Source organism: Rhodococcus sp. 2H158, from assembly GCF_053764755.1.
Window position 1 is genome coordinate 1 of record NZ_JBSNCE010000021.1, and the last position, 113,571, is coordinate 113,571.

The window sequence follows — 113,571 nt, forward strand, 5'->3', positions numbered from 1 at the left end:
CCGGCCTTGGCGAGGGCACCGGCGATGGCGACCCCGCCGAGGTCCGAGCCGGAGAAGTCCTTCAGGGCGCCCTGCAGACGCCCCATCGGGGTCCGGGCTCCGGCAACGATGACAGAACTGGTCACGATGGGGTCTCCGATCTTGTTGTCGGGCAGTGGTGTTCGACTACGTATCTCAGACGAGTTCGTCGATGCGGAGCTCGAGCGGGGCCGCGGTGGCCGCGAGGACCTCGTCGACGGTGACGCCCGGAGCAAGCTCGCGTAGCGCGAGGGTCCCGTCGCCCACGACGTCGATCACCGCGAGGTCGGTGATGATCCGGTCGACGACGCCCTGGCCGGTGAGGGGCAGGGAGCACGTGTCGACGATCTTCGAATTGCCGTCGCGGTCGGTGTGTTCCATGACCACGATGACGCGGCTGGCGCCGTGCACCAGGTCCATGGCGCCGCCCATGCCCTTGACCATCTTGCCGGGAACCATCCAGTTGGCCAGGTCGCCGGTCCGGGAGACCTGCATGCCGCCGAGCACGGCGGTGTCGATGTGCCCGCCGCGGATCATGCCGAACGACAACGCCGAATCGAAGAATGCGGCACCGGGATTGACGGTGACCGTCTCCTTGCCCGCGTTGATCAGGTCCGGGTCGACGTTCTCCTCGGTCGGGTACGGGCCGGTGCCGAGGATGCCGTTCTCCGAGTGCAGCGTCACCTGCACGTCCGGCGGAAGGTGGCCGGGGATGAGCGTCGGCAGCCCGATGCCCAGGTTCACGTACTCGCCGTCGATCATCTCCGCGGCCGCGCGGGCCGCCATCTGGTCTCGGGTCCATCCCTTGGTGCCGGTCATCGTGCCGCCCCTTCCGTTGCCTGGACTGTCCGCTTCTCGATCCGCTTGTCCTGCGGACCGGTTTCGACGATGCGCTGCACGAAGATTCCCGGCAGGTGCACCTGCGCGGGATCGAGCTCACCGGGCTCGACGAGTTCCTCGACCTGCGCGATCGTGACCTTCCCGGCCATCGCGGCCAGCGGGTTGAAGTTCATCGCCGTCTTGTCGAAGATCAGGTTGCCGGCGGTGTCGCCCTTGACCGCGTGCACCAGCGCGAAGTCGGCGGTGATGCCCTCCTCCATCACGTACCGCTTGTCGCCGAAGGCCCGGGTCTCCTTCGGCGGGGAGGCCACGGCCACCGAGCCGTCGACGTGGTACCGCCACGGCAGTCCGCCGTCCGCGACGGGGGTGCCGACACCCGCCGGGGTGAAGAACGCGGGGATGCCGGCGCCGCCGGCGCGCAGCCGCTCGGCGAGGGTGCCCTGCGGGGTGAGCTCGACCTCGAGCTCACCGGCGAGATACTGGCGGGCGAACTCCTTGTTCTCCCCGACGTAGGAGGCGGTGACCCGGCGGATCTGCCGCGCGTTCAGCAGCAGGCCCAGGCCGTGGTCGTCGACGCCGCAGTTGTTGGAGAACACCTCGAGATCGCCGACGGCGGACTCGACCAGCGCGCGGATCAAGGCGTCGGGGATGCCGCACAATCCGAACCCGCCGACGGCGATCGTCGCGCCGTCGGACACGTCCGCGACGGCGGCCGCGGGCGTGTCGAACACTTTCGTTCCCATCACAGACCCCTTCTCGAGACTTCGGTCCCTCCGGACCCCGGTGCAGGATGCGTTCATTCAATGGACGATGACGCATCGGTCGAGTACCACTACATGCTCTGTGTTTGCCGATTTCAAGGCCTTGCGAGCGGCGTATTCGAGATTGCTCGCCCATCGGAACGCCGATTTCTACGGCGTTCACTGAGTGGACGTATTCTCGTGTCATGGAGGAGGCGCAGAGACCGCACGTGATCGGCCGCGTCAGCGCGCTGCTGCGCGCGATCGCCGGGCACGAGCCCACCGGCTCGTCGACCTCGGATCTGGCCCGGGCGACGAACCTCGCGCGCCCGACGGCGCACCGCCTGCTGACCTCGCTCACCGACGAGGGACTCGTCGACCGCGACCCGAAGACCGGTCGATGGTCGCTGGGTCCCGAGCTGTACCTGCTCGGTTCGCTGGCGGCCGGCCGCTACGACATCACCGACCTCGCCCGCGACATCCTGCGCGACCTCGCACGGGAGACCGGCGAGAGCGCCTTCCTGTCCGCCCGGCGCGGGGACGAGACCGTGTGCCTCGCCAGCGAGGAGGGCAGCTTCCCGCTGCGCTCCCACGTCCTCCACGTCGGGATCCGGCTGCCCCTGGGTGTCGCCTCCGCGGGGCTCGTCATCCTGTCCCACCTGTCCGACCGCGACATCGACGAGTACCTGTCCCGCACCGATCTGACCGCCGGGTGGGGGCTCGACCACAGCCGGCAGGCCGTCGAGGAACGGATCGCCGCGACGCGCCTGGCCGGCTACTCCACCAATCCCGCCCTGCTCGTAGAGGGAAGCTGGGGGATGGGGGCCGCCGTCTTCGACCACCGGGACGCACCGGCCTGGGCGCTGAGCATCACCGGGGTGGAGAGCCGTTTCCGCGACGACCGCCGTCCCGAACTCGGGGAACTGCTGCTCCGGCAGGCGCATCGCCTCACCCAGTTGCTGCGCCACCGCCCCCGGCGATCCGGGTGAGGCCGATCGTCCGGACACGGACCCGGATCGGGCTTCCGCACCGCCCGCACGCGCGTCGCGTCAGCCCGGCCCTCGCCTCGTGAGCACCTCGCGGGCCATCTCGGCCAGCTGCGCCGGACGGTGTGCGAGGGCGTCGATGTCGACCTCCTGATCGCCCATCGCGCCGGCGCGGAACCTCGCCGCCACACCCTCCGCGATGGCTGCGAGCTTCCACAGCGCGAAGGCCTGGTGATAGCGCAAGTCGTCGAGGTCACGCCCGGTCGTGTCGGCGTAGCGGGAGACGACCGTGTCGACGTCGAGGAAGCCGTCGGCGGGATCGGGCGCCCAGCCGATCACGTCGGCCGACGCCCAGGTGGCGGTGAGCCACCCGAGGTCGGCCATGACGTCGCCGATGGTCCACAGCTCCCAGTCCAGAACCGCCCGCACCTGCCCGTCGGTCCCGATCAGCAGATTGCCCGGCCGGAAATCGCCGTGCACCAATCCGGTCCACCGTTCGGCGGGCAGCTTCCGGGTCAGGAGCTCGTGGACGTCCCACACGGGCCCGGGACCGACACCGCCGGCGGTGAGCTGACGGCTCCAGCGCCGCAACTGGCGCTCGAGGTAGCTGCCCGGTCTGCGCAGTTGCGCCAGCGGTCCGGTCGTGGTGTCCACCGCGTGGATCACCGCGAGGGTGTCCACGATGCTGCGGGAGGCGGCCGGTCGGTTCGGCCGGGGGATCGCGGCGACCGTCTCGGCATCGTCGAGGACGATGCCGTCGACGTGTTTCATGACGTAGAAGTCCGCCCCCGTCACCGAGTGGTCGGTGCAGCAGGCCAGCACCGGCGGCACCGGCACCGGACTGCCGGCGAGCAGGTCGAGGATGCGCCACTCCCGCACGACGTCGTGGGCGGAGGAGAGCAACTCCCCGGTCGGCGGCCGGCGCAGGACCCATCGCGTCCCCGCCTCGTCACGGACCCGGTAGGTGAGGTTGGACCGGCCTCCGGTGATCAGTTCGAAGTGCAACGGTGGTGCGACGTCCGGGAGGTGCTCGACGAACCACGCGGTGACGCGCGCTGCGTCGAGGCCGATCGGCTCGCTCGCGGCATTCACCTGAGCCATCGCGCCCTCTCTGCTCGTGCGAATTCGGTGCGGATCCTTCATGCTTACTCGTCTCGCGCACCGATCGGTACGCGCCGTGCCGGACCGCCGGGACATTCGGGGCACCGTCCACGCGCCCCAGGCACCGTCGAGCCCTGACCGGGTCTTCCACCCGCCGGCGACCCGGGACTCGGGGATCGGGCAAGCCCCGTCGAACCCGCGCCGGCCGTGGCCCGGGCCGCCTGTCCCCGGTCACATCGGATGGTCCGAGCGATTGACATCACACCGCCTCGGGCGCAAACTATGCAAGCGCTCAGCAACTTGAATCTGACGTCAAGTTACGTGACTCCCTGCTGTGAAGGAGCACCCGGATGACCGACGCACCCGCCGCGGCGACCCGCGGCGTGGCCACCACCGACGACCTGGTCCTGACCGAGCGGCGCGGACCCGTCGCCCTGCTCACCCTCAACCGGCCGGCCAAGCTCAACGCCTGGAGCAACGCCCTCGAGGACCGCTACTTCGACCTGCTCGCCGAGGCCGACGACGACCCGCAGGTGCGGGCCGTCGTCGTCACCGGTGCCGGCCGCGGATTCTGCTCCGGCGCCGACCTCGACGACCTGCGCCACGTCGCCGACGCGTCGGACGATGACCTGATGCGGCCGCGCCCGCGCGACTTCCCGCTGCGGGTCCACACACCGCTCGTCGCCGCGATCCGCGGACCCGTCGCGGGACTCGGCCTGGTCGAGGCCCTCTACTGCGACGTCCGCTTCGGCGACGCCACCGCCCGGTTCACCACCGCGTTCGCGCGCCGCGGGCTCATCGCCGAGTACGGCATCAGCTGGCTGCTGCCCCGCGTCGTGGGCCACAGCCGCGCCACGGACCTGCTCCTGTCGAGCCGTACGGTCGACGCGGACGAGGCCCACCGGATCGGCCTGCTCGACCATCTCGTCACCAGCGGCGACGTCGTCGACGCCGCCGTCGCCTACGCGACCGACCTCGCCGCGCACTGCTCGCCGCGGTCGATGGCGACGATCAAGAAGCAGCTGCGCGACGACGCCGACCGGTCCTACCCGGACGCGCTCGCCGCCGCGGACCGCTTGATGCGCGAGGCCTTCCGCGGTCCCGACGTCGCCGAGGGCGTCGCCAGTCACCTCGAGCGGCGCGCCCCCGCGTTCGCCGCCCTGCCCGGGAGTGCCCATGCCCCTGCGTGAAACCGTCGGCATCGACCCGGACGCGATCCTGCGCTGGTTCGGCGACCTCGGCATCGAGCACACCGCGCCGCTGACCTTCGACCGCATCGGGCTCGGACAGTCGAACCTGACCTACCTGGTGCAGGACGGCGACGGCCGCCGGTGGGTGCTGCGGCGACCGCCGCTCGGGCACCTACTGGCGTCCGCGCACGACGTCGCGCGCGAGGCCCGCATCCTCTCCGCGCTCGAGGGCACCGACGTGCCGACGCCGAAGGTGTTCGGGCTCACCGACGATCCGGCATTCAGTGACGTGCCGCTGGTGCTCATGGAGTTCGTCGACGGACAGGTGGTGGACCGGATGTCCGTCGCCGAATCCCTGACGCCGGAGCGCCGCCGCCGGATCGGGCTGTCGCTCGCGCGGACCCTCGGCCGGATCCATGCCGTGGACCTCGAACGCACGGGGCTCGACGCCCTCACCCGCCCCAAGCCGTATGCGGAGCGGCAGCTGCACCGCTGGGCCGGCCAGTGGGAGAAGTCGAAGACCCGCGAGCTGCCCGAACTCGACGACCTGACCCGCCGGCTCCTGGCCGCCGTGCCGCCACAGCACGAAATCGCCTTGGTGCATGGTGATTTCCACCTGCGCAACGTCATCACCTCGTACGAGGGCGGTGACGTCGTTGCCGCGCTGGACTGGGAACTGTCCACCGTCGGCGACCCCCTCGCCGACGTCGGGTCGCTGTTCGCGTACTGGCCCGAGCCGGGGGAGGACACCGGCGGCGACTTCCCCGCCTCCACCCTCGAGGGCTTCCCGAGCCGCGCCGAGCTCGCCGCCGTCTACCTGGACGAGACGGGCCGCGACCCGGCGGCGCTGAAGTTCTGGCACGCGCTGGGGCTGTGGAAGGTTGCGGTGATCGCGGAGGGCGTGATGCGCCGCGCCCTCGACGAACCGCAGAACAAGGCCGCGGCCGGCACTCCCACGGTCGCGCGCATCGATGCTCTCGTCCACAAGGCCCGCGAGATCGCCGACGAAGCCGGCATCTGACGCCCCCACCACCCTCGAAACGCAGGAGACGACGATGTCCCCCGACGAGCAGACGACCTCGCGCGACCTCTCCGGGCGCGTGAAACACCTTCTGGACCAGCATGATCCGAGCACTACCGGGCCGGAAGACTTCCTCGGCGCACGGTTCGACGCGGGTCTCGCCTGGGTGCACTTCCCGCCGGGTCACGGCGGACTCGGCCTGCCGCAAAGCCACCAGGCGCAGGTCGAGGCCGAACTGGCCGCCGCCGGAGCGCCCCGGCCCGCCGCCGGCCGCAACGGCATCGGCCTGGGCATGGCCGCGCCCACCATCGCGGCGTTCGGCACCGAGGAGCAGAAACGCCGGTTCCTGCGTCCCCTCTACACCGGACGGCACATCTACTGCCAGTTGTTCAGCGAGCCCGGCGCCGGCTCCGACCTGGCCGCCGTCGCGACCCGCGCGGTCCACGACGGCGACGACTGGATCGTCAACGGCCAGAAGGTGTGGACATCGGGCGCGCAGAACGCGCAGATGGCGATCCTGGTGGCCCGCACCGACCCGAGCGTGCCCAAGCACGCCGGCCTGACGTACTTCCTGCTGGACATGAGCGATCCGGGCATCGACGTGCGGCCTCTGCGGCAGATCACCGGCGAGGCCGAGTTCAACGAGGTGTTCCTCACCGACGTGCGGGTACCCGACGCCAACCGGCTCGGCGACGAGGGGCAGGGCTGGCGCGTCGCCACGACCACCCTCAACAACGAACGCGTCGCGATCGGCTCCGGTGCGCCCCGCGAGGGCGGCATGATCGGCAAGGTCGCCGCGACGTGGCGCGAGCGTCCCGAGCTGCGCGACCCGGCGCGGCACGACCAGCTGATGCGGCTGTGGGTGGAGGCGGAGGTGACCCGGCTGACCGGCGAACGCCTGCGCCAGCAGCTCGCCGCGGGCCAGCCCGGTCCGGAGGGCTCCGGCATGAAGCTCGCGTTCGCCCGCCTCGCCCAGACCGTGTCGGGATTCGAGGTGGAGTTGCACGGCGAGGACGGCCTCCGGTACGACGACTGGACCATGCGCCGGCCGGAGGCGGTGGACTTCACCGGCCGCGAACCCGGATACCGGTACCTGCGCGCCAAGGGCAACTCGATCGAGGGCGGCACGTCGGAGATCCTGCGCAACGTCGTCGCCGAGCGGGTGCTCGGACTGCCGCCGGAACACCGTGTGGACAAGGACATTCCGTGGAAGGACCTGGCCCGATGACCGACCTGCTGTACTCCGACACCGAGGACGCCCTGCGGGACAGCGTCCGTCGTGTGCTCACCGATCGCTGCCCACCGTCCGTCGTGGTGACCGCGTACGACGCCGCGCCCGCCGACTTCTCGGGCGTGTGGAAGACGGTCGCCGCCGAACTCGGGCTGGCGGGGCTGCTGGTGCCCGAGTCGCTCGGCGGCGCCGGCGCGAGCACCCGCGAGGCCGCGGTCGTCATGGAGGAGATCGGCCGGGCCGCCGCGCCGGTGCCGTACCTGTCGAGCGCGGTGCTCGCCACCGTCGCGCTGCTGCGCGCCGGCGACACCGGGACCGTGCCGGCCCTCGCGGAGGGCGCCGCGACCGGCGCCCTCGTAGTCCCGCTGTCGACGGCGCCGGACGCCGCGATCACCGGGGTGCGTCGCACGGCCGACGGCCTGACCGGACGGGTCACCAGCGTCGCCGGGGCACACGAGGCCGACGTGCTCGTCGTCCCCGTCGCGGGGCCGGACGGCCTCGAACTGCACACCGTCCGGTCGGACGCCGCCGGCGTCACGGTGACCCCGGTGCTGTCGCTGGACATGACCCGGCCGATCGCCGACGTCGAGTTCGCCGGGGCCGCCTCCACCCGCGTCGACGGCGGCGACGCGGCCGCCGCGGTGACCGAGGCGCTGCAGTGCGGGGCGGTGCTGCTCGCCTCCGAGCAGCTCGGGGTGGCCCAGTGGTGCCTCGAGACCACCGTCGCCTACGTCAAGGAGCGCCGCCAGTTCGGCCGCGCCGTCGGTTCGTACCAGGCGATCAAGCACCGGCTCGCCGATCTGTGGCTCGAGGTGGGCGCGGCGCTGTCGGCCGCCCGGTACGCGGCCGACGCGTACGCACGCGGCGACGACGACACCGCGATCGCGGCGGCGGTCGCCCAGTCCTACTGCAGCGACGTCGCCGTCCACGCCGCCGAGGAGTGCATCCAGTTGCACGGCGGCCTCGGCATGACCTGGGAGTACCCGGCGCATCTCTACCTCAAGCGGGCCAAGGCCGATCAGCTCGCGCTCGGCGTCCCGTCCCGGCACCGCGCCCGGCTGGCGGACCTCGTCGGCCTGCCGGTCTCGTGACCGAAACGATTGCGCTGCAACAACACACGAAAGGACAGGTGCCGCCACGATGAGCTGGTACGACGACAGGCCCTGGATGGCCCAGTACGATCCCCGGGTGGCCGAGGTCGGACCCGTCCGGCGACGGACCACGCTCGAGGTGTTCGCCGACGCCGTCGCCGCCGCGCCGGACGGGCCGGCGATCACGTATCTCGGTGCGACGCTGACCTATCGGGAAGTCGACGAGCTGACCGACGGCGTGGCGGCCTACCTGCTCGAACACGGCTTCCGCAGGGGCGACCGGCTGGCCGTGTACCTGCAGAACGTGCCGCAGTTCGTCCTCGCGCTGTTCGGCGCGTGGAAGGCCGGCGGCGCGGTGGTGCCGCTGAACCCGATGTACAAGGACGAACTCGACCACATCCTGACCGACGCCGGCGTCGTCGCCGTCGTGTGCGGCGAACAGGCGTGGGCGGACCGGGTGGCGGAGCGGGCCGCCGGGGCGGGCGTGACGATCGCGCTGACCGCGAGCGAACTGGACCTGCAGACCTGGAACGACGAGCGGCTCTTCGCGGGCGTCGAGCGCCGCCGTACGCCGGGCGTCCCCGACCTGCTCGAGGTCGCCCGCGAGTGGGCGGGCCGCCCCGTCCCCGATCCGGGCCTGGTCCCCGACGACATCGCGCTCGTCTCCTACACGTCCGGGACGAGCGGACTACCCAAGGGTGCCACCAACACCCACGCGAACCTCACCGTGAACTGCGTACTGCTGCGCCTGTACGACGAGATTCCGGCGGGTTCGCCGATCTTCGCTCTCGCGCCGCTGTTCCACATCACCGGGATGGTCGTCCAGTTGCTCACCGCGGTGGATCTGGCCGGGCCGCTGGTGCTGGCCTACCGCTTCGACGCCGGGGTGGTGCTCGACGTCCTGAAGCGGGAGCGGCCCGCGTTCATGGTCGGCCCGTCGACCGCGTACATGGCGCTGCTGGCGCATCCGTCGTTCTCGTCGGACGCATTCGAGTCGCTCCTGACCCTCAACTCCGGTGGCGCGCCGCTGCCACCGGCCATCGTCGAGCGCTTCCGCGAGCGGACCGGCCTCTACATCCGCAACGGTTACGGCCTGACGGAGACCAGCGCGCCCTGTGTCGTCGTGCCCTCCGGTCGCGAGGCACCGGTGGACCCGGACTCGGGCACCCTGTCGATCGGCCTGCCGCTGCCCACCGCGATGGTGCGCATCGTCGACGAGGACGGCAAGGACCTCGGACCGGGCGAGGTCGGGGAGATCGCCGTCGAGGGTCCCATGGTCGTCCCCGCCTACTGGAACCTGCCCGAGGCCACCGCCGAATCCATCCCGGGCGGGCGGCTGCTGACCGGTGACGTCGGCTTCATGGACGCACAGGGTTGGGTGTACGTGGTCGACCGCAAGAAGGACATGATCAATGCCTCCGGGTTCAAGGTCTGGCCCCGCGAGGTGGAGGACGTGCTCTACCGGCATCCGGCGGTCCGCGAGGCCGCGGTCGTCGGCGTGCCCGACTCCTACCGCGGCGAGTCGGTCGCTGCATTCGTGAGCCTGCGCCCGGACCAGGACGTCGACCCGGACGAGCTGGTGGCGTGGTGCCGCGACCGGCTGGCCACCTACAAGGCCCCGCGGTCGGTCGAGATCCTGGACGAGCTGCCCAAGACCACCAGCGGGAAGATCCTGCGCCGCGAGATGCGCAGGGTCGCGTCGTCCTGACCCGAGGAGGGAAACACGTGCCGAGCATCGACGAGGTTCTGGGCCTGCGCGAAATCGCCCCGGCGACGTTCCGCGCCGACCCGGTGCCGACCGAGATGGAGCGGACCTTCGGCGGCCAGGTCGCCGGGCAGGCGCTCGCCGCGGCGGCACGCACCGTGCCGCCCGCGTTCGGCGTGCACTCGGTGCACGGGCACTTCCTGCGCCCCGGCCGGCCGCTCGACCCCACCGACTATCGGGTGGACGCCGTGCGGGACGGCGGCAGCTTCCGCACCCGGTACGTCACCGCGGTCCAGGACGGCGAGACGGTGTTCACCCTGACCGCCTCGTTCCACCGCGGCGACGACGGGTACACCCATCAGGCGGCCATGCCGGCGACGGCCGGACCGGAAGAGATCGCGGAGAGCGGGCGGCCGTGGGCCGCGTGGTACGACTTCCCGGAATGGGACGACTGGGAGCGCCGCTGGCTCCCTGCAGACGAGGCCACCCCCGACGTGCCGTCGCGCCGGCGGCTGTGGATACGGCACCGCACCCCCCTGCCCGACGACCCGGTCCTGCACGCCTGCGCCCTGACGTACTGCAGCGACATGGCGCTGCTCGACATCGCCGTCCTACCGCATCCCGACAGGCCGATCCAGGGGGCGTCCCTCGATCACGCCGTGTGGTTCCTGCGGCCGTTCCGGGTGGACGAATGGCTGCTGTTCGATCAGGTGTCGCCGTCGTCCGAATCGGGGCGCGCCCTGATCCAGGGACAGATCTTCGACACGGCCGGACGACTGGTCGCCGCCGTCGCGCAGGAGGGCATGGTGCGGTTCCACACCGAGCGCGCCGCGGCGGTCGGCGCCGGACGCGCGGAAGGGCGGGCGGAATGAACCGCGCTGCACCCACCTCCGACCGCACCGCCGTCCTGGTCGACTTCGGCGGAGTGATCACCACGAGCGTGTTCGCCGCGTTCGAGGAGTTCGGCGCGGCGCTCGGCGATCCGGGACTGCCGCTGCGGCTGCTCGGCGGCGACCCGATCTCGCGCGGGCTGCTCGCCGAGCACGAGTCGGGGCGCATCGACGCGGAGGAGTTCGAGCAGGGCTTCGCCGAGCGGTTGCGCGCCCACGGGGCGGCCGTGACCGCGGAGGGACTCGCCGCCCGGATGCAGGCCGGGATGCGGCGCGACGACCGGACGGTGGCCCTCGTCGACGACCTCCGGGCGGCCGGGGTGCCGGTCGCGTTGGTGTCCAACGCCTTCGGCCGGGACTGCTATGCCGGCTTCGACCTGGCCGCGCTCGCGGACGAGGTGGTGATCTCCGCCGAGATCGGCATCCGCAAGCCGTCGCGCCGCATCTACGCCCTCGCGTGCGAGCGGCTGGGGGTGGCTCCCGAGCAGGCCGTGATGGTCGACGACCTGCAGCAGAACCTCGACGGGGCGGCGCGGATCGGCATCGCCGGCGTGCTGCACACCGACGCCGACACCACCCGCCTCGAGCTCGCCGAGCGGTTCGGCTTCGTGACGGGACGAGTGCCCGGTCAGGTGTGAGCCGTCGGCGCGCGGGTACCCGCCACCCATGACCAACGCACAGCCCCACAGCCCCGACGCCGCGACGGTCGACGTCGCGGGTTCGCCGGACGAGTCGGTCAAGGAGACCCAGCTGCTGCAGGTGCTGACCAAGGCGGCGAACACCCTCAACGAAGCCGGGGTGCGGTTCGCGGTCGGCGGTGGCTGCGCGGTGTACGCGCGCGGCGGGCCCGCGTCCGACCACGACGTGGACCTGTTCGTCCGCCCCCGGGACGTGGACGCCGCGCGGGAGGCGCTCGTCGCCGCCGGCATGCGTCCCGTCGATCCGCCCGAGAACTGGCTGAGCAAGGTCTACGAGGGGGAGCATCTCGTGGACCTGATCTTCCGCCCCAACGACCGGGACGTCGACGATTCGATGCTCGCCCGCGCCCAGTGGATGCGCATCGGCCCGACCGCGGCGCCGGTGATCAGCGGCACCGACCTGATGAGCGACAAGCTCAACGTGCTCGACGCGCACCGCTGCGACTTCGCGCCGCTGCTGCGCATCGCCCGCGCCCTGCGCGAGCAGGTGGACTGGGGCCAGGTGGCCACCGCCACGGCGGCGTCGCCGTACGCCCGCGCCTTCCTCGGCCTGCTCGCGGACCTGGGCATCATCGAACCCGGCTCGGAGGTCCCGCGATGAGTCACGAACACCCGGAGCAGGATCACCCGCAGTATGTGGTGGCGCACCTGCACCGCGCCCTGGCCGAGGATCCCCGCACCGCCGAACAGGGCGTGCGCGTCACGATCCGCGGCGCAGACGTGTACCTGACCGGCGAGGTCGCCAGCGCCGCGCGCCGCGACGCGCTGACCGTGGTGGTGCAGGAACAGCTACCGGACGTCACCGTCCACAACGACGTGCACGTGGTCGACTCGCGCGACCCCGGAACCTCGGTGGAGGAACTGCGATGAGGATTGCCGCCGTCGGCGACGTACACCTGGCCGAGGACGCCCGCGGCCATCTGCGGCCCGCCCTCGAACACCTGCACGAGCATGCCGACGTGCTGCTGCTCGCCGGTGATCTCACCCGGCACGGCACCGTCGACGAGGCGCGCGTCGTCGCCGACGAGTTCGGCGACCTGCCGGTGCCCGTCGTCGGCGTGCTCGGCAATCACGACTACCACAGCGACGCCGCGGACGAGATCACCGAACTGCTCCGCGACCGGGGCATCGTCATGCTCGAGGGTGAGTCGGTCGTCCTCGAGGTGGACGGGGCGCGGCTCGGCGTGGCGGGGACCAAGGGATTCGGCGGGGGTTTCGCGGGCAAGTGCGCGAGCGCGTTCGGTGAGCCGGAGATGAAGCAGTTCGCCGGGCACACCGTGGAACTGGCCGACAGGTTCCGCAGCGCCGTCGCGGAGCTCGACGGTGCCGACGTCCGCGTCGGGCTGCTGCACTACTCGCCGATCAGCGACACCCTGCGCGGCGAACCCGCCGAGATCTACCCGTTCCTCGGGTCGTATCTGCTCGGCGAACCGGTCGACGAGTTCCACCTCGACCTGGCCGTGCACGGGCACGCGCACGCCGGGTGCGAGCGCGGCACCACCCCGGGCGGCGTGCGGGTCCGCAACGTCGCGCAGCCGGTCATCCGCACCGCCTACGCGGTCTACCGGTTCGAGAACTGATCGAGCTCGGCCGGTTGCGGGGTGGCCCGGCCGGCGCGCGGCCGCCCGCGCGAGCCCTTCGGAACTTCGTGTAGTTCGTAGATGACTCACCGGACCGCCCGGGGAGCTGCGGGACCGTCGTTCGTCACCGGCATCGCCATCCCCGCAAGGGGAGGGCCCCAGCTCGCACCGAGGGGTGCAACCGGCTCGTCAACCCCGTCGAATGCAGCGTCTGCGGCTTCCGAAATCGAGAGAACTCGGCCCGTCGGATACGCCTCCACCGACCCGTACCCAGCGGGCCGCCGCACGTCGGACTTCATGCTTATTGCCCGGACAGAGCGGAAGAACCACTGTTCCCGCCTGGAACGGGTTGGTGAACCCGGCGGTGCTTCGGCCCGCCGCCGACGCGGTGAGCGGTGAAGACTGCTGCCACCACAATGACCAGAACCTCCTCAACGAACACATCGTCCTCTACGAACGCAAGCGTGACTGTGAGCGACGGCACGGTCGACACTTCAAGTCATCGCGACCACAACGTGATCCCAAGAAGTCCGGACGAGGAGTGGCAATGCTGGTAGTACTCGGCTTTCTGATGGTCGGGGTGTTCATGTTCCTGATCATGACCAAACGGGCCACCCCCGTCGTCGGACTGATCTCCGTCCCGGTCGCCTTCGGCGTCGCGGCGGGTGCCGGCCTGGGGATCGGCGACATGATCACCGACGGACTCCAGGCGCTCGCACCGACGGCCGCCCTGTTGTTCTTCGCGATCATCTTCTTCGGGATCATGATCGACGTCGGGTTGTTCGATCCGCTGGTGAGGCTGATCCTGCGGCTCGTCCGGGACGACCCGATGCGTCTGGTCCTGGGCACCGCGGTCCTCGCAATGGTGGTGTCCCTCGACGGGGACGGGTCGACGACGTTCATCATCGTCACCTCCGCGCTGCTGCCGCTCTATCTGAAACTGAAGGTCAGCCCGGTGGTCCTCACCGTGGTCGCCGGTCTCGCGAACGGCGCGCTGAACATCATCCCCTGGGGCGGGCCCACGGTGCGGGCCGCGTCTGCGCTCAACATCTCACCGTCCGACGTGTTCGTGCCGATGGTGCCGTCGATGATCGTCGGTCTCGTCGTGGTGCTGCTGTTCGCCGCGCACCTCGGGCTGACCGAACGCCGTCGGATCGGCAAGCTGGTCCTCACCTCCGAGCCCCTGCTCGCGGGCGCCGGCGTCGGGGTCGGGGTCGGCGGTCGGGGCCGCGTCACCGGCGGCGGTAGCGGGGACGGGCCCGGCGTATCCGGTGGTGCCGGTGACCGCGGCGAGGGCCTTGTCGACGGTCTCGATCCGCAACGTCCCACTTTGCGCCCGAAGCTGTTGTGGTTCAACGGTGCCCTCACCGCCGGCCTGCTGGTGGTGCTGGTGATGGATGTGCTGCCGATCCCGGTGTTGTTCATGGTCGCGGCCGCGATTGCCCTGGCCGTGAACTTCCCCCGCGTCAAGGACCAGCAGGAGGCCATCACCCGGCACTCGTCGAGCATCGTGTCGGTGGTGGCGATGGTGTTCGCGGCGGCCGTCCTCACGGGCGTGTTCCAGGGCACCGGCATGGTCGAGGCGATGGCCCAGTGGCTGCTCGAGATCATCCCGCCCTCGCTGGGACCGCACCTGGCCGTGATCGTCGGCATCCTGAGCCTGCCGTTCACCTTCTTCATGAGCAACGACGCCTTCTACTTCGGCATCCTGCCGGTGCTGTCCGAGACCGCGTCCACCTACGGAATCGCGCCGGTGGAGATGGCCCGTGCCTCCATCACCGGGCAGACGTTCCACATGCAGAGCCCGCTGGTGCCGGCCATCCTGCTGCTGGTCACCCTCGCCGGCGTCTCCCTCGCCGACCACCACAAGAAGGTGCTGTGGCGAGCCGCGGCGGTGTCGCTGTCGATGCTGGTAGTCGGCGTCGCGCTCGGACACATCCCCTTCTGAGCGCACCGCACCCTCCCGCCCCGAACCCCGCCGAGGAGTACCGATGACTCAGCACGTAGACGAGGATGCGACAACCTCCCACCCCACCACGGGTTCCACCGACACCGCCGACACGGCGCAGCACGTCCGGGGCCCGTTGCACGGGATCCGCGTCGTCGACATCAGCACCGTGTACGCCGCCCCGATCACCGCCATGCTCCTCGGCGACTTCGGCGCCGAGGTGATCAAGGTCGAACACCCTATGGGCGACCCCGCCCGGACGCACGGGGTGAACAAGGACGGGCACGGATTGTGGTGGAAGGTCATCGCGCGGAACAAGAAGTGCATCACTCTCAATTTGAGTACCCCTGAGGGCCAACAGATTCTGCGTGATCTCCTGGTCGACGCCGACGTGCTGGTGGAGAACTTCCGTCCCGGTGTGCTCGAGAAGTGGGGGCTCGGCCCGGACCGGTTGCAGTGCCTGAACCGGGGACTGATCACGTTGCGGGTCACCGGATTCGGGCAGTCCGGACCCTATGCGGAGCGGCGGGCATTCGGCACCTTGGCGGAGGCGATGAGCGGCTTCGCGCACCAGACCGGTGCGGAAGACGGCCCCCCGACGCTGCCCCCGTTCGGTCTCGCGGACGGCGTCGCGGGTATCACCGGCGCGTTCGGGGTGGTGACCGCGCTGTATCACCGCGACAGCCCCGAGGGACACGGCCGAGGCCAGGTCATCGACCTCTCCCTGCTCGAGCCGCTCGTCGGGATCCTCGGACCCGGCCCGAGCGCCTTCGACCAACTCGGCACGGTCGCCGGCCGTCAGGGTAATCGTTCCCCGAACAACGCTCCCCGCAACACCTACCGCACCAGTGACGGCCGGTGGGTCGCCGTCTCCGCCAGCGCCACCTCCGTCGCCGAGCGAGTCATGCGCCTGGTCGGTCGACCGGACATCGTGGACGAACCGTGGTTCCGCTCGGCGGGGGACCGGAGCAGGAACGGCGACCTCCTCGACGACGCCGTGGCGAAATGGGTCGCCGCCCGCCCTCTCCACGAGGTCACGGCCGAGTTCGAACGGGCCGGTGCCGCCCTCGCACCCATCTACGACGTCGAGCAACTGATGAACGACCCGCATGTCGTCGCCCGCGAGTCCATCACCACCGTCGACGACGAGGACCTCGGCCCACTGAAGATGCAGAACCTCGTGCTCCGCATGCTGCGCACACCCGGCGCCATCCGGTTCCCCGGCCGCCGCCTCGGCCAGGACAACGACCGCGTCTACCGGGAATGGCTCGCCCTGGACCCCGACCGCATCGCCGAACTGCGAGGAAAGGGGGTGCTGTAGTGGATGGAAGCGATCGGTTCGCCTCCGGACACAACGACAGGCTTCTCGGCAAGGTCTCGGGTGCGGACGCGGTGATCCTCGACCGGGAAGACGCGGTGCCTCCGGAGCACAAGGCAGCCGCCCGCACCCGGACGCTGCAGCCGACCTCGACGCCGTTGCAGAACTTGTTGACACCGGCACCATCCGAGCCGGCACTCGACCGTGCGGTCACCACCTGCTGCCGACCGACCGTGCCCGAGAATCCGACACCCTCGCGAATCGATGAATCCGCCCCGAACCCCGTCCCATTCTGCTGAGGAGTCCCACGCCGTGCACACCCCGATCATCCGTTCCGAACCGATCGACGCCGCGTATGCCCGATCATGGCTTCTTGTGCCGGCCAACCGGCCGGAGTCGTTCACCCCGGCCGCGTTGTCCGCCGCCGATGCGGTGATAGTCGACCTCGAAGATGCCGTCGTGCCAGCCCAGAAATCGCGGGCACGAGAGGCACTGGCGACCTGGTTGAGCGACGGCGCTCATGCCTGGGTCCGGATCAACGACACCACCACCCCCTTCTGGGCCGACGATGTCGCGTTCCTGTCCGGCCTGGAGGGCGTCGACGGGGTGATGCTGGCCAAGACCGAAACCCCGCATCAGATCGAGGCCACGGCCGAACATCTGCCGCCGGGCACCCGGATCATCGCGCTGGTGGAAACCGCCCTGGGCATGGCCGCGGTGCAGGACATCGCTCGTGCCCCCGCGACCTTCCGGCTCGCGTTCGGCAGTGGAGATTTCCGCCGCGACACCGGGGCCCATGCCACCTTCCTGGCGATGGTTTATGCGCGAAGCCAACTGGTGATCGCCAGCCGCGCCGCCGCCCTGCCCAGCCCGATCGACGGACCGACGATCGGGCTCGAGGGAACCACGCTCGTCGAGGACACCGAGCACGCGGCGGAGATGGGACTGACCGGACGTCTGTGCATGCACAGCGAACACGCCACGGTCGTCAATCGGGTTCTCTCACCGACCGACGCGGACATCCTGTGGGCGCGAGAGGTCATCGACACACTCGGCGAGCACGGAGAACACGTCAGCGCCGGCAGTGATCTGCCGCGGCTGGCCCGCGCCCGACGCATCACCGACCTCGCCGCAATCTACTCGGTGAGATAACCACGCATTCCCGGCCACCAGCACGGCAGGCCCGCGCCGGCGCCGGTCGCCCGCTCGGCCACGAGTCGTCGACGCCACCACCACCCCACGACCCTGGGACCACGAGGACACTCGGCCGCCCTCCTCGACGCACTGAAAGCAAAGGATAGGTTGTAATGGAGCGAAGTTATCTGTTCGCACCCGGACACAACGAAAAGCTGCTCGCCAAAGTCTTCGGCGCCGGCGCAGACGCGGTCATCCTCGACCTCGAGGACGCGGTGCCACTGGACTGCAAATCGGCCGCACGCACGAACGTCGCCACCGTTCTCGCCGCCCACCCCGCCTGGGTGCGAATCAATGCCGCCGGAACTGGACTGGCGAAGGCTGACCTGGCGGCCGTCGCAGCCGTGGCCCGCGGCATCCGCATCCCCAAGGTGGAGTCGGTCGAGGACGTTCGCTGGGTGGCCGACAAGGCGCCCGGCACGCCACTGATCTGTGCGATCGAAAGCGCCAAAGGTGTGGCGAACGCGATCGCGATCGCCGCCGAGCCGACTGTCGAGCATCTCGCCCTCGGCGGAATCGACCTGCAGAAGGACCTCGGAACCGACAATGGCGACACCGCCCTGCACTACGTGCGATCCCACCTGGTCATTGCCTCCCGCGCGGCGGGAATCGAACCTCCCATCGACAGCGTGTATCCGCACCTCGACGACACCGACGGACTGCGCCGCCAGGCTCGGGCGAGCCGTTCGCTCGGATTCTTCGGCAAATCCGCGATCCACCCTCGCCAACTGCCGGCCATCCACGCCGAATTCAGTCCCCGCGAAGAAGAGTTGCGGTGGGCACGAGAGGTCGTCGCGGCATTCGACCACGCGAACGGCGCCGCTCTGCGCCTACCAGGAGGCGAATTCGTCGACCTTCCCGTGGCCGAGCGGGCGCGCAACATCCTGCGGTTGGCCGAAGTGCTCTCCTGACGTGTTGCCCAGCCGCGCTCCTCGTCGCGCGAGTGCCCGCCGTCGACGATGACGGTCTGGACCGGGATGCAGCCGGTCATCCGCACCTCCTACACGGTCTACCGGTTCGAGAAACTGATCGCTGGCGGCCGGTCGCGGGGTGGCGGGTCCGACGCCCGGCCACCCCGCGCGAGCCCTCAGGCGTCGGCGGTCATCTTCAGCACGAGCTTGCCGGTGTTCGCGCCGTCGAACAGCATGTTGAGCGTGCGCCCGAAGGCCTCGGCGCCGCCGCTCTCGACCTGCTCGCGGGTGACCAGTTCGCCGCGGCGGATCCACTGCGACACCGCGGCCATGCCCTCGGGGAAGCGGTCGAGGTAGTCGAAGACGATGAACCCGGCCATGGAGGCCCGGTTCACCAGCAGGGACAGGTAGCGTGACGGCCCCGGCTGCGGGTCGGTCGCGTTGTAGCCGGAGATGGCACCGCACAACACGACTCGCGCATTCTTGCGCAGCACGGCGAGCGCCGAGTCGAGCGTCTCACCGCCGACGTTGTCGAAGTAGATGTCGATCCCGTCCGGCGCGGCGGCGTGCAGCGCTCGGCCCACGGAACCGGCCTTGTAGTCGATGGCGGCGTCGAAGCCCAGTTCGTCGGTGAGCCACGCGCACTTGTCGGGCCCGCCGGCGATGCCGATGACGCGACATCCGCTCAGTTTGGCGATCTGCCCGGCGATGCTGCCGACGGCCCCGGCGGCGCCCGAGACGAGCACGGTGTCGCCCGGCTTCATCCGCCCGACGTCGACGAGCCCGAAATATGCTGTCATGCCGGGGAATCCGAGGGCACCCAGCCACACCGGCGGGGCTGCGAGGGATTCGTCGACCGGGACGACGCCGCTACCGTCGGAGACCGCGTAGTCGCACACCCCGAAGTGTCCCGAGACGAGTTGCCCCTCCTTGTAGTCGTCGTGCCGGGATTCGTGTACCCGGCCGACGGCATGGGCGCGCATGATCTCGCCGATCGCGACCGGCGGGATGTACGAACGGACGTCGTTCAGCCACCCCCGCATGGCGGGGTCGAGGGAGACATACTCGACGCGGACGGTGAACTCGCCGTCGGCGGGCCGCGGAACGGGTGCGGTGGTGGTGTCCCAGGTGGACTCGTCGGGGCGGCCGACCGGTCGTCGCGCCAATCGGACCTGCTTGTTCACGGACGCCATGCGTATTCCTTTCGGCAGCGGAACGTCTACTGCGGTGCGGTGATTCGGACTCTTCGAGAGAATCCCGGGCAGTTGAATCCGACACCGGATTCAACTATACATGGCGGGTGACCGGGATCACCCCGGCCGTCGCCGGATGCCCCGAGAAACGGAAGGTCGACATGACACGCCAGCTCGACACGGTCCCCACCGATTCCGATGCGCTCGAGGCCGCGCTCGCCGAGATCCGGCGGGTGCAGGAGGCCCATTGGCCGCCGGAGGTGCCGCGCACGGTGGAGTACCCGATCGAGGGTCGCGGGCTCGTGGACTACCTGCGGCACTGGGCGAGCGTGCGTCCCCACGCACCCGCGATCGAGTTCTACGGTCGCACCGTCGGCTATGCCGAGTACGACGACCTCTCCGACCGCTTCGCCGGCTGGCTGCTCGCCCGCGGCGCCCGGGCCGGCGACCGCGTCGGTGTCCACCTCGGCAACTGCCCGCAGTTCCACGTCGCGATGCTCGGGATCCTCAAGATCGGCGCCGTCCATGTGCCCGTGAACCCGATGCTGCGCGAGCACGAACTCGCCCACGAGCTCGCCGACGCCGGCGTCACGATCCTGCTCACGCAGCCCGAACTGCTCCCGCTCGTGGAAGCGGTCCGGCCGCGCACCCCTGTGCGGCACGTCGCCGTCACCGCCCTCGGCGACATGCTCGCCGGTGTGGCGCCGGGGGAGGTGCCACCGCCCTTCCCGGTCGCCGATCCCGCCGTCGGCGACTGGGCGGGCATCGTCGACAGCCCCCGCGCACCCGCCGTCGCGACCGATCCGGACGCGCTCGCCGCGCTGAACTACACCGGTGGCACCACCGGCATGCCGAAGGGCTGTGAGCACACCCAGTGGCACATGGTCTACACCGCCGCCGCGGCCACCGTCGGCGGCGGCCGCCGGGTGGGGGAGACGACGGTGGTGCTCAACTACCTGCCCATGTTCTGGATCGCCGGCGAGGTCTTCGGCATCCTCAATCCCCTCGTCAACGGCGGCACCGTCGTGCTGATGACCCGGTGGGACGCGGACGCCGCGCCGGCCCTCGTCGAGCGGCACGGCGTCACCAGCACGGTCGGCACCGTCGACAACTACGTGGAGCTGATGGACGCGCCCGGCTTCGCCGGCAGCCGCGCCGCCAGCCTCGACAACGCCATGGCGGTGTCGTTCGTGCTGAAGCTGGATCCGGCGATCCGCCGGCGGTGGCGCGACGCGACCGGCCACACCCTGCGGGAGGCGAGCTACGGCATGACCGAGACGAACACCGCCGACACCTTCACCCTCGGCTTCCAGGACGGCGACTTCGACCTCGAGAGCGAGCCCGTGTTCTGCGGCCTGCCGGTGCCGGGCACCGACATCCTGATCGTCGACGAGACGGGCGCTCCGGTGCCGGTCGGCGCGACCGGGCAGATCATCGTGCGGAGCCCCTCGGTGACGACCGGGTACTACCGCAACGCCGAGGCCACCGCGGACTCGTTCCAGGGCGCCTGGCTGCGCACCGGTGACGTCGGCCGGTTCGACGAGCGGGGCGCGCTGCACTACCTCGCCCGCAACAAGGAGATGATCAAGACCAACGGCATGAGCGTCTTCCCCGCCGAGGTCGAGGCGCTGCTGCGCATGCATCCGGACGTCGCGACGGTCGCGGTGGTCCCCAAGTCCGACCCGGACAGGGGACAGGTCGCGTTCGCGTTCGTCCAGCCGGTCTCCGGCGCGGCCGTCACGGCCGAGGGGCTCGAGGCGTGGGCGCGGGAGAACATGGCCGGTTACAAGGTGCCGAGCGTCGAACTCGTGGCTGCGCTGCCCATGACCGCCACCGGCAAGATCCGCAAGGGCGACCTGTTCGCGCGGGCGGAGGAGCGCAGCTAGAGCGGGCCGGAGCCGGGCGGGGAGGGCGCAGCGCAGCTTCCCCAGCCGACTGCAATGATTGGTAGGCTAACCAAACCAAGGATAGCCTGAGCTATCTTCTTGTGCGATCGATCCATCCGCGGCTGCGGCCCCAGAGCACGGAAGAGCGACCAATGACCGACCGATCCTGCAATGACAGCGGTGACTCGCCGTCGCCGGACGGCGAACCACCGGAACTCCTCGACCTCGTCGGGATCGGATTCGGGCCCGCCAATCTCGCTTTGGCGATCGCCGTCGAAGAACACAATGCCGACGCCCCGCACGATCCCGTGCGGGCACGGTTCTTCGATCGGCAACCCGCCTTCGCGTGGCATCCCGGCATGCTCCTCGAGGGCACCACCATGCAGATCGCCTTCCCGAAGGATCTGGTCACCTTCCGCAACCCCACGAGTCCCTACACCTTCTTCGCCTACCTGTACGACCGGGGCCGGCTCGTCGACTTCGTCAACCACCAGACGTTCTTCCCGACGCGGCACGAATTCCAGGACTACCTGCAGTGGGCGGCCGGCCGCGTCGACGCCGACGTGCGCTACGGCACCGAGGTCACCGCGGTCGAGGCCGTGCACGACGAGGCAGGCATCGCCGACCGCCTCGCCGTCCACACCGCCGACGGCACCGTCGTGCACGCCCGGAACGTCGTCGTCGGCGTGGGGTTGCGGCCCCGCATCCCCGCGTGGGCCACCGAGACCGCGCGCTGCTTCCACAACCACCGATTCCTGTTCCATCTAGCCGAGCTGCCCGCGCCCGTGCACCAGCGGTTCGTCGTCGTCGGAGCTGGCCAGAGCGCCGCCGAGGTGGTGCAGTACCTGCACAGCCACTATCCGCGGGCCGAAGTGCACAACGTCTTCGCCCGCTTCGGCTACAGCCCCGCCGACGACAGTCCGTACGCCAACCGCATCTTCGACCCGGCCACTGTCGACGAACTGCACGCCGCACCCGAGGCCGAGCGTGAACGACTGCTCGCCCTGCACCGCGGCACCAACTACTCCGTCGTCGACCCCGACCTGATCACCGCGCTGTACGCGGCCGAGTACCGCGAACGCGTCAGCGGACGGCGGCGGCTGTTCATGCGGCGCGCCTCCGAGATCGCCGCGGTCACCGAGACGACCACCGGAATCGAGGTGGACGTGCGCAGCACGATCGACGGACTCACCGACACCCTGATGTGCGACGCCGTCGTCCTCGCCACCGGGTTCGAGCCCGCGCCGCTGCCGCCGCTGCTCGGCGCCCTCGCTTCCGCGTCGTCGCCGCTGCGCACGGTCGCCCGGGACTACCGCCTGCCCACCGCCGGCGACGTCCGTGCCGGGATCTATCTGCAGGGCGGCACCGAGAAGACCCACGGGCTGACGGCGTCGCTGCTGTCCAACGTGGCGATCCGGTCCGGGGAGATTCTCGGATCCGTCCTCGAGCGGCGCGACGGAAAACTACCAGCGGGTCATGACCGGACCCCGGCGCTTGCTAGGGTACGAAAGCAGCACACCTATGCGACAAGTGAGGCGAGATGAGCACGAATCCTTTTGACGACGAAGACGGCCGCTTCTACGTCCTCATGAACGACGAGGAGCAGTACTCGCTGTGGCCGACTTTCTCCGAGGTGCCGCAGGGGTGGCGCGTGGTGTTCGGGGAGGAGTCGCGTGCAGCATGCGTCGAGTACGTGGAGAAGAACTGGACCGACATGCGGCCGAAGAGCCTGCGTGACGCCATGGAGGCAGACGAGAAGGCCCGCAACGCGGGCGCCTGACCTGCCGCGGTAACCGCGTCGACCGAGAGTCACACCGTGGGTGCACCACCCGCGGAGTGACTCTCGTGGCGTTTCGAGCCCCGGTACGGACGCACCCGCCGGACACGGCGCAACTGCGGCCGGCGAAGCGACCCCGCCCGCAGCACGCTCCGCGGATGCCGGACCGTGCGGGCCAGCCACTCGCCGAGCGTCACCCCTGCAGCCAGCGCGCACCCGATGCCGAACGCCGAGAACAGCGCGGTCAGCCCGAGCAGCAGTTCGCTGCCGATCACCGCATACAGGCCCCGGTACAACGACAGACCCGGCAGCAACGGGGTGATGCCGGCGACCGCCACCACCAGGGGCGGGGTCAGCGCACGTCGCGCCATCAAGCCACCGGCGAAGCCGACCACCGTCGCGGCGGTCGCCGACGAGATGATCGGACCCACCGCGAACTCCATCGACATCAAGAACACGAGGCTGCCCACCGCACCGCCGAGCGCGGCGGCCGTCAGCGCCCGTCGCTCGGCGTAGCACGCCAGCGCGTAGAACAACGCCGACGCCGCACCGGCGAGCACCTTCACCGGCAGCGCGGTCGCCGTCGGCAGCGCATCGTTGCTGATCACCGGCAGCTCCGCGCCGAGCGCCTCCATCACCTTCAGCGCCGTCGCCACGCCGGCGATGATCCCGCCGGTCATCATCACCAGCTCGAAGAACCGCGCCGACGCGGTGATCGGTGCCCCGGTGATCGCGTCCTGCACCGAACCGACCAGCGACAGTCCCGACAGCAGCACCGTCACGCCGGCCGCGATGATCAGGCCCGGTGGCACGTCGACACCCAACGGTTCGCGCAGGTTGAACAACAGGATCGCGGGCGTCGCGGCGATGATGCCGCCGACGACGTGCTGGAAGAAGAACGGCAGGCCCATGCCGTTGAGGACGCGGTTCGTCCGGTCGATGACGGCCGTCGACGCGAACGCCATCACCGCCACGAGCGCGCCACCACCGAGCAGGACCGAGATCGACGCGGCCATCGCCGCCCACGCGAATGTCGCCACCCAGCGGTGATACGGGTGCGGCGCCGTCGTGATCGCCAGCAGATCCTCGCGGGCCTGTGCCGGCGAGATCGCCTCCCGTCGGATGCGCCGGGTCAGCCGGTCTACGGCGGCGAGCCGCGTGAAGTCCATCGACCGGTACTGCACGACGCGCATCGTGCTCGCCGGCGGCATGGTCGGCCCCCGGTACGCCGAGAGCACGATCGAGTTGTAGGTGACGTCCACGTCGCACTGGGCCAGGCCGTACGTCGCGGCGACGAAACGCACCTGCTCGGATGTGTCGATCGCGCCCGTGCCCGCGGCCAGCAGCACCTCGCCGACGCGGACGGCGACGTCGAGCGCCTCGGCGACCGTCGCGTCGTCGGTCAGGTCGATCGGCTGCAGCGGCGCCGGCGCCTCGGTGATGGTGTCGAGGGTGGCGCGACGGTCGAGGACGAGCTTCCCGAAGGCGGTTGCCAGCGTCCCCACCGTTACGTGCTCCCGTCCGTCCGGTGTCCGGCGATGCGCGCGGTAACAGCAGCCATGGATCCACCGTAACGAACCCGGGCGGTCGCATGTGGAGCGGGCGCTACCGATATGATGGGGCCGCTCGACTGCCTCCTTAGCTCAGTGGTAGAGCACTCGCCTTGTAAGCGAGCGGTCGTCAGTTCAATCCTGACAGGGGGCTCCACCAGCGGAAACGCTGCACGGCAGGTCAGGGGCCGGTTCCGGGAACGGGAGCCGGCCCTGTTCTCGTTCTTGCCCACATTCCCTCGCTCGACGCCGGCGCGACGCGGCTCCCGTGGCGCCGCAGAGTGCGCGGTGTCAGGAGGATCGCCGGGAAATGTCGCGGTGGGATGTCGAGATCCCGAGCACGGCTCCGTCCCTGAGGTGAACACGGCCACAATGGGCTGTACCGCATCAAGGAGAACACGATGGCCAAGTACCTGCTGCTCAAGCACTACCGTGGCGCGCCGGCACCGGTCAACGACGTGCCGATGGACCAGTGGACGCCGGAGGAGATCTCCGCCCACATGCAGTACATGAACGACTTCGCCGCTCGGCTCGAGGGCACCGGCGAGTTCGTCGACGCGCAGGCGCTGTCCCCGGAGGGCACGTTCGTCCGGTACGACGGCGAGGGGCGGCCTCCGGTCACCGACGGCCCGTTCGCGGAGACCAAGGATCTGATCGCCGGCTGGATGGTGATCGACGTCGACAGCTACGAGCGGGCGCTGGAGCTGGCCGGCGAGCTGTCTGCGGCTCCGGGGGCGGGTGGGAAGCCGATTCACGAGTGGCTCGAGGTGCGCCCGTTCCTGTCCGCGCCTCCGACCGTCACGGAGTGAGGCACGGTGGATGAGACCCTGCTGCGGACTCTCACCCCCACTGTGATCGGGATCCTCGTCCGCCGCGGAGCCGACTTCGCGGCGGCCGAGGACGCCGTGCAGGACGCCCTGGTCGAAGCGGTGCGCGTGTGGCCGGACGATCCACCGCGGGACCCGAAGGGCTGGTTGGTCGCCGTGGCCTGGCGCAGGTTCCTCGACGCCACCCGAGCCGAGTCCTCCCGGCGGCGGCGCGAGGTGCTCGTCGAGGTCGAGCCCGGGCCCGGCCCGGCCGAGGCAGTGGACGACACGCTTGCGCTGTACTTTCTGTGCGCGCACCCGTCCCTGACGCCGGCCTCGGCGGTCGCGCTGACACTGCGCGCGGTCGGCGGTCTGACCACGCGACAGATCGCGCAGGCCTACCTTGTGCCCGAGGCAACCATGGCCCAGCGCATCAGCCGGGCCAAGCGGACCGTCTCGGGCGTCCGGTTCGACCGGCCCGGTGACGTCGCCACGGTGCTGCGCGTGCTCTACCTCGTCTTCAACGAGGGCTACTCCGGCGACGTCGACCTCGCCCTCGAGGCGATCCGGCTCACCCGCCAACTGGCGGCCATGATCGAGCATGAGGAGGTGGCGGGCCTGCTCGCGCTCATGCTGCTCCACCACGCACGGCGCCCGGCGCGGACCCGTACCGACGGCAGCCTCGTGCCGCTGGCCGAGCAGGATCGCAGCCTGTGGGACACCCGCCTGATCGCCGAGGGCGTCGACGTGCTCCAGGCAGCTCTCGCCCGCGACCGACTGGGGGAGTTCCAGGCCCAGGCCGCCATCGCCGCGCTCCACGCCGATGCTCGCACGGCCGAGGAGACCGACTGGGTGCAGATCGTCGAGTGGTACGACGAGTTGGTGCGGCTCACCGACAACCCGGTGGCCCGCCTCAACCGCGCCGTCGCGGTCGGCGAGGCCGACGGCCCGCGGGCCGGTCTGGCCGCCCTGGCGGGGCTCGACCCCGCCCTGCCCCGCCACGCCGCCGCCGCGGCGTACCTCCACGAGCGTGCCGGTGACCTGGTGACCGCAGCACGGCTCTACACCGAAGCGGCCCGATCAGCGCCCAACCTCCCCGAACGCGACCACCTCACGCGTCAGGCCGCACGGCTGGGCGCAGAGCTCCGCCGTTGAGCGGCCGTTCGACTCCCGGAAACGGGACCGCTAACGGGTCCCCACTACTGACACCACGTATGCCTCTGACGGGTGCATATGGGCGCTGGGGGCATCGGCCCGCCGCGGCCTGGAGGGAGGTGGTCGTGACGAGCATCACTGTCATATGTGCTTTCGGGCCCTAAAATTCCCGGCGTGCTTCCCGAACCGAACGCTCGTATTCTCACGTCCGTCCGAAAAGGCGCCGTGCGGCTCGGCATCGTGTGTGGGTCGCTCGCCCTCGCAACCGGACTGGCACCTCTCGCTGACGCGGATCCGGGTACCGCGGACCCACATGCCCGCCCTGCCGGGCCCGAATTCGCTCCGATTCCGAGGATCGCGGCCTCGCCGGTCGTAGACACCGCCGACGAGAGGGGCGAGGACAACTACCGCGCACCGGCTCCGGCGACTCCCTTGGTGCTGCGTGCGGCCGACGACTTCGATCGCCCGGACGGCCCGCTCGGCCCGAACTGGATCACCTGGGGTGGAGGAACACTGAAGATCGTGAACGGTCATCTCGACGGCCGGGGGACTCCTTCGACTCCGCTGAGTCTTGCGTTCTGGAGTGAGCCGATGCCGAGCGAGACGCAGGTGATGCGGTGTGTGGTCCGCTGGAACGGACGCGAGCCGGAGCACTCGTCGATCGGTCCGGTGGTGCGCGCCAATCCCGGTGTCGACACCGGTGTGCAGTTCGCGTTCACCGACAGCATCATGGCGTTGTACCACGAAGATCCTGCCAACCCGAACGGGTTCACCCCCGTGGCGGGGACTCCGCAGTACGCGTCCACGTCGAGGTTTCCCGAAGGCGCAGTGATCGAGCTGCGGGCCGAGGGAGACCTGTACACAGCCCGGGTCAACGGCAAGATCGTGCTGCAGGGGACCGTGGAGGCCGACAAGATCCCGTTCACGAATCGGTACGTCGGCACGGTGATCCAGGACGACAGCCGGGAACGGGGCGGTGGCCAGCCCCCCGCTCAGCTCGACGATTGTCGGGCGTTGACTCCGTGACATCGCGACCGGGCAGAGCAGGACCCTGCCGGTTTGTGGCTTGGGGCTGACGGCACCGACAGGACCTTGCAGGGCACGTCACCGTTGTGGCGCCGAGGCCCCGCGCGCTTCCCGGTCAGCCGCGACGGCAATTCGCTGCGGCCGGCCGCCGACCGCGCGGATCAGCTCAGGTCTCGCTGTCCGGGTGGATCGGTGACGCGCGCAGCTCGGTCTCGTCGCCCTCGGAGACCTCGAACACCTGCAGGGGCGTGTTCGGGGGCGGGGTGCCCTCGTTCCACCCGGGCGTTGCCGCCGCGGAGGGGGCCGGCGACGACTCGATCCGCCGGCGGAGCTCCGCGAGAAGGGAGTCGGTCGGCACCCGGGTCAGATCGGGCCCGGCACCGTCTTCCGGGATCTCCGTCACCGTGACCACCCCCGGCACGCTCGTGGAAACGCATCGACCGATGCGATTGTCGCAGAGCGCGCGACGGCGAGTCACCGGTTTGCGGGGTCGGTGCGACGCATCGCGCGCCGGGCCTGCTCCTCGGTGAAGTTCGGCGTCAGGCGCAATTCCTCGAGGGGGACTTCACGTTCGGCGCTGCGGACCTCGACGCGCACGGGGTCGCCGGTGGCGTCGTCGGACAGGCCGAGGGGGCCGCCGCGCTCGCCCTGAAGATACTTGTCGCCCCACTGCATCAGCGCGAGCACCGCAGGCAGCAGGTCGCGGCCCTTCTCAGTGAGGATGTACTCGTACCGTGTCCGCTGCCCGGGTTTCTTGTAGGGCCGGCGCTCGAACAGGCCCTCGGCGGTCAGTTCGCGCAGGCGTGCGGCCGCGACGGCCTCGGTGATGCCGACGCGGCGCGCGAAGTCGTCGAACCGGGTGGTGCCGTAGTAGGCCTCGCGCAGGATCAACATCGCCGAGCGGGTCCCCACCACGTCCATCGCCTTGGCGATCGAGCACTGGGAGGCCTGCCAGGCGTCGCGATCGGCGAGGAAGCCGTCCAACCGTGCCGCATGCATGCACTCATCCTATCTGACTTGCCAAGGCCATAGTCAGCTTCTAACCTCTCTGACTATGGAAAGCCAAAGTCAGGTGTCGGTCCGGATCGGCCCGCTCCTCGCAGTCCTCTCGGGGGCGCCCTTCGTCGCGAGCCTCGATCTGTTCGTCCTCAACGTCGCGCTGGGCGACATCGGGACCAGCTACCCCGGCAGCTCGCTGGGAGAGCTCAGCTGGGTGCTCAGCGGCTACGCGATCGTGTACGCGGCGCTGCTGGTCCCGCTCGGTCGCTGGGCCGACCGCATCGGCCGCCGGCGCGGCTTCCTCGTCGGCCTCGGGCTGTTCACCGCCGCGAGCGCGGCATGTGCGCTGAGTCCGTCGCTGTGGGTGCTCGTCGTCTGCCGGCTGTTCCAGGCCGTCGGAGCCGCGGCGCTGACGCCGGCCAGCCTGGGGCTGCTCGTGAGCGCAGTGCCGGAGGCGCGACGTGCCGGTGCCGTGCGGATCTGGGCGGCCACGGGTGCTGCGGCGGCGGCGTTCGGCCCGGTGGTCGGCGGGCTCCTGGTCGAGGTCTCGTGGCGCTGGGCGTTCCTGATCAACGTCCCGATCGGGATCCTGCTCCTCGCCGTCGCGCGGCGCGTCGTGCCGGACATCCGCCCGGTCGATTCCGGCGCCCGTCTCGACCTGGCCGGCGCCGCTCTGCTGACGCTGGGCATCGGTGCACTCGCGCTCGGACTCGTCCAGGGGCCGGAGTGGGGCTGGGCCGACGTCCGCGTCCTCGCCGCGTTCGTCGTCGCCGCCGGGGCCCTGCTGCTGTTCGCGCACGTCAACGCCCGGCACCCCGCGCCGCTGATCGAGCCGAGTCTGCTTGCGGTGCGCTCCTTCTCCTGGTCGAACGTGACCGCCCTGATCTTCAGCGCGACGTTCGCGGCCGGGCTCCTCGCCAATGTGCTCTGGGTGCAACAGGTCTGGGGATACTCCGCGCTGCGGACGGGTCTGGCCGTGGCTCCCGGACCGCTGATGGTGCCGCTCTTCGCCGCAGTCGGGCAGGTGCTCGCGCGACGTTTCACCCCAGGCGCGATCGCCGCAGCGGGATGCGTGCTGTGGGGCGCAGGCGCCGGCCTGGTCCTCGCGACGGTGGGGCCGGAGCCGGAGTATGCGACCGCGCTGCTTCCCGGCTGGCTGATCGGCGGCGTCGGCGTGGGGCTGGCCTTGCCGACCATCCTCTCGGCCGCCACGGCGCAGCTGCCCCCGACACGCACCGCCACCGGCAGCGCGATCGTCACCATGAGCCGGCAGCTCGGCACCGTGCTCGGGATCAGTGTGCTCGTCGCGATCCTCGGGGCCGGTGACGATGCAGTGTCCGCCTTCCGATTCTCCTGGTGGACGATCGCGGCGGTTGCCGTCGTCGCCGCCCTCGCCGCCGGAGGCATGAACCCCCGCCCGTCCACACCGGAAGTGAAGGTCCTGGCATGACCAATCTCGCCCCCGCCCCCTTTCCGATCGAATTCGATTCCAGCTGGCTGGGATTCGGTGGCGTGCACGGCGGACTCGTCGTCGCGGCCCTGATCCGCGCGGCCGCTGTGGAAACCGGCGCAACGCCGCTCGCCGTCTCGGCGCACTTCACCGGCCCTGTGCAGCCCGGCCCCGTCGACGTCGCGGTCGACGACGTCCGCGGCGGCCGGACCGTGAGCGCCCGCGCATCGATGCCGGACTCGGTCACCGCCCTCGTCCGGCTCGCCCGGACGGTGGGTGCAACGACCTGGCCGCGCACGGGAAGCGATTTCGGCGGCACGGATCCCGTGACGCTGCCGCCCCTGGAGATCCCGGTCGACTTCGTGCCGTTCTCGCAGTACCTCGACATCCGGCCGATCAACGCGGCCCGGCCCTTCGGCCGGGGCGACGACCCGGAATTCGAGGTGTGGATACGGCTGATGTCCGCGGTCGAGTTCGCTCCGGTCGAGCGCGCTGCGATCCTCCTCGATGCGCTGCCGCCGGGGTTGTTCGCGACGATGTCCGCACCCGTCCCGATTCCGACGGTGGAGTTCGCGGCGCATTTCGCCCCGTCGCGTGCAGCCGCCGACGGTTGGTATCACCTGCGGCACCGAACGGTGTGGGCCACCGAGATGCTGTGCGTCGACGAGGCGGAGCTGACCGACGGGGACGGCCACCTCGTCGGTCAGGCCCGGCAGCTGCGTCGCATCCTCGGAGGCTGACGGGGGCGTCGGTGATGCACATCACGGAGTGGGACGACGAACCTCGGGTAACACCTAGAACGTACCGCTCGATGATCTTGATGACGTCCCCCGTGGTGCACCCTGCTGCTGCTGCGGGAGCGTCATTCGTCCCCGCTCATGCGAGGACGGAAGGATCGTCACTCGACACAACGGAGGTAAACATGGTTCTCGGTTCCCTCGCTGCAACGCTGTTCACGCTGCTCGCCGGTCTCGGCATCCTGCTCTGACCCACGCTCGACCCACGCCGCAAGCGCTCCCGCCTCGAAGCGGGAGCGCTTGCGGCGCGCGGTCCCGGCTCGCACCGTGCCGGGCCTGTCTCGACGCCCCACGGTCAGCGGCCGTTGCCGCCTCCGTTGTTGCCGCCCCCGTTGTTTCCGCTGTTGCTGTTGTTTCCGCCGCCGCCGTTGCCGTTGCCGTTGCTGGGCTTTTCGGGCTTGGGAGGCTTCTCCTCCGCCGGCGGTTGCGCCGGTGCGGGCGCCGGGGCCGGTACGGGAACGGTGGTGAAGACGGGCCCGGTGTCCACGGCCGAGGGGGTGGGCGAACCCACGCTGCCGACCGGCGTCGGGGCGGTGGCGGGAACGCTGCTCGTCCCCGGCGTGGCGACCGGCGGTGTGTCGCCGCCCTGACCCCAGGCCAGCAGGAGGAGGGCGACCACCGCCGCGGCGGTGAGGCCGATTGCGAGCAGGATCCGGCGGCGACCGGAGTCGGGCGCCGGGACCGCGTCAAACGTCGACAGCGTCGGGACGGGCGCCGACACGGGCGGCCCGGCAACGGTGAACCCCCGGGTCGGCGCGTGGATCACCTCGGTCACCGGATCGGCGCGGTGCGGTTCCCGCAGTGCAGCGACGTGCGGTTCCCGCAGTGTGGCCAGGTGCGGTTCCCGCAGTGCGGCGAGCATGTCCCGGGCGCTGCCGAAGCGGTGCCCCGGTTCGCGTGCCATCGCACGCTCGATCACGGCCACGAGTGCGGGGTCGACGTCCGGTCGCGCGGCGGCCAGCGGCGGCGGCGGCCCCTGCGTGATCGCCCGCGCCAGGGCCAGCAGGTTGTCGTACTCGTAAGGCTTTCGCCCGCTGAGCGCCTCGTATCCCACAGCCCCGACGGCGTACAGATCGTCGGTCACGCTCGCCGGTGTGCCGGCGAGCCGATCGGGGCTCAGGTAGGCGACGGTGCCGACGAGCTCGCCGGTGCGGGTGTAGTCCTCGCCGGCGCTCTTGGCGATACCGAAGTCGGTCACCTTCACCGTTCCGGTCTCGGTGAAGAGGATGTTGCCGGGTTTGATGTCGCGGTGGAGGATCCCGGCGTCGTGCGCCGCGGCGACCGCAGCCACCACGGCGATCAGTATCGCGCGCACCCGGTCCTCCGGCATCGGGCCGAGGGCGATCTCGTCGGCAAGGGTGCGGCCGGGCAGGCGTTCCATCACGATGTAGGGAACTCCGGCGTCCTCGCCGCTGTCGTGCACCGCGACGATGTGCGGATCGGTGAGGTTCGCCGCGGCTCGCGCCTCGGCTTCGAAGCGCCGGCGCACATCGGGCTGGCGGCCGAACTCGCCGCGCAGCACCTTCACCGCGACGGGCCGCCCCAGCCGCGTGTCCCAGCCGTCGTGGATCTCGCCCATGCCGCCGCAGCCGAGCAGGCCGCGCAACTCGTAGCGGCCGGCGAGCAGTTCGGGAACGGGCATGGTTCCAACGCTAGTGCGGTGCCGGGGGTGGTACCAGGCAAGCCTCGCCGGACGGCCGTCGTCATGCCGTCCGAGTCGTGTGGCGCGGCGGGACGCCGTCCCGTGACCCGGTCAGGTGGGGGTACCGGCCGCGGCCGCGCCGCATCCGGCTGCTGCGGCGTCCCGCAGGTCGTCGACGGATACTCCCGCGACCGCCGCTGCGGCGGCCACCCCACCGAACAGGGTGCCGACCAGCCCGTGCGACGGTCGCACCCCCGCACCGGCGTGGAACAGGCCCTCGACCGGTCCCGTCGCGCCGAGGCGGGTGAACGTCTGGCTCGGGGTGAACGCCGGGCCGTACGACACGCCGCCGGTGCAGCGCATGAAGCGCTCGTCGGTGACGGGTGTCCCCGTCTCCTCGTGGACGATGGCGTCGGCCAGGCCGGGAACCGTGCGTTCGGCCGACCTCACGAGCCGGTCGCGAAGCTCGCGTCGTCTCGCGTCGTAGCGCGCTGTCGAACCGCTTCCCGGTGTTATTCCCCACCAGGTGTGCTGTGCCGGGGCCGGGCCGATCAGCTGAACATTGGTCTGCCCGGGCGCGCACAGCCGGGGGTTCTCCGGGTCGGCGAGGCTCGCGATCCACAGGCCGGCGGACGTGGACGGGGGAAGCTCACCCGCGCGGAGCGCGGCGTACTCCGCATCGAAGTCGTCCGTGTCGGTGACGAGACGGGTCGCGTTCGGATAGCCCTCGGCGGCGAGGTCCCGGTCGAGAATCAGATAGACGACGGCGAGCGGCAGGGCCAGTTCGTAACTGCGTACCCGCCGGAGGAGCCGGGGAGGCACACAATCCGGCGGCAGCAGCGACAGGTAGGTCTGCTGAATGTCGACCGCCGACACGACCGCGGGGGCGAAAATCTCGCGTCCGGGCCCCGGAACGGTGTCGAGCGATGCGTCCTGTGTTCGTACGCCGCGAACTTTGCCGTCGTCGACGAGAACCCGGCTCACCTCCGTGCCGAGCAGTACGTCGCCACCGTGGCCGCGCACCACCTCTGCCAGGCCCTCCGAGACGACCCGCGATCCGCCTTGCGGGTACGACAGGCCCTCGAGATAGGTGTGGATCATCCGGGCCGCCACCGGCAGCGACAGCCGCGACGGCGCCACGGCCAGACTGCCGGTCGTCCAGCCGAGAAGTGCGGTGGTGAGTTGCGGGGAGGCGTGCAGATGGCGCAGGTAGCCACCGGCGGTCGCGCGTCCGTAGCGCAGCAGGCCGCGTAGCCGCCATGGCAGCTGTGGCAGCTCACGCAGGTGTGGCCGCTCCGCGATCCGTCCCAGCTCCTCGGTGAGCAGCTCGACGGTGGTGAGGAATTCGTCGATCGTGTGACGCTCTGCCGGAAATGCCTCGTACAGGGTGGCTTTGAAGGCGTCCATGCCCTTCGGGACCGCCAGTTCGCGGTCGCCGTTCAGCAGCCGGAACATTCCTGCGGGATCGAACTCCCGGAACGTCACGTCCACACCCAACGGTCCGAGTGCGTGTCGCACCGGCGCCTCGGAGGTGTAATGCAGCCCGATGTCGAACTCGTAGCCGTCGTGGGTGAAGGCAGACATGTGCCCACCCGGCTGGTTGCGGGCGTCGGCCACCCGGACCCGGCGCCCGGCCGCCGCCAGATACGCCGCGGCCGTGAGCCCACCGGGTCCGGCCCCGATGACGATCACGTCGTAGTCGTAACGCTCTTCCATGCTGACCTCCGGATTGCGGGGAAATTGCCGGCTCGGGGCGCCGTTCAGTGGTGCCGGATCTCGCGGGTGGACGGGTGGCCCGCCACGCTGCGGACGAAGGTGACGAACGCGGCGACGATTCCGATGACGCTGCCCACGATTCCCAGGCCCAGCGCGATGCGCACCACGAGCGGCCAGTCGAACGAGGCGTCGCCGAAGTCGAACGGGAACACCTGCCAGATCTGCAGCAGCGCCAGCAGCGCGACCGCGGTGGTGACCACGTCTCCCAGCGCCTTGAACCAGACGGGATCCCGCAGGAAGTACAGGAGATTGGCGACCAGGCTCGCCAGGATCGAGGCATTGACGAAGCCGATGACCGACCGGGTGCCGTCGGTGAGGAACGGCACGGCCTGCCAGCCCGGCCACACGTTGGCGGCGTACAGCACCGCCGCGTTGAGGAGCACCGCGACGAGATACCCGAATCGCCGGGCGGCGATCGGGGCGCGCGGGCGGGTCGTGGTGGGTGTCATGGCGACCTCCCTCGGGCAGGACCGTCTTCCACGCTAGCCCCGGCGTCCGGATCCGCGTCAGGGAAGAAGGTCACCGCCCGGCCGATGAGTTTGCCGTCGCTCGGCGGTCGGAACAGGTGCAGCATCGTTCGCAGCGGAGGAGTGAGCACCATGTTCGACCGTTCCCCAGCATTTTCCGGCTTCGCCGTCGACGACGTTGCCGCGGCCGCGAAGTTCTACGGCGACGTCCTCGGCGTCTCCGTGTCCGAGGAGCACGGAATGCTCCACCTGCACCTCGACGGCGGCCGCGACACGTTGATCTATCCGAAGGAGGACCACGCCCCGGCCACCTACACGATCCTCAACTTTCCGGTCCGCGACATCGAGAAGGCGGTGGACGAACTCGCCGCGCGCGGAATCCGGTTCGAGCGCTACGAGGGTGTCGACGGCAAGGGCATCTTCCGTCGGGTGGGCCCGCCGATCGCCTGGTTCCGGGACCCGGCGGGCAACATCCTCGCCGTCCTCGAGGTGGACGAGGCCCCGGCCGACGAACAGATCCGCGCGCTGATCGAGGAACACACCGCGGCCCGCAACGCCAAGGACGTCGATCGGCTCGCCGCGTGCTACGTCCCCGGTGCGACGGTGTTCGATCTGGCGCCGCCGCTGCGCAAGACCGCTCCCGACCCGCAGGCCTGGGCGTCGTGGTTCGCGGGGTTCGACGGCCCTCTCGACTGCGAAGTGCGGGATCTGCACGTCGAGGCGGCCGGCGACGTCGCGTTCTGCCACGCGCTGTCGCGGCTGGGAGCGACCCAGCACGGTGGGCCGCGGTTCGACATGTGGTTCCGCGTCACGTTCGGTCTACGCCGCGTCGAGGGGTCGTGGCGGATCGCGCACGAGCACGAGTCCACCCCGTTCCACATGGACGGCTCCTTCCGGGCCGTCACGGACCTGCAGGAGTGACCGGATCAGTCCGGTGGCTGCAGTTCGTGCCTGCCGCTGTTGCCCGCGCCACCCGAGTTGCTGCGCAGCCACCGACCGGGCAGCTTGCCCGCGAGGTCGCCCAGCGGGCCCACCGCCCCGCGGAGCAGTTCGACGGTCTCCTGCAGCACGTCGATGCTGGTGCTCATCCGCTGGATGCTGGGGGTGAGCTGCGCCAGCGTCTCGGACAGCGACACGATCTGATCGAGCGGACCGCCCTTGGCGAGGAGGCGCTCGAGGGCGCCCTGTTCGGCGAGGAGGGTGTCCAGCACTCCACCTTGCTCGAGGGCCCGCTCGAGCAGGCCGCCGGGCTGGAGGGCGATGTCGACGATGCCGCCGGGGGCGGTGAGGCGTTCGACGGGCCCGCTCTCGGCGAGCAGGCGCTCGAGCGGGCCGCTGGGTGCCGTGAGACGGTCGAGGAGGCCGCCGTTCGACAGCAGGCGGTCCAGGGCCCCGTCCTCGGCGAGGATCTTCTCGAGCGGACCGCCGGGGGCGGTGACGCGGTCGAGGGCGCCGCCCGGCTCGAGGAGGCGGTCGAGGGGGCCGCCGGGGGCGGTCAGCCGGTCCACCGGCCCGCCGGGGGCGAGCAGGCGGTCCAGCGGTCCGTCGGGCCGCAGCGCCTGGCCGAGAGGACGGTCGTCGGCGGCGAGCACGGAGACCTGTTGCAGCAGCCCGAGCGGGCCCCGCGGATTCGCCACGCCGACCGCGCTCAACCCCGCGTACGTCTGGGGGGAGACCGCCAGGCGGACGGTGGCGATCGCGCCCTCCGCCACGCCCAGGGCCGAGTCCGCTGCGGCGAATCCGAGGCGGACGGGGAACGCGAGCGCGGACGCCAGACTCATGCCTGTCACTGTAACCGGCACAACAGTCCGGCTCGGCGGGACGAGCCGTTACCGAAGGCCGTCAGGAGACGCGGAGCGTGCCGACCCGCGCGTACGTCTCGGTGCATCCGCAGCCGCGGGCGAGGTCGGAGCAGTCGACCACCAGCATGTGCCGCACACGGGAGGTGTCGAAGCAGTCGGGTTCGGTGCATTCCACGGGCGCCGTCGCGTGCACGACGAGGGTGCCGTGACAGTGGTCGAGATCGGATCGGCACGCCCGGCACATCATGGACGGGACCTCCTTCGCGGTGGCTGTCTTCGTCCCGTAATAGCATCACGCGCCGACAAGGTGGTGGACGTGCGGGGCGTGTTACGCCGGATCAGCGCCTCCTGCGCCGGGCGACGAGGGCGACGGCCAGCGCGCCGGCGATCACCCCGATCCCGGCTGCGATCCACCAGCCGGGTGTGCTCTCGGATCCGGGAACCGTCACGGCGACGGGTTCGGATGTCGCGCCCGCCGCGCCGGGCGCGCCCGAGTAGACCGCCGTGATCGTGTGGCTCCCGGCGCCGGAGACGCGGTGCTCGGTGGTGGCGCGGCCGTCGACGACCGCCACCGGCGGACCCAGGTCGGTGCCGCCGTCCCGGAACAGGATCGTGCCGCCGTCGACGTCCGGTGACACCGTCGCCGTGAGCGTGACGACCGTCCCGTCGTCGACCACGTCCGGGGCGTCGACGGTGACCGTGGCGGGCACCTCGGCGGTGTCGGAGATCGTGATGGTCGCCAGCGGGCCGGCGCCGGCGTTGAGCGGACCGGTCATGGTGTCCCGCGGCGAGCAGCGTGTCGGTCCCCACTGGTTGGTGCCGAGGAACGTGGCCTGGGTGAGCGAGGTGTTGTAGTTGGCGTCGTTGTCGACCAGGCCCGCGGCACCGGCGGTGCGGAGCATCGGCGTGATCACGCCCGCGTCGCCCGCGATCATGGTCACCTCCACCGCCGGCAGCCGGAACCAGCTGTCGCCGACGGGGCTGGGGGAGCCGTCGAGCTGCAGCTGCGTCTTCGGCGCCCGGATCCCGGCCTCGCCGTCGGCACCGGACGTGGGGCTGTTGCCGATGACCTCGTTGTTTCCGGACAGGCGCAGGATCGTGCCCGCTGGGTCGGGGACACCGTCCTCGTTCACCCGCAGCACGCCGGGCGGCACGTTGTCCAGGTTGAAGGCGGTGCCGGGCACGACGGCGGCGTCGACGAACGTCGCGTTGGCGGGAATCGCGAAGTCGTTCTTCAGACGGGAGACGCTGCGGGTGGTGGCGCCGCGGCTCGAGTCGGGGTACGCGACGGGCGCCGTCTGGATGCGGTAGGTGAACCGCTCGCCGGGACGGACCCGGGCGGGCGCGTCCACCGTGGCCGACGACCCGAGCAGCTCGTCGACGTCGATCACCGACCGCACCCGGCACGCGATGCCGAACGAGACCTCGACCTCCTCCGCGGCCGCGGCCGGGCAGGCCGCGATCAGGGACACGGCGACGGCTGCGGCCGACGCCGCCCCGCGGCGCACCCACTTCGGCGACACGACGGCTCCTCCCGGTGCGGACACGTCCATGATCCCCGATCGCCGCACCCCGATGGCCCGAATTCGGCAGGGCCGGCATACAGGAAGTTCCCAGGATTCTCGCAGCCGCATGCCAGAGCGCTCCGGGAGAATCGACGCCGTGACCGACAAGACCCCCGAAGCGCGGATCCTGATCGTCGACGACGAGCCGAGCATCGTCGAACTGCTCTCGGTGAGCCTGAAGTTCCAGGGCTTCGAGGTCGAGACGGCGGGAAACGGCGCCAAGGGACTCGACCGGGCCCGGGCCTTCCGGCCGGACGCGGTGATCCTCGACGTCATGATGCCCGGGATGGACGGGTTCGGGATGCTGCGCCGGCTCCGGGCCGACGGTTCGGACGCGCCGGTGTTGTTCCTGACGGCGAAGGACGCCGTGGAGGACAAGGTGTCCGGCCTGACCCTGGGGGCGGACGACTACGTCACCAAGCCGTTCAGCCTCGAGGAGGTCATCGCCCGGCTGCGGGTGATCCTGCGGCGGGCCGGCAAGGTGTCCGAGGACGAACGCTCGTCCCGCATCGCCTTCGCCGACATCGAACTCGACGACGACACCCACGAGGTGTGGAAGGCCGGCAGGCCGGTGTCGCTCTCACCCACCGAATTCACCCTGCTGCGGTACTTCATGGTCAACGCGGGCACGGTGCTCAGCAAGCCGCGGATCCTCGACCACGTGTGGAGCTACGACTTCGGCGGGGAGGTCGGCGTCGTGGAGTCGTACGTCTCCTACCTCCGCCGCAAGGTCGACACCGGTGACAAGCCGCTGATCCACACCCTGCGCGGGGTCGGGTACGTCATGCGGGAACCCCGCGAGTGAGCCGCATGCGGGCGCTGCCGCTGCGGTGGGCGCTGGTCGCGGCGCTGGTGTCGTTGTCGGGGCTGGGACTGCTGGCGTCCGGGGTGGCGGTGACGTCCGCGTTGCAGGGTTCGCTCCTCGCCCGCACCGATCAGGATCTGCACACCGCGGCGCAGACGTGGGCCAAGCCGCCCGGCGCCGGCCGCGAGCTGCCGCCGCCGGACGCCCCGAGTTCGAATCGCCCGCCGAGCCCGTTCTATGTGCGGGTCGTCGGCCCCGACGGGGTGGAGCGGTTCGTCGTCAACGACGAGTCCACGTCGCCGGCGTTGCCCGGCGAGCCGGCGCGGGAGCCGGTGACCGTGGGTTCCGTCGACGGTTCCGATGTGCGCTGGCGGGTGGTGTCGACCCGCAGTGCCGCGGGCATCGTGACCACCGTCGGGGTCACCCTGACCTCGATCGAGGAGACCGTGGATCGGCTCGTCGTGCTGCAGGTCGGCATCGGCGCCGCGGTGCTGCTCGTTCTCGGGGTGGCCGGCTACTTCGTGGTGCGGCGCAGCCTGCGGCCCCTGGTGGAAGTCGAACGCACCGCCGTGGCGATCGCGGGCGGGGATCTGCACCGGCGGGTCCCCGAACGGGATCCGCGCACCGAGATCGGCCGGCTGTCGGTGGCGCTCAACGCCATGCTCAGCCAGATCCAGGCGGCGTTCGCGGCGACGGCGGCGTCGGAGGAATCCGCGCGCAGATCCGAGGAGAAGATGCGACGGTTCGTCGCCGACGCCAGCCACGAGCTGCGCACCCCGCTCACCACGATCCGTGGATTTGCCGAGCTCTACCGCCACGGCGCGAGCAGCGACACCGCGATGCTGATGGACCGCATCGAGAGCGAGTCCCGGCGCATGGGGGTCCTCGTCGAAGATCTGCTCATGCTGGCCCGCCTCGACGCGCAGCGGCCGCTCGAGCGGAAGCCGGTGGACCTGCTGGCCCTGGCCGCCGACGCCGTGCACGATGCGCGGGCCGTCGCGCCGGCGCGGGCCGTCGGGCTCGAGGTGTTCGACGGTCCCGGTACCCCGGAGGTGCTCGGCGACGACGCGCGGCTGCGGCAGGTCCTCGGCAATCTCGTCACCAACGCCCTCACCCATACCCCGGCCGACGCCCGCATCACCGTACGGGTGGGCACGATCGGACCCGATGCGGTGCTCGAGGTCCTCGACACCGGCCCCGGCCTGAGCGAGGCCGACAGCGCCCGGGTCTTCGAGCGGTTCTATCGCGCCGACGCGTCGCGCACCCGATCGTCGGGCGGCAGCGGTCTCGGGCTGTCGATCGTCGCGGCGCTGGTGGCGGCCCACGGCGGCCGCGTGGAGGTGGAGTCGGCCGTGGGCGCCGGTTCCACGTTCCGGGTGCTCATCCCGCGGATGCCGGTGGAGTGACGATCCGGCCCTCGGCTACGGTGACGTAACTGACTTTTGAGTAAGGAGACGTCGTGGGACTGTCGGGGACGGCGCAGCGCGCCCTGCGCAACGCCTGGGCGCTGTTCGTCGGCGACGGAATCGAACCGCGGCACGCCACCGCGTCCGCCGTCGTCGCCGACGGACCACACCGTACCCTGCGCCGATACGGCGAGCCCGACGCGGGCGCCCCCGTCCTGCTCGTGCCCCCGCTCGCCGCGCCCGCACGCTGCTACGACCTGCGGCCCGGGCAGAGCCTCGTGCAGCACCTCGTCGACGCCGGCCGCAGCGTCCACGTCCTCGACTTCGGCACCATGGACCGTTCCGACCGGCATCTCGGCTTCGAGCACTGGGTCGACGACATCGTGCCCGAGGCGATCGCGCGGGTCTCCGAACTGTGCGGCGGCCGCGACGTCGACCTGGGTGCCTGGAGCCTCGGCGGGACCCTGTGCCTGCTCACCGCGGCCGCCCACCCCGGGCTGCCGATCCGCTCGATCACCGCGTTCGGCACGCCGATCGACTACGGGCGCATCCCCTTCCTGGGGCCGGCCCGCCACCTCGGACGCGTCGTGGGCGAGCCCGCCCTCACCGCCGTGACCCACCTGCTCGGCGGCGTGCCCGCCCCGCTGGTGCAGATCGGCTACCGGGCCACCGCCCTCGAACGCGAACTGACCCGGCCGTGGTTCGTCGCCTGCAACCTCGCCGACGCCGACACCCTCGCCCGGATGGAGGCAATCGACCGGTTCCAGGCCGACATGCCCGGCTACCCCGGCAGGCTGTTCCATCAGATGGCGATGCGTATCACGGTCGCGAACGATCTCGCCACGGGCCGGGTCCGCTTCGACGACCGGACGATCGACCTCGCCGACGTCTCCGTGCCCGTGCTCGCACTCGGCGGCAGCGACGACGTGCTTGCGCCCGTCCCGGCGGTCGAGGCGATCCGCCGGGTGCTGCCCGGCTCGCCCCACGTGCGGTTCGAGGTCGTGCCCGGCAGTCACCTGGGGCTGCTCGCCGGCCTCACCGCCCGCGGCACGTCGTGGGCGCACTTCACCGAGTTCCTCGACGACCCGTCGGCGCCGGTGCCGACGGGTCCCGGCGCGTCAGTCGGGGACGTTGTCCGCGTACCCGAGTTCCCGTAGCGCGGCCTTCAGCTTCGCCTGCGCCTCGTCGAGCGACTCCGGCGACGGGTCCTTCTCGGCCTTGCTGATGTCGAAGTCGCCGAGGTCGTACGCCGGGAAGACGTGCAGGTGCAGGTGCGGCACCTCGAGGCCCGCGACGAGCAGGCCCGCGCGCGGCGCGTCGAACGCCGAGCACACCGCCCGGCCCATGATGCGGGCGACGTCGCCGACCTTGCCCCACACGTCGGCGTCGACGCTCTGCCAATGGTCCACCTCCTCACGCGGCACCACGAGCACGTGGCCCTGGTTCACGGGGTTGATGGTCAGGAAGACGACGACGTCGTCGTCCTGCCACACGAACCGGCCCGGCAGGTCGCCGGCGATGATCATGCTGAACACGGAAGCCATACCGGGGAGAATAGGCGGACCGCCGCGCGCGCCGCCTCTCGTATCCTCGTCGCATGTCGTCGCCGCAGCCGCCCCGGACGGGCCCGCTGCGCGCGCTCGTCGCCGACCTGATCGACCGGCACCTGCGCATCGTCGCGGGGGAGCGGCGCGTGGTCGGGCTCTGCGGCCCGCCCGGCGCCGGCAAGAGCACCGCCGCCGACCTCCTCGTCGACCTCCTCCGCGAGGCCGGCGTACCCGCCGCGGCCGCGCCGATGGACGGCTTCCACCTGTCGAACCACCGGCTCGACGCCCACGGCACCCGATCCCGTAAGGGTGCGCCGGAGACGTTCGACGTCGCCGGGTTCGCGGCGCTGCTGCGCCGCATCCGCGACGACCGCACGGAGACCGTCCACGCACCCGAGTACTCGCGCCGCCTCCACGAACCGATCGCCGCGTTCCACGAGATCACCCCCGAGACCCGCGTCGTCGTCACCGAGGGCAACTACCTGCTCCTCGGCGACGGCGGGTGGGAGCGGATCCGCCCGCTGCTCGATCTCGTCGTCTACCTCGACGCACCGGGCGACGAGCTCGCCGCCCGGCTCATCCGGCGCCATCGGGCCACCGGATCCACCGCCGAGCAGGCTGCCGAGTGGGTCCGCACGGTGGATCTGCCCAACGCGCGCACCGTCGCCCGGACCCGTGACCGCGCCGACCTCGTGTGGTGCCCGGTCGAGGGGAACGACCGAGGCGCGGGAGCGGCCCGCTAGAGCCGCGCGGATACGTCGGTCCGCGGCCCCGGACCGGTCCCGTAACCTGTGCTGCGTGCGCGTACTCGTTATCGGCTCCGGTGCCCGTGAACATGCCCTCGTCCTGGCCCTGACCCGCGATCCCGGCGTGACGGCCGTGCTGGCAGCCCCCGGCAACGTCGGCATCGGCCGGATCGCCGAGCAGTTCCCGGTCGACGCCGCCTCCGCCGAGGAGGTCGTCGCGCTCGCGAAGGAACAGAACGTCGACCTCGTGGTCATCGGCCCGGAGGTTCCGCTCGTCCTCGGTGTCGCCGACGCCGTCCGCGCCGCGGGCATCGCCTGCTTCGGCCCGTCCGCCGCGGCCGCCCGCATCGAGGGCTCGAAGGCCTTCGCCAAGGACGTCATGAAGACCGCCGGGGTCCGCACCGCGAACAGCGAGGTCGTCGACACTCCGGCCGAGCTCGACGAGAAGCTCGACCGCTTCGGACCCACCTGGGTGGTCAAGGACGACGGGCTCGCCGCCGGCAAGGGCGTCGTCGTCACCGCCGACCGGGCCGCCGCCCGCGACCACGCCGCGGAGATCCTCGAGAACGGGCACCCGGTGCTGCTCGAATCGTTCCTCGACGGTCCCGAGGTCTCGCTGTTCTGCCTCGTCGACGGCGAGGCCGTGGTGCCGCTGCTGCCCGCGCAGGACCACAAGCGCGTCGGCGACGGCGACACCGGCCCCAACACCGGCGGCATGGGCGCCTACACGCCGCTGCCGTGGCTGCCCGAAGGCATGGTCGACACGATCGTCGAGGACGTCGTCCGGCCCGTCGCCGCCGAGATGGTCCGCCGCGGATGCGGCTTCTCGGGCCTGCTCTACGCGGGCCTCGCGATCGGCAAGGATGGCCCGGCCGTCGTCGAATTCAACTGCCGCTTCGGCGATCCCGAAACCCAGGCCGTGCTCGCCCTGCTCGAGTCGCCGCTCGGGGAGGCGCTGAACGCGGTCGCGACCGGCACTCTGGCCGAGCTGCCGCCGCTGCGCTGGCGCGACGGCGCCGCCGTCACCGTGGTGCTGGCCGCCGAGTACTACCCGGCCAGTCCGCGCACGGGCGACGTCATCACCGGGGCCGACGCCGACGGGGTCCTCCACGCCGGCACCAGGCTCGCCGACGGATCGCTGGTCTCCGCCGGCGGCCGCGTGCTCAGCATCGTCGGCACCGGCGCCGACCTGACCGCCGCCCGCGACGAGGCCTACGCCACGCTCGCCGGCATCAAGCTGCCGGGCGGGCACTTCCGCAAGGACATCGGCCTCGCCGCCGTCGAGGGGCGCATCGCGATCCCGTCCTAGGGGGCACGCACCCGCGCGGTGCCCGGACACGGGCGCGCTCCGGTCAGCGCGCGGGTGTCCGTCGAACGAGCTGACGTCGCGACGGTCCGTCGGTGCACGCCCACCGGGGGACATCCGGCAGATCGCGAGCGGCTAACGTCGAGGTCGTGCGCTTCGAATCCCGACGATCCCGGATCCAGACCTTCCACGTCATGGACGTGTGGAAGGCCGCCACCGAGCGGCAGCGCACCCACGGCGACGTGCTGAGCCTGGCGGCAGGTCAGCCGTCCACGCCGGCACCCGCCCCGGTGCTGCGCGCCACCCACCGCGCGCTCGACGACGAGCTGCTCGGCTACACCGAGACGTTCGGGATCCTGCCGCTGCGCGCGGCGATCGCGGGCTACCACCGCGACCGCTACGGCATCGACGTCGACGCCGACGACGTGGTCGTCACCACCGGATCCTCCGGGGCGTTCACCCTGCTGTTCCTGGCCGCCTTCGACGTCGGCGACACGGTCGTCGTCGCCCGGCCCGGCTACCCCGCCTACCGCAACACCCTCGCCGCGCTCGGCTGCACGGTCGTCGAGCTGGACTGCGGGCCGCACACCCGCTACCAGCCGACCGTCGAGATGCTCGAGGCCCTCGACGGTCCGATCGCCGGACTCGTCGTCGCCAGCCCCGCCAACCCGACCGGCACGATGATCGAACCGGCCGAGCTGGCCGCGCTGGCCCGCTGGTGCGACGACCACGGCGCGCTGCTCATCTCCGACGAGATCTACCACGGCATCGAGTTCGGAACGCACGGTGCGCCCGCGACGAGCTGCGCGTGGGAGACCTCCCGCGACGCCGTGGTGATCGGCTCCGTGTCCAAGTACTTCTCGATGACGGGATGGCGGCTCGGCTGGATGCTCGTGCCGGAGGGACTGCGCCCGCCGTTGCAGCGGCTGGCCTCCAACATGACGGTGTGCCCGCCGACGATCTCCCAGTACGCGGCTGTCGACGCGTTCGGCGCGGAGGCCCGGGCCGAACTCGACGGCCACGTCGCGCGGTACGCGGCCAACCGCGAGCTGCTGCTCCGGGGCCTGCCGGAGCTGGGGATCACCGAGCTCGCGCCCGCCGACGGCGCCTTCTACGTCTACGCCGACATCGGCCACCTGCTCCCGGCCGGCGAGAACTCCACCCGCTGGTGTGCCCGGCTGCTGCAGGAGACCGGAGTGGCGCTCGCGCCCGGCGTCGACTTCGACACCGTGCACGGCGACCGGACCGTCCGGCTGTCCTTCGCCGGTGCCACCGCGGACGTGCGGGCGGCGCTGGAACGGCTGCGCGCCTGGTTGCCCACACCGTGACGAAACCCGACAGATAGGTCCTACCTGCGAGTATTCGGGCCGTTTCCCTCAGGCGTGACCACCGGGACTGGCACCATGACAAAGGTGTCGATCGCAGCCACCCCCAAGGGCGAACGGCGCCGCCAGGCGCTCGTCGAGGCGGCGGCCGACCTGATCCTCGAGGGCGGGATCGATGCCGTCGCGCACCGCGCCGTCGCGCACCGCGCCGGACTTCCGCTCGCCTCCACCACCTACTACTTCCATTCCCTCGACGACCTCGTCGCGAGCGCGGTGCAGCACAACGGGCGGCGCGAGCTCGACGCGATGCGCTCGCGGGTGCAGTGCGTCCCACCGAGTGACCGCAGCCCCGAGTCCACCGCGGACCTGATCGTCGACCTGCTCGTCGGCCCCGGCGGGGTCGGCGAGATCGAACGCGAGCGCCTCATCGCCCGCTACGAACGGTGCGTCGCCACCGCCCGGCACCCCGAACTGCGCGACGTCCAGCACGAGTTGCGCGTGCAGATCGATCAGCTGCTCACGGACCTGCTGCAGCGGTGCGGGCGGTCGGTGCACGAGCCGCAGCTGCGGCGGCTCGTCGCGGTCGTCGACGGGGCCGTGCTCGGCGCGCTCGGCGATCTCGAGCCCGATCCGCGGGCCCTCGCGCGGGGCATCCTGCCCGACGTCGTGGAGCGGGTGGCACCGCCTGCCGAACAGGAGGCGTGACGGGGCGCCGTAAACTGATGTCCTGTGAGTCGCATCCCGAACGTTCTTGCTACCCGTTATGCCAGCCCGGACCTGACAGCGCTGTGGTCGCCGGAGCACAAGATCGTGCTCGAGCGCCAGCTGTGGCTGGCGGTCCTCCGGGCGCAGGCGGAACTCGGGATCGACGTCCCGCAGGAGGCCCTCGCCGACTACGAGCGGGTGCTTGAGCAGGTCGACCTCGAGTCGATCGCGGCCCGCGAGCGCGTCACCCGCCACGACGTGAAGGCCCGCATCGAGGAGTTCAACGCCCTCGCCGGCCACGAGCACGTGCACAAGGGCATGACCAGCCGCGACCTCACCGAGAACGTCGAACAGCTGCAGATCCTGCGCTCGCTCGAGCACGTGCACGCCCACGGCGTCGCGATCGCCGCGCGGCTGGCCGACCGCGCCGCCGAGTACTCGGCGCTGGTGATGGCGGGCCGGTCGCACAACGTCGCCGCGCAGGCCACCACCCTCGGCAAGCGGTTCGCGTCCGCCGCCGACGAGCTGCTCATCGCGCTCACCCGGTTGCGCGAGCTGATCGCCCGGTACCCGCTGCGCGGCATCAAGGGCCCCATGGGCACCGCGCAGGACATGCTCGACCTGCTCGGCGGCGACGCCGACAAGCTCGCGCGTCTCGAGGCGACGGTCGCCGAGCACCTCGGGTTCGCGAACGTGCTCACCAGCGTCGGTCAGGTCTATCCGCGCTCGCTGGACCACGACGTGCTCTCCGCGCTCGTGCAGGTCGCGGCCGGGCCGTCGTCGTTCGCGCACACCGTCCGCCTGATGGCCGGGCACGAGCTCGTCACCGAGGGCTTCCAGCCGGGCCAGGTCGGCTCGTCCGCGATGCCGCACAAGATGAACACCCGTTCCTGCGAGCGTGTCAACGGCCTGCAGGTGGTGCTGCGCGGGTATGCGTCGATGGCCGCCGAGCTCGCCGGTGCGCAGTGGAACGAGGGCGACGTGTTCTGCTCGGTCGTGCGGCGCGTCGCACTGCCCGACGCCTTCTTCGCCCTCGACGGCCTGATGGAGACGTTCCTGACGGTCCTCGCCGAGTTCGGCGCCTACCCGGCGGTGATCGAGAAGGAGCTCAACCGCTACCTGCCGTTCCTGGCCACCACCAAGGTGCTCATGGCGGCGGTGCGCGCGGGCGTGGGCCGCGAGACGGCCCACGAGGTCATCAAGGAGCATGCGGTCGCCGTGGCGCTGGCGATGCGCGAGCAGGGCCGCGAGCCGGACCTGCTGGACCGGCTGGCCGCCGACGAGCGGCTGCCATTGGATCGAGCGGCCCTCGACGCCGCGCTGGCCGACCGGTCGGCGTTCGTCGGGGCCGCGGAGGCGCAGGTCGCCACCGTCGTTGCGGCGGTGCAGGACCTCGTCGAGCAGTACCCGGACGCCGCGAAGTACACGCCGGCGCCGATCCTGTAGGGATCGTCCGGAACGGGCTGCCGGGGGGATTTGTCAGATGGGGGTAGCCGAAGTGCAGGGGAGAAGATGTTGGCTGGGAAGCCGGGTAATGCCGTACGAATTCGGGATGCGGTGCGGACACGAGCCGCGCTGCTCGACGCCGCGACGGAGGTCTTCCTCCGCGACGGATACGCCGCGGCGGCGACCGAGGAGATCGTCGCCGTCGCGGGCGTGACCCGCGGGGCGCTCTACCACCACTTCGCGAACAAGCGGGACCTGTTCCGCGGCGTCGTGGAACGGATGCAGGTGGAGACCGAGGAGACGCTCGCGGCGATCGAGGGGAACGATCCGTGGGACTCGTTCACTGCGGCAGTGCTCGCCTCGCTCGACGTCGTGTACGACCCGGCGATCCGCCGATTGCTGCTCATCGAGGCTCCCGCCGTGCTGGGCTGGGCGGAGGTGCGGGAGGGGCACCGGAAGAACACCATCATGATCACCGAGCGCGCGCTGCGGGCCATCGCGCGGCGCAGCGGCGAGCCGGCCCCGCAGTCGTCGGCGCTGGCGCACATGATCGTCGCGGCCGTCGAGGAGGCCATGCTTTACCTCGCCCACAGCGACGACCCGGTCCGCGAACGGTCGGAGGTGCAGGCGCAGCTGCTGCAGCTCCTCGAGGGCGTCCGGCGGCCGACACCCGTCCAGGAGAGTGCGTGAGCGACTGCGTGTTCTGCGCGATCGTCGCCGGCACCGCGCCGGCGAGCGTCGTGCTGGACGAACCGGACGTGTTGGCGTTCATGGACATTCGTCCGTTCACGCCGGGACACCTGCTGGTGATCCCGAAGCGCCACGCGTCCGGTCTCGCGCACCTCGATCCGCAGGACGGCGCGCGGGTGTTCGACGCGGGCCGGCGCATCGCCACCGCACTGCGCGCGAGTTCCCTGCCGATCGACGGGGTCAACCTGTTCCTGGCCGACGGGGTCGCCGCCGGCCAGGAGGTGTTCCACGTGCACCTGCACGTCGTTCCGCGTCGTCCCGGCGACGGGTTCGGGCTGCGGGCCGTGCCGCGCACCCCGAACCGCACCGTGCTCGACGGCACCGCCGAGACCCTGCGGGCCGCGCTGGCCGAGGCCGGTGGCAGCTCCGGCTGAGGCCGGGTGAATCCTCCGGTCTCACCCGGCCAGATCGTCCGGGCCCACTTCGTCGTCACGCCACGCCGACGCGCTGACGCCCTGGCTCGACCGTAGCCACAGGATGCCGACGGCCAGGGCCAGGACGAGCGAGCCCACGAGGACGACAGCGCGGCCGGACGAACGTCCGCGCGTGCGGAGCCGGCTTTCCGGAGAACGGGAGGAATCGGTCACCGCACCATCCTCCCTCATCCCTGATGCGGCGGACATGTGCCCGATGGGCGCCTGCCGTGGCCGGCGACTGCATTGCCCTCGTCTCCCGGGCGCGGGAGACTTTCTGTGGACGGTGACCCGGCGAGTCGCAGGCGTTCGAGGAGGCGGTCGTGGAGTTGCAGATCGTGGCGGTCGACAAGCCGGACGACATGAACGTCGTCGTCGGACCGGCCGTCAAGACCGTCGAGGATCTGCACGAAGCGCTCGTTGGGGTGAGTCCCACCTCCGGTTCGGGGTGGCATTTTGTGAAGCCTCGGGGCCTCGCCTCGTGCGCAGTTCGGGCAACGACGGCCAACCCGGTCGAGATCATCGTCGCCGATAAGGAACTCGGCCGGGGTATCGCCGGGGTGATCGACGGGCGGGCACCTGCCGGCGTGGAGTCGAGTTCCGACGTCGCCGACCGTAAAGCCATGCTACGCACGATCGGCTGCAAGCTGTGAGCGGTCCTGTGCCGGACCGCCGGTAGCCGGGTGCCGCGCCCGCGCGAGAGGAGACGGCCGTGTCCGCTCGAAAGTCCGTTCATCCGGGGATTCACGGATACGCGCGCAGCGACTTCGCGGCCGTACGGCAGGCGTTCGCCGAGAACTTCGCCCACCGTAGGGAGTTGGGCGCCGCCTGCTGCGTCTACTACCGCGGCGAGAAGGTGGTCGATCTGTGGGGCGGGGTACGGGACAAGACGACCGGCGAACCCTGGGAACGGGACACCATGGCGCTGGTGTTCTCCGCCACGAAGGGGATGGCCGCCATGACCGTCGCGCTGGCCCATTCCCGTGGATGGCTCGATTTCGACGAGCGCGTCTGCACCTACTGGCCCGAGTTCGCGCAGAACGGCAAGGAACGGATCACCGTCCGCCAACTGCTGGCGCACCAGGCGGGGCTGTTCGGTTTCGACGAGCCGGTGGATGTCGGGGTCATCGCCGACCCGGACCGGCTGGCCGCGATCATGGCCCGTCAGCGACCGGAGTGGGAGCCGGGGACGCGGCAGGCCTACCACGGGATCAGCCTCGGCTTCTATCAGGGGGAACTCGTGCGCCGGATCGACCCGCAGCACCGCACGCTGGGGCAGGTCTTCCAGGACGAGATCGCGACCCCGCTGGGGCTGGAGTTCTACATCCGTCTCCCGGCCTCCGTTCCCGACGCCCGGCTTGCCCCGCTGGTGCTGCGGAACCCCTTCCTGAACCTCGCCGAGCTGTCGCCGCGGCTGTTTCCGGCGTTCCTGAACAAGCGGTCGGTATTCTACCGCTCGCTGGTCGCCAACCCGGGAACGCTCGTGGCAATGGACGCGGACACGATCTACGCGCGCGATCTGGAGGCACCGTCCGGCGGAGGCGTGGGCACGGCACGCGCCCTGGCGCACGCCTACGGTGTCCTGGCCACCGGCGGTGCGGAACTCGGTATGCGCCCGGACACGCTGCACGAACTGACGGCCCCGCCGGTGCCGCCCCGCGACGGATTCCACGACGCGTGCATGCTCGGGGACATCCGGTTCTCCCTCGGTTTCATGCGCCCGAGTCCTGACTGGTCTTTCGGCGGGCCCCGGTCGTTCGGCGCGCCCGGTGCCGGTGGCTCCTTCGGCTACGCCGATCCGGATGCCGGGATCGGCTACGGCTACGTCTGCAACCGCATGGGCAAGTCTCGAAACGATCCGCGCGACGTCGCTTTACGTGCCGCGATGACCGGCGCCGTCACGTCGACCTGATCCGGGCGGTCGGGTACCGGACGGCGGGCGCATCGATCGAAAGGCCCCTCCGGAGAAGGGGTTCGGAGTCAGGCCTTCGACAGCGCCGTCGGCCGGGGTTCGGTGTCGACGCCGGGGATGCCGCGCCCGCGCAGGGAGGCTCCGGCCGTCTCGGCCACGAAGTACAGTGCGACGAGGCCGACGACGCACGCCCCCATCATGTAGAAGGCGGGCACCAGATCGTTGCCGGTCCGTTCCACCAGCCACTCGTTGACCGCCGGTGCGGTCCCACCGAACAGCGACGTCGACACGTTGTAGGCGATCGCGAAGCCGGCGAAGCGCACGTGGGTGGGGAACATGGCCGGGAATGTCGCCGAGATGGTCGACAGCTGCAGGACGTACAGCAGGCCGAGGACGGTGAACGCGACGATCGCCCACCCGAAGCTGATGCTCATGAGCTTGTACATGGGAACCGCGAAGAGCAGCAGGCCGACCATCGAGATCGTCCACATCGGCTTGCGGCCGATCCGGTCGGACAGTGCGCCCGCGAACGGGATGACGGCCATCATCGCGAGCTGACCGATCACGACGAGGAACAGCGACGCGGTGCTCGACAGGCCGATGCGGTTCTCGAGGTAGGTCGGCATGTAGCTCAGCAGGGTGTAGTTGCAGACGTTGAGCGCGACGACCAGGCCCATCAGGGTCAGGATCGGCCGCCGGTACTGCACCACCAGGTCCTTGAACTCGGTTCGGGTGTCGCGCTCGACGGCACCCTCGGCCTCGAGCTCGCGGAACACCGGAGTGTCGTCGAGCTTGGACCGCAGGTACAGACCCACCAGGGCGAGCGGTCCGGCGACGAAGAACGGCAGGCGCCAGCCCCACGTGCTCATGAACGCGTCGGTGGAGACCAGGTCGACGAACAACACGATGAGCGCACCGAACGAGAAGCCGCCGAGGGTGCCGAACTCCAGGAAGCTGCCGAAGAACCCGCGCCTGCGGTCGGGGGAGTACTCGGCCATGAACGTCGCGGCGCCGCCGTACTCGCCGCCGGTCGAGAAGCCCTGGATCATGCGCAGCAGAACCAGCAGCAGCGGCGCCCAGAACCCGATGGACGCGTACGACGGGACGGCGCCCAACAGGACGGTCGCGGTGCCCATCAGGATGATCGTGAGCGCGAGCACCTGTCGCCGGCCGAGGCGGTCGCCGAGGGGTCCCCACACCAGCCCGCCGAGGGGGCGGACGAGGAAGGACACGGCGAAGACACCGAGGGTCAGCAGGGTTGCCGACTCGAGATCGTCGGGGAAGAACGCGTCGGCGATGTAGGTGGCGGTGTAGGCGTACACGCCGTAGTCGAACCACTCGGTGAAGTTCCCCATGGCAGAGGCGCTGATGGCGCGCCGTAGATGCCCCGGTGGGACCTCCTGGGGCTCATTCTTCCGGCCGGCGTTGGTGGTGCTCACGACACTTCCCTTCGTTCGGACAACCGTTCCTGCGTACCCACAGACCGCGCGCGGGATCCGATCGATGCGACGATGGAGAGAGTTCGTTACTGTTCCGTAATTGTTTTTCTGGGGTTTCCCGCATAGTGGACGCCGCTGCGCGCACGCGGTGGGGGTGCGGACGGTTCAGTCGTGGTCCAGCGCGCCGGCCTTCAGCGCCGCGGCGTTGATGCGGGTGAGCACGTCGTGCAGTTCCTCCAGCTCGGCCAGGCTCACGCCGAGCTTGCGGACGACCGTCTCCGGGACCGTCGCGGCCCGCGCGCGCAGGGCCCGGCCTTCGTCGGTCAGGTCGACGACGAGTTGCCGTTCGTCCTGCGGGCTGCGGGTGCGGGTGACCAACCCGGTCGACTCGAGCCGCTTGAGCAACGGCGACAGCGTGGGGGAGTCCAGCTGCAGGGCCCGGCCGATCTCCTTCACCGACAGCGGGGCGTCGCCCCACAGGGCCAGCATCACCAGGTACTGCGGGTGGGTCAGGCCGAGCGGCTCGAGCACCGGCCGGTACACCGAGAGCACCGCCCGGTTGGCGACGGCGAGCGCGAAGCAGACCTGACGGTCCAGGGCGAGCGGGTCGTCCGTCGCCCTCGCCGACCCGGCTTCGACCCCGGCCGACTGCGGGCGGGCCTCCGTGCTCATGGTCTCGATGCTACCCAACCGGTGACCTGCCCACTGCCGTCGCCTGGCACCCGCTGCCGCGCCCCCTCCCGGCGGGGGTGTTACGCGCCGATGACGGGATTCCGGCTGATGTGAGCTCCACGAAATGCGGCGTTGTTCCAGGGGTGACCAACGCGAAATCGATTGCACGTCTACTGATTGCAGGCAGCGGCCGGGCGAGATCCCCGGCGCGCCTGCCGAATCGACCCATTTCCGAGGAGAACTCAGTGACCGACATCGAGCAGACCATCGCCGACAACATCGCCAGGTCCCTGGCCGAGATCCCCCATCCGGCACTGCCCAAGGGCACCAACCTCTACGGCTCGACCAAGATCTTCCCCGACTATCGGGCCGAGGACGGCGAGTGCTACTTCACCCTCGTGCACGGCATCGCCCACGAGTCGTCGGTGAGCTTCGTCGCGGTCCTGCAGGCCACGCGCGCGCTGCGCAAGGGCTTCGAGTCGGCCATCTACTTCTACGGCACCGGAGCGATGAATGCCGTTGCCACACGCGGGTTCCCGACGACAGGTGACAACGGTTTCCCGGGTGAGCAGAACATCAACGACGCGCTGACCACCTTCATCACGGAGGGCGGCAAGGTCTTCGTGTGCCGGTTCGGGCTCGCGCTGCACGGGCACCGTGAGGAGGACCTGATCGAGGGCGCAATTCCCGCCCACCCCCTGGACGTGCAGGACGCGATCATCCACTACGCCCGCAAGGGCGCCATCATCAACTCCACCTACATGGTCTGAAGGGTGACACCATGAGCGGTCTCTCGACCCGGGTCGACCTGGCCGTCCGCGGCATCCGGTCCCTCCACGCGCCGGTGCACAGGCGTTCCGGCGCCGGCCCGAGCGACGACGGGCACGTCCTGATCGGTGGGGTGGGCGGCGCGATCCCGATCCGGTCCGACAGCCCGTACACGGTGGACGGCACCCGGCTGCTGCTGGACGGAACGGACATGGGCATCGACGTCGAGGCGGTGCGCCGACCCAGGTTCTACGACCTGCAGACCGCGGACGGCGTCTCCTACGAGAAGATCGCCCGCCTGCACGGTGCCGACGTCCTGGCCACCACCGTGGTGCAGACCTGTATCCGGTACGACCCCGACCAGCGCTGCCGCTTCTGCTCGATCGAGGCGTCGCTGGCGGCGGGTTCGACGGTCGCGGTCAAACGTCCCGGGCAGCTCGCCGAGGTCGCCGCGGCCGCGGTCCGCCTCGACGGGGTCACCCAGATGATCATGACCACGGGCACGTCCGCCGGGACGGACCGGGGCGCCCGCCACCTGGCCCGCTGCGTGCGCGCGGTCAAGGCGGCCGTGCCGCACCTCGCCGTCCAGGTGCAGTGCGAACCGCCCGGCGATCTCGCCACCCTCACCGACCTGCGCCGGGCGGGCGCCGACTCGATCGGCATCCACGTCGAATCCCTCGACGACGGCGTGCGCCGGCGCTGGATGCCGGGCAAGGCGACCGTTCCGCTCGCCGAGTACCGGGCGGCGTGGGCCGAGGCCGTGCGCGTCTTCGGGCGCAACCAGGTCTCCACCTACCTGCTCGTCGGACTCGGCGAGGACGCCGACGAACTCGTCTCCGGCGCAGCCGAACTCATCACGATGGGGGTCTACCCGTTCGTGGTGCCGTTCCGGCCCCTCGCCGGAACTCTCGCCGTCGACGTCGACGGGGCGGCGGCCCCCGACGCGACGCTGCTCGAGGACGTCACCCGGCGCGTCGCCGAGGAGCTGCGGGCGGCGGGCATGGCCGGCTCCGACCAGAAGGCCGGATGCGCCGCGTGCGGCGCGTGCAGCGTGCTGCAGAACGCGGGAGGCTGACATGACATCCGAATCCGGCTCCCGGACCACCGAGCTGTTCGACCCCGCGGTGCTCGCCGGTCCCGCACCGGCGCCGCCGCCCGGCTTCCTCGTGCGCGCGGCGGACCACGCCGGCGACGTGGCGGCCTACCGCCGGCTGCGCCGCGAGACGTTCGTGCTCGAGCAGGGACTGTTCGCGGGCAGCGACCGGGACGATCTCGACGACGATCCCCGCACCGTCGTCCTGGTCGCTGCCGCACCCGACGGCGCCGTGCTCGGCGGGGTGCGGCTCGCCCCGGCCACCGACGGCGTGGACCTCGGCTGGTGGACCGGCAGCCGCCTGGTCGTCGACAGCCGCAGCCGCCACGGCGGCGGCATCGGCCGGGCCCTCGTCCGCGCGGCCTGCGCCTACGCCGAGTCCCACGGCGTGCTGCGCTTCGACGCGACCGTGCAGGCACCCAACGAGCCGATGTTCACCCGACTCGGTTGGGTCCGCCGGGGCGACGTCGTCGTCGCCGGTGCCCCGCATGTGCTGATGCAGTGGCCGCTCGACCGCATCGAACGGCTCGTCCGGTCCACGAAATCGGTTCTGGCACAGGCCTTGGCGCCGTTGGATCAGGGGCCGAACGGGCTCGGGGGCAACGGGTTCCGCGGCGACGACGGTGCGCCCGTTCCCGGCAGCGACCTCGTCGCGGCGTGCGACGCGATCGTGCCGGCGATGGTCCAGCGCGATCCCGAGTGGGCGGGCTGGTGCGCGGCCCTGGTCAACCTCAACGACCTGTCCGCGATGGGTGCGACGCCGGTCGGGATGCTCGACGCCGTCGGCGCCCCCAACCGCTCGGTGCTCACCCGCGTGCTCCGCGGGCTGGCGCACGCCGGCCGGATGTGGAACGTGCCGATCCTCGGTGGCCACACCCAGCTCGGCGTCCCCGCCGCGCTGTCGGTCACCGCGCTCGGCGCGGCGGCCGAGCCGATCCCGGCAGGCGGTGGCTCCGCGGGCCACGCCCTCCGCCTCACCGTCGACCTGCGCGGCCGGTGGCGACCGGGATACACCGGACAGCAATGGGATTCCACCTCGACGTGCACGTCCGAGGAGCTCGCGCTGCTCGGGTCCTTCGTCCGCCGCGCGCGGCCGGCGGCGGCCAAGGACGTGAGCATGGCCGGACTCGCCGGCACCGTCGGGATGCTGGCCGAAGCGAGCGGCGTCGGCGCAGTCCTCGACGTCGCGAGGATCCCGCGGCCGGCGGGCGCGACGATGGGCGACTGGATGACGTGCTTCCCGGGCTTCGCGATGGTGACCGCGGACCGGCCCGGACGCCCCACGCCGCCGAGCGGACCGGCCGTGTCCGTGGTGTGCGGGGAACTGACCACACGACCGGGGGTCGGCCTGCGCTGGCCCGACGGCATGATCACGAATGCGGTGCACGGCACCGTCACAGGATTGGGAAGAGCATGAGCGAGATCGGAATCTCGGTCGCGGCGGCAGAATTCGGCCGCGACATGGAGCAGTCCTACGCGACGATCGCGGCACTGATCGACCAGGCCCGCGCCCGGGGCAGCGACCTGCTGGTCCTGCCCGAAGCGTGCCTCGGCGGGTACCTGCCGAGCCTCGGCGGTGGCGACGAGAGCGAGGCGGCGCGGGAATGCCGCCTGCGCGCGCTGCCGCCGGCGCTCGCACTCGACGGACCGGAACTGCGGCGGGTCATGGACCTCGCCGGCGACCTCGTGGTGACCCTGGGCTTCTGCGAGGCCGACGGGCCGACCCGCTACAACGCGGCCGTGACGCTGCACGGCGACGGCGTCCTCGGCTCCTACCGCAAGGTGCACCAGCCGCTGGGCGAGAACCTCTGCTACGACGCCGGCGACCGCTACGCGGCGTTCGACACGCCGATCGGCCGGATGGGCATGCAGATCTGCTACGACAAGGCGTTCCCCGAGGCGGCCCGCGCCCTGGCCCTCGACGGCGCGGAGATCGTCACGTCGCTGTCCGCCTGGCCGACGGCCCGGACCGCGCAGGCCGCGGCCCTCGCGGACGATCGGTGGACGCAGCGCTTCGACCTCTACGACCGGGCCCGGGCGACCGAGAACCAGGTGGTGTGGGTGGCGTCCAACCAGGCCGGCACCTTCGGGTCGCTGCGGTTCGTGTGCAGCGCCAAGATCGTCGGGCCGGGTGGGGAGATCCTGGCGACCACCGGCACCGACCCCGGCCTGGCGTCCGCCCGGCTCGACGTGCGCGCCGAACTCGACGCGATCCGCGGCGGCGGCATGTACAACCTGCGGGACCGGCGGCCCGAGGTCTACGGCGACGTGGTCGCCCCCAACCTGGTGACCGGGACGCAGCTGAGCCGCGAGCAGCGGCCGGCGTCCCTCCGCGGGGCAGGGGTGCCGGCCCATGCCTGAAATGACCTACACGGTGCGGTGGCCCGACGGCCGCGCCGGCGAGTACTACTCGCCGTCCCTGGTGATGCACGACCACCTGACCGCGGGCGCGGACTACGCCGTCCGGGACTTCGTCGACCGCACTCGCCTGGCCCTCACCGAGGCGAGCGAACGCGTGCGCGTCAAGTTCGGCATGTACTGCACCTCCGCGGCCGCGACGCTCGCGGAGATCGAGGCGACGGCCGGTCGTTACGAACCCGATGCCGTCGTGCGGGTGCTGGCCCTGGATCCGCCCACCGTCGACGCCGCGCCGAGTGCCGCCGGCGCAGTCCACCGACCGGAAGGAACAGTCCGATGATCGAGAACCGTGACGTCGTCGTCGTGGGCGGGGGTCAGGCCGGTCTGTCCGTCAGCTGGCACCTCGTGCAGCGGGGCATCGACCACGTGGTGCTCGAACGGGACGGCATCGCCCACGAGTGGCGCGACAGCCGGTGGGACAACTTCACCCTCGTCACCCCCAACTGGCAATGCAACCTGCCCGGCTACAGCTACCGCGGCGACGATCCGGACGGGTTCATGACCCGCGACGAGACGTACGCGTTCGTCCGCGGCTACGCCGGCACCTTCCATCCGCCGGTGCGCGAGGGCGTCGCGGTCACGTCGGTGACGCAGGCGGCCGGCGGCGGCTTCGATGTGCAGACCACCGCAGGCCCGATCCGGGCGCGGCAGGTCGTCGTCACCACCGGCGGCTACCACGAGCCCGTGGTGCCGCGGTACGCGGAGAAGCTGCCCGCGCACGTCACCCAGCTGCACTCCTCGCGGTACAGGTCGGCGTCCGCGCTGCCGGACGGTGCGGTGCTGGTGGTCGGCAACGGGCAGTCCGGCGCGCAGATCGCCGAGGACCTCATGCTCGCCGGCCGGCAGGTCCACCTGGTGACCGGGAGCGCACCGCGGGTGGCGCGGTTCTACCGCGGGCGGGACTGCGTGGCCTGGCTGCACGACATGGGCACCTATGACGTGCCCATCGCCGAACACCCCGGCGGAACCGCCAAGCGGGAGAACACCAATCACTACGTCACGGGCCGCGACGGCGGTCGCGACATCGACCTGCGGTCCTTCGCCCTCGAGGGGATGCGCCTCTACGGCAGGCTGCTCGGTGTGGACGACGGAGTGCTGCGTGTGGCGCCCACCCTCGGCGCGTCGCTCGACGCGGCCGACGCCGTGGCCGAGAGCATCAAGGACATGATCGACGACTACATCGCGCAGGAGGGCATCGACGCCCCGCCGGAGGAGCGGTACGTCCCGGTGTGGCGACCCGCCGAGGAACCCACCGGCCTGGACCTGGCCACCGCCGGAATCGGCTCGGTGATCTGGTCGATCGGATTCCGGACGAACTACCGCTGGCTGCACGCCGGGGTCTTCGACGGTGCCGGTCTGCCGTGCCACAATCGGGGCGTGACCTCGGTGCCCGGCCTGTACTTCCTGGGCCTGCCCTGGCTGCACACGTGGGGATCGGGACGATTCGCCGGAATCGCCCGCGACGCCGAATACCTCGCGGACCGGATCGAGCTCGAGGCCGGACTGCGGGCCTCGATCGGCGCCCCGGTCTGACGGGCGCCGCATGACGCGTATCGCCGCCCTGGCCGGTCACTTCGGACGCGACGTGCCGCGGGCCCTGCTCAAACTGGAGACCCTGATCGAGTCCGCGCGACGGGACCGCATCGAGCTGCTGGTGCTGCCCGACGCGTGCCTCGGCGGGTACATCTCGGACCTGCGCCGGCCCGACCCGGACGACCTGCCGCCCGCACTGTGGCGGGACGGACCCGAACTCGACGCGCTCGCCCGGATGGCGGGCGAGATGACCGTGTGCGTCGGCTACACCGAACGGGACGGGGATCTGCGGTACAACGCCGCCGCCTGCGTCACCGGCGACGGGATTCTCGGCACCCACCGCAAGGTGCACCAGCCGGCCGGGGAATTCCTCGCCTACGCGCCGGGCGACCGGTTCGAGGCGTTCGACACCCCGGTGGGCCGCATGGGCATGCTGATCGACTACGACAAGACGTTCCCCGAGTCCGCCCGCACGCTGGCGCTGGACGGCGCACGGATCGTCGCCGCGCTGTCGGCGTGGCCCGCGAGCGTCACCGACCGGGCGGCCCGGCTGCCGCAGGACCGGCAGTCCCGGCTGTTCGACCTGTACGACGCGGCCCGCGCCGCCGAGAACCAGGTCGTGCTCGTCTCGTCCAATCAGACCGGGATGCAGGGCGGCATGCGCTTCCTCGGGCAGGCGAAGATCGTCGGCCCGGGTGGCGAGGTGCTCGCCCGCACGGGCACCAAGGGCGGGCTCGCCGTCGTCGACATCGACGTCGAGGTCGAGGTGGAACGCGCCCGCCGGGTGCTGCACCACCTGGCCGAGCGGCGCGTGGACACCTATCGGGGACTGCTCGACGAGAAGGGGGACATCGGGTGAGGATCGCTCTGCTCACGTACTCCACCAAGCCGCGCGGCGGTGTCGTCCACACCCTCAATCTTGCCGAGGCCCTGGCCCGGACGGGCCACGACGTCGCCGTGTGGACGCTCGGGCGCGGCGGCGACGACGGGTTCTTCCGCGCCGTCGACCCGGCCGTGCGGGTGCGCGTCGTCCCGTTCGCCGGGGTGGACGGGGAGGGGGTGGGGGAGCGCATCATGCGTTCGATCGCCGCGCTCGGGGCGGCGTTCACCCCCGGCAGGTACGACGTGGTGCACGCGCAGGACTGCATCAGCGCCAACGCCGTCGGAAACCGGTGCATCCGCACGATCCACCACCTCGACCGGTTCACCACGCCGCAGCTCGCCGCCTGTCACGAGCGGGCCGTCGTCGAACCGTATGCGCGGATCTGCGTCTCGCGTGCGGTCGCCGAGGAGGTCCGCGCGGGCTGGGGTTTCACGCCGACGGTCATCGCCAACGGCGTCGACGCGCACCGCTTCTCGCGCGCCGAGCACGACAGGGCGGCGCGGGCCCGGTGGCGGGCGCAGCTGGGGGAGTACGTGCTGGCCGTCGGTGGCATCGAACCCCGCAAGGGCAGTATCGATCTGGTGGAGGCGTTCGCCCTGCTGCGCCGTGAGCGGCCGGGGACGCGCCTGGTGTTCGCCGGTGGCGAGACGTTGTTCGACTACCGGCCGTACCGAGCCGAATTCGACCGTCGCTGCAGGGAACTGGGTGTGGATCCGACGATCCTGGGGACGGTGGCCGAGGACGCGCTGCCGGCGTTGGTCGCGCAGGCGTCGGTGTTCGCGTTCCTGTCCACGAAGGAGGGCTTCGGGCTCGCCGCGATGGAGGCCCTGGCCGCCGGAGTGCCCGTGGTGGCGCGGGATCTGCCGGTGCTGCGCGAGGTGTTCGGCGACACCGTCCGGTTCGCGTCGACGCACCGGGGGATGGCCGGCGCCCTCACCGAGCCGCCCGACGCCGCGCGGACACACCGGGGGCGGGCGCTCGCCGCGGCCCACACCTGGGACGACGCGGCGGCCGCGCACCTCGCCTTCTACCGCTCCGTCGTGCACCTGCAACCCGCGGAGCACTCACGGGATGCGGCCCGGGGTCAGTGCCCGGCGGGCCGGTAGCGGCGGACCGGTCGGCCGGTGCCGCCGTATTCGAGGCGCAGTTCGAGCAGGCCTGCGTCCAGGTAGTGCTCGAGGTACCGGCGCACGCTCACCCGCGACAACCCGGCGAGCTCCGCGCACTCGGTGGCGGACAGTTCGCCGCGGGCGCGGACCGTGGCGAGGATCAGCCGGCCGGTTTCGGCGCTCAGTCCCTTCGGCAGCCGTACGGGTTCGGCGGCCTTGCCGCCGGCACCGAACAGGGAGTCGATGAACGTCTGGTCGGCGCTCGTCTGGGTCGCGAGCTCGTGCGCTCGGCGCCGGAAGTTCTCGAGCTTCTCCCGGAGCTGCGCGTACTCGAACGGCTTGACCAGGTAGTCGGTCGCTCCGCCGTGCAGGGCGCGACCGACGGTGTCGATCTCCCGGGCTGCGGTGATCATGATGACGGCGACGGCGTCGCCCTCGGCGCGCAGCCGCTGAAGGACGTCGAGTCCCGACATGTCGGGCAGGTAGACGTCGAGCAGGAGGAGGTCGGGTGCGGTGGTCCGCGCGGCGTCGAGCGCCTCCGCGCCGCTGTGTGCCACCGCGACCGTGGTGAAGCCCTTGGTCCGGTCCACGAATCGACGGTGGATCTCCGCGACCATGAAGTCGTCGTCCACGACGACGACCTTGTGTGTCGCTGCCTCGTCCGATCCTGGACGGTCGTGCATGGTCAGCCATCCTTACTGCGCGGGATGTGGACGGTGAACAAGGCGCCGCCGGTGACCGGGGCATCGGAGACGGTAGCCGATCCGCCGTGCTGGGCGCTGACCAGCCGCACGAGCGCCAGTCCGACCCCGCGTCCCCCGGGCGTGTCGGGTTTGGACGTGACGCCCCGGGCGAAGATCTCCTCCCGCAGGGAATCGGGCACGCCGGGACCCGAATCGGCGACCTCGACCGTGATGCCGTCGGAGTCGGTGATGCGGACGGAGATCCGCGCGTCACGCCCGCCCTCCGACACGTCGACGGCGTTGTCGACGAGATTGCCGAGGACGGTGATGACGTCGGTGGCGAGTTCGGGGTCGAGGGCCCGCAGGCGCGAATCGGGCTCCAGGACCAGGGTCACTCCGGTCTCCGCGGCGAGCGATGTCTTCGCGATGAGCAAGGCGGCCACGGCGGGGTCGGAAATACGCTGCGTCACAGCGTCACTGATTTCGGCTCGGCGCCTGGTGAGAGTTCCGACGAAGTCGGTGACGGCGTCGTAGTCGCCGAGTTGGGTGAGCCCCGAGATGGTGTGGAGCTGATTGGCGAATTCGTGGGTCTGGGCCCGGAGGGTGTCGGTGACACTCTTGTGCGACGACAGCTGGCTCTGCAGCGACGCCAGCTCGGTGCTGTCGCGCATCGTGGTGACGGTGCCGATCCGCTGTCCCCGGCTCGTCGCGGTCCGGCGACTGAGCGCCAGCACCCGGGACGCCGTCGACAGCACGACGTCGCCGCTGTCGTCCCCGCTGAGCAGGTACTGACGGACCGCCGGTTCGAGGTCGACGTCGTCGACGCGGCGGCCGACGGCGTCCGCGGTGAGGCCGAGCAGCTCCTGTGCGCTGTCGTTGAGAACGGTGATGACGCCCTCGGTGTTCACCGCCACCACGCCCTCGCGGATGTTGTGCAGCAGCGCCTCGCGGTGGTCGGCGAGGTTGGCGATCTCGGCGATCTCGAGCCCCCGGGTGTGGGTCTTGATCCGTCGCGACAGCAGCCACGAGCCGAGGAGCCCGAGCCCGGCGCCGATGCCGAGATACAGCAGCAACCGGGCTCCGGCGCTGCTGAGGAGGTCCCACAGGGACGGGTAGTCGTCGCTCACCGACACGATCGCGAGCACGGTCCCGGCCGGCGACAGGATCGGGACGTGTCCCGCGATGGCGCGACGGCCGTCGACGACCACGTCACCGGACCAGGCCCGGCCGGTTGCCACGTCGCTGGTCCCGAGTGCCGCAGCCGCGCCGAGCCGGGTCGGGTCCGACGACACGAGGACCGTGCCGTCGGCGGTCACGATCTCGGCGAGCGTCGCCCCGGACAGGTTCACGGCGCGGTCCACTTCGGGCGCGAGAACCGTGCCGGCGGACGGTGCGGACAGCAGTTCCCGCACCACGGGCGTCGAGGCCACGTTCTCGGCGACCGCGATCATCCGCTGACCCTGCAGGTCGCGGAATCCGACGGTCGACTGGTGCACCGACACCGCGGCGACCGCCAGCAGCACCACCGCCACGACGGCGAGCTGAAGGAGCAGAACCTGCCCGGCGAGGCTGCGGATACGGAGGGGACGTGGTGACCACAATGAACTCAAGTTCCGTTTCGTACTCAAGAGTGACGTGACTCACTGACGGGTTCAGTATTGCGGAAGGTCACACTTTTCGGCGAAAGAAGGAACGATGTCCAGGACAGCCGGCGGAGGCCGCGTACGTGCGGTCCTACTGCTCGTGCTCGCGGGGATTCTCGTTGCCGGATGCGGCGTCACCCGCGGCGAGGACGAGGGTCTGCACCGGGTGCGGATGATGGTTCCCAACAGCCCCGGCGGAGGCTACGACCTCACCGCCCGGACGGCGGTGAAGATCATGGAGGACGACGGCATCACCGGCCGCGTGGAGGTCTTCAACGTCATCGGCGCAGGCGGAACGGTGGCGATGGCCCGGCTCATGAACGAGGCGGGCAACGACGACCTCATGATGATGATGGGCCTCGGCGTGGTCGGCGCGGGCTACACGAACGGCTCGACGGCCCGGGTGTCCGACGCAACGGCCCTGGCCAGGATGGTCGAGGAGCAGGAGGGCATTCTCGTCCCCGCGGACTCGCCGTTGCGCACCGTCGACGACTTCGTCGCCGCGTGGCGCGCCGACCCGTCGGCGATCACGATCGGCGGTGGATCGTCACCCGGAGGTCCCGACCACCTGTTCCCGATGGAGACGGCACGTGCGGTGGGGGTGGATCCGAAGGCAGTGAACTTCGTGTCCTACGACGGCGGCGGTGATCTGCTGACCGCGCTGCTCGGCGAGAAGATCACCGCGGGCACGTCGGGGCTCGGCGAGTACGTCGACCAGATCGAGGCGGGCCAGGTCCGGGTCCTCGCGGTGTCGGGCAACGAGCGCGTTCCCGGCATCGACGCACCGACGCTCCGTGAGGCGGGCATCGATCTGACCTTCACCAACTGGCGCGGAATCCTTGCGCCGCCCGGAATTTCGGACGACGCCAAGGCGGCAATGGTGGAGGCGCTCGCGAAGTTGCACGACACCCCGGCATGGAAGGAGGCTCTGGTGAAGAACGGTTGGAGCGACGCGTTCGCGACCGGACCGGAGTTCGAGCGGTTCCTCGAAGAGCAGGACGAGCGGGTTTCGTCCACGCTGTCCGAGCTGGGGCTGGCATGAGTACGCGGGCAGCGGCCGATGCGACGCCGGCCCGCCGGATGAAGGATCCGGCCCAGTTCGTCGTCTGCGGTGTGCTCGTGGCGGTGGGAGTTTTCCTGATCGTCGACGCGCTCACTCTGACCGCGGGTTTCGTCAAGGTCGACCCGGTGGGGCCTCGGCTGTTCCCGATGGTCGTCGGCACCGGACTCGTCGTCTGCGCGGTGGCGCTCGCAGCGGCGATCCTGTGGGGATCGACCGGCGAGGAGGACGGCGGAGAGGACGTGGACCTGTCGTCGCCCGGGGACTGGCGCACGGTCGGGCTGCTGGTCGCATTGTTCGTCGCGACGATCGCCCTCGTCGGCCCGCTGGGGTGGGCGATCACCGGAACCCTGTTGTTCGCCGGCGCCGCGACGGTCCTGGGAAACAGACACTACGTGCGCAGTCTCGTGATCGGCGCGGTCCTCGGGTTCGGCAGCTTCTACGCATTCTACGTCGGGCTCGGAATACCGCTGCCCGCAGGCATTCTGGACGGAATTCTGTGACATGGACACATTGACCTGGCTGCTGCAGGGGTTCGAGCAGGCGGCGACCCCGATGAACCTGCTCTACGCGTGTCTCGGCGTCCTGCTGGGTACCGCGGTCGGAGTACTGCCGGGCATCGGGCCCGCGATGACGGTGGCACTGCTGCTGCCCGTCACCTACAACGTGAGCCCGAGCGCCGCGTTCATCATGTTCGCCGGCATCTACTACGGCGGAATGTACGGCGGGTCGACGACCTCGATCCTCCTCAACACCCCGGGGGAGTCGTCCTCCGTGATCACCGCGATCGAGGGCAACCGGATGGCCAGAGCCGGGCGCGCGGCGCAGGCTCTCGCCACCGCCGCCATCGGCTCGTTCGTCGCCGGATCGATCGGCACGATGCTGCTGGTGCTCTTCGCTCCCGCGGTGTCGCGCTTCGCCGTGACTCTCGGCGCGCCGTCCTATCTGGCGATCATGCTGCTCGCGCTGGTCGCCGTCACCGCCGTCCTCGGCAGTTCCAAGCTCCGGGGCTGCATCTCGCTGTTCCTGGGTCTCGCGATCGGACTGGTCGGGATCGACTTCCTCACCGGGCAGCCCCGCGCCACCTTCGGCATTCCGCAGCTGTCCGACGGGATCGACATCGTCGTCGTCGCGGTCGCGGTGTTCGCGGTCGGTGAGGCGCTGTGGGTGGCCGCGCACCTGCGCCGCCGCCCCGCCGAGGTCATCCCGGTCGGCCGTCCGTGGATGGGCCGCAGCGACTGGAAGCGGTCGTGGAAGCCGTGGTTGCGCGGCACCGCATACGGATTCCCGTTCGGCGCGCTGCCGGCGGGTGGTGCCGAGCTGCCGACATTCCTCTCGTACATCACCGAGAAGAAGCTGTCGAAGCACAAGGACGAGTTCGGCAAGGGCGCCATCGAAGGCGTCGCGGGACCGGAGGCGGCGAACAACGCCTCCGCGGCGGGCACCCTCGTGCCGATGCTGTCGCTGGGCCTGCCGACCAATGCGACCGCCGCGGTGATGCTGACCGCCTTCGTGTCGTACGGAATCCAGCCCGGGCCGACGCTGTTCGAGAAGGAACCGCTGCTGATCTGGACGCTGATCGCGAGCCTGTTCATCGGCAACTTCCTCCTGCTCGTCCTCAACCTTCCCCTCGCCCCGCTGTGGGCCAAGCTGCTCCGCACGCCCCGGCCGTATCTGTACGCCGGCATCCTGTTCTTCGCCGCGCTCGGCGCGTTCGCCGTCAACCTGCAGTGGCTCGACCTCGCCCTGCTGCTGACGTTCGGTCTGCTCGGACTCATGATGCGCCGGTTCGGTCTTCCGGTGCTGCCGTTGATCATCGGGGTGATCCTCGGGCCGCGCATCGAACGCCAACTCCGCCAGAGCTTGCAGCTCGGAGGCGGCGACTGGGGCAGTCTCGTCACCGAACCCGTCGCCATCGTCGTCTACATCGTCATCGCACTGCTGCTCGTCGCGCCGCTCGCCGCCCGGTTCGTCCGCTCGCGACGGCCTGCCGTGATTCCGGCCGGCACCCCCGGTGACGACTCCAGCGAGACCCGAGAGAAGGCCCACGCATGATCGTCGTCGGATTCACCCCGGACCGGTACGGCGGAGCCGCCGTCGACCACGGCATCGCCGAGGCCCGGTTGCGCGGCACCTCACTGCTCGTGATCAACACCTCCAGGGGCGATGCCCTCGCGGACCGGTCGTTCGCCGCCCGGGCACAGCTCGAGGCGCTGGAGGAGAAGCTGTCCGGAAGCGGCGTCGAGCACGAGATCAGGCAGACGGTCGGCGACGAGACCGTCGACGTGATCCTGGACGCCATGGAGCCCGACGAGGCGCAACTGCTGGTGATCGGGGTCCGCGACCGCACACCCGTCGGCAAGTTGCTTCTCGGCAGTACCGCCCAGCGGCTGCTGCTGTCCTGCCGCAAACCGGTGCTGGCGGTCAAACCCGAGGAGGCGTGAGGCTCCCCGCCGCTCCGGGGTAGCTCACCCGCCGAGCCCGGTGACCCGCATCGTGAGGTTGAGCCGGCCCCGCGTCATCCCCGACGCGGGGTCGGCCGTTCCGGGAAAGACTTTGGGCACACCGTGATACGCGAACCGCGACGGACCGCCGAACACGAACAGGTCGCCGGATTCGAGCCGGACGTCGCGGTAGGGCCGGCCGCGGGTCTCGGTGTTGCCGAACCGGAAGGTGCACGCGTCGCCGATGCTGAGCGACACGATGGGGGCGTCGCTGCGTTCGTCCTTGTCCTGATGCATGCCCATGCGGGCGTCGCCGTCGTAGAAGTTGACCAGCGCGGTGTCGGGGGTGTAACCGTCGCCGGCGTGCGGGTCGTCGTACGCGGCGACGAGGGCACGCCGCCCGAGGTCGCCCAGCCGGTCCGGGAAAGGGGCGACGGGAGCGTCGTTCACGTCCACCGCGGTGCGGGTGTAACGGTACGGCGACCAGTGCCACCCGAGGCAGACGGTCTGCACCGACATCCGGCCCCCGCCCGGCAGGGCGGTGTGACGGATCGGCACGGGCCCGCGCGCCCAGTCCCGGCAGGCGGCGACGAGGCGGCGTTGCTCGTCGACGTCGAGCCAGCCGGGCACGTGCACGGCGCCCGGGGCGATCTCGACGCGGGCGCGCGGCACGGGGAACAGGGCGTCGCTCACGGGTGCCGCCTCGTCTGCCATTCCCGGTAGCGCCCCGGAAGGCACACCGCGCACGGGCGGTATCCGGCTGCGACGGCATCGGATTCGTCGGCGAAGAAGACCCGGTCCCGGACGTATCCGCCGCGGGCGATCGCCCGCAGCGCCGCGCGGCAGTCGAGGCGACCGTAGATCCGGCCGCGCCGGTGCCCACCGACGGACCCGGGGATCGGGCTGCGGTAGGGGCGGCCGTCCGCACCGAGGAGCGTGTAGCCGGTCATCGGGCGTCGTGCAGGACGAGGCCGAGGGTGCGGCGGACGCCGGCGCGGACGGTGCTGACCCCGTGCCGGACGGGGGAGCGGGTCCAGCCGCGCGCGGAGGGGGTGGGCCGGTCGCGGGTGGTGAAGATCAGCCCGTGACCCTGTTGCAGCACGGTGGCGGTGCCGCGAGACTGCGCGCGGGCGCGTTGCTCGACGAGGAGGAACTCGCCGCCGAGGTGCTCGTGGCCGGGCCGGTCGAGGCCGATCACCACCTGCAGCGGGAACACCAGGTCGCCGTAGAGGTCGCGGTGCAGGGCGTTCCAGTCGCCGGTCGTGTAGCACAGCAGGATGGGCGTCGGCCGGGTCTGTCCGGCGGCGTGGCAGGCGTCGAGCCAATCGCCGAAGTCGTCGGGCCAGGGCGCCGGGTCGCCGAGCCGCTGCGCCCAGTCCCGGGCGACGGGCAGCAACCGGTGGTAGAACGCCGCGCGCAACCGGGTGATGCCCTCGGGTACGGGGTCGCCGAAGTACCGGTAGGTGCCCTTGCCGAAGCGGTGCCGTTCCATGTCGATCGTGCTGCGGAAGCGGCGTTCGTCGTCCCACATCGCGGCGACGCGCGCGCACTCGTCCGCGGTGAGCAGCGCCCCGGTCTGCGCGCACCCCGTCGCGTCGAGTTCCTCGACGAGCGCCGGCCAGTCCTGAGCATCGACCCGCGCGGTGAGCGAGTCGCTCCGGTTCCCGGTGGTCATGGTTCCTCCTCCGGCCGGGCTGTCCCACCCGGCCCACTGGGTAGACGTCCGTCGGGCGGGGAACGTGAGATCCGAGCGGGAGGTTGTCGCGCCGAGGGGGCGGTTGTCGGCCACGCCACTCGCGCGTTGCCGCAACAACCTCCCCCTCGTCGCGGGAGTCACCCGTCGGCGAGCTTGGTGAGGAGGCGGGCCAGTTCGGTGCGCTCGGGGGCGTCGAGGTGGGCGAAGAACTCGGTGGCCTCGGCGTCGCGCGCGGCGTCGAGTTCGGCCGCGATGCGACGGCCCTCGTCGGTGAGGTGGACGCACACGGCGCGACGGTCGGCGGGGTCGGCGACGCGACGGGTCAGGCCCCGGGCCTCGAGCCGGTCGATCACCTCGGTGGCCGATCGCGGCGCGATGCGCAGCGCCTTGGCGACGTCGCCGAGGCGCAGCGGCTGAGCGGAGTGGCCGACGACGTGCAGCGCGCGGTGCTCGTGCGGGGACAGTTCCCACGGGACGAGGGTGGCGTGCCAGCGGCGTCGCAGCGTGCGGGTGGCCGTCATCAGCAGGTCGCGCAGCGCCGGGTCGGTGGGGGCGTCGGACATGATGCGGATCATACCTCACTTGACGGTTGCCTCTTAGTGAGGCAACCTCAACAAGTACGTTTCGTGCCTCACGAAGGAGGTGATGGGCATGATGCAGCCTCCGCCCGGCGGCGGGCCGGGACCGATGCGGCACGCCAAGCCCGACCCGCGCGACCGCGCCCAGCTCGAGGAATCCCCCGTGAGCGTGCAGCGCATCGGCGCGCTCTTCGCGCCCTACCGCTGGCAGGTCGCGCTCGTCGTCGGTCTCATCGTGGTGTCGTCGGTGATCACGCTCGCCAACCCGTTCCTCGTCCGCACCCTCATCGACCACGCGATTCCCGACCAGGACGTGCCGTTGCTGCTCGGCGCCGTCGGCGCGATGCTCGCCGTCACCGTCGTCGCCTCGATCCTCGGAGTGGTGCAGACGTGGATCTCCACCACGGTGGGCCAGCACGTCATGCACGACCTGCGCACCCGCGTGTTCGACCACCTGCAACGGCAGTCCCTCGGCTTCTTCACCCGCACCCGCGGCGGGGAGATCCAGTCACGCCTGACCAACGACATCGGCGGCATGCAGAACGTCGTCACCTCCACCGCCACCTCGATCGCCGCCAACGTCACCACCGTCGTCGGCACGGCCGTCGCGATGGCGGTGCTCAGCTGGCGGCTGTCGCTGCTGTCCCTGCTCGTGCTGCCGCCGGCGATCTGGCTCACCCGCAAGGTTGCCCTGATGCGCCGCGAGATCACCACCGTGCGCCAGCGTCGCCTCGCCGACATGCAGACCCAGATCGAGGAGAGCCTCTCGCTCAGCGGTGTACTGCTCGGCAAGACCCTCGGCACCGGCCCGGCCATGTCGACACGCTTCGCCCGCACCTCCACCGAACTGGCCGACCTCGAGGTCCGTTCCCAGCTGTCCGGGCGCTGGCGCATGGCCACGATGAACATCGTCTTCGCCGCCATCCCCGCCCTGCTCTACCTCGTCGCCGGCCTGCCCGCGACGTCGGGCGGGATGACCATCGGCACCCTCGTCGCCTTCACCGGCCTGCAGGCCACCCTGTTCCGGCCGCTGATGAGCCTGCTCGACGTGGGCGTGTCGGTCACCGGTTCGCTGGCGCTGTTCAGCCGCATCTTCGAATACCTCGACCTGACCGTCGAGATCGGCGAACCCGCGAACCCGGTGCGGCTCGACCTCGACCGGATAGCCGGCGCCGTGCGGTTCGACGACGTCCGCTTCCGCTACGACGGCGCCGACCGGGACGCGCTGGCCGGCATCACCCTCGACGTGCCCGCCGGCTCACACGTCGCTCTCGTCGGCGAAACAGGTTCGGGAAAGACAACTCTCGGGTCGCTCGTCGCGCGGCTGTACGACCCCACGTCGGGGCGGGTGACGATCGACGGCGTCGACGTGCGCGACCTGCCGCTCGCCGACATCGCGAGCCTGGTCGGGGTCGTCTCCCAGGAGACGTACCTGCTGCACGCCACGGTCCGGGAGAACCTGCGCCACGCCAAGCCCGACGCGACGGACGCCGAGATCGAGCAGGCCGCCCGCGCCGCGCACATCCACGAGCTCCTGTCCTCGTTGCCGGACGGCTACGACACCGTCGTCGGGGCGCGCGGACACCGCTTCTCCGGCGGAGAGAAGCAGCGCCTCGCCATCGCCCGCACCCTGCTGCGCGACCCGCGCATCCTGGTGCTCGACGAGGCGACGAGCGCGCTCGACAACGAGACCGAACGCGCGGTGCAGCAGGCCCTGGACGCGGCCCGACGCGGCCGCACGACCCTCACCGTCGCGCACCGCCTCTCGACGATCCGCGACGCCGACACGATCGTCGTCCTCGACCGCGGCAGCATCGTGGAGCAGGGCAGCCACGACGAACTGCTGGCCCGCGGCGGCAGATACGCCGCGCTCGCGGCCCGCACGGAACCGCAGGAAGTCGGCGTGTAGGCGGCGCTCCCCGCGATCAGCCGGACACCGAGAGGACGCCGGAGTGCAGGCGCCATACCGCGTCCGCCGCCGGCACCACGGCGGCGCAGCGCGCCGCGAGGTAGTGCAGCGCCTCGGTGTGCTCGCGCCGGGAGAAGTCCGCGACCCCGTCCGCGACGACGAAGACCTGCACGTCCTGCATGAATCCGTCCAGCGCGGTGCTCAGGCACCCGATGTGGGCGTAGACGCCGGTGACGACGAGCTGGTCCCGGCCCCACGCGCGCATCCGCTCCCGTAGGTCGGTGCGGATGAACGCGCTGTAGCGCCACTTGGTGAGCTGCACGTCGTCCTCGCGCGGCGCGAGTTCGGCGACGACGGACGTCAGGGCCGGATCGTCGGCCAGGCCGGGACCCCAGAAATCGGTGAGCAGCGCCCGCTCGGCCGGATCCTGGTCGCCGGGCTGGGCGGTGTAGACGACGGGAATGCCCGCCTCGTACGCCGACTGCCGGATCGCGTCGATGTTCGGGACCACCGTCGCCAGCGGATCCGCCGCGCGGTCGAAGGCCCGCACGAAGTACTCCTGCATGTCGTGCACGAGCAGTACCGCCCGCCGCGGGTCGATGGTCCAGTCGACGGTGTTGGCGGGCAGGTCGGTCGGCAGGGGATAGGACACGGACTTCGGCAGGGCCATCGCAGGATTCGCTTTCTGTGGTCGAGCGGAGGCGGGATCAGTGCTGCAGGGTGGCGGCGAGCGCGCGCCGCAGTCCGGCGCGGCTGGTCTTGCCGACACCGGTGAGGGGGAAGGTGTCGACGAAGACCACCTTGTCGGGGATCTTGTACGCGGCCAGGCCCCGCTCGCGCAGGAAGGCCTTCAGCGCCGCGGCCTTCGGGGCCTCGCCGTCGGCGACGACGAACACCCACGTGCGCTCCCCGAGGTAGGCGTCGGGCACGGCCACCACCGCGGCGTCCAGGACCCCGGGGTGGGCGAGCAGGTGGTTCTCCACCTCCTCGGCGGCGATCTTCTCGCCGCCCCGGTTGATCTGGTCCTTCGCGCGGCCCTCGACGACGACGTACCCGTCCTCGGTCAGCCGCACGAGGTCGCCGGTGCGGTAGAACCCGTCGGGGGTGAACGCCGACGCGTTGTGCCCGGGCGCGTCGTAGTAGCCGCGGATCGTGTAGGGACCGCGGGTGAGCAGGTGGCCCGTCGCGCCCGGGGCGACGGGACGGTCGGCGTCGTCGACCACCCGGATCTCGTCGTGCGGGCTGATGGGCCGGCCCTGGGTGCCGACGATGGTGGCCTCGGGGTCGTCGAGCCGGGTGTAGTTGACCAGGCCCTCGGCCATCCCGAACACCTGCTGCAGGGTGCAGCCGAGTTCGGGCGTCACGCGCGCGGCCGCCTCGGCGCCGAACTTCGCGCCCCCCACCTGCAGGACCTGCAGCGACGACAGGTCCCGGTCGATACGGGGCCGCGCCGACAGCCACGCCAGTGCGAGCGGGGGCACGAGCGACGCCATGGTGACCCGCTCGCGCTCGATCAGCGCGAAGGCGGTGTCGGGGCTCGGGTCCGGCGCCAGCACGATCGTGCCGCCGGCGTGCAGGACACCGAGAATCCCGGGTGAGCTCATCGGGAAGTTGTGCGCCGCCGGCAGTACCACCAGCATCCGGGTGCCGGCGTCGACGCCGCAGATGCGGGCCGACTCGCGCACCGAGTACAGGTAGTCGGTGTGGGTGCGCGGGATCAGCTTCGGGGTTCCGGTGGTGCCGCCCGAGAGCTGCAGGAAGGCCACGGATTCCGGTTCGACATCGGCGAATTCGCCGGGCTCGTGCTCGCGCAGCGCGTCGAGCGGGGTGAACTCCTGGGCGTCCCCGGCGACGACCACGACCGGCGGACGGTCGAGGCCCGCGCACACCTGCCGGGCCAGGTCGCGGTAGGCGAATCCGCCGTGCTCGCCGGCGATCACGTACGCGGCGGCGTCGGTGAACCGGCAGAAGTACCCGATCTCGGCGCTGCGGTGCGCGGGCAGCGCGAACACCGGCAGCGCACCGAGACGGAACACCGCGAAGACCACCTCGGTGTACTCGACGATGTTGGGCAGCTGCACCAGCACCCGGTCGCCCGGCCGGACGCCCGCGGCCGCGAGCCCGGTGGCGACCCGGTCCGCGGCGCCGGTGAGTTCGCGGTAGGTGATGCGGCGTTCGGTGCCGCGGGCGTCACGGCCGACCACGGCGACGCGCTCGCCGTGGCGGTCGGCCCGCACGGACAGGAACCGGACGAACGTCTCGTCCGTCCAGTAGCCCGCGGCGCGGTAGAGTTCCGCGAACTCCTGCGGGTAGCCGGCGGTAGCGGCCAGGGGAGTCCGGGTGGCGGCGATCGTCACGGAGTTCCTTTCGATCCGGTTCAGGCGCGCAGCGTGGCGCCGCCGTCGACGTACAGGGTCTGCATGGTGATGTGGCGGGCGCGGTCGGAGAGCAGGAACTCGACGGCATCGGCGATGTCGGCAGGGTCGGCGATGCGGCCCAGTGGAATTCCCACCTTGAACGATGCGGCGTCGCCGTCGATCGCGGTGCGGGCGCCCGCGTCGTCGGCCGGATCCGGCCACAGGGACCGTTGCATCGCCGTGTCCGTGGAGCCCGGGGCGACGACGTTCGCGCGGACCCCGAACCGGGCCAGCTCGAGGCCGAGCACACGAACGATCATGTGGGCGGCGGACTTCGACGCGCCGTATGCGCCCATCCCGACGCGGGGCACACCCGCCGAGTTGGAGCCGACCGTGACGATCGCCCCGCGGCGACGCTCGCGCATCCCGTGCCCGACGACGCGCAGCACGTTGATCAGACCGGTGACGTTCACGTCGAACATCCGCTGCCACTCGGCGGGATCGGAGTCGAGCACCGACCCGGTGGTGAAGACACCCGCGACGTGGGCCAGCGCGTCGACCGGGCCGTGCGCGGCCTCCACTCGTGCGACCGCCTCGGCGACGCCGGCCGCGTCGCACACGTCGAGACCGTGCACGGGAGCGGCCACGTCGAGCAGCGCGGCGGTCTCGGCGAGGCCGTCGACATCCCGGTCGGCGAGGACGACGCGGTGCCCGGCCGTCGCGAGGGTGAGGGCGGTGGCGCGGCCGATGCCCTGGGCGGCGCCGACGACGAGGGTGACGGACCGGCTCACCGCCGCACCCCCAGCGCCTCGAGCACCGTGCCGAACTTCGTTGTGGTCTCCGCGAGTTCGTCGAGCGGATCCGACCCGGCGACGATGCCGCCGCCCGCGTGGGTCGTGAGCGTGGTGCCGTCGGCGTCGAGGACGGCGCAGCGGATCGTCACCATCCATTCGCCGTCGCCGTCCCGGTCGGCCCAGCCGACGGCGCCGGCGTAGAAACCGCGGTCACCCTCCAGTTCCTGGATCAGCGCCCGGGCGGGGGCGGTCGGCGTGCCGCAGATCGCGGGGGTCGGATGCACGGCGAGGGCGAGGTCGAGGGCGGTGACCGACCGGTCCCGCAACCGGCCCGAGATCGGGGTGCCCAGGTGCCAGAGCTGCCGGGTGCTCGTCAGGGTCGGCGAACCGGGGATGTCGAGGTCGGTGCACAGCCGTTCGAGGCTCGCGCGCAGGGCCTCGACGACGTGGGCGTGCTCGGCGAGGTTCTTCTCCGACGCGGCGAGGCGCTGCGCGGTGCGCCGGTCGACCTCGGGGTCCGGGTGCCGGGGCGCCGAACCGGCGAGCGGATGACACGTGACGAGGTCGCCGCGGCGCCGGACGAGCACCTCGGGACTGGCGCCGACGAGGTGCCGGCCGGTCCACGGTCCCCCGGCGGCGGTGAGGTCGACGACGAATCCGTTGCCGGAGGGGTCGTTTCCGGCCAGGCGGGCGAGCAGCGACGCCGGGTCGACGGGTGCGTCCGCCCGCAGGAGCAGCGCGCGGGCCAGCACCACCTTCGCCAGGTCGTCGGCCGGGTCGCGCAATTGCCGCAGCGCCGTGGCCACCCGGTCGAGGTGTTCGTCCTCGGCGGGCAGCGTCGCGGCGAGCCGCACCGGCGGCAGCGCGACGGTGACGTCCCCGACGGGGTCCGGCTGGTGCCGCAGCGCGACGGGCGCGGTGAGGGCGGCGTGGTGGTCGGGTGCGAACGGCAGCGCGCCGACGACGGCGGCCACCGAGCCGGCGCGCAGCGCGGCCGCGGCCTCGCCGGCCGAGTCGAACCGGGCGTCGACGCCCTCCGCTACGACGGTGCCGTGCGGACGCGACAGCACGAACGGGGCGGCGGTTCCGATCTGCCGCGGGGCGGCGGTGCCGATCTGCCGCGGGGCGGCGGTGCCGGGCGCGGCGACGGCCGGTGCTTGCATGTGCGCAGACCTCTCGTAGTGGTGGCAGGGACGGTCGCGGTGCCGTGCACCCGACACAGCAGAACATATACGGTTAGCCTAACCTTTGGTATCGTCACGTTTCGCGCCGGACCGGCTTCACCTCTCGTGATGCGATACGGCACAGTCGAATTCGACCGTAGAAAGGGGATCGATCGTGCCCACGTCCGGCCCGTCGACCTCGGCATTTCCGCTGACGCGGGCCCAGTCCGGCGTATGGTTCGCCCAGCAGCTCGACCCCGCGAACCCCGTCTTCAACACCGCGGAATGCGTCGAACTCCGCGGCGACGTCGACGTCGCCGCGGTGACGCGGGCGGTCCGGGAGACCGTCGCCGAAGCCGAGGTGCTCACCGCGGCCTTCGCCGTGGAGGCCGACGGATCGGTCCTCATCCGTCCCGGCGCGCACGAGGCGCCGGAGCCCGCCGTCGTCGATCTGCGCCGCGAGCCCGACCCGGAGACGGCCGCCCGGCGCTGGATGGCCGGCGACCACACGCGCGTGCTGGATCCCGCCCGCGAGCCGTGCCTGCGCGCCGCCGTGCTCCGCCTCGGCGACCGGCACGCCGTCCTCTACCTGTGCATCCACCACCTGGTGATCGACGCCTACGGCTTCGGCCTGCTCACCCGGCGCATCGCCGAGCGCTACACCGCCGACGTGCTCGGGCTGCCGGTCCCACCGGTCAGGTTCGCCCCGCTCGCCCCCGTCGTCGCCGAGGAGGCCGCCTACCGCGCGTCCGCGGACTTCGCCGCCGACCGGGACTTCTGGGCCGGCTACCTCGACGGCGCCGAGGACGCCGTGACCCTCGCCGACGGTCCCGGCGGCATCGCCGTCCGCTGCCGCGGCGTGCGGCTGACCCTGACCGCCGGACAGCAGCAGGGACTCTCGCGGATCGGCAAGGCCACCGGCGCGAGCTGGGGCGACGTCGTCACCGCCGCCGTCGCCGCGTTCCTGCGCGCCGCGACGGGACGCGGCGACGTGATCGTGGGATTCCCGGTGATGAACCGGCTCGGCAGCGCCGCGACGACCGTGCCGATGTCCGCGGTCAACGTCGTGCCGCTGCGCCTGCGTCCCGAACCCGCCCGCACCCTCGCCGGTCTCGTCGCCGAGGTGCGTGCCGCCGTGGCGGACTGCCGCCCGCACCACCGCTACCGCGGGGAGGACATCCAGAACGACCTGCGCCTGCCCGCGGGCTCCCGGGGCGTCGTCGGGCCGTCCGTCAACGTCAAACCGTTCGGCGACCGGCTGCGCTTCGCGGACCTGCACGCCGCGGTGCACTCCGTGGCCCGGGGCCCGCTGCAGGACTTCATGGTGACCGTGCGGCCGCTCGACCACACCGGCGGCCTCGAGGTCTGGGTGGACGCGGATGCCGACGCCTACACCGCCGACGACCTCGCGCGGCACGCCCGCCGCCTCGAACTGCTCCTCACCCAGGTCGCCGCGCTCGCCGACCCGCACCGGCCGCTGGCCCGGCTGCAGATCCTCGGCGCCGACGAGCGCCGCCGCCTCCTCGTCGAGCGCAGCGGCGATGACCTGCCGGTGCCGACGGACCTCACGCTGCCGGACCTGCTGGCCGCGCAGGTGGCCCGTGACCCGGACGCACCCGCGGTGCGCGATGCCGCCACCGCCCTGACCTTCGGTGAACTGGCCGCGCGCTCGCGCCGCCTCGCCCGTCACCTCCTGAGCCTCGGGCTCGGCCCGCAGCGGCGCGTCGCCGTCGCGTTGCCGCGCCGCGCCGACACGCTGGTCGCGCTGTTCGCCGTCCTCGAGGCCGGAGCCACGTGCGTCCCGCTGGACCCCGACCATCCCGCCGAGCGGCTCGCCCACGTGCTCGCCGAGACCGCACCCGGTGTCGTGGTCACCGGCGGCGACGGCGCCGCACGTATCGCCGAGATCTCCTGCACCGCGGGCCTGCCCGATCCGGTGAACCTCGACGGGCTGGACCTGTCCGGCTACGACGCCGAGCCGCTCACCCGCGCCGAACGCGGCCGCCCGCTGCACGAACTCGACGTCGCCTACATCATCCACACCTCCGGTTCGACCGGCCGGCCCAAGGGTGTGGAGGTCCCGCACCGCGGCGCCGTCAACCTGTTCCACAGCCACCGTGAGCGCGTCTTCTCCCGCGCCCGCGCCGAGGCCGGCCGCGACCGCCTGCGGGTCGGGCACGCCTGGTCGTTCGCGTTCGACGCCTCGTGGGGCCCGCATCTGTGGCTGCTCGACGGACACGAACTGCGCATCGTCGACGAGGCCACCCAGCGGGACCCGCACCGGCTCGCCGAACTCGCCCGCAGCGAGGGTTGGCACTTCGTCGAACTGTCGCCCGCGCAACTCGAGCAGATCGTCGAGGCGGACCTGCTGCCCGCCGGTACCGTGCCGACCCTCGGCTTCGGCGGCGACGCCGTCACCGACGCCCTGTGGCGACGTCTGCGCGACCGCGACGGCGCCGCGTTCAACTTCTACGGCCCCACGGAGGGCACCGTCGACGTCCTCGTCGCCGAGGTGGGGGACGCGGCGGAACCCGTGATCGGCCGGCCGGTGGCGAACCTGCGCGCCTACGTGCTCGACGCCGCGCTGAACCCGGTCCCGGCGGGCGTGGACGGCGAACTGTACGTCGCCGGCCCCGGCGTGGTGCGTGGCTACCTCGGCGCGCCCGGCGCGACCGCGGCGCGGTTCGTGGCGAACCCGTTCGGCGACAGCGAAAGCCGCATGTACCGCACCGGCGACGTGGTGCGGTGGACCGCGGACGGCCGCCTCGTCTACCGCGGCCGCCGGGACGACCAGGTCAAGATCCGCGGCTTCCGCGTCGAACTCGGCGAGGTCGAGGCGGCGCTGCAGGAGCTGCCCGGCGTCACGCGGGCCGTCGCCGTGGCGCGTCCCGACGCGACCGGCACCGCGCGGCTCGTCGCCTACCTGGTGGGCGGCGACGGCGACCCCGCGACGGCTCGCGAGCTCGTGGCGCGGCGGCTGCCGGCGCACATGGTGCCGTCGGCGTTCGTGTTCCTCGGCGCGCTGCCGCTCACCTCCAACGGGAAGGTGGACCGCACGTCGCTGCCGGAACCGGACTTCGGGGCCCTCGTCGGCGGCCGCGCGGCCGCCACCGAACGCGAACGCGTGCTGTGCGCCGTGTTCGCGGACGTCCTGGGCCTCGACACCGTCGGCGTCGACGACGACTTCTTCCTCCTCGGCGGTCACTCCCTCGCGGCGGCCAAGCTGATCGCGAAGGTCCGCGACGCGCTCGGCGTGGAACTGCCGATCCGCACCGTCTTCGACCACCCGACCGTCGGGGCGCTCGCCGCGCAGTGCCCCGACGGTGCCGCGGCCCTGCGGATCCCGCTGCGTCCGGTCGAACGCGGCGACCGGGCACCGCTGTCGGCGGGGCAGCAGAGGCTGTGGTTCCAGTTCCGGCTCGAGGGTCCGAGCTCGACCTACAACGTCCCGCTGACGCTGCGCCTGCGCGGCGTCCCCGATCCGGCGGCGCTGCACGAAGCGGTGCGCGCGGTGCTGGACCGGCACGAGGTCCTGCGCACCGTGCTCGAGGACCACGACGGCGTCGGCATGCAGCGCGTGCTCGCCGCACCCGGCGTGCCGTTCACCGCCCGCGCCGTCGCGGCGGCCGACCTGGACGCGGCGGTGGCGGCCGCGGCGCGGCACGCGTTCGACCTCGAACGCGAGATCCCGATCAGGGTAGTGCTTTTCGACGACGGATCCGCGGAGGCCGTGCTGCTGGTGCTCGTGCACCACGTCGCCGCCGACGAGTTGTCCGCCCCGATCCTGCTGCGCGAGCTCGGCGCGGCCTACGCCGCCGCGGCCGCCGGGCGTTCCTGGACGCCGGCGCCGCTGCCGGTGCAGTACGCAGACTTCGCGGTGTGGCACCGCGAGATCCTCGGCGACGGAGAGGAACTCGCCGCCCGCCGGCTCGATTACTGGCGCGCCCGGCTCGACGGGATGCCGGAGGAACTCGATCTGCCCACCGACCGGCCCCGCGGCGCGACGGCCACGTTCGCGGGCGGCACGGTCGAACGGACGGTCCCGCCGCACGTCGCCGATGCGCTGCGGGCCGTCGCGCGCGGTGCGGGCGCCACGATGTTCATGCTCGTGCACACCGCGGTCGCCGTCGCCCTCGCGCGCAGCGGCGCGGGGGAGGACCTCCCGATCGGCTCGCCCACCGCGGGCCGCCCCGCCGCCGAACTGGACGACCTCGTCGGGTTCTTCGTCAACATGGTGGTTCTGCGGACGGACCTGTCCGGCGATCCCACGCTCGCCGAACTGCTCGCCCGGGTCCGCAGCACCGACCTCGACGCCTACGCGAACCAGGACCTGCCGTTCGACCGGCTCGTCGAGGCCCTGAACCCGTCCCGCAGCGCCGGCCGGCACCCGCTGTTCCAGGTGCTCGTGCAGCACCGCACCCCGCCGGTCGTCGACGCCTTCGCCGGCCTGGAACCGCGGGTGTCCACCGTCGACACCGGCGCCGCCCTGTTCGACCTGACCTTCGACGTGGTCGAGGACGCGGGCGACGGCCTGCGGGTGCGGGTGGAGTACGCGCGGGACCTGTTCGACGCGGCCACCGCCGATGCGCTCGCCGCCCGCGTGGTGCGCGCCTTCGAGGCGCTCGCGAGGGATCCGCAGACCCGGCTGTCCGCGCTCGACCTGCTCGCCGACGACGAGCGCGACCGTCTCCGCTCCGGCAGCCCGTACGTATGTATGGACGACGTCGAAGACGTCGGCGTGGACACCCTGGGCGAGCTGTTCACCCGCCAGGCGCGGCGCACCCCGACCGCGACCGCGCTGGTCACCGCCACCGGGACGCTCACCTTCGGGGAACTGCACGCCCGCACCAGTCGGCTCGCGCGGCACCTGATCCGCCGCGGCGTGGGACCCGAGACGGTGGTCGGGCTGATGCTGCCGCGCGGCACCGACGCGATCGTCGCGGCCCTCGCGGTGTGGCAGGCCGGCGGCGCCTACGTCCCCATCGATCCCGGGTACCCGGCCGAGCGCATCGAGCACATGCTCGCCGACTCGAGGCCCGTCCTCGTCCTCGACGAGGCCGCGCTCGCCGCGGTGGACCCCACGCTCCCGGACACCCCGCTCGAGCCGGGCGAGCGTTTCGGCGCCGTCTCCGGTGACGGGGTCGCCTACGTCGTCTACACCTCCGGCTCGACCGGGCTCCCCAAGGGCGTCGTGGTGCCGCACCGCGGCGTCGTGAACCTGGTCGCGACCCAGCGGCGCCGGACCGTCGGCCGCGCGGAGGACCGGCCGCTGCGGGTGCTGCTGACCTACGCGCTGTCGTTCGACTCCTCGATCGACCCGCTGCTGTCCATGCTCGCCGGGCACACGCTGTACCTGCCGGACGCCGACCTGCTCGCCGACGCCGCCGCCACCGTCGCCTACGTGCGCACCCACCGCATCGACGCCGTCGATTGCGTGCCGCTGCTCATGACCGAACTGCTCGCCGCCGGCCTGTGCGAGCCCGCGGCGCCGCACCGTCCGGGCCTGCTCGCCGTCGGCGGCGAGGCCGTGTCCGCGGACCTGTGGTCGGCGCTCGGCGCGGTCGACGGGGCGCGGGCGCTGAACATGTACGGCCCCACCGAATGCACGGTCGACGCCGCGGTCGCCGAGATCCGCGGAGCGCGCCCGCACATCGGGGCGCCGATCGACGGTGCCCGGGTGTACGTGCTCGACGACCGCCTGCGCCTCGTCCCGGCGGGCGTGGCCGGGGAGTTGTACGTCGGCGGGCCCGGCGTGACCCGCGGCTACCTGAACCGCCCCGGGCCGAGTGCGGCCCGCTACGTGGCCGATCCGTTCGGCGCTGCGGGCGCCCGGCTCTACCGCACCGGTGATCGGGTGCGGTGGATCGACGCGGGCGGCGACCGTCCGGTGCTCGAGTACCTCGGACGCAGCGACGATCAGGTCAAGATCCGCGGGTTCCGCATCGAGCTCGGCGAGATCGAGGCCGCGTTGTCGGCGCACCCGGCGGTCGTGGGCTGCGTGGTCGTGGCCCGCGAGGACGAGCCGGGCCGCCGCCGGCTCGTCGGCTACGTCGCCGGCGCCGGAGCAGATCCGGAAGTGTTGCGGAAGCACGTGTCCCGCCGTCTTCCCGAGCACATGGTGCCGGCCGCGATCGTGGTGCTCGACGAGTTCCCGGTCACCCCCAACGGCAAGGTCGACCGGCGGGCGCTGCCCGCCCCGGTCTTCGCGCCCGCCGGGGCGTCCCGGGCCCCGGCGACCGACCTCGAGCGGCGCCTGTGCGCGGTGGTGGCGGAGGTGCTGCGCCTGGACACGATCGGACCCGACGACGACTTCTTCTCCCTCGGCGGTGATTCCATCGTCTCGATCCAGCTCGTGTCGAGAGCCCGGGCGGCGGGACTACGCTTCGCCGCCCGCGACGTCTTCGAGCACCGCACCCCGGCGGGCCTGGCCCGTATCGTGCAGGTCGACACGGCACCGGACGCGACGGAACGCACCGCCGCCCTGGGCCTCGTCCCGGCGACCCCGATCGTGCACGACCTCCTCGACCGCGGCGGCCCCTACCGGGGATTCGCCCAGTCCCGTCTCCTGCACGCGCCTGTCGGGCTCGACCTCGGCACCCTGGTCGGTGCGGTGGGCCGGGTGCTCGCGGTGCACGACGCCCTGCGTGCCGTGTTCGATCCGGTGGCAAGGACATTCGACGTCCGTGCCGCGGACGCCGTCGATCCGGCCGCGCTTGTCGCACGGGTGGACGTCCGGGGACTCGACGAGCGGGCTCGCTCGACGGTGCTGTCCGAGGAGACCGACGTCGCCTGTGCCGCCCTGGATCCCGCGACCGGTGACATGATGCGGGTGGTCTTCTTCGACGCCGGCCCGGGCCGTCCGGGCCGGATCCTGGTGGTGGTGCATCACCTGGTGATCGACGGGGTCTCGTGGCGGATCCTGGTCCCGGACCTGGCCGTCGCGTGCGAGGGCGCCGAACCGGCCGGCGGGGGAACGCCGCTGCGGGCGTGGGCGCGGGGGCTGCTCGACCAGGTTCCGGCGCGACGCGACGAACTGGGGTTGTGGCGCCGCGCCCTCGAACCGGCCGGGTGCGTGCGGATCGCGGGGCGACGGGTGGATCCCGCGCGCGACACGATGGCGACGGTCTCGCGGGTGCAGGTGGAGGTCCCGGCGTCGGTGACCGAGGCGCTGCTGACGACGGTGCCGGAGCGCTTCCGTGCCGGCGTCGACGACGTGCTGCTCACCGCGCTGGCGCTGACGGTGGGCCGGGTGTGCGGCGGTGGGCCGGTCCCGGTGGACCGGGAGGGGCACGGACGCGAGGAGCAGGTGGTGCCCGGCGCCGACCTGTCCCGCACCGTCGGCTGGTTCACCACCCTGTATCCGGTCCGCCTCGACGTCTCCGGTGTGGATCTCGCCGAGGCGTTCGCCGGCGGCGACTGCGCCGGGGTGGCGCTCAAGCTCGTCAAGGAGCAACTGCGGGAGATCCCGGACAACGGAATCGGGTTCGGCATGCTCCGCCACCTCGACCCCGAGTCCGGGACCGAACTCGGGGCCGCACCGGCACCGGAGATCGGGTTCAACTATCTCGGCCGGCTGACCCTCGGCGAGGGGGACGGCGGACCGTGGACGGCCGCTCCGGAGGCCGGCGTGCTCGGCGGCACCACCGACGAGGCGATGCCGGTGAGCCACGCGATCGAGGTCGGCGCCGTCACCGAGGAGACGCCGGCCGGACCGGTGCTCCGCGCGACGTGGGGTTACGCCACCGGGGTCGTGACGGCGTCCGTCGTCGCCGAGTTGGCGCACGGCTGGGTCGCGGCGCTGTGTGCGCTCGCCGACCACGCCGCGCGCGACTACGCCGGTGGCTTCACCCCCTCCGATCTGACGCTGAGCGACCTCGACCAGTCCGAAATCGACGAGTTCGCCCTGGAGTTCGGGTGAGTTTCTCTGCACTGGGGCAAGGAGGCGCGCCGCATCACTGATTCGGACCGTCAACAGCGGAGTAGCGGCTCGCCCTTCGGTCGCCCCGCCGATCGACCGCAGATGCTGCCGGAACGTGAGTTCTGTGTCCGACTCTCGGACTCGGCAACGTCGCCGGCGCGGTCCGGCGGGACGGCCAGGACACCGTCTTTTCCTGAGGCGTCATTGCGCTCCGATACCGCGTAGGCCACGGAGCAGTGGTCGGGGTCCTACAGGGGCAGGGGACGGTTGTCCACCACGCTTTTCATGACGAGAGTGGAGCTGAGGCGCCCGACGCCGGGGAGGGTGGCGAGGGATTCGTCGTAGAGCTTCTGGAAGGCGGGCAGGTCGCGGGTGATCACCCGCAGGAGGTAATCGGGGTCGCCGAACAGTCGTTGCGCTTGCAGGACATGAGGTATGGCGGCGACGGCCGGTTCGAATGCCTCGAGGGTGTCGCGGTCGACGGTGCGCATGGTGACGAAGACGAGCGCCTCGAACGTCAGGCCCAGGGCACCGGCGTCGAGCTGGGCGCGGTAGCCGGTGATCGCGCCGGAGCTCTCCAGCGCGCGTAGGCGGCGGTGGCAGGGCGAGATGCTGAGTTGGACCCGATCGGCGAGTTCGGTGACGGTGAGCCGCCCGTCTTGTTGGAGCTCGGCAAGGATCTTCTTGTCGACGTTGTCCATGTGGAAGATTTTCCCCTAAAAGCCCGGTTCTTGTGAAAATTATGGGAACGAATTCCAGGTCGATCTCCCTAATCTCTCTATCGGGAACCGCCAGGCGTCGTGGCGGTCCGAGAGTGTGAAGGATGAGTGAGGTCATGGCGGTCGGTACCGTTGCTGCGTTCTGGGCGGTGTCGTTTCTGTTCGTGCTGACGCCGGGGGCGGATTGGGCGTACGCGATCGCGGCGGGGCTGCGGCACCGCACCGTGGTGCCCGCGGTCGGTGGGATGTTGTCGGGGCATCTGGCAATGACCGCGGTGGTGGCGACCGGCGTCGCGGCGCTGGTGGCCCGCTCGCCGTTGGTGCTGACCGCGTTGACGGCGGTCGGGGCGGCGTACCTGGTGTGGCTGGGGATCGCGATGCTCGTCAAGCCCTCGGCTCTGCCGCAGGCCGGGGCGGAGCAGGCACCGGAATCGTGGGTGCGGCAGGCGGTCAAGGGTCTGGGGACCAGCGGGCTGAATCCGAAGGTGCTTCTGCTGTTCCTGGCGCTGCTGCCACAGTTCACCGACACGGACGCGCGGTGGCCCCTCACGGTGCAGATCGTGCTGCTGGGTGTGGTGCACACGGTCAGCTGCGCGGTGGTCTACACGGGGGTGGGCACGGGGGCGCGGGTGGTGCTGCGCACCCGCCCCGCCGCGGCGCGGGTGGTGACCTGGATTTCCGGTGCCGCGATGATCGGAATCGGTGCGGTACTGCTGATCCAGCGGGTGGTCGGATAGGCCTGCCACGGTGGGTTCGGTCCATGCGCTACGAGCGATCCGGCACCGACCGCGATGACGAGCAGGCCGTAGGTCACGGTCGGTGCGCCGGGTCGACGACGCGCGAGGACCGCGAGGTAACCGGTCCGTGGAACGACGCGATGCAGCCGTCATGAGGCGACGAGGATCGGCGCAGGCAACTGTGCGCAGGACCGGGGACGTAGCGCTTGGCGCCCGCATCGAGTTCGGTTAGCCTAACCAATCAGGCCCGGGCGGGTGCCCGGCGAACAGACATGTGGGAGTAAGCGATGCGGGTTGAGGGACGGGGCCGGCTGCGCCGCGCAGCGGTGTTCGGCGCGACGGCGGTGCTGGCCGTGGGCCTGGTGGGGTGCGGCAGCGGCAGTGGCTCCGGCGAGGAGCCGGCCGCGGACGCCACGCGCACGTTCGAGGCGCAGAACGGGCCGATCGAGATCCCGTCCGATCCGCAGCGCATCGTCGCCTGCGGCTACGCGGTGCTGCCGCTGCTCCAGGCCGACGCGAATCTCGCCGCCGCCTGCGAATGGACCCGCGAGCTCGACAACATGGACGCCGAGACCAAGGCCGCGTACGAGGCCCTGCCCAAGGTGGCGCCGGACGGGGCCGTGAGCGAACTCGACTACGAGGCCGTCGCCGCCGCCGCGCCCGACCTGATCATCATGGGCGTGCCCGCGCGCGTGCAGTCGCAGCTCGACACGGCCAAGCTCGAGGCACTCGCTCCGGTGGTCTTCCTCGGCCTGACCAACCCCGGTGACTGGCGCGGACTCGGTGAGCAGTACGCCGACGCCGCGAACGTGTCCGACGCCTACGGCGAGTACAAGGAACAGTACGAGGCACGCGCCGCGGAGATCGCCGGGAAGTACCGCGGCACCCTCGGGAACCTGACCTTCGCCGGCGTCTGCAACGTGTGCGGCACCGAGCCCGGTGAGTTCTTCCGCGAGTACGCCTCGTCGTACACCACCAACCTGTTCGAGGACCTCGGCCTGCAGTTCCCCGGTCAGCCCGCCGACACCGAGGACGTGCACGGCGAGTACCTCTCCGTCGAGGAGATCGGCCGGAACCTCGGGAACGTCGACGTCATCGTCTACGGCGTCGAGGCCGACGGCTCGGTCTCGCCCGAGCTGCAGGAGCTGATGGCCTCCCCGCTGTGGCAGTCCCTGCCCGCCGTGCAGGCGGGAAATCTGGTTCCGGTCACGCATTCCCACGCCGCGACCTACGAGACCGCGCTGCTCGCACTCGATTCCATCGATCAGGCACTCGCCGCGCTGCCCGCGAACCGGCAGCAGTAGTCCTCCCGGTACCCACGGCTCCCGCGTCCGGCGACCCGGGGGCCGTGTTCGTCGCACCTCGTACCCGTTCGTTAGGCAGACATGACCCGCACCTCCGCGCTCGAAGACATCGTTCCCCTCTCGCCACTGCAGCAGGGCCTGCTCTACCTCAGCACCGTCGCCGCGCCCGACGACACCGCCCGTGCCGCCGGAACCGTCGAACCGGACGACTACACCGTGCAGTCCGTGCTGCGCCTCACCGGGCGGGTGGACGAGGACACCCTGCGGACCTCCGCGCAGGCGCTGCTGGACCGGCACCCCGCCCTGCGCACGTGCTTCCGCCCCCGCAAGGACGGCCGCACCGCCGGCCTCGTCGTGCGTGGCGCCGAAGCCCCCTGGCGCAGCGTCGATCTGGCCGGTTTCGCGGCGGACGTCGCGGAGCGTCACCTCGCGGACCTGCTCGCCGAGGATCTGCGCGACTGGTTCGACCTCAGGCGGCCGCCGCTGATCCGCTGGCTGTTCGTGCGATTCGGGCCGGACGACGTGCGGCTCGTGCTCACCGCCCACCACATCGTCGTGGACGGCTGGTCCACCCCGATCCTGGTGCGCGAACTCCTCGAGATCTACGCCGCGGGCGGTGCCGCCACCGGCCTGGTCCCGGTCCGGCCCTACGGCGACTACCTCGCGTGGCTCGGCCGGCAGGACCACGACGCCGCCCGCGCGTTGTGGCGCGAATCCCTCGACGGACTCACCGAACCGAGCCTCGTCGCCCCGCCCGGCGCCACCCGGGCCACCACGCCGACCGCCGCCGTCGCCGTCGAGGTGCCGGCCGGACTCGGCGACCGGCTCACCGGCCTGGCCCGCGACGCCGGCGTCACCCTCAACACCGTCCTGCAGACCGGGTGGGCGCTGCTGCTGTCCGGGCTGCTCGGCCGCGACGACGTCGTCTTCGGCGCCACCGTCTCCGGGCGACCGCCGGAACTGGCCGGCGTCGAATCCATGGTCGGGTTGTTCATCAACACCGTGCCCGTGCGGGTGCGCCTGGACCCCCGCGCCACCGTCACCGAGCTGCTGCGGCACGTGCAGCTGGCGCAGTCCCGCACCGTCGACCACCAGTACCTCGGCCTCGCCGAGGTGCAGCGCGAGGTGGGACTGGGGGAGCTGTTCGACACCCTCACCGTCTTCGAGAGCTATCCCGTGGACCGCGACGCGCTCGACCGTGCCCAGCGCGCCGGCGGGGTCACGATCGCCGCCGTCGAGGGCCGCGACGCCACCAACTATCCGCTCGTCCTCACCGCGGGCGTCGCCGGCACCCTCGTCATGACCCTCGACTACCGGCCCGGCCTGCTCACCGCGGACCACGCCGCCGCCCTCGCCGGCCGCCTCGTCCACATCCTCGACACCCTCGCCGCCTCGCCGGACCGCCCGGCCGCCGCGCTGGACCTGCTCACCGGCACCGAACGCGACCGCGTCCTCGGCGCGTGGTCCGTCGCGCCGGCCGCGCCCTCGGACGGCACCGTCGCGGCGCTGCCCGCGTCGGCGGGTCCGGACACCCTCGCGGTGGTGTGCGGCGCCGAGGAGCGCACCTTCGCGGAGCTCGGGGCGAACTCGGCGCGGATCGCACGCCTGCTGATCGAACTCGGTGTCGGGCCCGACGTGCTCGTGGGCCTGGCCCTGCCACGCTCCGCCGCCACCGTGGAGGCCCTCCTCGCGGTGCTCGCCGCGGGCGGCGGCTACCTGCCGCTCGACCCGTCGTACCCGGCGGAGCGGTTGGCGCACATGGTCGCCGACGCGCGCCCCGGCGTCGTGCTCACCACCCGTGCCGTCGCCGAGCACCTCGGCGCGACCCTCACCGGCAGCGCCGCGCACCTCGTCGTACTCGACGACCCGGACGTGCGCGCCCGGCTCGCCGCGTTGCCCGCCGCCGCGGTGACCGACGCCGATCGTCTCCGCCCGTTCCGCCCCGGTCACGCCGCGTATGTCGTATACACCTCCGGCTCCACCGGCCTCCCCAAGGGTGTCGTCGTCACCTACGCCAATCTCACCGATCTCGTTGCCGCGCAGCGAGAGACGATCATGCGGTCGGCGTCCGGCACGTGGCGGGTGCTGCTGACCTACCCGTTCGCCTTCGACTCGGCCGTCGCCGCCCTGACCTGGCTGCTGTCCGGGCACACCCTGCACGTGCTGCCCGACGAGCACCGCACCGACACCGCGTTCGTCGTCGACTACGTGCGGACCCACCGCATCGATCATGTCGACTGCGTGCCCGTGCTGATGAGCGGACTGCTCGACGCCGGTCTGCTCGACGGTGACCGCCACCGGCCCGCCAAGGTGACCGTCGGCGGCGAGGCCGTCGGATCGGCGCTGTGGCGGCGCCTCGGTGCCGCGGACGGCGTCGAGGCCTACAACTGCTACGGCCCCACCGAATGCACGGTCGACGCAACCTGTTCCCGTATCGCGGGAGACACCGTGACCATCGGCGGACCGACCCCCGGCACCCGGCTGTATGTGCTGGATCGGTGGCTGCGGCCGGCACCGCCCGGCGTGGCCGGGGAACTGTACGTCGCCGGCGGGGGTGTCGCCCGCGGTTACCTGGGACAGCCCGGCCGGACGGGGGAGCGGTTCGTCGCCGACCCGTTCACCGGCCGGGGCGAGCGGATGTACCGCACCGGTGACGTCGTGCGGTGGTTGCCGGACCCGGTCGACACCGAACGCGGTGCCCTCGAATACGTGGGCCGCGACGACGATCAGGTCAAGATCCGCGGGTTCCGCGTCGAACTCGGCGAGATCGAGGCCGCGCTGGGTGCCGTGCCGGGGGTGCGTGCCGCCGTCGTCGTCGCGCACACCGACGCCCGCGACGTGCGCCGCCTGGTCGGCTACGTCACCGGAACGGCCGAGCCCGTGGCCGTACGCACCGCCGTCGCCGCCCACCTGCCCGAGTACCTGGTGCCCGCCGCGATCCTGAGCGTCCCGGAACTGCCGACCACCGCGAACGGCAAGGTGGACCGGAAGGCCCTGCCGGAACCGGACTTCGGAGCGCTCGCCGGATCCGGTGCGCCCCGCACCGTGACGGAGTCGGCGCTGTGCTCCGCGATCGCGGAGGTCCTCGGCCTCGACCGCGTCGGCGTCGACGACGACTTCTTCACCCTCGGCGGCGATTCCATCGTCTCGATTCAACTGGTGTCCCGCGCTCGCGCCGCCGGCGTCCGGATCACCGCGCGCCAGGTGTTCGAACTGCGCACCGTCGCCGCGCTCGCCGCGGCCTGCGAGTCCGACATCGGTGACGAGCAGCCGGCGCGGCCCGCCGTCGCGGCCACCGGCCCGGTGCCGCTCACCCCGATCGTGCGCGAAACCCTCGACCACGGAGGGGATCTGCGGCGCTTCGCGCAAGTGCGCCTGCTGATCGCTCCGCCCGGGCTCACCGAGGCGCACCTCGTCGCGGCCGTCGACGCACTGCTGCGCACCCATCCCATGCTCCGCTCGCGCCTGACCGTCGCCGACGGCGACGCGGACTGGAGTGTGCCCGAGCGGGTGCCGGATGCGGCCGCGGCGGTGCGCCGCATCGACGTGGCAGGTCTCGACGACCCGCGGTGGCGCGCGCTGTTCGAGGCCGAACGCGACCGCGCCCTGGCGGACCTCGACCCCGCGGCCGGGCAGATGATCCGGGTGGTGTTCCTCGACGCCGGGCCCGGCGCCGCGGGCCGCGTGTTCGTCGCCGTGCACCACCTCGTCGTCGACGGTGTGTCCTGGCGGATTCTCGTGCCCGACCTCGCGGCCGCCGTCGATCGGGTGCGCCGCGGCGCCGCGCCGGACCTCGAGCCGGTCGGCACCTCCTTCCGGGACTGGGCGCTCGGGCTCACGGAAGCCGCCACGTCCGATCGCATTGCGCACTCTCTGCCGCGCTGGCAGGAGATCGCCGAGACCACCGAACCGCCGCTGGGCGCCCGCCCGCTGGATCCGGCGCGCGACACCGTCGCCACCGCGCGGTCGCGCGAGGTGCGGGTACCCGTGGCGGTCACCGAGCAGATCCTCACCACCGTGCCCGCCGCGTACCGGGCGGGCGTCGCGGATGTGCTGCTCACCGCCCTCGCTCTGGCCGTGACGTCGGTGCGCGGCGGCGACGTGCTGCGCGTGCACCTCGAGGGCCACGGCCACGTCGAGCACGCCGTGCCCGGCGCCGACCTCACCCGCACCGTCGGCTGGTTCACCACCCTGTACCCCGCCGTGCTCGACGTGTCCGGCATCGACCCGCACGAGGCCCTCGCCGGTACCGCGGCAGCCGGAACTGCTCTGGCCCAGGTCAAGGAGTCGCTGCGGGCTCTGCCCGACGACGGCCTCGGATTCGGGCTGCTGCGCCGGCTCGCTCCCGAGGGAACGCGGCACTTCCCGGGGTACCGGGCCCCCGACGTGATGTTCAACTACCTCGGCCGGATGACGCTCGGGGAGAACGCAGGTCAGGCGTGGTCCGCCGCGCCGGAGGCGGGCGCCCTCGGCGGCGCCGTCGATCCCGGCACACCCCTCGACCACGTCCTCGACGTCAACGCCGTCACCGAGGACGGCCCCCGCGGCCCCGAGATCGTCTGCGAATTCACGGCGGCGGACGTCCTCGACGAGGAGACCGTCGCCCTCGTCGCCGGCCGGTGGGTGGAGGCGCTCGCCGCGCTGGCCCGGCACGCCGACACCCCCGGCGCCGGCGGACCCACCCCGTCGGACCTGACCTACCGGGGGCTGTCGCTGCCCGAACTCGCCTCGCTCACCACCGAACTCGGCCCGATCGACGACGTCGTGCCGCTCACGCCGTTGCAGCGCGGCATGTTCTTCCTCGCCGGTCTCGACGACGGCGCCGGCACCGACGTGTACTCGATGCAGACCGTCCTCGATCTGCGCGGCGACCTCGACCGGGATACGTTGCGGCGCAGCGTCGTCGCGCTGCTGGACCGGCACGCGACCCTGCGCACCGGATTCCGCACGACCGCAGCCGGTGACCCCGTCGGCGTCGTCCTCCGGGACCCCGGACTGCGGTGGACGGACGTCGACCTCACACACGATCCCACCCCCGTGACCGAATGTCACACCGCTTCGGTCAGATCGACGCGATGTGACATTCGGCCCGTCGAGGAGCGCAGCGACGAACTCGTCGCCGCGGACCGCGCCACCCGGTTCGACGTCGCGGCCGCACCGCTGGTGCGGTTCACCCTCGTGCGCCTCGCACCGGACCGGCACCGGCTGATCTTCGCCGCCCACCACCTGCTGCTCGACGGCTGGTCGTCGCCGCTGCTGATGCAGGAACTGTTCACCCTCTACGGTGCGGGCGCCGACCCGGCGTCGCTGCCCGCGGTCCGTCCGTTCACCGACTACCTCGCGTGGCTGGGTGACCGCGACACCGACGAGGGGTTGCGCCGCTGGACCGAGGCGCTCACCGGCGTCGAGGAACCCACGCTGCTCGCCCCGGCCGGCTCGTCGCTCGACGCCGCGCTGCCCGCCGAACGCTCCGTGCCGGTGCCGGCCGGCCTGGCCGCGCGGCTGCAGCGCCGCTGCCGCGACCTCGGCGTCACCGTGAACACCGCGGTGCAGACCGCGTGGGCGGTTCTCCTCGGCGCCCGGCTCGACCGCACCGACGTGACCTTCGGCGCTGTCGTCTCCGGCCGCGTCCCGGACGTCCCCGGCGTCGAGACGATGATCGGCCTGTTCATCAACACCGTGCCCGTGCGCGTCGCGCTGCGTCCCGGCGAGCCCGCCGACGAACTGCTCCGGCGCGTCCAGGACGAGCAGAACCGGCTCCTGGACCACCAGTACGTCGGCCTCGGCGACATCCAGCGCGCCGTCGGCCTCGGCGAGCTGTTCGACACCCTCATCGTGTTCGAGAGCTACCCGATCGACACCGACGCTCTCGCCCGCGCACAGCGTTCCGGTGGTCTCGACGTCACCGACGTCCGCGGCCACGACGCCACCAACTTCCCGCTGGTGCTCGTCGCCGCACTCGACGACGAGCTCGCCCTCACCCTCGAGTACCAGCGGGCGTTGTTTACCGACGCCGACGCCGGCGCACTCGGCCGGCAGCTCGTGCGCCTCCTCGACCAGCTCGCCGGGGAACAGTCGCGGCGCGTCGCCCAGCTCGACGTCCTCGGTCCGGCCGAGCGAGAGCGGCTGCCCGAACTCTCGTCGACCGCCCCGGCACCGTCGAACGGGCACCGCACCGTGCCCGACCTGCTCGCGGCGCAGATCGCCCGCACCCCGGACGCAGCGGCCGTCGTGTGCGGCGCCGTGCGGCTCACCTTCGCCCAGCTCGGCGCCGCGTCGGCACGTCTGGCACGACGGCTGATCGACGAGGGTGTCGGGCCCGAGACGCTCGTGGGCCTGGCCCTGCCGCGCTCGGCGGACATGATGGTCGCGCTCTGCGCCGTGCACGCCGCCGGCGGCGCCTACGTACCGATGGACCCGGCGTACCCCACGGAGCGCCTCGCGCACATGGTCGGCGACGCGCGGCCGCGGGTCGTGGTCACGAGCGGCGCCGTGGCGCAGACGCTGCGACCGGTGCTCGGTGGAGTGCCGGTGCTCGACCTCGACGACGAGACGGTCCGTGCCGACGTCGGGGCCCGCCCGGCCGCACCCGTCACCGACCACGAGCGCACCGCACCGCTTCGGCCGGAACACCCCGTGTACGTCATCTACACGTCCGGCTCCACCGGGTTGCCGAAGGGCGTGGCGATCACCCACGCGAACCTGCTCAACCTGTTCGACAGCCACCGCGCCGACCTGTACGTCCCCACCGTGGCGGGGGCGGGCCGGACGAGCGTGGGCGTCGGGCACGCCTGGTCGTTCGGGTTCGACGCCTCGTGGCAGCCGATGCTGTGGCTGCTCGACGGCCACGCCGTGCACGTGTTCGACGAGGACACCATGCGCGATCCCGAGGCGATGGTCGCGTACGTCGCCGAACACGAACTCGACTTCCTCGAGGTCACCCCGTCGTTCCTCGACCGCTTGGTCGCCGCCGGGCTGTTCGCCGGCGGACATCGGCCCGCCACGGTCGGATTCGGGGGCGAGGCCGTCAACCCGGCGCTGTGGCGGCGGCTGCGGGAGCTGACCGACGGACGTGCGTTCAACCTCTACGGGCCCACCGAGTGCACCGTCGACTCGCTCGTCGGACAGGTCACCGACGCCGACACCCCGTGCCTGGGCCGGGCCGTGCACGGCGCCGCCGCCTACGTCCTCGACCGGATGCTGCGCCCCGTGCCGGTCGGCGTCGCGGGAGAGCTGTACGTCGCCGGATCCGGCGTGGCCCGCGGCTACCTCGGCCGCCCCGACCTGACCGGCACCCGCTTCCTGCCCGACCCGTTCGGTCCGCCGGGCACCCGCATGTACCGCACCGGCGACGTCGTGCGCCGGGTCCCGGCCGGCGAGGGCCGTGTCACCCTCGAATTCCTCGGCCGCGGCGACCACCAGGTCAAGATCCGCGGCTTCCGGGTCGAGCTCGGCGAGGTCGAGGCGGCCCTGACCGCGGTGCGCGGGGTGCGCGACGCCGTCGCCGTCGCCCACACCGACGAACGCGGCGTGCGCCGGCTCGTCGGCTACGTCGTGCCGGACGGCGACGTGGACCCGGCCGTCGTGCGGGCCGTGCTCGCCGAGCGACTCCCGGACTACATGGTGCCGGCTGCGGTGCTCGTGCTGGCCGCATTCCCCGTCACCGCCAACGGCAAGGTGGACCGGAAGGCGCTGCCGGAGCCGGACTTCGGGGCGCTCGTCGGCTCGGGTGCGCCGCGCACCGAGCGGGAGGCGGTGCTGGCGGAGGTGGCCGCCGAGGTGCTCGGCCTCGACCGGGTGGGCATCGACGACGACTTCTTCGCTCTCGGTGGCGACTCGATCGTCTCGATCCAGTTCGTCTCCCGCGCCCGGACCGCCGGGCTCCGGCTCACGGCCCGGCAGGTATTCGAGCTGCGCACCGTCGCGGCCCTGGCCGCGGTCGACGAGACGGACACGGCCCCGGCGGCGGTGCCCGCGGTCGCCGCGACGGGCGACGTGCCGATCACCCCGATCGTGTGGGAGGCCCTCGCGTGGGGTGGCGACCTCGCCCGGTTCTCGCAGGCGCGGTTGCTCGTCGCGCCCGTCGGCCTCACCGTGGACACGCTCGGGAAGGCCGTCGCGGCGCTGCTCGACACCCATCCGATGCTGCGGTCCCGGTTCGCCGTCACCGGCGGCCGACCACGCTGGACCGTCCCCGAGGACGCACCGCGCATCGAGACACTGGTGCGCCGCGTCGAGGTCGGCGAGGTCGACGACGAGCGGTGGGCGGACCGGTTGGCTGCCGAACGCGAAATCGCCTACAGCGCACTCGATCCGGAATCCGGAGTGATGGTGCAGGCGATCTGGTTCGACTTCGGGCCGCACCGCCCCGGCCGCGTGTTCGTCGCCGTGCACCACCTGGTGGTCGACGGTGTGTCGTGGCGCATCCTCGTGCCCGACCTCGCCGACGCCGTCGAACAGGCCGGACGCGGCGAGACCGTCGCGCTGACGTCACCCGGCACGTCCTTCCGGGCGTGGGCGACCGGCCTCGCCGAGGCCGCGCGCTCCGAGCGGATCAGGGCCTCGCTGCCCGCCTGGCAACCCGCGATCGACGCGGTCGAACCACCCCTCGGCGTTCGGGCCCTCGACCCGGCACGCGACACGGTCTCAGCGCTGCGCTCGACGCACGTGCGGGTCCCCGTGCCGGTCACCGAGGACGTCCTCGCCTCCGGGGCCGTGAACGACGCCCTGCTCGCGGCACTCGCCGTGGCGGTGGCGTCGGTCCGCGGCGGCGACGTCGTGCGCGTCGAACTCGAGGGTCACGGCCGCGAGGAACAGGTCGTCCCCGGGGCCGACGTCGCGCGCACCGTCGGGTGGTTCACGTCGATGTTCCCGGTCGCGCTGAACCTGGCCGGTATCGACCCCGAGGACGCCCTGACCGGCGCGGCCGCCGCGCGCGAGGCGCGCGCACGAGTCGCGGACGCGCTGAACGCCGTGCCCGACAACGGGATCGGCTTCGGACTGCTGCACCGCCTTGCGCCGGACCACGTCTTCGACCGCTATCGGCGGCCCCAGATGGTGTTCAACTACCTCGGCCGGATGACGCTCGGCGAGGACACCGGCGCCCCGTGGTCGGGCGCACCCGAGGCCGTCGCGCTCGGCGGTTCCGTCGACCCGGCCACGCCGCTCGACCACGTCCTGCACGTCGACGCCGTCGTCGAGGACACCCCGGAGGGGCCCGTGCTCGACTGCGAATTCGCCGCCCCCGCCGAGGTGCTCGACGAGCACACCGTCGGCGTCGTGGCCCGGCGCTGGGTCCAGGCCCTCACCGCGGCCGCCTGCATCCCCGAACCCGTTGCAACCGAGAAGGAGTGACCTCATGTCAGCACAGTCCGGCACCCTGGACCGCGAGACGATCCGCACCGATATCGCACGGCTCCTCGAGATCGAGGCCGACGAACTCGACCCCGCGCTCAGCCTCGTCGATCAGGGCCTCGACTCGGTGCGCCTGATGGCGCTCGTGGAGCAGTGGCGCGGCGCCGGCGCGGATGTCGACTTCGTCTCGCTGGCCACCGAACCGCAGCTCGAGGCGTGGTACGACCTGCTCGCCCCGCGGTGACCCGGCCGTGGCCCTGATCGACAAGCTGGTCCTCGACGTCGACCCCCTGCGCACCAGCCGCGAATTCCGCTATATCTTCACCGCCCGGGTCGTGTCGCTGTTCGGCCTCGGCTTCCTCGTCGTCGCCGTGCCGCTGCAGGTGTACCGGCTCACCGGGTCCACCGCGCAGGTCGCCGCCGTGTCGGCGGTGCTCGGCGTGACCACGTTCGCCGCCACGTTCGTCGGCGGGGTGCTCGCCGACCGCTACGATCGCCGGCGCGTCATCGCCGTCGCCCGGGGCACCGCGGGCGTGGCGTTCGCGGTGCTCGCGCTCAACGCGTTCCTGCCCGACCCGAAGCTGTGGGTCATCTATGTGGCGGCGGTGATCGACGGCGTGTGCGGCGGCATCTCCGCGACCGCGCTCATGGCCGTCACCCCCAGCCTGCTGCCGCGGGAGAAGATGGCGGCGGCCGGTGCGCTCATGGCCCTCACCGGCGACCTGGGCGCGATGGTCGGACCCGCACTCGGCGGGGTCGTCATCGCCGCCGGCGGAGTCGGGGTGGCCTACGCGCTCGCGGCGTTCACCACCGCCGTGACCACGTGCTGCATCACCCGGTTGCCGTCGCTGCCGCCTACGCACGTCGCTGACGAGTCGCCGCTGCGCTCGGTGATCAGCGGCTTCCGCTACGCGTCGGGGAACCGCGTCATCGGCGGCGTGCTCGTCTGCGGATTCGTGACGATGCTGCTCGCCGGCTGGTCGGTGCTCGTCCCCGAGTACGCCACCGAGGTGCTCGGCGCGGGACCGTCGGTGGTGGGGCTGCTCTACACCGCCCCGGCGGTCGGCGCGGTGATCGGCTCGCTCACCAGCGGCTGGACCGGCCACCTCCGCCGGTCCGGTCAGGTGGTCTTCCTGCTCATGGCAGTCTCCGCCGCGGGGCTCGTCGGGGCGGGCCTCACCGCGACCGTGGCGGTGGCGCTGCTGGGCCTGGCCGCGCACGGCTTCGGCGACGCGCTCACCGACATCGTCCGGTACGCGACGGTCCAGAAGCACACCCCCGACGAGTACTGCGGGCGCATCGCCGCGGTGTGGGCGGCGCAGGTCACCGCCGGTGCCTCCGTCGGCGCGGTGGTCGCGGGCGCAGTGGCGACGCTGGTGCCGATCTCGGCGGCGCTGCCCGCGTACGGTGCCGTCGGGCTGGTGATCACCGCGCTGCTGTGGGCCACCTTGCGCACGCTGCGCCGGCTCGACGAGGGGACCTCGCTCGAGCGCGTCGCCTGAGCCCGTCCCACCGGCGCAGGCCGGTTCCGCTCGGTCGAAGACGATGGCGCCGCGGATGTTCTTGCCGGCATGCATGTCCTCCTATGAGCCGCCCACGCGCCGCGATGAATTCGGATGATCCGGCCGGTCTGTATCCACGACACCACACCCGTCCGCACGGGTCGGGCAGACGACGAGAAGCGAGGATGTCATGGGCAAGGTCACGGTCACCGAGTTCGTCTCGGCGGACGGCGTCATGGAGAACCCCGCGTGGACGTTCCCGTACTGGAACGACACGATCGCCGCGTTCAAGGACGCCGAACTGAACGAGGCGGACGCGTTGCTTCTCGGCCGCACCACCTACCAGGAGTTCGCCGCGGTCTGGCCCGATCACCCCGGGGAGGACGACGCCTCCAAGGCGCAGATGAACGACATCCCCAAGTTCGTGGCCACGACCTCGCTCACCGAACTGGAATGGAATGCCACCCGCATCGAGGGGGACGTCGCACAGGGGGTTCGCGCCCTCAAGGCCGAGAAGAACCTGCTGGTCATGGGAAGCGGCAGCCTTGTGGGATTCCTGCGCCGCCACTTTCTCGTCGACGAGTACCGGCTCGCCGTCTACCCCGTGCTGGTCGGGTCGGGCCGGCGCCTGTTCGACCCCGCTGACGTGCAGGCGACCCTCGACCTCCGCGACTGCAAGGTGCTCGACAACGGTGTCCTGCTGCTCGACTACACCGTGGTCTCCGACGCCGTAACCCTTCCGGACTTCGACTGAGGCCCGTACCCGGATCAGGCCCGGCCGACCGCCACCTCGACTCGTCGACGGTGAACACGCCACGGACCGTCGCGCCGGTCCATTCGCTCGAAGGCCACCGACGACCCCGGGGTCGCGACGACGAAGTCGGCACAGCACACGACCGGCCGCAGGTCCAGTGCCGCGGCGAACGAATTCGGGTGGGGGGTAGACCCCGAGGACCTCGCCTGGCCGTAGTCCGTCGCGGCGAGACCGGCGATCGCATACCCGAGATCCGAACCTGATGTTCACTTAGGCGCCCGACGCCCAGTTCTAGGGTGATCACCCAGTTCGGGATATTCCACGGTGTCGGCCGCGTGCGATCTGTGCGCGTGCCCCCGGACGGAGGGCAAACCGTTCTCCGAGGGGGCGGCCTGCCCCGGCGCTCCCGCTCAGCAGCGGATCCGCGGTTGTCGCGCTTTGCGGACGTGCCTGGTTCTCTTCCCATGGACCCGCCTGTCAACGCGCGGTGCCGGGCTCTTCCTGCGCGCCGTCGGCGGTGCTGTCCTCGGAAGAATGAACAGTGAGCTCGTGCAGGGTGGCATCCACCGCGGACGCGAGTTCGTCGTTGGTGGGGACGAGTTCGCGAATCGGGTCGGGCAGGGTGTCATAGGTGTAGTTCGCCACCGAGCAGGAACTTCTCGAGCCGGACCATCAGCGCCGTTTCGAGTTCGCGTTCGGCGACTCGTTCGCTACGGGTCGCGGACCAACTGCTGGGCGAGGTCCGACTCCTGTGGGGGCAGATGATCGGGAAAGTTCGACGGGGCGGCCCCGATCCTTCGGTGCAGATCCCCCGCGATCTGGTGGGAGAGTACGTGTCGGGACCAGCCGTGTTCGGCGGCCTGGGCGGCGTACCAGTTGCGCTCGTCCTGGTCCTCGAGCTTGTCCAGCAGCACCGTGATGTGTCCCCACGTCAATCGTCCAACAGTTTGCTGGACGATTGCGGACCGCGGCCACAGCAGGGCCATCTGCCGCATGTAGAACAGATTGCTGCGGGACAACCCGCGCATCTGGGGAAACGTCGACCGCAGGTCCGAGGCGAGGCGGTCGATGACCTTGGTTCCCCACCCTTGGGTCTGCTGTCGCTCCGCAATGGTCCGACCCAGGTCCCAGTACAGCAACAACAGCTCGGTGTTGACCACCCTGGTGGCGCGGAGCCGGGCGTGGCGAACGTGGCGTTTGAGCTCGTCGAGAAACTGGGGATAGTCGTCGGGTAGCGCTGCGGCAGGCTCGGTCACCGCCTCATCCTGCACCCAGCCGACGACGCTGTTCCAACTCGGCCGATGGTGCCGCTCGATGCGCACACCGAGGCGCTGCACTGCCACCCGGTCCCGCTCGACGGGTTGCCCGATGACCACGAGGTGGTCAACGCAGATGTCCGAGCACACCCCGTGCCACCGCAGTCCCTGCCCACGCCGCAGTGAGGGCAGATCTTCGGCGTAGGTGGCGGGTCCGAATCCTGACGCAGGAAGCCCGGATCGGCTCTCCCGTGGCGGAACTGGCCACGCAGAGAACCACCCCGATCCTCAGCGGCCACCATGAGCTACGCGGTTCGAAGACTCGCACCGGCGTGACGACCCGCCTCGTCGAACCGTTGTTTCCGGACTCCGAGGAGGGGAATCCCGACGGCATGTCCACCCACGAGCCGTTCATGCCGCTCGAGCGCGCATCCGGTGACGAGATCGACGCTGCGGATCCGGGTCGGGGCGCTCCGGGAACCGATTCCGTGCCGCCCACCACCGCCGAGGACGCCCGGGCCGTGGAGTCCGAACTCGGGGAACAGCAGCGGTAATCCGGGTCCGTGTTCCGCACCCCCGCACGACGAATGACGAGCGAGGCGGCGCGGGCCCGCGACTACGACACCTGGTTCGCCACCCCGTGGGGCGCCCACGCCCGGACCGTGGAGCGCGCCGCGATCGATGCGGCCCTGCCGGAGATGGCCGGCCGCACCGTGGTCGAGATCGGCTGCGGGACAGGTCGGCTCGTGTGCCATCTTGCCCACCGCGGTGCCCGTGTGCTCGGGGTGGAGCTGTCGGCGGGAATGCTTTCCGTCGCGGCCGGCCGGGCCCCCGGCCGGGTCGTACGCGCCGACGCCGCCCGCCTGCCGGTGCCGGATGCCGTTGTCGACGCGGCCGTCACCGTCGCGACCCTCGAGTTCACCGACGCCGCGGCGGTGCTGGCCGAGATGGCCCGCATCACTCGTCCGGGCGGGCGCATCGTCGCACTCACCCTGAACCCGACCAGCCCTTGGGGGTGGCTCGATCGGCCCACCCGCCGAGCGCCGTACTCGGCCGGCCGCTTTGTTGCCCGGCGAGAGCTGCGCCGTCTGAGCGGTCGACACGGGCGGGCCCGGGTACGGGGCCGGTTGTTCACCGCGGCGCATCCGCGGTTCGGGCACCGGTTCGAGCCGGCGGCGGCCCTGATCGGCCGGATCGTCCCGCAGTTCGGTGCCGTCCAGATGCTGGTCGTCGACCGGACGCGATGAGAGGCGAGTCGCCGTCGCGACGACCAATTTTCTGCAACTGGGGGGTTGCAGTCGAGGGCGAAAGGTGCAACCCTGGAGTTGCACAACCCCTACCCGGACTGGAGGCGATCATGGCCCCGCTCGACATCACCCGCACCATCGACATCGCGGCACCGGCCACCAAGGTGTGGTCCGCCCTGACCGAACCCGAACTGATCGCGCAATGGTTCGGCGACAGAATCGAATTCGACGCATCGCCCGGCGGTACCGGCACGTTCGGCTGGACGGGCCACGACGCCGGTCCCTTCCGGGTACTGGTCGAACACGTGGACGAGCCGAAGACACTGATCTACCGCTGGGCACGCGATGCGAACGTGGACCCGGTACCGGGCAACTCCACGGTCGTGCGGTTCGACCTGGCCGAGATCGGCGGCGGCACCCGGTTGACCATGGTGGAGACCGGCTTCGAGGAACTCGTCGACCCGCAGACGGCCCACGACGGCAATGTCGACGGCTGGCGCGCCGAACTCGGCGATCTGGTGGAGTTCCTGGAATCCCGGTGAACGATGTGCCGAAGGGCGTTCCAGCGGTGCTCGCGGTACTGGCCGACGAGACCCGCTGGAACATCCTCGCCGCGATCGGCGCCGAGGACCTGTCCGCCAGTGCGCTCGCGGGGCGGCTGCCGGTCAGTCGTCAGGCGATCGCCAAGCACCTGACCGTGCTGGCTGACGCCGGGCTCGTGGAGTCGGTTCGGGTCGGACGGGAGATCCGCTACCGGGCGGTCGGTGCCCGGCTCGGCGAACTGGCCGGCGAGCTGGAATCGATCGGACGGCAGTGGGACCGCCGGCTCGAAGCGATCAAGCGCATCGCCGAACGGCCCGACTAGCCGCACGGGCGGCCGGAGCGCGGCGATGCCCGAGCGACGACGCGCTCGGCGAGGACGGTGGAGCGCCGTCCCGAGGGGTTGTCCATCGACACCCTCGGGGTGGTGGTGCCGGTCGCCGCCGGCACCGACCCTGTAGTGGTCCGAGGAGGGATTTGCCTCTCTCCGATCGAGTACCACTGGAGGGCAGGTCGATTCATGGCGGCGAGTGGAGAGCGCAGGACCCGGGACCGGGTCCTGCGGTTCGTGACCGCAACGGGAGCGGCGACGGCACTGATCGTGGGCGGGTTCACGTCTCCGGTCGGCGCGGCCGGCTTCGCCTCGGCGGCGGGGGAGATCCCGCCGGGCCTCGAGCCCTTCTACGCCCAGCAGCTCCAGTGGGGCTCGTGCGACGGCTACAGCACTGACGGATCGGACCTGGCCGGTGTCGGTCTCGAGTGCGCGCGGGTGACCGTGCCGATGGACTACGAGAACCCCCAGGGCGATACCGCGCAGATCGCCCTGTCCCGATCGCGGGCGACGGGGGAGAAGGTCGGGTCACTGCTCGTCAACCCGGGTGGACCGGGAGCGTCCGGCCTCGGGATGGCCGTCGTCGGCGCCGGCACCGAGCTCGCCGAGCGGTTCGACGTCGTCGGATTCGACCCGCGGGGCATCGGTGCGTCGACCCCGCAGATCGACTGCCTGACGCCCGAGGAGACCGATGCGTGGCGGCAGGACCCCGTGGTGGACATGACCCCCGAGGGGATCGCCCGGGCGGAGCAGAACAGCCGGGAGTACGCGGCGCGCTGCGCCGAACGCACGGGCACAGACGTGCTGGCACACGTGGGCACCCGCGACGTGGTGCGGGACATGGACGTCATCCGGGCCGCTCTCGGCGACCCGAAGCTGAACTACCTCGGCTACTCCTACGGAACCCGGCTCGGTTCGGCCTACGCGGAGGCGTTTCCCGGCAACGTGCGGGCGATGGTGCTCGATGGGGCGCTCGATCCTCAGCAGGACCCGGTCGAGGAGGCGGTGCGGCAGGCCGCCGGTTTCCAGCAGGCATTCGACGCGTTCGTCACGGAGTGCGCGACCCGCGAGGACTGCCCCTTCGGCACCGATCCCGCGGCCGCAGTCGCGCGGTTCCGCTCGCTGGTCGATCCTCTGATCGATCGGCCGGCCGCGACGGAGGATCCGCGGGGGCTGAGCTACCCGAACGCGATCACCGGCGTCATCGCGACCCTGTACTCCCCGGAGGGCTGGGAGTACCTGCGGGACGGGCTCGCCGAACTGGTGCAGGGCCGGGGCGACACACTGCTGGTGCTGGCCGACATGTACGAGGGCCGGTTCGCCGACGGCTCGTACTCGAACTCTTCCGAGGCGATGGCGGCGGTGCGGTGCGTCGACGACGCCGCCGTGACCGACCCTGCCGTGGCCGGTGAACTCGACACCCGGTCCCGGCAGGCGGCCCCGTTCCTCGACGACGGCCGTGGCACCGGCAACGCGCCGCTCGGTGCGTGCGCCTTCTGGCCCGTGCCGCCGACGGGAGATCGGCACGCCGTGGAGGTCGACGGCCTGCCCCCGATCGTCGTCGTCTCCACCACCGAAGATCCGGCGACGCCGTATCAGGCGGGTGTGGACCTGGCGAAGCAACTGGACGCGGTGCTCGTCACGTACCGCGGGACTCAGCACGGCGTGGTGCTGAGCGGCCAGTGGTGCGTCGACCTGCCCGTCGCGCGTTACCTCGTCGATCTCGCTGTGCCGGAGGGGGATACGACATGCTGAGCCGCACCGGAGCCGATCCGTCGTGACGGACTTTCGGAGCGCCCGCGGTGGTCACCGCGGGCGCATCCCGAATTCGGAGCCGAACGGCAGGCTTTCACAAGGCTGCTGCCAGCTGCGCGCGTCAGTGTGGAGTCCTCCAACGGGCGGGGAACCACCCCGCCCCCCGACGAGAGGACTGCGAAGTCGTGAAGGTTCTGAACACGAAGCTGGGTAAGGTCGCGGCGACCGGGACGATCGCGTTGGCCGCAGTGGGCGTCGGCGCCGGCGTCGCGAGCGCCGCACCCGGTTCCTCCCCAGTTCATCAGCAGCAGCCGGCGCCGCAGCACCAGCCGGCCCCGCAGCATCAGCAGCCCGGGCCGCAGGGTCACGGGTTCTGGCTGTTCGACCAGTGGGTGCCGCTGCCGTGGTGACGACTGCGCCCGTCCATCCCGGCTGAGGATGCGCAGCGACCGTGCCGCTCCGGCGCGGTCGCTGCGTGCCGCCCTCGCACTCGTCACCGCGGCCCCGAGTCGGCGCTGGGCCGCACCCTCGACCGACCTGGCAGACTCGATCGGGAAGGCGATGAGGAGACAGACGGTGACGGAAACGGTGGACGGCGCTGACGACGTGCAGCTGAGGCAACCACGAATCGAGCCGGCGCAGCTCAACCTGGACCCACCGCAGATCGCGCTCCAACGGGAGTTCCGCCGCGTCCTGATGGTCTACAAGTTCGGCATCGACGAGATGATGACCAAGATCAACATCCTCCGGGAGGAGTTCGGCTTCGCCCACGACCACAACCCGATCGAGCATGTCAAGTCGCGGCTGAAGACTCCGGAATCGGTCGTCGAGAAGGCCGTCCGCAAGGACCTGCCGCTCACCCTCGACGCGATCCGCGAGAACATCTACGACATCGCCGGCATCCGCATCACCTGCAGTTTCATCTCCGACGTCTATCGGATCTTCGACGTGATCACCGGGCAGCGCGACGTCCGGGTCGTCGAGGTCAAGGATTACATCGCGCATCCGAAGCCCAACGGGTACCGGAGCCTGCACGCGATCGTCGAGGTCCCCGTGTTCATGTCCGACCGGGTACAGCCGGTGTTCGTCGAACTGCAGATCCGCACCGTAGCGATGGACTTCTGGGCCAGTCTCGAACACAAGATCTTCTACAAGTACGACAAGGCGGTGCCCGTCGAACTGCTCGACGAACTCCGGGCAGCGGCCGCGACCGCCCGCGACCTCGACGTCCGGATGGAGGCCCTGCACGACCAGGTCCACGGGTCCGACGCGTCGCCCTGACCCTCCTGCGGGGCGAGCGAATGTATCGCTCGCTACCGCTGAGGAGATGGACGATACATTCGCTCGGCCCGAGGCGGCGCGCGTCACGCGTCGCTCGGCCCGGCTCAAGCGTCGTGCTCGGTGAAGTCCCGGTCGTGATCCGTGGTGCGGCCGTACCCGGTCTCGGTCATGCCGTGCCGCCAGTAGCCGATGACGAGGGTGGACCTGCGGTCGAAGCCCGCCTCGTTCCGCAGATACCTGCGCATCCGCAGCACAGTCGCGGATTCGGCCGAGACCCACGCGAACCGCTTCAACTCGCCGTCGGGGATCGGCACGGCGGTCGCCGCGTCGGCCAGATGCGTGGTGGTGCCCGCGGGCGCGCCGTCGCGGTGCACCCAGCGGATCTCGATGTCGGCAGGGGAGCGCAGATCCTGCTGTTCACCCTCGTCGGCGACCTCGACGACGGCGGTCCCGCGGGCGCCCTCGGGTAGGCGTTCGAGCATGCGGCCGATCGCGGGCAGCGCCGTCTCGTCGCCGACGATCAGGTACCAGTCGGCCGGGGGCGCGACGATCCCGCCGCCGCCGGCTGCCGCGATGCGGTCGCCGGGACGGGCCCGCTCGACCCAGGCGCCGGCCAGTCCTTCGTCGCCGTGCCGGACGAAGTCGATGTCCATCTCGGAGGCCGCGGGATCGAGCCGCCGCACGGTGTAGGTGCGGACCTGCGCCTTGAGCGTGGGATCGGGCCACTCGAGGCGACGGCCGCCGGTGTTGACCGGCAGGTCGAGGTCGCCGTTCTCCCGCGGGAAGATCAGCTTGATGTTGGGGACGCGGGTCGGGTCGCTCGCGTAGACCTCGACCCCGCGGCCGGCGAACGTGACGCGGCGCATGCGGGGGGTGATGTCCTCGACCTTCGCGACTTCGATGACGCTGGGCAGCAGCCCGTCTTCGTTCGACATGACCCACACCTTAGGTCAGCCTTTCCAATCTACGGGGTTCCGGGTGGTTCGGCGGGCCGGTTCGGCATCGTCGTGGCCGTCACGGCCAGGCCCACCGCGGCCACGAACAGGGCGACGAACACCGGAGCCACCGCGTCGGCGAGCCGCTCCGGCTCCAGGGGGCCCGACCCGGCGCCCCCGTGCGCGGCCAGCGCCGAGTTTGCCAGCGCGCCGAACACCGCGACCCCGACCGCGCTGCCGATCGATCGGGCGAACGAATACGCCCCCGTCACCACGCCCCGCTCGGCCCACGTCACGCTCGACTGCGCCGAGATCAGCGCCGGGCTCGCGATCAGGCCCATCCCGAGACCGACCAGCACGCAGCACACCGCGACGTGCCACACCGGCGATTGCTCGTCGAGCAGCGTCAGCAGACCGGTGCCGGCCAGCACCGGCACGGACCCGATCATCGCGGTGTTGCGGAACCCGATCCGCAGGTAGAACCAGCCGGAACGAGCCGCCGCGAGCGGCCAACCGATCGTCATCGTCGACAGGGTGAATCCCGCGACCAGTGCCGTGGTGCCCAGCGACCCCTGCACGAACGCGGGCACGTAGGAGGTCAGCCCCAGCACCACGGCGCCGACGAGGGCGGCGACCGCGCTGCTGGTCACCACCACACGACGGGCGAACACCCACGGCGGCAGGATCGGCTCCGGCGCGCGCCGCTCGACCCACACGAACAGCAGCAACAGCGTCGCGCCGGCCGCGAACACCCCGGCGCTCGGCGCCGACGCCCACGCCCACGCCTGCCCGCCCTCGAGCGGGCCCAGGATCAGCAGACCCGAACCCGCGGCGAGCGTCGCGGCGCCGGCCAGGTCCACCCGCCGTCGGGCGCCCGGGGGCCGTGGCTCGGTGAACGCCCGCAGCAGCACCCCCGCGGCCAGCGCACACAGCGGCAGGTTGACCCAGAAGATCCACCGCCACGACACATAGTCGGAGAACACGCCGCCGACGGCGGGGCCGACGATCGCCGACATGCCCCACACGCTCGCGAGGTAACCCTGCGCCTTTGCGCGCTCGGCGACGGTGTAGATGTCGCCGGCGATGGTCTGCGCCATCGGCAGCACGGCCCCCGCACCGAGACCCTGCACTGCGCGGAAGGCGATCAGTGCCGGCATGCTCCACGCCAGTGCGCACAGCGCCGAGCCCAGCGCGAACAGCGCGATGCCGAACACCAGCACGGGTTTGCGCCCGTACACGTCCGACACCTTGCCGTACACCGGCACGAGCACGGCCTGCGTGAGCAGGTAGCTCGAGAACAGCCACGGGAACTGCGTGAAGCCGCCGAGGTCCGCGACGATGGTCGGGACGGCGGTGGCCAGGATGGTGCTCTCGAGTGCGACGAGCGCGGTGGCGAGCATCAGAGCCGCGAGAATCGGTCCGCGTTCCGAGCGCAGACCCACGTCGATCCGGGGTGCGGCCGACATCACGCTCCTGTTCGGGGTGGGGTTCCGGTCACGATCATTGTCATAGTGAACGATCCGGCGATCGGACGGGGGTGCGGTGCAGGTCGGCGCGGCGCACTAGGGTGGCAGCGTGCGTCCATCACTCCAGTCCTACCCCCACCTCGCCGGCGGCAAGGTCCGGGACCTGTATGTCATAGACGACGAGCACCTGCTCCTCGTGGCCAGCGACCGGATCTCGGCATACGACCACGTGCTCGACACCCCGATCCCCGACAAGGGCCGGGTGCTCACCGCGATGAGCGTGTTCTTCTTCAACCTGCTCGAGGTGAACCACCACCTCGCCGGGGAGCCCGACGACGAACGCATCCCCGCCGAGGTCCTCGGCCGCGCCCTCGTCGTCAAACGGCTGAAGATGGTGCCGATCGAGTGCGTTGCCCGCGGCTTCCTCACCGGGTCGGGTTTGCTCGACTACCGGAAGACCGGCGCGGTGTGCGGCGTCCCGCTGCCCGAGGGCCTCGTGGAGGCCAGTCAGCTGCCGGATCCGATCTTCACCCCGGCGAGCAAGGCCGAACTCGGCGACCACGACGAGAACATCACCTTCGAGGAGGTCGCCGACAAGGTCGGCGTGGATCTCGCCGTGAAGCTGCGCGAGGACACCCTCGACATCTACGGCCGTGCCTCGATGTACGCGGCGGACAAGGGCATCCTGCTCGCCGACACGAAGTTCGAGTTCGGCCTCGACGACGCCGGCAACCTCATCCTCGCCGACGAAGTGCTCACCCCCGATTCGTCACGCTACTGGCCCGCCGAGGGCTACGAGCCCGGCAAGGTGCAGCCCAGCTTCGACAAGCAGTTCGTGCGCAACTGGCTGACGGGCCCCGAGTCCGGCTGGGACCGTGCGTCCGACACGCCGCCGCCGCCGCTGCCGCAGCACATCGTCGACGCCACCCGTGAGCGCTACATCGAAGCCTACGAACGGATCTCGGGCCTGTCGTTCGCCGACTGGTTGGGGCCGAGCGCATGACCCCGCCGATCGCCAAGCGGGTCCCGTCCGAGCGGGTCCATCACGGACACACCTTCGTCGACGAGTACGAGTGGCTCCGCGACAAGGAGAATCCCGAGGTCATCGCCCATCTCGAGGCCGAGAACGCGTGGACCGAGAAGCAGACCGCGCACCTGGCGCCGCTGCGGGAGCGGATCTTCGAGGAGATCAAGTCCCGCACGCAGGAAACCGACATGTCGGTGCCCACCCGCATGGGCGACTGGTGGTACTACGCCCGTACCGTCGAGGGCAAGCAGTACAGCATCCAGTGCCGCTGCCCGATCGCCGACCCCGACGACTGGAATCCGCCGGAGCTGGCGCCGGGTGTGGAACTGCCGGGCGAGCAGGTGCTGCTCGACGGCAACGTCGAGGCGGCCGGGCACGAGTTCTTCTCCCTCGGCGCGTTCTCGATCAGCCACGACGGGACGCTGCTCGCGTACTCGGTCGACGTCGTCGGCGACGAGCGCTACACGCTGCGGTTCAAGAACCTCGGCACCGGCGAGCTGCTCGCCGACGAGATCCCCGGGACCGCGCCCGGCGCGACGTGGGCGATCGACCACAGCCACATCTTCTACCTCACGGTGGACGAGTCGTGGCGGCCGGACACCGTGTGGCGGCACCGTCTCGGCACGTCCCACACCGAGGACGTCAAGGTCTTCCACGAGCCCGACGAGCGGTACTGGGTGTCGGTGGGTACCACCCGCAGCGAGAAGTACCTGATGATCTGGGTGGGATCCAAGATCACCACCGAGGGCTGGGTGCTCGAATCCGCGGATCCCACCGGCGAATTTCGGGTGCTGTTGCCGCGCCGCGAGGGCGTCGAGTACGGCGCCGAGCATGCCGTCATCGGCGGCGAGGACCGGTTCCTGGTCATGCACAACGACGTCGTCGAGGTGGTGAACGACGCGACGGGGGAGAGCACTCGCGAGAAGGCGGAGAACTTCGTCCTCGCCGAAGCGCCCGTGGACGATCCGTCGGCGCTGCGCACTCTCATCGGGCACCGGCACGACGTGCGTCTCGAGGACGTCGACGCGTTCGCCGGGCACCTCGTTCTCGGGTATCGGCGGGAGGCGCTGACCCGGCTCGCGGTGTGGCCGCTGACCGCCGACGGCTACGGCGAGCTGACCGAACTCGAGTTCGACGAGGAACTCTTCGCCGTCGGCCCGGGTGCGAACCCGGAATGGCACCAGCCGATGCTGCGGCTCGGCTTCACGTCGTTCATCACCCCCAGCCGGGTCTACGACTACGTCGTGGACTCGGGAGAGCTGTTGCTGCGCAAGGCCCAGCCGGTGCTCGGCGACTTCGACCCGTCGAACTACGAGCAGCGCCGGGACTGGGCGGTGGCCGAGGACGGCACCCGCATCCCGCTGTCGATCGTGACCCGCAAGGGCACGCCCGAGAACTCGCCGGCGCTGCTCTACGGTTACGGGTCGTACGAGGCCAGCATCGACCCCGGTTTCTCGGTGGCGCGGCTGTCGCTCCTCGACCGGGGCATGGTCTTCGCGGTGGCGCACGTGCGGGGCGGCGGCGAGATGGGCCGGCACTGGTACGAGAACGGCAAGACGCTGGCGAAGAAGAACACCTTCACCGACTTCGTCGCCTGCGCACGGCACCTGATCGACGCCGGTGTCACCGGCCCGGACCGGCTCGTCGCCGACGGCGGCAGCGCGGGCGGCCTGTTGATGGGCGCGGTGGCGAACCTGGCGCCGGAGCTGTTCGCCGGGATCCTCGCGAACGTGCCGTTCGTCGACCCGCTCACGTCGATCCTCGACCCGTCGCTGCCGCTGACGGTGATCGAGTGGGACGAGTGGGGCAACCCCCTCGACAACCCCGAGGTGTACGAGTACATGCGCTCGTACAGCCCGTACGAGAACGTCGAGGCGAAGGACTACCCGGCGATCCTCGCGATCACCAGCCTCAACGACACCCGGGTGCTCTACGTCGAACCTGCCAAGTGGGTGGCCAAGCTGCGCGCCACCAAGACCGGTGACGCCCCGTTGCTGCTCAAGACGGAGATGAGCGCCGGCCACGGCGGCGTGTCCGGCCGGTACGAGAAGTGGCGCGAGGTGGCCTTCGAGTTCGCGTGGGTGCTCGAGACCTCCGGGGCGTACCGCGGCTGAGAACCGCTGGGGCCGAATGTCACATGCGTTCGATGTAATCGACACGGTGTGACATTCGGCCACAACGGCCACAACGGCCACAACGGCCACAACGGCCACAACGGCCACAACGGCCACAACGGCCACAACGGCCACAACGGCCACAACGGCCACAACGGCCACAACGGCCACCGCGTGCCACCGCTCAGCGCGGGGCGTAGCGGATCTGCGGACGGCCGGCGCGGCCGTACTCGGTGTGCCGGGAGGCGACGCCGTCGTCGGCCAGGCGCTCCAGATACCGCCACGCCGTCACCCGCGACACGCCCACCGCGCTGCCCACCTCGGCGGCCGTCAGCGGGCGCGACGCGTCCCGCAGACACCGGGCCACCGCATCGAGGGTCTGCGGCGCAACGCCTTTCGGGGACGCGACGCGCGGATCGGAGGTCCGCAGCGCAGCCATCGCCCGGTCGATGTCGTGTTGGCCGGTGGCCGTGCCCGCGGCGCCGAGCGCGTTGCGGTAGGCCAGGTAGTGGTCGAGCTTGTCGCTCAGGGCCGCGAAGGTGAACGGCTTGAGCAGATACAGCACGATGCCCCGGGCGACGGCGGTGCGGACGACCTCGAGGTCGCGGGCGGAGGTGACGGCGATGATGTCCGGACTCGGGCGGATCCCGCTCATCGCTGCAGCCACGTCGAGGCCACTCATGTCGGGCAGGCCGATGTCCAGCAACACCAGATCCACCGGCTCGGCGGTCCGCGCGGCGTCGGCGACGGCGCGCAGCGCGGCCTGCCCGGTGTTGGCGACGGCGACCACCGTGAACTGCGGCAGCCGATCGACGTAGGCGCGGTGGGCATCGGCGATGCGGGGCTCGTCCTCCACGACGAGGACGCGAATCATCGTGTGCCGCCTGCGTGCTCGGCCTGCAGGGGGATCTCTGCGACGACCATCGAACCCAGCGACGGTTCGGTCCGCAGGGTGCCGCGGTGCCGCGCCACCACCTGCGCGACGAGGGCCAGGCCCAGGCCGTGGTGGTCCGCCTTCGTGGAGTAGCCCCGCGCCATGGCACGGGCGAGGGTTTCCGGCGACATCCCGGGCCCGCTGTCCGCCACCTCGACGATCATGTTCGAATCATCCTGCCGTATCGTCACTTCCACCCAGGGTTCGTCGACGGCTCGCGCGGCGTCGATGGCGTTGTCCACCAGGTTGCCGACGAGCGTCACCAGGTCCCGGGTGCCGAGCGGCGTCGCGCCCAGCGCGGTGTCGTCGGTGACGGTCAGCTCCACGCCGCGCTCGGCGGCGTCGTTGATCTTCCCCAGCAGCAGGGCGACCAGCGCGGGTTCCTGCACCGACGCGGTGAGCCGGTCGATGAGCTGCTGCGACAGGCGCAGCTCCTCCGTCGCGAACGCGACCGCCTCCTCGGGGCGTCCCAGTTCGACCATCGTGACGATGGTGTGCAGCCGATTCGCCGACTCGTGCGCCTGTGCGCGCAGCGCGTCGGCGAAGCCGCGCACCGAGTCCAGTTCGCCCAGCACCCTCCGCAATTCGGTGCGATCCCGCAACGTCATCACCGTGGCGATCCGTCGGCCCTCCCACTGCACCGGGCTGCGGTCGACGACCAGGACGCGGTCCTCGGTGAGAAGAACGTCGCCGCGGGCGTCCGGGTCCGAGCCGGCCACCCGCAGCGCCTCGGGCAGGTCCTCCGTCGTGACCGGGCCGTCGCCGAGGCCGAGCAGGCGCCGCGCCTCGTCGTTGACGACCTCCACGCGTGCGGGCTCGTCGGTGCCGAGCACGATCAGGCCCTCGCCGATCGCGTGGAGGACCGCGTCGTGGTGCTCGTAGAGCCGGCGCAGCTCGTCCGGTGCGAGTCCGAGGGTCTGGCGGCGCAGGCGCCGGCTGACGAGCACGGCGCCGGCGGCCGCGAAGGCCAGGGCCGCGGCCGACAGGCCCAGGAGGGCGGGCAGCCCGCGGGCGAACTGGTCGGCGACCTTCGCGCGGGTCACGCCGACGGCGACCAGGCCGACGACGCGTTCGTCGTCGAGGATCGGCGCCACCGCCCGGATGGACGGGCCGAGCGAGCCGGCGTAGGTCTCGGTGAACGCGGTGCCGGCGAGGGCCGGTTCGATGTTGCCGCTGAACGGCAGACCGATCATCGCGGGGTCGGTGTGGGTGTACCGGGTCCGGTCCGGCGCCATCACCACGATGAAGTCGGTGCCCGTCGCCTCCCGGATCCGTTCGGTGCGCGGTTGCAGCACCGCAGTCGGGTCCGGCGTACGTAGCGCCGCGGCCGTCGAGTCGGACCCGGCCAGGGATTCGGCGATGGCGAGGACGGTGCGGCGGGTGGCGTCGTCGCTGTCGCGGCGCTCGTCGATCCCGACGAGGACGGTGCCTGCGGCGATGACCAGGGCGAGCACAGCCAGCTGCAGCACCAGCAGCTGACGTGCCACGCTCATCGACGGCCGGTGCGCGGTCGGCGGCACGGACGTACTCCTTCCGGATGCCGGTGGGTCCGCCTCGTGAGCGCGACATCACCTGAACGAAATGAACGCAATCTTCACCGGGTGAGGCTGCGCTACCACCATTTCTATCAGGAACGTGACCGCGATCACGAAGTCCCCCGAAACGTCCCATCCGAGAGGATCCGCCATGAGCACGTCCACAGACTCCCGGGCACCCGGTGCCAAGTCGCCGGCCAAGCGCAGAGACCGGACGCACTGGCTCTACGTCGGTGTCATCGTGGCGGTGGTGGCCGGCGTCCTCGTCGGCTGGCTCGCCCCGGACGTCGCCAAGTCGTTCGGCGTCCTCGGCACGATGTTCGTCGATCTCATCAAGATGATGATCAGCCCGGTCATCTTCTGCACGATCGTCCTCGGCATCGGCTCGGTGCGGGCCGCCGCCAGCGTCGGCAAGGTCGGCGGCCTGGCGATGGTGTACTTCCTCGGCATGTCCACCGTCGCGCTCGGTATCGGCCTGGGGGTGGGTAACCTGCTCGATCCGGGCAGCGGCCTGAACCTCTCTCCGGAGGCCGCCGGCACCGGTGCCGCGCTGGCCGACAAGGCCCACGCCGCGGGCGGGACCATGGACTTCATCGCGTCGATCATCCCCACGTCGCTGCTGTCGGCGCTGACCGAGGGCAGCGTGCTGCAGACCCTGTTCGTCGCACTGCTGGTCGGCTTCGCGCTGCAGGCCCTCGGGAAGACCGGCGAGCCGGTCCTGCGGGGCATCGGCTACGTGCAGAAGCTCGTGTTCAAGATCCTGTCGATGATCCTGTGGCTCGCTCCGATCGGTGCCTTCGGCGCCATCGCCAACGTGGTCGGGCAGACCGGTCTCGGCGCGGTCGTCCAGCTCGGCACCCTCATGATCGGGTTCTACCTCACCTGCGTGCTGTTCGTGTTCGGTGTGCTGGGCTCCCTGCTGCGCATGGTGGCCGGGGTGTCGATCTTCAAGCTGGTCAAGTACCTGGCCCGCGAGTACCTGCTGATCTTCGCGACGTCCTCGTCCGAGTCCGCGCTGCCCCGGCTCATCGCGAAGATGGAGCACGTCGGTGTCGAGCGCACCACCGTCGGCGTCGTGGTCCCCACCGGCTACTCGTTCAACCTGGACGGCACCGCCATCTACCTGACGATGGCCTCCCTGTTCATCGCCGATGCGCTCGGTTCGCCGCTGTCCCTGGCCGAGCAGCTCTCCCTGCTGGTGTTCATGATCGTCGCGTCGAAGGGCGCGGCCGGAGTGAGCGGCGCGGGCCTGGCAACGCTCGCCGGCGGCCTGCAGAGCCACCGTCCGGAGCTGCTCGACGGCGTCGGCCTCATCGTCGGCATCGACCGGTTCATGTCCGAGGCGCGCGCGGTCACCAACTTCTCCGGCAACGCCGTCGCCACCCTGCTGGTGGGAACGTGGACCGGCACCGTCGACCGCGGCCGCGTCCGCGACGTCCTCGCCGGCCGCATCCCGTTCGACGAGGAGACCATGGTCGACGACGGCCACGGTCCGGTCGCCGAGCCGAAGCCGGCCGTCGCCGCCGAGCCGGAAGAGAAGGTGCTGGCACGCGCCTGACCCGCCTCCGCGAAACCCCTTGTGGCCGAATGTCACACCGGTTCGATCAGATCGAACCGGTGTGACATTCGGCCACAGGCGTTCGGTCAGACGTGCGTCCGGGACAGCGCGGCGATGTGCGTCCCGACCCGCTCGACGAGGTGGTCGAAGAACAGCGGCGGGTCGGTGGCGACGACGATCTCGGCGTTCGGTTGCCGGCCCCACATGCCGGACCAGTCGGCGACGGTGGTGCCGCGGGTGAGCCGGCCGTCGAGTTCGACGTCGATTGTCGCCGGACGGGTGGTGAAGGGCACCGTTCCCAGGGCGACCGCCGCCGCGAACGGATCGTGGACGTGTGCCAGGAAACCC

Annotated in this window: 102 protein-coding genes and 1 tRNA gene (1 of these 103 only partly in view); 68 read left to right on the top strand and 35 right to left on the bottom strand. The window is 71.4% G+C overall.

The window, feature by feature from the left end:
- Positions 1-174 precede the first annotated feature (174 nt).
- Together ACWPOB_RS19915 and ACWPOB_RS19920 are read right to left on the bottom strand one after the other, a co-directional pair.
- Positions 175-837, bottom strand: coding sequence for a CoA transferase subunit B (locus ACWPOB_RS19915; protein WP_455401859.1), 663 nt, complete (start codon positions 835-837; stop codon positions 175-177).
- Positions 834-1,601 (bottom strand): CoA transferase subunit A, encoded by a 768-nt coding sequence (locus tag ACWPOB_RS19920; protein WP_100057671.1) that lies wholly within the window; start codon positions 1,599-1,601, stop codon positions 834-836. Before ACWPOB_RS19920 ends, ACWPOB_RS19915 begins: the two co-directional genes overlap by 4 nt.
- Positions 1,602-1,804: 203 nt before the next feature.
- Between ACWPOB_RS19920 and ACWPOB_RS19925 the strand changes: the two genes are divergently transcribed.
- Entirely contained in the window at positions 1,805-2,587 is a 783-nt protein-coding gene (locus ACWPOB_RS19925) for an IclR family transcriptional regulator (protein ID WP_100057670.1), read from the top strand.
- A gap of 60 nt (positions 2,588-2,647) precedes the next feature.
- On the opposite strand, the gene ACWPOB_RS19930 is transcribed toward ACWPOB_RS19925, so the two are convergent.
- A complete protein-coding gene (locus ACWPOB_RS19930) occupies positions 2,648-3,685 on the bottom strand; it encodes a phosphotransferase family protein (protein ID WP_100057669.1) in 1,038 nt (345 codons plus the stop codon).
- 350 nt (positions 3,686-4,035) lie between these two features.
- On the opposite strand from ACWPOB_RS19930, the gene ACWPOB_RS19935 reads away from it, so the two are divergent.
- The 14 genes from ACWPOB_RS19935 (at position 4,036) to ACWPOB_RS20000 (ending at position 18,462) form a co-directional block, all read left to right on the top strand.
- Entirely contained in the window at positions 4,036-4,875 is an 840-nt protein-coding gene (locus ACWPOB_RS19935; RefSeq protein ID WP_100057668.1) for an enoyl-CoA hydratase-related protein, read from the top strand.
- Positions 4,862-5,896, top strand: coding sequence for a phosphotransferase family protein (locus ACWPOB_RS19940; protein ID WP_455401860.1), 1,035 nt, complete (start codon positions 4,862-4,864; stop codon positions 5,894-5,896). Before ACWPOB_RS19935 ends, ACWPOB_RS19940 begins: the two co-directional genes overlap by 14 nt.
- A 34-nt stretch (positions 5,897-5,930) precedes the next feature.
- On the top strand, positions 5,931-7,124 hold the full coding sequence (locus tag ACWPOB_RS19945) for an acyl-CoA dehydrogenase family protein (protein ID WP_100057667.1): 1,194 nt from the start codon (positions 5,931-5,933) through the stop codon (positions 7,122-7,124).
- On the top strand, positions 7,121-8,218 hold the full coding sequence (locus ACWPOB_RS19950) for an acyl-CoA dehydrogenase family protein (protein ID WP_455401861.1): 1,098 nt from the start codon (positions 7,121-7,123) through the stop codon (positions 8,216-8,218). The genes ACWPOB_RS19945 and ACWPOB_RS19950 overlap by 4 nt, the downstream gene beginning before the upstream one ends.
- Before the next feature lie 49 nt (positions 8,219-8,267).
- Complete coding sequence (locus ACWPOB_RS19955; RefSeq protein ID WP_455401862.1) at positions 8,268-9,926, top strand: AMP-binding protein; 1,659 nt, start codon at positions 8,268-8,270, stop codon at positions 9,924-9,926.
- Between the two features lie 17 nt (positions 9,927-9,943).
- Positions 9,944-10,795, top strand: a complete 852-nt coding sequence (locus ACWPOB_RS19960) for an acyl-CoA thioesterase (protein ID WP_100055647.1) — start codon at positions 9,944-9,946, stop codon at positions 10,793-10,795.
- Positions 10,792-11,451: an HAD family hydrolase gene (locus ACWPOB_RS19965; RefSeq protein WP_455401863.1), complete on the top strand. Its 660-nt coding sequence runs from the start codon at positions 10,792-10,794 to the stop codon at positions 11,449-11,451. Before ACWPOB_RS19960 ends, ACWPOB_RS19965 begins: the two co-directional genes overlap by 4 nt.
- Positions 11,452-11,479: 28 nt before the next feature.
- Positions 11,480-12,112, top strand: a complete 633-nt coding sequence (locus tag ACWPOB_RS19970; protein ID WP_455401864.1) for a nucleotidyltransferase — start codon at positions 11,480-11,482, stop codon at positions 12,110-12,112.
- Positions 12,109-12,381 carry a BON domain-containing protein gene (locus tag ACWPOB_RS19975; protein ID WP_100055645.1) on the top strand — a complete coding sequence of 91 codons (273 nt, stop codon included), beginning with the start codon at positions 12,109-12,111 and terminating at the stop codon, positions 12,379-12,381. The genes ACWPOB_RS19970 and ACWPOB_RS19975 overlap by 4 nt, the downstream gene beginning before the upstream one ends.
- A complete protein-coding gene (locus tag ACWPOB_RS19980) occupies positions 12,378-13,091 on the top strand; it encodes a metallophosphoesterase family protein (protein ID WP_050034595.1) in 714 nt (237 codons plus the stop codon). The genes ACWPOB_RS19975 and ACWPOB_RS19980 overlap by 4 nt, the downstream gene beginning before the upstream one ends.
- Before the next feature lie 547 nt (positions 13,092-13,638).
- Entirely contained in the window at positions 13,639-15,039 is a 1,401-nt protein-coding gene (locus tag ACWPOB_RS19985) for a CitMHS family transporter (RefSeq protein ID WP_455401865.1), read from the top strand.
- A 43-nt stretch (positions 15,040-15,082) separates the two neighbouring features.
- Complete coding sequence (locus ACWPOB_RS19990) at positions 15,083-16,360, top strand: CaiB/BaiF CoA transferase family protein (protein WP_455401866.1); 1,278 nt, start codon at positions 15,083-15,085, stop codon at positions 16,358-16,360.
- Between the two features lie 309 nt (positions 16,361-16,669).
- A complete protein-coding gene (locus ACWPOB_RS19995) occupies positions 16,670-17,509 on the top strand; it encodes an HpcH/HpaI aldolase/citrate lyase family protein (RefSeq protein ID WP_455401867.1) in 840 nt (279 codons plus the stop codon).
- A gap of 155 nt (positions 17,510-17,664) precedes the next feature.
- Positions 17,665-18,462: an HpcH/HpaI aldolase/citrate lyase family protein gene (locus ACWPOB_RS20000; protein WP_100055643.1), complete on the top strand. Its 798-nt coding sequence runs from the start codon at positions 17,665-17,667 to the stop codon at positions 18,460-18,462.
- Positions 18,463-18,638: 176 nt separating this feature from the next.
- Here the strand turns inward: ACWPOB_RS20000 and ACWPOB_RS20005 are convergent, their stop codons facing one another.
- Complete coding sequence (locus ACWPOB_RS20005) at positions 18,639-19,655, bottom strand: NADP-dependent oxidoreductase (protein ID WP_100055642.1); 1,017 nt, start codon at positions 19,653-19,655, stop codon at positions 18,639-18,641.
- A gap of 161 nt (positions 19,656-19,816) precedes the next feature.
- On the opposite strand from ACWPOB_RS20005, the gene ACWPOB_RS20010 reads away from it, so the two are divergent.
- From ACWPOB_RS20010 to ACWPOB_RS20020, 3 genes are all read left to right on the top strand, one after another.
- Positions 19,817-21,541, top strand: coding sequence for an AMP-binding protein (locus ACWPOB_RS20010; RefSeq protein ID WP_455401915.1), 1,725 nt, complete (start codon positions 19,817-19,819; stop codon positions 21,539-21,541).
- Between the two features lie 152 nt (positions 21,542-21,693).
- The gene (locus tag ACWPOB_RS20015) at positions 21,694-23,085 is read left to right on the top strand and encodes a lysine N(6)-hydroxylase/L-ornithine N(5)-oxygenase family protein (protein WP_455401868.1); all 1,392 of its coding nucleotides are present in this window, start codon (positions 21,694-21,696) and stop codon (positions 23,083-23,085) included.
- The gene (locus ACWPOB_RS20020) at positions 23,082-23,321 is read left to right on the top strand and encodes an MbtH family protein (protein ID WP_003936798.1); all 240 of its coding nucleotides are present in this window, start codon (positions 23,082-23,084) and stop codon (positions 23,319-23,321) included. The genes ACWPOB_RS20015 and ACWPOB_RS20020 overlap by 4 nt, the downstream gene beginning before the upstream one ends.
- A 29-nt stretch (positions 23,322-23,350) precedes the next feature.
- On the opposite strand, the gene ACWPOB_RS20025 is transcribed toward ACWPOB_RS20020, so the two are convergent.
- Positions 23,351-24,823 (bottom strand): threonine/serine ThrE exporter family protein, encoded by a 1,473-nt coding sequence (locus tag ACWPOB_RS20025; protein ID WP_455401869.1) that lies wholly within the window; start codon positions 24,821-24,823, stop codon positions 23,351-23,353.
- A 127-nt stretch (positions 24,824-24,950) separates the two neighbouring features.
- On the opposite strand from ACWPOB_RS20025, the gene ACWPOB_RS20030 reads away from it, so the two are divergent.
- From ACWPOB_RS20030 to ACWPOB_RS20045, 4 genes are all read left to right on the top strand, one after another.
- A tRNA-Thr gene (locus tag ACWPOB_RS20030) sits at positions 24,951-25,025 on the top strand.
- Positions 25,026-25,269: 244 nt separating this feature from the next.
- Positions 25,270-25,677, top strand: a complete 408-nt coding sequence (locus tag ACWPOB_RS20035; protein WP_006942909.1) for a YciI family protein — start codon at positions 25,270-25,272, stop codon at positions 25,675-25,677.
- Positions 25,678-25,683: 6 nt separating this feature from the next.
- Complete coding sequence (locus tag ACWPOB_RS20040) at positions 25,684-26,829, top strand: RNA polymerase sigma factor (protein ID WP_100055640.1); 1,146 nt, start codon at positions 25,684-25,686, stop codon at positions 26,827-26,829.
- 591 nt (positions 26,830-27,420) lie between these two features.
- Positions 27,421-27,855, top strand: coding sequence for a hypothetical protein (locus tag ACWPOB_RS20045; RefSeq protein WP_240918666.1), 435 nt, complete (start codon positions 27,421-27,423; stop codon positions 27,853-27,855).
- A gap of 166 nt (positions 27,856-28,021) precedes the next feature.
- Here the strand turns inward: ACWPOB_RS20045 and ACWPOB_RS20050 are convergent, their stop codons facing one another.
- Together ACWPOB_RS20050 and ACWPOB_RS20055 are read right to left on the bottom strand one after the other, a co-directional pair.
- A complete protein-coding gene (locus ACWPOB_RS20050) occupies positions 28,022-28,258 on the bottom strand; it encodes a hypothetical protein (RefSeq protein WP_455401870.1) in 237 nt (78 codons plus the stop codon).
- Positions 28,259-28,329: 71 nt separating this feature from the next.
- Positions 28,330-28,854: a winged helix-turn-helix transcriptional regulator gene (locus ACWPOB_RS20055; protein ID WP_100055637.1), complete on the bottom strand. Its 525-nt coding sequence runs from the start codon at positions 28,852-28,854 to the stop codon at positions 28,330-28,332.
- A 55-nt stretch (positions 28,855-28,909) separates the two neighbouring features.
- Between ACWPOB_RS20055 and ACWPOB_RS20060 the strand changes: the two genes are divergently transcribed.
- Positions 28,910-30,304, top strand: a complete 1,395-nt coding sequence (locus ACWPOB_RS20060) for an MFS transporter (RefSeq protein ID WP_100055636.1) — start codon at positions 28,910-28,912, stop codon at positions 30,302-30,304.
- Positions 30,301-31,044: an acyl-CoA thioesterase gene (locus ACWPOB_RS20065; RefSeq protein ID WP_455401871.1), complete on the top strand. Its 744-nt coding sequence runs from the start codon at positions 30,301-30,303 to the stop codon at positions 31,042-31,044. Before ACWPOB_RS20060 ends, ACWPOB_RS20065 begins: the two co-directional genes overlap by 4 nt.
- A gap of 352 nt (positions 31,045-31,396) precedes the next feature.
- On the opposite strand, the gene ACWPOB_RS20070 is transcribed toward ACWPOB_RS20065, so the two are convergent.
- The 3 genes from ACWPOB_RS20070 to ACWPOB_RS20080 all read right to left on the bottom strand — a co-directional run bounded on the left by ACWPOB_RS20070 (position 31,397) and on the right by ACWPOB_RS20080 (position 34,968).
- Positions 31,397-32,743, bottom strand: coding sequence for a serine/threonine-protein kinase (locus tag ACWPOB_RS20070; RefSeq protein ID WP_455401872.1), 1,347 nt, complete (start codon positions 32,741-32,743; stop codon positions 31,397-31,399).
- A 111-nt stretch (positions 32,744-32,854) separates the two neighbouring features.
- Complete coding sequence (locus ACWPOB_RS20075) at positions 32,855-34,459, bottom strand: phytoene desaturase family protein (protein WP_455401873.1); 1,605 nt, start codon at positions 34,457-34,459, stop codon at positions 32,855-32,857.
- A 44-nt stretch (positions 34,460-34,503) separates the two neighbouring features.
- Positions 34,504-34,968 carry a hypothetical protein gene (locus tag ACWPOB_RS20080; protein ID WP_455401874.1) on the bottom strand — a complete coding sequence of 155 codons (465 nt, stop codon included), beginning with the start codon at positions 34,966-34,968 and terminating at the stop codon, positions 34,504-34,506.
- A gap of 150 nt (positions 34,969-35,118) precedes the next feature.
- On the opposite strand from ACWPOB_RS20080, the gene ACWPOB_RS20085 reads away from it, so the two are divergent.
- Complete coding sequence (locus tag ACWPOB_RS20085; RefSeq protein ID WP_455401875.1) at positions 35,119-35,907, top strand: nuclear transport factor 2 family protein; 789 nt, start codon at positions 35,119-35,121, stop codon at positions 35,905-35,907.
- Between the two features lie 5 nt (positions 35,908-35,912).
- Here the strand turns inward: ACWPOB_RS20085 and ACWPOB_RS20090 are convergent, their stop codons facing one another.
- The 3 genes from ACWPOB_RS20090 to ACWPOB_RS20100 form a co-directional block, all read right to left on the bottom strand.
- The gene (locus ACWPOB_RS20090) at positions 35,913-36,767 is read right to left on the bottom strand and encodes an ABC transporter (protein WP_455401876.1); all 855 of its coding nucleotides are present in this window, start codon (positions 36,765-36,767) and stop codon (positions 35,913-35,915) included.
- 61 nt (positions 36,768-36,828) lie between these two features.
- Complete coding sequence (locus tag ACWPOB_RS20095; RefSeq protein WP_100056192.1) at positions 36,829-37,035, bottom strand: hypothetical protein; 207 nt, start codon at positions 37,033-37,035, stop codon at positions 36,829-36,831.
- A gap of 91 nt (positions 37,036-37,126) precedes the next feature.
- Positions 37,127-38,311: an Ig-like domain-containing protein gene (locus ACWPOB_RS20100; RefSeq protein WP_100056193.1), complete on the bottom strand. Its 1,185-nt coding sequence runs from the start codon at positions 38,309-38,311 to the stop codon at positions 37,127-37,129.
- A gap of 109 nt (positions 38,312-38,420) precedes the next feature.
- Between ACWPOB_RS20100 and ACWPOB_RS20105 the strand changes: the two genes are divergently transcribed.
- From ACWPOB_RS20105 to ACWPOB_RS20115, 3 genes are read left to right on the top strand one after another with little or no spacing between them, the layout of a single operon-like run.
- A complete protein-coding gene (locus ACWPOB_RS20105) occupies positions 38,421-39,158 on the top strand; it encodes a response regulator transcription factor (protein ID WP_455401877.1) in 738 nt (245 codons plus the stop codon).
- Complete coding sequence (locus ACWPOB_RS20110) at positions 39,155-40,564, top strand: sensor histidine kinase (protein ID WP_455401878.1); 1,410 nt, start codon at positions 39,155-39,157, stop codon at positions 40,562-40,564. The genes ACWPOB_RS20105 and ACWPOB_RS20110 overlap by 4 nt, the downstream gene beginning before the upstream one ends.
- A gap of 53 nt (positions 40,565-40,617) precedes the next feature.
- Positions 40,618-41,721 (top strand): alpha/beta fold hydrolase, encoded by a 1,104-nt coding sequence (locus ACWPOB_RS20115; protein WP_455401879.1) that lies wholly within the window; start codon positions 40,618-40,620, stop codon positions 41,719-41,721.
- Here the strand turns inward: ACWPOB_RS20115 and ACWPOB_RS20120 are convergent.
- Positions 41,683-42,108, bottom strand: coding sequence for an HIT family protein (locus ACWPOB_RS20120; protein ID WP_100056195.1), 426 nt, complete (start codon positions 42,106-42,108; stop codon positions 41,683-41,685). The genes ACWPOB_RS20115 and ACWPOB_RS20120 overlap by 39 nt on opposite strands.
- A gap of 53 nt (positions 42,109-42,161) precedes the next feature.
- Here ACWPOB_RS20120 and ACWPOB_RS20125 point away from each other — a divergent pair, with 53 nt between their 5' ends.
- The 7 genes from ACWPOB_RS20125 to ACWPOB_RS20155 all read left to right on the top strand — a co-directional run bounded on the left by ACWPOB_RS20125 (position 42,162) and on the right by ACWPOB_RS20155 (position 48,763).
- A complete protein-coding gene (locus tag ACWPOB_RS20125; protein ID WP_455401880.1) occupies positions 42,162-42,854 on the top strand; it encodes a nucleoside/nucleotide kinase family protein in 693 nt (230 codons plus the stop codon).
- Positions 42,855-42,909: 55 nt separating this feature from the next.
- Entirely contained in the window at positions 42,910-44,166 is a 1,257-nt protein-coding gene (gene purD / locus ACWPOB_RS20130) for a phosphoribosylamine--glycine ligase (protein ID WP_455401881.1), read from the top strand.
- Positions 44,167-44,312: 146 nt separating this feature from the next.
- Positions 44,313-45,491 carry a pyridoxal phosphate-dependent aminotransferase gene (locus ACWPOB_RS20135; protein ID WP_100056198.1) on the top strand — a complete coding sequence of 393 codons (1,179 nt, stop codon included), beginning with the start codon at positions 44,313-44,315 and terminating at the stop codon, positions 45,489-45,491.
- 84 nt (positions 45,492-45,575) lie between these two features.
- Positions 45,576-46,193, top strand: coding sequence for a TetR/AcrR family transcriptional regulator (locus ACWPOB_RS20140; protein ID WP_100056208.1), 618 nt, complete (start codon positions 45,576-45,578; stop codon positions 46,191-46,193).
- A gap of 24 nt (positions 46,194-46,217) precedes the next feature.
- Positions 46,218-47,639, top strand: coding sequence for an adenylosuccinate lyase (gene purB / locus ACWPOB_RS20145; protein ID WP_029541240.1), 1,422 nt, complete (start codon positions 46,218-46,220; stop codon positions 47,637-47,639).
- 111 nt (positions 47,640-47,750) lie between these two features.
- Complete coding sequence (locus ACWPOB_RS20150; RefSeq protein ID WP_100056200.1) at positions 47,751-48,329, top strand: TetR/AcrR family transcriptional regulator; 579 nt, start codon at positions 47,751-47,753, stop codon at positions 48,327-48,329.
- A complete protein-coding gene (locus ACWPOB_RS20155; protein WP_455401882.1) occupies positions 48,326-48,763 on the top strand; it encodes an HIT family protein in 438 nt (145 codons plus the stop codon). The genes ACWPOB_RS20150 and ACWPOB_RS20155 overlap by 4 nt, the downstream gene beginning before the upstream one ends.
- Before the next feature lie 21 nt (positions 48,764-48,784).
- Here ACWPOB_RS20155 and ACWPOB_RS20160 read toward each other — a convergent pair whose 3' ends face one another.
- Positions 48,785-48,976 carry a hypothetical protein gene (locus ACWPOB_RS20160; RefSeq protein WP_100056202.1) on the bottom strand — a complete coding sequence of 64 codons (192 nt, stop codon included), beginning with the start codon at positions 48,974-48,976 and terminating at the stop codon, positions 48,785-48,787.
- Positions 48,977-49,125: 149 nt separating this feature from the next.
- Between ACWPOB_RS20160 and ACWPOB_RS20165 the strand changes: the two genes are divergently transcribed.
- Both ACWPOB_RS20165 and ACWPOB_RS20170 read left to right on the top strand, forming a co-directional pair.
- Positions 49,126-49,455 (top strand): adenosine-specific kinase, encoded by a 330-nt coding sequence (locus ACWPOB_RS20165; RefSeq protein ID WP_455401883.1) that lies wholly within the window; start codon positions 49,126-49,128, stop codon positions 49,453-49,455.
- Positions 49,456-49,514: 59 nt separating this feature from the next.
- The gene (locus ACWPOB_RS20170; protein ID WP_455401884.1) at positions 49,515-50,714 is read left to right on the top strand and encodes a serine hydrolase domain-containing protein; all 1,200 of its coding nucleotides are present in this window, start codon (positions 49,515-49,517) and stop codon (positions 50,712-50,714) included.
- Between the two features lie 68 nt (positions 50,715-50,782).
- Here ACWPOB_RS20170 and ACWPOB_RS20175 read toward each other — a convergent pair whose 3' ends face one another.
- Positions 50,783-52,069 (bottom strand): MFS transporter, encoded by a 1,287-nt coding sequence (locus ACWPOB_RS20175; RefSeq protein WP_455401916.1) that lies wholly within the window; start codon positions 52,067-52,069, stop codon positions 50,783-50,785.
- Between the two features lie 249 nt (positions 52,070-52,318).
- On the bottom strand, positions 52,319-52,825 hold the full coding sequence (locus tag ACWPOB_RS20180) for a MarR family winged helix-turn-helix transcriptional regulator (RefSeq protein WP_100056205.1): 507 nt from the start codon (positions 52,823-52,825) through the stop codon (positions 52,319-52,321).
- A gap of 245 nt (positions 52,826-53,070) precedes the next feature.
- Between ACWPOB_RS20180 and ACWPOB_RS20185 the strand changes: the two genes are divergently transcribed.
- Genes ACWPOB_RS20185 through ACWPOB_RS20220 form a run of 8 tightly spaced genes read left to right on the top strand, consistent with a single transcriptional unit; the run spans position 53,071 to position 60,626 of the window.
- Positions 53,071-53,595, top strand: a complete 525-nt coding sequence (locus ACWPOB_RS20185) for an MSMEG_0572/Sll0783 family nitrogen starvation response protein (protein WP_006931869.1) — start codon at positions 53,071-53,073, stop codon at positions 53,593-53,595.
- Positions 53,596-53,606: 11 nt separating this feature from the next.
- Positions 53,607-54,668 (top strand): MSMEG_0568 family radical SAM protein, encoded by a 1,062-nt coding sequence (locus ACWPOB_RS20190; RefSeq protein ID WP_455401885.1) that lies wholly within the window; start codon positions 53,607-53,609, stop codon positions 54,666-54,668.
- Position 54,669: 1 nt separating this feature from the next.
- Positions 54,670-56,103 (top strand): MSMEG_0567/sll0787 family protein, encoded by a 1,434-nt coding sequence (locus ACWPOB_RS20195; RefSeq protein ID WP_455401886.1) that lies wholly within the window; start codon positions 54,670-54,672, stop codon positions 56,101-56,103.
- Positions 56,100-57,047: a carbon-nitrogen hydrolase family protein gene (locus ACWPOB_RS20200; protein WP_455401887.1), complete on the top strand. Its 948-nt coding sequence runs from the start codon at positions 56,100-56,102 to the stop codon at positions 57,045-57,047. The genes ACWPOB_RS20195 and ACWPOB_RS20200 overlap by 4 nt, the downstream gene beginning before the upstream one ends.
- The gene (locus ACWPOB_RS20205) at positions 57,040-57,384 is read left to right on the top strand and encodes an MSMEG_0570 family nitrogen starvation response protein (protein ID WP_455401888.1); all 345 of its coding nucleotides are present in this window, start codon (positions 57,040-57,042) and stop codon (positions 57,382-57,384) included. The genes ACWPOB_RS20200 and ACWPOB_RS20205 overlap by 8 nt, the downstream gene beginning before the upstream one ends.
- Positions 57,381-58,637, top strand: coding sequence for an MSMEG_0569 family flavin-dependent oxidoreductase (locus ACWPOB_RS20210; RefSeq protein ID WP_455401889.1), 1,257 nt, complete (start codon positions 57,381-57,383; stop codon positions 58,635-58,637). Before ACWPOB_RS20205 ends, ACWPOB_RS20210 begins: the two co-directional genes overlap by 4 nt.
- Positions 58,638-58,647: 10 nt before the next feature.
- Complete coding sequence (locus ACWPOB_RS20215; protein WP_006931879.1) at positions 58,648-59,496, top strand: carbon-nitrogen hydrolase family protein; 849 nt, start codon at positions 58,648-58,650, stop codon at positions 59,494-59,496.
- On the top strand, positions 59,493-60,626 hold the full coding sequence (locus tag ACWPOB_RS20220; RefSeq protein ID WP_455401890.1) for an MSMEG_0565 family glycosyltransferase: 1,134 nt from the start codon (positions 59,493-59,495) through the stop codon (positions 60,624-60,626). The genes ACWPOB_RS20215 and ACWPOB_RS20220 overlap by 4 nt, the downstream gene beginning before the upstream one ends.
- On the opposite strand, the gene ACWPOB_RS20225 is transcribed toward ACWPOB_RS20220, so the two are convergent.
- Positions 60,605-61,312, bottom strand: a complete 708-nt coding sequence (locus tag ACWPOB_RS20225) for a response regulator (RefSeq protein ID WP_455401891.1) — start codon at positions 61,310-61,312, stop codon at positions 60,605-60,607. The genes ACWPOB_RS20220 and ACWPOB_RS20225 overlap by 22 nt on opposite strands.
- Before the next feature lie 2 nt (positions 61,313-61,314).
- Positions 61,315-62,940 carry an ATP-binding protein gene (locus tag ACWPOB_RS20230; RefSeq protein ID WP_455401892.1) on the bottom strand — a complete coding sequence of 542 codons (1,626 nt, stop codon included), beginning with the start codon at positions 62,938-62,940 and terminating at the stop codon, positions 61,315-61,317.
- 67 nt (positions 62,941-63,007) lie between these two features.
- Between ACWPOB_RS20230 and ACWPOB_RS20235 the strand changes: the two genes are divergently transcribed.
- From ACWPOB_RS20235 to ACWPOB_RS20250, 4 genes are read left to right on the top strand one after another with little or no spacing between them, the layout of a single operon-like run.
- Complete coding sequence (locus tag ACWPOB_RS20235) at positions 63,008-63,997, top strand: Bug family tripartite tricarboxylate transporter substrate binding protein (RefSeq protein ID WP_072634365.1); 990 nt, start codon at positions 63,008-63,010, stop codon at positions 63,995-63,997.
- The gene (locus tag ACWPOB_RS20240) at positions 63,994-64,518 is read left to right on the top strand and encodes a tripartite tricarboxylate transporter TctB family protein (protein WP_006931888.1); all 525 of its coding nucleotides are present in this window, start codon (positions 63,994-63,996) and stop codon (positions 64,516-64,518) included. Before ACWPOB_RS20235 ends, ACWPOB_RS20240 begins: the two co-directional genes overlap by 4 nt.
- A gap of 1 nt (position 64,519) precedes the next feature.
- Positions 64,520-66,070, top strand: coding sequence for a tripartite tricarboxylate transporter permease (locus ACWPOB_RS20245; protein ID WP_100056864.1), 1,551 nt, complete (start codon positions 64,520-64,522; stop codon positions 66,068-66,070).
- Positions 66,067-66,459: a universal stress protein gene (locus ACWPOB_RS20250; RefSeq protein WP_100056865.1), complete on the top strand. Its 393-nt coding sequence runs from the start codon at positions 66,067-66,069 to the stop codon at positions 66,457-66,459. Before ACWPOB_RS20245 ends, ACWPOB_RS20250 begins: the two co-directional genes overlap by 4 nt.
- 24 nt (positions 66,460-66,483) lie before the next feature.
- Here ACWPOB_RS20250 and ACWPOB_RS20255 read toward each other — a convergent pair whose 3' ends face one another.
- From ACWPOB_RS20255 to ACWPOB_RS20270, 4 genes are all read right to left on the bottom strand, one after another.
- Positions 66,484-67,173, bottom strand: coding sequence for an alpha-ketoglutarate-dependent dioxygenase AlkB family protein (locus tag ACWPOB_RS20255; protein WP_455401893.1), 690 nt, complete (start codon positions 67,171-67,173; stop codon positions 66,484-66,486).
- Positions 67,149-67,409 carry an Ada metal-binding domain-containing protein gene (locus tag ACWPOB_RS20260; RefSeq protein ID WP_006931895.1) on the bottom strand — a complete coding sequence of 87 codons (261 nt, stop codon included), beginning with the start codon at positions 67,407-67,409 and terminating at the stop codon, positions 67,149-67,151. Before ACWPOB_RS20260 ends, ACWPOB_RS20255 begins: the two co-directional genes overlap by 25 nt.
- Positions 67,406-68,134, bottom strand: coding sequence for a 2OG-Fe(II) oxygenase (locus ACWPOB_RS20265; RefSeq protein WP_455401894.1), 729 nt, complete (start codon positions 68,132-68,134; stop codon positions 67,406-67,408). The genes ACWPOB_RS20260 and ACWPOB_RS20265 overlap by 4 nt, the downstream gene beginning before the upstream one ends.
- A 158-nt stretch (positions 68,135-68,292) precedes the next feature.
- On the bottom strand, positions 68,293-68,730 hold the full coding sequence (locus ACWPOB_RS20270) for a MarR family winged helix-turn-helix transcriptional regulator (RefSeq protein WP_100057699.1): 438 nt from the start codon (positions 68,728-68,730) through the stop codon (positions 68,293-68,295).
- Between the two features lie 76 nt (positions 68,731-68,806).
- Between ACWPOB_RS20270 and ACWPOB_RS20275 the strand changes: the two genes are divergently transcribed.
- On the top strand, positions 68,807-70,642 hold the full coding sequence (locus tag ACWPOB_RS20275; protein ID WP_455401895.1) for an ABC transporter ATP-binding protein: 1,836 nt from the start codon (positions 68,807-68,809) through the stop codon (positions 70,640-70,642).
- A 16-nt stretch (positions 70,643-70,658) separates the two neighbouring features.
- On the opposite strand, the gene ACWPOB_RS20280 is transcribed toward ACWPOB_RS20275, so the two are convergent.
- Genes ACWPOB_RS20280 through ACWPOB_RS20295 form a run of 4 tightly spaced genes read right to left on the bottom strand, consistent with a single transcriptional unit; the run spans position 70,659 to position 74,956 of the window.
- Complete coding sequence (locus tag ACWPOB_RS20280) at positions 70,659-71,312, bottom strand: isochorismatase family protein (RefSeq protein WP_455401896.1); 654 nt, start codon at positions 71,310-71,312, stop codon at positions 70,659-70,661.
- Positions 71,313-71,349: 37 nt separating this feature from the next.
- A complete protein-coding gene (locus ACWPOB_RS20285; RefSeq protein ID WP_455401897.1) occupies positions 71,350-72,999 on the bottom strand; it encodes a (2,3-dihydroxybenzoyl)adenylate synthase in 1,650 nt (549 codons plus the stop codon).
- 20 nt (positions 73,000-73,019) lie between these two features.
- Entirely contained in the window at positions 73,020-73,790 is a 771-nt protein-coding gene (locus ACWPOB_RS20290) for a 2,3-dihydro-2,3-dihydroxybenzoate dehydrogenase (protein ID WP_455401898.1), read from the bottom strand.
- A complete protein-coding gene (locus ACWPOB_RS20295; protein WP_455401899.1) occupies positions 73,787-74,956 on the bottom strand; it encodes an isochorismate synthase in 1,170 nt (389 codons plus the stop codon). Before ACWPOB_RS20295 ends, ACWPOB_RS20290 begins: the two co-directional genes overlap by 4 nt.
- A 175-nt stretch (positions 74,957-75,131) precedes the next feature.
- On the opposite strand from ACWPOB_RS20295, the gene ACWPOB_RS20300 reads away from it, so the two are divergent.
- On the top strand, positions 75,132-82,874 hold the full coding sequence (locus ACWPOB_RS20300; RefSeq protein ID WP_455401900.1) for an amino acid adenylation domain-containing protein: 7,743 nt from the start codon (positions 75,132-75,134) through the stop codon (positions 82,872-82,874).
- A 248-nt stretch (positions 82,875-83,122) separates the two neighbouring features.
- Here ACWPOB_RS20300 and ACWPOB_RS20305 read toward each other — a convergent pair whose 3' ends face one another.
- The gene (locus ACWPOB_RS20305; RefSeq protein WP_006931915.1) at positions 83,123-83,575 is read right to left on the bottom strand and encodes an Lrp/AsnC family transcriptional regulator; all 453 of its coding nucleotides are present in this window, start codon (positions 83,573-83,575) and stop codon (positions 83,123-83,125) included.
- A 122-nt stretch (positions 83,576-83,697) separates the two neighbouring features.
- On the opposite strand from ACWPOB_RS20305, the gene ACWPOB_RS20310 reads away from it, so the two are divergent.
- From ACWPOB_RS20310 to ACWPOB_RS20335, 6 genes are all read left to right on the top strand, one after another.
- Positions 83,698-84,330, top strand: a complete 633-nt coding sequence (locus ACWPOB_RS20310) for a LysE family translocator (protein ID WP_455401901.1) — start codon at positions 83,698-83,700, stop codon at positions 84,328-84,330.
- A gap of 287 nt (positions 84,331-84,617) precedes the next feature.
- Positions 84,618-85,634, top strand: coding sequence for an ABC transporter substrate-binding protein (locus ACWPOB_RS20315; RefSeq protein ID WP_455401902.1), 1,017 nt, complete (start codon positions 84,618-84,620; stop codon positions 85,632-85,634).
- Positions 85,635-85,715: 81 nt separating this feature from the next.
- Positions 85,716-94,988, top strand: a complete 9,273-nt coding sequence (locus ACWPOB_RS20320; protein WP_455401903.1) for an amino acid adenylation domain-containing protein — start codon at positions 85,716-85,718, stop codon at positions 94,986-94,988.
- Between the two features lie 4 nt (positions 94,989-94,992).
- On the top strand, positions 94,993-95,232 hold the full coding sequence (locus ACWPOB_RS20325) for a phosphopantetheine-binding protein (RefSeq protein ID WP_100056468.1): 240 nt from the start codon (positions 94,993-94,995) through the stop codon (positions 95,230-95,232).
- A 7-nt stretch (positions 95,233-95,239) separates the two neighbouring features.
- Positions 95,240-96,490, top strand: coding sequence for an enterobactin transporter EntS (gene entS, locus ACWPOB_RS20330; RefSeq protein ID WP_100056469.1), 1,251 nt, complete (start codon positions 95,240-95,242; stop codon positions 96,488-96,490).
- Positions 96,491-96,680: 190 nt separating this feature from the next.
- Entirely contained in the window at positions 96,681-97,244 is a 564-nt protein-coding gene (locus tag ACWPOB_RS20335) for a dihydrofolate reductase family protein (protein ID WP_100056470.1), read from the top strand.
- A gap of 477 nt (positions 97,245-97,721) precedes the next feature.
- Here ACWPOB_RS20335 and ACWPOB_RS20340 read toward each other — a convergent pair whose 3' ends face one another.
- Both ACWPOB_RS20340 and ACWPOB_RS20345 read right to left on the bottom strand, forming a co-directional pair.
- The gene (locus tag ACWPOB_RS20340; protein WP_455401904.1) at positions 97,722-97,889 is read right to left on the bottom strand and encodes a hypothetical protein; all 168 of its coding nucleotides are present in this window, start codon (positions 97,887-97,889) and stop codon (positions 97,722-97,724) included.
- 65 nt (positions 97,890-97,954) lie between these two features.
- Positions 97,955-98,500 (bottom strand): DUF1016 N-terminal domain-containing protein, encoded by a 546-nt coding sequence (locus ACWPOB_RS20345; protein WP_455401905.1) that lies wholly within the window; start codon positions 98,498-98,500, stop codon positions 97,955-97,957.
- Between the two features lie 45 nt (positions 98,501-98,545).
- Between ACWPOB_RS20345 and ACWPOB_RS20350 the strand changes: the two genes are divergently transcribed.
- The 8 genes from ACWPOB_RS20350 to ACWPOB_RS20385 all read left to right on the top strand — a co-directional run bounded on the left by ACWPOB_RS20350 (position 98,546) and on the right by ACWPOB_RS20385 (position 103,654).
- Positions 98,546-98,686: a hypothetical protein gene (locus tag ACWPOB_RS20350; RefSeq protein WP_455401906.1), complete on the top strand. Its 141-nt coding sequence runs from the start codon at positions 98,546-98,548 to the stop codon at positions 98,684-98,686.
- 146 nt (positions 98,687-98,832) lie between these two features.
- Entirely contained in the window at positions 98,833-99,054 is a 222-nt protein-coding gene (locus ACWPOB_RS20355) for a hypothetical protein (protein ID WP_455401907.1), read from the top strand.
- Positions 99,055-99,087: 33 nt separating this feature from the next.
- The gene (locus ACWPOB_RS20360; RefSeq protein WP_100056472.1) at positions 99,088-99,747 is read left to right on the top strand and encodes a class I SAM-dependent methyltransferase; all 660 of its coding nucleotides are present in this window, start codon (positions 99,088-99,090) and stop codon (positions 99,745-99,747) included.
- 110 nt (positions 99,748-99,857) lie between these two features.
- On the top strand, positions 99,858-100,289 hold the full coding sequence (locus ACWPOB_RS20365) for an SRPBCC domain-containing protein (RefSeq protein ID WP_100056473.1): 432 nt from the start codon (positions 99,858-99,860) through the stop codon (positions 100,287-100,289).
- Positions 100,286-100,612: an ArsR/SmtB family transcription factor gene (locus ACWPOB_RS20370; protein WP_100056474.1), complete on the top strand. Its 327-nt coding sequence runs from the start codon at positions 100,286-100,288 to the stop codon at positions 100,610-100,612. The genes ACWPOB_RS20365 and ACWPOB_RS20370 overlap by 4 nt, the downstream gene beginning before the upstream one ends.
- 195 nt (positions 100,613-100,807) lie before the next feature.
- Positions 100,808-102,373 carry an alpha/beta hydrolase gene (locus tag ACWPOB_RS20375; protein ID WP_455401908.1) on the top strand — a complete coding sequence of 522 codons (1,566 nt, stop codon included), beginning with the start codon at positions 100,808-100,810 and terminating at the stop codon, positions 102,371-102,373.
- A 185-nt stretch (positions 102,374-102,558) separates the two neighbouring features.
- Positions 102,559-102,783 (top strand): hypothetical protein, encoded by a 225-nt coding sequence (locus tag ACWPOB_RS20380; protein WP_455401909.1) that lies wholly within the window; start codon positions 102,559-102,561, stop codon positions 102,781-102,783.
- Positions 102,784-102,961: 178 nt separating this feature from the next.
- Positions 102,962-103,654 (top strand): GTP pyrophosphokinase, encoded by a 693-nt coding sequence (locus tag ACWPOB_RS20385; protein ID WP_100056478.1) that lies wholly within the window; start codon positions 102,962-102,964, stop codon positions 103,652-103,654.
- Between the two features lie 104 nt (positions 103,655-103,758).
- On the opposite strand, the gene ACWPOB_RS20390 is transcribed toward ACWPOB_RS20385, so the two are convergent.
- Positions 103,759-104,589, bottom strand: a complete 831-nt coding sequence (locus ACWPOB_RS20390; RefSeq protein WP_100056476.1) for a siderophore-interacting protein — start codon at positions 104,587-104,589, stop codon at positions 103,759-103,761.
- 29 nt (positions 104,590-104,618) lie between these two features.
- The gene (locus ACWPOB_RS20395; RefSeq protein ID WP_455401910.1) at positions 104,619-106,055 is read right to left on the bottom strand and encodes an MFS transporter; all 1,437 of its coding nucleotides are present in this window, start codon (positions 106,053-106,055) and stop codon (positions 104,619-104,621) included.
- Positions 106,056-106,164: 109 nt separating this feature from the next.
- Between ACWPOB_RS20395 and ACWPOB_RS20400 the strand changes: the two genes are divergently transcribed.
- Together ACWPOB_RS20400 and ACWPOB_RS20405 are read left to right on the top strand one after the other, a co-directional pair.
- Positions 106,165-107,058 (top strand): phosphoribosylaminoimidazolesuccinocarboxamide synthase, encoded by an 894-nt coding sequence (locus tag ACWPOB_RS20400; RefSeq protein WP_100058117.1) that lies wholly within the window; start codon positions 106,165-106,167, stop codon positions 107,056-107,058.
- Positions 107,055-109,196, top strand: coding sequence for a S9 family peptidase (locus ACWPOB_RS20405; RefSeq protein WP_455401911.1), 2,142 nt, complete (start codon positions 107,055-107,057; stop codon positions 109,194-109,196). Before ACWPOB_RS20400 ends, ACWPOB_RS20405 begins: the two co-directional genes overlap by 4 nt.
- A gap of 184 nt (positions 109,197-109,380) precedes the next feature.
- On the opposite strand, the gene ACWPOB_RS20410 is transcribed toward ACWPOB_RS20405, so the two are convergent.
- Positions 109,381-110,070: a response regulator gene (locus ACWPOB_RS20410; RefSeq protein ID WP_455401912.1), complete on the bottom strand. Its 690-nt coding sequence runs from the start codon at positions 110,068-110,070 to the stop codon at positions 109,381-109,383.
- Positions 110,067-111,623, bottom strand: a complete 1,557-nt coding sequence (locus ACWPOB_RS20415; RefSeq protein WP_455401917.1) for a sensor histidine kinase — start codon at positions 111,621-111,623, stop codon at positions 110,067-110,069. Before ACWPOB_RS20415 ends, ACWPOB_RS20410 begins: the two co-directional genes overlap by 4 nt.
- A 193-nt stretch (positions 111,624-111,816) precedes the next feature.
- On the opposite strand from ACWPOB_RS20415, the gene ACWPOB_RS20420 reads away from it, so the two are divergent.
- Positions 111,817-113,223, top strand: coding sequence for a cation:dicarboxylate symporter family transporter (locus tag ACWPOB_RS20420; protein ID WP_100055451.1), 1,407 nt, complete (start codon positions 111,817-111,819; stop codon positions 113,221-113,223).
- 86 nt (positions 113,224-113,309) lie between these two features.
- Here ACWPOB_RS20420 and ACWPOB_RS20425 read toward each other — a convergent pair whose 3' ends face one another.
- Positions 113,310-113,571 carry the 3' portion of a nucleoside hydrolase gene (locus tag ACWPOB_RS20425; protein ID WP_100055450.1) on the bottom strand. 785 nt of this gene lie beyond the right edge of the window, so 262 of the gene's 1,047 nt are visible here — the last part of the coding sequence; its start codon lies beyond the right edge, outside the window — the gene reads right to left on this strand; it ends in the stop codon at positions 113,310-113,312.

What these genes read in the sequence shown, in the direction of transcription:
- ACWPOB_RS20275 (WP_455401895.1), top strand. Translation starts at nt 68,807, where the DNA reads ATGATGCAGCCTCCGCCCGGCGGCGGGCCGGGACCGATGCGGCACGCC.
- ACWPOB_RS19920 (WP_100057671.1), bottom strand. Translation starts at nt 1,601, where the DNA reads ATGGGAACGAAAGTGTTCGACACGCCCGCGGCCGCCGTCGCGGACGTG.
- ACWPOB_RS20420 (WP_100055451.1), top strand. Translation starts at nt 111,817, where the DNA reads ATGAGCACGTCCACAGACTCCCGGGCACCCGGTGCCAAGTCGCCGGCC.
- ACWPOB_RS19945 (WP_100057667.1), top strand. Translation starts at nt 5,931, where the DNA reads ATGTCCCCCGACGAGCAGACGACCTCGCGCGACCTCTCCGGGCGCGTG.
- ACWPOB_RS20175 (WP_455401916.1), bottom strand. Translation starts at nt 52,069, where the DNA reads ATGGGGAACTTCACCGAGTGGTTCGACTACGGCGTGTACGCCTACACC.
- ACWPOB_RS20350 (WP_455401906.1), top strand. Translation starts at nt 98,546, where the DNA reads ATGGTGCCGCTCGATGCGCACACCGAGGCGCTGCACTGCCACCCGGTC.
- ACWPOB_RS19925 (WP_100057670.1), top strand. Translation starts at nt 1,805, where the DNA reads ATGGAGGAGGCGCAGAGACCGCACGTGATCGGCCGCGTCAGCGCGCTG.
- ACWPOB_RS19990 (WP_455401866.1), top strand. Translation starts at nt 15,083, where the DNA reads ATGACTCAGCACGTAGACGAGGATGCGACAACCTCCCACCCCACCACG.
- ACWPOB_RS20000 (WP_100055643.1), top strand. Translation starts at nt 17,665, where the DNA reads ATGGAGCGAAGTTATCTGTTCGCACCCGGACACAACGAAAAGCTGCTC.
- ACWPOB_RS20080 (WP_455401874.1), bottom strand. Translation starts at nt 34,968, where the DNA reads ATGACACCCACCACGACCCGCCCGCGCGCCCCGATCGCCGCCCGGCGA.
- ACWPOB_RS20280 (WP_455401896.1), bottom strand. Translation starts at nt 71,312, where the DNA reads ATGGCCCTGCCGAAGTCCGTGTCCTATCCCCTGCCGACCGACCTGCCC.
- ACWPOB_RS20125 (WP_455401880.1), top strand. Translation starts at nt 42,162, where the DNA reads ATGTCGTCGCCGCAGCCGCCCCGGACGGGCCCGCTGCGCGCGCTCGTC.
- ACWPOB_RS20390 (WP_100056476.1), bottom strand. Translation starts at nt 104,589, where the DNA reads ATGTCGAACGAAGACGGGCTGCTGCCCAGCGTCATCGAAGTCGCGAAG.
- ACWPOB_RS20265 (WP_455401894.1), bottom strand. Translation starts at nt 68,134, where the DNA reads ATGACCACCGGGAACCGGAGCGACTCGCTCACCGCGCGGGTCGATGCT.
- ACWPOB_RS20180 (WP_100056205.1), bottom strand. Translation starts at nt 52,825, where the DNA reads ATGAGCACGGAGGCCCGCCCGCAGTCGGCCGGGGTCGAAGCCGGGTCG.
- ACWPOB_RS20375 (WP_455401908.1), top strand. Translation starts at nt 100,808, where the DNA reads ATGGCGGCGAGTGGAGAGCGCAGGACCCGGGACCGGGTCCTGCGGTTC.
- ACWPOB_RS20210 (WP_455401889.1), top strand. Translation starts at nt 57,381, where the DNA reads ATGATCGAGAACCGTGACGTCGTCGTCGTGGGCGGGGGTCAGGCCGGT.
- ACWPOB_RS20405 (WP_455401911.1), top strand. Translation starts at nt 107,055, where the DNA reads ATGACCCCGCCGATCGCCAAGCGGGTCCCGTCCGAGCGGGTCCATCAC.
- ACWPOB_RS20325 (WP_100056468.1), top strand. Translation starts at nt 94,993, where the DNA reads ATGTCAGCACAGTCCGGCACCCTGGACCGCGAGACGATCCGCACCGAT.
- ACWPOB_RS20250 (WP_100056865.1), top strand. Translation starts at nt 66,067, where the DNA reads ATGATCGTCGTCGGATTCACCCCGGACCGGTACGGCGGAGCCGCCGTC.
- ACWPOB_RS20085 (WP_455401875.1), top strand. Translation starts at nt 35,119, where the DNA reads ATGTTCGACCGTTCCCCAGCATTTTCCGGCTTCGCCGTCGACGACGTT.
- ACWPOB_RS19915 (WP_455401859.1), bottom strand. Translation starts at nt 837, where the DNA reads ATGACCGGCACCAAGGGATGGACCCGAGACCAGATGGCGGCCCGCGCG.
- ACWPOB_RS20320 (WP_455401903.1), top strand. Translation starts at nt 85,716, where the DNA reads ATGACCCGCACCTCCGCGCTCGAAGACATCGTTCCCCTCTCGCCACTG.
- ACWPOB_RS19965 (WP_455401863.1), top strand. Translation starts at nt 10,792, where the DNA reads ATGAACCGCGCTGCACCCACCTCCGACCGCACCGCCGTCCTGGTCGAC.
- ACWPOB_RS20215 (WP_006931879.1), top strand. Translation starts at nt 58,648, where the DNA reads ATGACGCGTATCGCCGCCCTGGCCGGTCACTTCGGACGCGACGTGCCG.
- ACWPOB_RS20035 (WP_006942909.1), top strand. Translation starts at nt 25,270, where the DNA reads ATGGCCAAGTACCTGCTGCTCAAGCACTACCGTGGCGCGCCGGCACCG.
- ACWPOB_RS20095 (WP_100056192.1), bottom strand. Translation starts at nt 37,035, where the DNA reads ATGATGTGCCGGGCGTGCCGATCCGATCTCGACCACTGTCACGGCACC.
- ACWPOB_RS20415 (WP_455401917.1), bottom strand. Translation starts at nt 111,623, where the DNA reads ATGAGCGTGGCACGTCAGCTGCTGGTGCTGCAGCTGGCTGTGCTCGCC.
- ACWPOB_RS20295 (WP_455401899.1), bottom strand. Translation starts at nt 74,956, where the DNA reads ATGCAAGCACCGGCCGTCGCCGCGCCCGGCACCGCCGCCCCGCGGCAG.
- ACWPOB_RS20240 (WP_006931888.1), top strand. Translation starts at nt 63,994, where the DNA reads ATGAGTACGCGGGCAGCGGCCGATGCGACGCCGGCCCGCCGGATGAAG.
- ACWPOB_RS20190 (WP_455401885.1), top strand. Translation starts at nt 53,607, where the DNA reads ATGAGCGGTCTCTCGACCCGGGTCGACCTGGCCGTCCGCGGCATCCGG.
- ACWPOB_RS19985 (WP_455401865.1), top strand. Translation starts at nt 13,639, where the DNA reads ATGCTGGTAGTACTCGGCTTTCTGATGGTCGGGGTGTTCATGTTCCTG.
- ACWPOB_RS20045 (WP_240918666.1), top strand. Translation starts at nt 27,421, where the DNA reads ATGCCGAGCGAGACGCAGGTGATGCGGTGTGTGGTCCGCTGGAACGGA.
- ACWPOB_RS20270 (WP_100057699.1), bottom strand. Translation starts at nt 68,730, where the DNA reads ATGATCCGCATCATGTCCGACGCCCCCACCGACCCGGCGCTGCGCGAC.
- ACWPOB_RS20065 (WP_455401871.1), top strand. Translation starts at nt 30,301, where the DNA reads ATGACCAATCTCGCCCCCGCCCCCTTTCCGATCGAATTCGATTCCAGC.
- ACWPOB_RS20335 (WP_100056470.1), top strand. Translation starts at nt 96,681, where the DNA reads ATGGGCAAGGTCACGGTCACCGAGTTCGTCTCGGCGGACGGCGTCATG.
- ACWPOB_RS19930 (WP_100057669.1), bottom strand. Translation starts at nt 3,685, where the DNA reads ATGGCTCAGGTGAATGCCGCGAGCGAGCCGATCGGCCTCGACGCAGCG.
- ACWPOB_RS20055 (WP_100055637.1), bottom strand. Translation starts at nt 28,854, where the DNA reads ATGCATGCGGCACGGTTGGACGGCTTCCTCGCCGATCGCGACGCCTGG.
- ACWPOB_RS20225 (WP_455401891.1), bottom strand. Translation starts at nt 61,312, where the DNA reads ATGCACGACCGTCCAGGATCGGACGAGGCAGCGACACACAAGGTCGTC.
- ACWPOB_RS20020 (WP_003936798.1), top strand. Translation starts at nt 23,082, where the DNA reads ATGAGCACGAATCCTTTTGACGACGAAGACGGCCGCTTCTACGTCCTC.
- ACWPOB_RS20205 (WP_455401888.1), top strand. Translation starts at nt 57,040, where the DNA reads ATGCCTGAAATGACCTACACGGTGCGGTGGCCCGACGGCCGCGCCGGC.
- ACWPOB_RS20070 (WP_455401872.1), bottom strand. Translation starts at nt 32,743, where the DNA reads ATGCCCGTTCCCGAACTGCTCGCCGGCCGCTACGAGTTGCGCGGCCTG.
- ACWPOB_RS20120 (WP_100056195.1), bottom strand. Translation starts at nt 42,108, where the DNA reads ATGGCTTCCGTGTTCAGCATGATCATCGCCGGCGACCTGCCGGGCCGG.
- ACWPOB_RS19950 (WP_455401861.1), top strand. Translation starts at nt 7,121, where the DNA reads ATGACCGACCTGCTGTACTCCGACACCGAGGACGCCCTGCGGGACAGC.
- ACWPOB_RS20200 (WP_455401887.1), top strand. Translation starts at nt 56,100, where the DNA reads ATGAGCGAGATCGGAATCTCGGTCGCGGCGGCAGAATTCGGCCGCGAC.
- ACWPOB_RS20310 (WP_455401901.1), top strand. Translation starts at nt 83,698, where the DNA reads ATGAGTGAGGTCATGGCGGTCGGTACCGTTGCTGCGTTCTGGGCGGTG.
- ACWPOB_RS20410 (WP_455401912.1), bottom strand. Translation starts at nt 110,070, where the DNA reads ATGATTCGCGTCCTCGTCGTGGAGGACGAGCCCCGCATCGCCGATGCC.
- ACWPOB_RS20360 (WP_100056472.1), top strand. Translation starts at nt 99,088, where the DNA reads ATGACGAGCGAGGCGGCGCGGGCCCGCGACTACGACACCTGGTTCGCC.
- ACWPOB_RS19940 (WP_455401860.1), top strand. Translation starts at nt 4,862, where the DNA reads ATGCCCCTGCGTGAAACCGTCGGCATCGACCCGGACGCGATCCTGCGC.
- ACWPOB_RS19970 (WP_455401864.1), top strand. Translation starts at nt 11,480, where the DNA reads ATGACCAACGCACAGCCCCACAGCCCCGACGCCGCGACGGTCGACGTC.
- ACWPOB_RS20305 (WP_006931915.1), bottom strand. Translation starts at nt 83,575, where the DNA reads ATGGACAACGTCGACAAGAAGATCCTTGCCGAGCTCCAACAAGACGGG.
- ACWPOB_RS20235 (WP_072634365.1), top strand. Translation starts at nt 63,008, where the DNA reads ATGTCCAGGACAGCCGGCGGAGGCCGCGTACGTGCGGTCCTACTGCTC.
- ACWPOB_RS19980 (WP_050034595.1), top strand. Translation starts at nt 12,378, where the DNA reads ATGAGGATTGCCGCCGTCGGCGACGTACACCTGGCCGAGGACGCCCGC.
- ACWPOB_RS20315 (WP_455401902.1), top strand. Translation starts at nt 84,618, where the DNA reads ATGCGGGTTGAGGGACGGGGCCGGCTGCGCCGCGCAGCGGTGTTCGGC.
- ACWPOB_RS20090 (WP_455401876.1), bottom strand. Translation starts at nt 36,767, where the DNA reads ATGAGTCTGGCGTCCGCGCTCGCGTTCCCCGTCCGCCTCGGATTCGCC.
- ACWPOB_RS20075 (WP_455401873.1), bottom strand. Translation starts at nt 34,459, where the DNA reads ATGGAAGAGCGTTACGACTACGACGTGATCGTCATCGGGGCCGGACCC.
- ACWPOB_RS20395 (WP_455401910.1), bottom strand. Translation starts at nt 106,055, where the DNA reads ATGTCGGCCGCACCCCGGATCGACGTGGGTCTGCGCTCGGAACGCGGA.
- ACWPOB_RS19935 (WP_100057668.1), top strand. Translation starts at nt 4,036, where the DNA reads ATGACCGACGCACCCGCCGCGGCGACCCGCGGCGTGGCCACCACCGAC.
- ACWPOB_RS20255 (WP_455401893.1), bottom strand. Translation starts at nt 67,173, where the DNA reads ATGGCAGACGAGGCGGCACCCGTGAGCGACGCCCTGTTCCCCGTGCCG.
- ACWPOB_RS20105 (WP_455401877.1), top strand. Translation starts at nt 38,421, where the DNA reads ATGCCAGAGCGCTCCGGGAGAATCGACGCCGTGACCGACAAGACCCCC.
- ACWPOB_RS20195 (WP_455401886.1), top strand. Translation starts at nt 54,670, where the DNA reads ATGACATCCGAATCCGGCTCCCGGACCACCGAGCTGTTCGACCCCGCG.
- ACWPOB_RS20005 (WP_100055642.1), bottom strand. Translation starts at nt 19,655, where the DNA reads ATGGCGTCCGTGAACAAGCAGGTCCGATTGGCGCGACGACCGGTCGGC.
- ACWPOB_RS20245 (WP_100056864.1), top strand. Translation starts at nt 64,520, where the DNA reads ATGGACACATTGACCTGGCTGCTGCAGGGGTTCGAGCAGGCGGCGACC.
- ACWPOB_RS20060 (WP_100055636.1), top strand. Translation starts at nt 28,910, where the DNA reads ATGGAAAGCCAAAGTCAGGTGTCGGTCCGGATCGGCCCGCTCCTCGCA.
- ACWPOB_RS20260 (WP_006931895.1), bottom strand. Translation starts at nt 67,409, where the DNA reads ATGACCGGCTACACGCTCCTCGGTGCGGACGGCCGCCCCTACCGCAGC.
- ACWPOB_RS19955 (WP_455401862.1), top strand. Translation starts at nt 8,268, where the DNA reads ATGAGCTGGTACGACGACAGGCCCTGGATGGCCCAGTACGATCCCCGG.
- ACWPOB_RS20365 (WP_100056473.1), top strand. Translation starts at nt 99,858, where the DNA reads ATGGCCCCGCTCGACATCACCCGCACCATCGACATCGCGGCACCGGCC.
- ACWPOB_RS20010 (WP_455401915.1), top strand. Translation starts at nt 19,817, where the DNA reads ATGACACGCCAGCTCGACACGGTCCCCACCGATTCCGATGCGCTCGAG.
- ACWPOB_RS19975 (WP_100055645.1), top strand. Translation starts at nt 12,109, where the DNA reads ATGAGTCACGAACACCCGGAGCAGGATCACCCGCAGTATGTGGTGGCG.
- ACWPOB_RS20015 (WP_455401868.1), top strand. Translation starts at nt 21,694, where the DNA reads ATGACCGACCGATCCTGCAATGACAGCGGTGACTCGCCGTCGCCGGAC.